Source organism: Roseibium sp. R5, from assembly GCF_055755305.1.
This window is the reverse complement of record NZ_CM146910.1, coordinates 4680710-4790303: the sequence shown is the minus strand read 5'-3', so window position 1 is coordinate 4790303 and position 109594 is coordinate 4680710. Positions and strand designations below refer to the sequence as shown.

The 109594-nt window shown below is 57.8% G+C and carries 127 protein-coding genes and 2 tRNA genes (2 of these 129 cut by a window edge); 29 read left to right on the top strand and 100 right to left on the bottom strand.

Going from position 1 to position 109594, the window contains the following annotated elements; genetic code table 11:
* Positions 1-2114 carry the 3' portion of a DUF3141 domain-containing protein gene (locus AC0J4F_RS22470; protein WP_473024804.1) on the top strand. The gene continues 484 nt to the left of window position 1, outside the view, so only the last 2114 of its 2598 coding nucleotides appear in the window; its start codon lies off the left edge, out of view; it ends in the stop codon at positions 2112-2114.
* Between the two features lie 53 nt (positions 2115-2167).
* On the opposite strand, the gene AC0J4F_RS22465 is transcribed toward AC0J4F_RS22470, so the two are convergent.
* From AC0J4F_RS22465 to AC0J4F_RS22445, 5 genes are all read right to left on the bottom strand, one after another.
* Positions 2168-2758 (bottom strand): GNAT family N-acetyltransferase, encoded by a 591-nt coding sequence (locus AC0J4F_RS22465; protein WP_473024803.1) that lies wholly within the window; start codon positions 2756-2758, stop codon positions 2168-2170.
* Positions 2755-3306, bottom strand: coding sequence for a helix-turn-helix domain-containing protein (locus AC0J4F_RS22460; RefSeq protein WP_473024802.1), 552 nt, complete (start codon positions 3304-3306; stop codon positions 2755-2757). Before AC0J4F_RS22460 ends, AC0J4F_RS22465 begins: the two co-directional genes overlap by 4 nt.
* A gap of 133 nt (positions 3307-3439) precedes the next feature.
* A complete protein-coding gene (locus AC0J4F_RS22455) occupies positions 3440-4015 on the bottom strand; it encodes a rhodanese-like domain-containing protein (RefSeq protein ID WP_473024801.1) in 576 nt (191 codons plus the stop codon).
* Between the two features lie 137 nt (positions 4016-4152).
* Positions 4153-5415 (bottom strand): beta-ketoacyl-ACP synthase II, encoded by a 1263-nt coding sequence (gene fabF, locus AC0J4F_RS22450; protein WP_473024800.1) that lies wholly within the window; start codon positions 5413-5415, stop codon positions 4153-4155.
* Positions 5416-5504: 89 nt separating this feature from the next.
* Complete coding sequence (locus AC0J4F_RS22445) at positions 5505-5924, bottom strand: MarR family winged helix-turn-helix transcriptional regulator (protein ID WP_473024799.1); 420 nt, start codon at positions 5922-5924, stop codon at positions 5505-5507.
* Positions 5925-6061: 137 nt separating this feature from the next.
* Here AC0J4F_RS22445 and AC0J4F_RS22440 point away from each other — a divergent pair, with 137 nt between their 5' ends.
* Positions 6062-6625: an HdeD family acid-resistance protein gene (locus tag AC0J4F_RS22440; RefSeq protein ID WP_306146428.1), complete on the top strand. Its 564-nt coding sequence runs from the start codon at positions 6062-6064 to the stop codon at positions 6623-6625.
* 264 nt (positions 6626-6889) lie between these two features.
* The gene (locus AC0J4F_RS22435) at positions 6890-7999 is read left to right on the top strand and encodes a TauD/TfdA family dioxygenase (RefSeq protein ID WP_473024798.1); all 1110 of its coding nucleotides are present in this window, start codon (positions 6890-6892) and stop codon (positions 7997-7999) included.
* 82 nt (positions 8000-8081) lie between these two features.
* Here AC0J4F_RS22435 and AC0J4F_RS22430 read toward each other — a convergent pair whose 3' ends face one another.
* From AC0J4F_RS22430 to AC0J4F_RS22415, 4 genes are read right to left on the bottom strand one after another with little or no spacing between them, the layout of a single operon-like run.
* Entirely contained in the window at positions 8082-8780 is a 699-nt protein-coding gene (locus AC0J4F_RS22430; RefSeq protein WP_133952914.1) for a pseudouridine synthase, read from the bottom strand.
* A gap of 1 nt (position 8781) precedes the next feature.
* On the bottom strand, positions 8782-9825 hold the full coding sequence (locus AC0J4F_RS22425; protein ID WP_133952913.1) for a class I SAM-dependent methyltransferase: 1044 nt from the start codon (positions 9823-9825) through the stop codon (positions 8782-8784).
* 56 nt (positions 9826-9881) lie between these two features.
* Positions 9882-10460: a GDYXXLXY domain-containing protein gene (locus tag AC0J4F_RS22420; RefSeq protein WP_133952912.1), complete on the bottom strand. Its 579-nt coding sequence runs from the start codon at positions 10458-10460 to the stop codon at positions 9882-9884.
* A complete protein-coding gene (locus AC0J4F_RS22415; RefSeq protein WP_473024797.1) occupies positions 10457-11806 on the bottom strand; it encodes a DUF2157 domain-containing protein in 1350 nt (449 codons plus the stop codon). The genes AC0J4F_RS22420 and AC0J4F_RS22415 overlap by 4 nt, the downstream gene beginning before the upstream one ends.
* A 355-nt stretch (positions 11807-12161) precedes the next feature.
* On the opposite strand from AC0J4F_RS22415, the gene AC0J4F_RS22410 reads away from it, so the two are divergent.
* The 3 genes from AC0J4F_RS22410 (at position 12162) to AC0J4F_RS22400 (ending at position 14798) form a co-directional block, all read left to right on the top strand.
* Positions 12162-13172 carry an ABC transporter substrate-binding protein gene (locus tag AC0J4F_RS22410; protein ID WP_166672866.1) on the top strand — a complete coding sequence of 337 codons (1011 nt, stop codon included), beginning with the start codon at positions 12162-12164 and terminating at the stop codon, positions 13170-13172.
* A 73-nt stretch (positions 13173-13245) separates the two neighbouring features.
* Positions 13246-14037, top strand: a complete 792-nt coding sequence (locus tag AC0J4F_RS22405; protein ID WP_133952909.1) for an ABC transporter ATP-binding protein — start codon at positions 13246-13248, stop codon at positions 14035-14037.
* Positions 14034-14798, top strand: coding sequence for an ABC transporter permease (locus AC0J4F_RS22400; protein WP_473024796.1), 765 nt, complete (start codon positions 14034-14036; stop codon positions 14796-14798). The genes AC0J4F_RS22405 and AC0J4F_RS22400 overlap by 4 nt, the downstream gene beginning before the upstream one ends.
* Before the next feature lie 392 nt (positions 14799-15190).
* On the opposite strand, the gene AC0J4F_RS22395 is transcribed toward AC0J4F_RS22400, so the two are convergent.
* Positions 15191-17002, bottom strand: a complete 1812-nt coding sequence (locus tag AC0J4F_RS22395; protein WP_473024795.1) for an ABC-F family ATP-binding cassette domain-containing protein — start codon at positions 17000-17002, stop codon at positions 15191-15193.
* Between the two features lie 247 nt (positions 17003-17249).
* Between AC0J4F_RS22395 and AC0J4F_RS22390 the strand changes: the two genes are divergently transcribed.
* The 6 genes from AC0J4F_RS22390 (at position 17250) to AC0J4F_RS22365 (ending at position 24804) form a co-directional block, all read left to right on the top strand.
* Entirely contained in the window at positions 17250-17705 is a 456-nt protein-coding gene (locus tag AC0J4F_RS22390; RefSeq protein WP_473024794.1) for a BA14K family protein, read from the top strand.
* Positions 17706-17989: 284 nt separating this feature from the next.
* Positions 17990-18763, top strand: a complete 774-nt coding sequence (locus AC0J4F_RS22385) for a substrate-binding periplasmic protein (RefSeq protein WP_420338309.1) — start codon at positions 17990-17992, stop codon at positions 18761-18763.
* A gap of 386 nt (positions 18764-19149) precedes the next feature.
* Positions 19150-20736 (top strand): peptide ABC transporter substrate-binding protein, encoded by a 1587-nt coding sequence (locus AC0J4F_RS22380; RefSeq protein ID WP_473024792.1) that lies wholly within the window; start codon positions 19150-19152, stop codon positions 20734-20736.
* 371 nt (positions 20737-21107) lie between these two features.
* Positions 21108-22031: an oligopeptide ABC transporter permease OppB gene (oppB, locus tag AC0J4F_RS22375; protein WP_040451699.1), complete on the top strand. Its 924-nt coding sequence runs from the start codon at positions 21108-21110 to the stop codon at positions 22029-22031.
* Between the two features lie 11 nt (positions 22032-22042).
* Positions 22043-23170, top strand: coding sequence for an ABC transporter permease subunit (locus AC0J4F_RS22370; protein WP_133952904.1), 1128 nt, complete (start codon positions 22043-22045; stop codon positions 23168-23170).
* 11 nt (positions 23171-23181) lie between these two features.
* Positions 23182-24804 (top strand): ABC transporter ATP-binding protein, encoded by a 1623-nt coding sequence (locus AC0J4F_RS22365; RefSeq protein WP_133952903.1) that lies wholly within the window; start codon positions 23182-23184, stop codon positions 24802-24804.
* Positions 24805-24884: 80 nt separating this feature from the next.
* Here AC0J4F_RS22365 and AC0J4F_RS22360 read toward each other — a convergent pair whose 3' ends face one another.
* Entirely contained in the window at positions 24885-25598 is a 714-nt protein-coding gene (locus AC0J4F_RS22360; protein ID WP_473024789.1) for a GntR family transcriptional regulator, read from the bottom strand.
* Between the two features lie 363 nt (positions 25599-25961).
* A complete protein-coding gene (locus tag AC0J4F_RS22355; protein WP_473024788.1) occupies positions 25962-27014 on the bottom strand; it encodes a dipeptidase in 1053 nt (350 codons plus the stop codon).
* Between the two features lie 173 nt (positions 27015-27187).
* Between AC0J4F_RS22355 and AC0J4F_RS22350 the strand changes: the two genes are divergently transcribed.
* On the top strand, positions 27188-27928 hold the full coding sequence (locus AC0J4F_RS22350; protein ID WP_133952901.1) for a L,D-transpeptidase: 741 nt from the start codon (positions 27188-27190) through the stop codon (positions 27926-27928).
* Positions 27929-27958: 30 nt separating this feature from the next.
* Here AC0J4F_RS22350 and trhA read toward each other — a convergent pair whose 3' ends face one another.
* Positions 27959-28627 carry a PAQR family membrane homeostasis protein TrhA gene (gene trhA / locus AC0J4F_RS22345; protein ID WP_133952900.1) on the bottom strand — a complete coding sequence of 223 codons (669 nt, stop codon included), beginning with the start codon at positions 28625-28627 and terminating at the stop codon, positions 27959-27961.
* Between the two features lie 93 nt (positions 28628-28720).
* Complete coding sequence (locus AC0J4F_RS22340; RefSeq protein WP_133952899.1) at positions 28721-30082, bottom strand: DHA2 family efflux MFS transporter permease subunit; 1362 nt, start codon at positions 30080-30082, stop codon at positions 28721-28723.
* A 214-nt stretch (positions 30083-30296) separates the two neighbouring features.
* Between AC0J4F_RS22340 and AC0J4F_RS22335 the strand changes: the two genes are divergently transcribed.
* Complete coding sequence (locus tag AC0J4F_RS22335; RefSeq protein ID WP_473024787.1) at positions 30297-30899, top strand: nitroreductase family protein; 603 nt, start codon at positions 30297-30299, stop codon at positions 30897-30899.
* On the opposite strand, the gene AC0J4F_RS22330 is transcribed toward AC0J4F_RS22335, so the two are convergent.
* The 3 genes from AC0J4F_RS22330 to AC0J4F_RS22320 all read right to left on the bottom strand — a co-directional run bounded on the left by AC0J4F_RS22330 (position 30896) and on the right by AC0J4F_RS22320 (position 33413).
* Positions 30896-31555, bottom strand: a complete 660-nt coding sequence (locus AC0J4F_RS22330) for a cupin domain-containing protein (protein WP_473024786.1) — start codon at positions 31553-31555, stop codon at positions 30896-30898. The genes AC0J4F_RS22335 and AC0J4F_RS22330 overlap by 4 nt on opposite strands.
* A 67-nt stretch (positions 31556-31622) precedes the next feature.
* Positions 31623-32462: a substrate-binding periplasmic protein gene (locus tag AC0J4F_RS22325; RefSeq protein ID WP_473024785.1), complete on the bottom strand. Its 840-nt coding sequence runs from the start codon at positions 32460-32462 to the stop codon at positions 31623-31625.
* A 102-nt stretch (positions 32463-32564) separates the two neighbouring features.
* Complete coding sequence (locus AC0J4F_RS22320; protein ID WP_473024783.1) at positions 32565-33413, bottom strand: substrate-binding periplasmic protein; 849 nt, start codon at positions 33411-33413, stop codon at positions 32565-32567.
* Between the two features lie 435 nt (positions 33414-33848).
* Between AC0J4F_RS22320 and AC0J4F_RS22315 the strand changes: the two genes are divergently transcribed.
* Positions 33849-35321 carry a helicase HerA domain-containing protein gene (locus AC0J4F_RS22315; protein ID WP_473024782.1) on the top strand — a complete coding sequence of 491 codons (1473 nt, stop codon included), beginning with the start codon at positions 33849-33851 and terminating at the stop codon, positions 35319-35321.
* 98 nt (positions 35322-35419) lie between these two features.
* Complete coding sequence (locus AC0J4F_RS22310; RefSeq protein WP_473024781.1) at positions 35420-35890, top strand: DM13 domain-containing protein; 471 nt, start codon at positions 35420-35422, stop codon at positions 35888-35890.
* A 49-nt stretch (positions 35891-35939) separates the two neighbouring features.
* Here the strand turns inward: AC0J4F_RS22310 and AC0J4F_RS22305 are convergent, their stop codons facing one another.
* Complete coding sequence (locus tag AC0J4F_RS22305; RefSeq protein WP_133952892.1) at positions 35940-36134, bottom strand: hypothetical protein; 195 nt, start codon at positions 36132-36134, stop codon at positions 35940-35942.
* 169 nt (positions 36135-36303) lie between these two features.
* Positions 36304-36645 (bottom strand): hypothetical protein, encoded by a 342-nt coding sequence (locus AC0J4F_RS22300; RefSeq protein WP_133952891.1) that lies wholly within the window; start codon positions 36643-36645, stop codon positions 36304-36306.
* Positions 36646-36886: 241 nt separating this feature from the next.
* Between AC0J4F_RS22300 and hmgA the strand changes: the two genes are divergently transcribed.
* The 6 genes from hmgA to AC0J4F_RS22270 all read left to right on the top strand — a co-directional run bounded on the left by hmgA (position 36887) and on the right by AC0J4F_RS22270 (position 43315).
* The gene (hmgA, locus tag AC0J4F_RS22295) at positions 36887-38263 is read left to right on the top strand and encodes a homogentisate 1,2-dioxygenase (protein WP_166672874.1); all 1377 of its coding nucleotides are present in this window, start codon (positions 36887-36889) and stop codon (positions 38261-38263) included.
* Between the two features lie 135 nt (positions 38264-38398).
* Positions 38399-39250 (top strand): MBL fold metallo-hydrolase, encoded by an 852-nt coding sequence (locus AC0J4F_RS22290; protein WP_133953059.1) that lies wholly within the window; start codon positions 38399-38401, stop codon positions 39248-39250.
* Between the two features lie 18 nt (positions 39251-39268).
* Positions 39269-40279, top strand: coding sequence for a fumarylacetoacetate hydrolase family protein (locus AC0J4F_RS22285; RefSeq protein WP_473024780.1), 1011 nt, complete (start codon positions 39269-39271; stop codon positions 40277-40279).
* 69 nt (positions 40280-40348) lie between these two features.
* The gene (locus tag AC0J4F_RS22280) at positions 40349-41308 is read left to right on the top strand and encodes an MBL fold metallo-hydrolase (RefSeq protein ID WP_473024779.1); all 960 of its coding nucleotides are present in this window, start codon (positions 40349-40351) and stop codon (positions 41306-41308) included.
* A gap of 124 nt (positions 41309-41432) precedes the next feature.
* The gene (locus AC0J4F_RS22275; protein WP_473024778.1) at positions 41433-43100 is read left to right on the top strand and encodes an FAD-dependent oxidoreductase; all 1668 of its coding nucleotides are present in this window, start codon (positions 41433-41435) and stop codon (positions 43098-43100) included.
* Positions 43100-43315 carry a DUF2783 domain-containing protein gene (locus tag AC0J4F_RS22270; protein WP_473024777.1) on the top strand — a complete coding sequence of 72 codons (216 nt, stop codon included), beginning with the start codon at positions 43100-43102 and terminating at the stop codon, positions 43313-43315. Before AC0J4F_RS22275 ends, AC0J4F_RS22270 begins: the two co-directional genes overlap by 1 nt.
* A gap of 118 nt (positions 43316-43433) precedes the next feature.
* On the opposite strand, the gene AC0J4F_RS22265 is transcribed toward AC0J4F_RS22270, so the two are convergent.
* Positions 43434-44873 (bottom strand): helix-turn-helix domain-containing protein, encoded by a 1440-nt coding sequence (locus AC0J4F_RS22265; RefSeq protein WP_473024776.1) that lies wholly within the window; start codon positions 44871-44873, stop codon positions 43434-43436.
* 123 nt (positions 44874-44996) lie between these two features.
* Between AC0J4F_RS22265 and AC0J4F_RS22260 the strand changes: the two genes are divergently transcribed.
* A complete protein-coding gene (locus AC0J4F_RS22260; RefSeq protein ID WP_133952884.1) occupies positions 44997-45320 on the top strand; it encodes a helix-turn-helix domain-containing protein in 324 nt (107 codons plus the stop codon).
* Between the two features lie 446 nt (positions 45321-45766).
* Here AC0J4F_RS22260 and AC0J4F_RS22255 read toward each other — a convergent pair whose 3' ends face one another.
* From AC0J4F_RS22255 to AC0J4F_RS22235, 5 genes are all read right to left on the bottom strand, one after another.
* The gene (locus tag AC0J4F_RS22255) at positions 45767-46963 is read right to left on the bottom strand and encodes an outer membrane protein transport protein (protein WP_133952883.1); all 1197 of its coding nucleotides are present in this window, start codon (positions 46961-46963) and stop codon (positions 45767-45769) included.
* Positions 46964-47070: 107 nt separating this feature from the next.
* Positions 47071-47871, bottom strand: coding sequence for an SDR family NAD(P)-dependent oxidoreductase (locus AC0J4F_RS22250; protein ID WP_473024775.1), 801 nt, complete (start codon positions 47869-47871; stop codon positions 47071-47073).
* The gene (locus AC0J4F_RS22245) at positions 47868-48797 is read right to left on the bottom strand and encodes an SDR family oxidoreductase (protein WP_473024774.1); all 930 of its coding nucleotides are present in this window, start codon (positions 48795-48797) and stop codon (positions 47868-47870) included. The genes AC0J4F_RS22250 and AC0J4F_RS22245 overlap by 4 nt, the downstream gene beginning before the upstream one ends.
* On the bottom strand, positions 48794-49696 hold the full coding sequence (locus AC0J4F_RS22240; RefSeq protein WP_473024773.1) for a bile acid:sodium symporter family protein: 903 nt from the start codon (positions 49694-49696) through the stop codon (positions 48794-48796). The genes AC0J4F_RS22245 and AC0J4F_RS22240 overlap by 4 nt, the downstream gene beginning before the upstream one ends.
* Entirely contained in the window at positions 49693-51039 is a 1347-nt protein-coding gene (locus AC0J4F_RS22235; RefSeq protein WP_473024772.1) for a flavin-containing monooxygenase, read from the bottom strand. Before AC0J4F_RS22235 ends, AC0J4F_RS22240 begins: the two co-directional genes overlap by 4 nt.
* Positions 51040-51114: 75 nt before the next feature.
* Here AC0J4F_RS22235 and AC0J4F_RS22230 point away from each other — a divergent pair, with 75 nt between their 5' ends.
* On the top strand, positions 51115-51783 hold the full coding sequence (locus AC0J4F_RS22230) for a TetR/AcrR family transcriptional regulator (RefSeq protein WP_473024771.1): 669 nt from the start codon (positions 51115-51117) through the stop codon (positions 51781-51783).
* A gap of 160 nt (positions 51784-51943) precedes the next feature.
* Positions 51944-53002, top strand: coding sequence for a CNNM domain-containing protein (locus tag AC0J4F_RS22225; RefSeq protein WP_473024770.1), 1059 nt, complete (start codon positions 51944-51946; stop codon positions 53000-53002).
* Between the two features lie 113 nt (positions 53003-53115).
* Here AC0J4F_RS22225 and AC0J4F_RS22220 read toward each other — a convergent pair.
* Positions 53116-53192: transfer RNA gene (locus AC0J4F_RS22220), tRNA-Pro, on the bottom strand.
* 337 nt (positions 53193-53529) lie between these two features.
* On the opposite strand from AC0J4F_RS22220, the gene AC0J4F_RS22215 reads away from it, so the two are divergent.
* Positions 53530-53604 (top strand) — tRNA-Gln (locus AC0J4F_RS22215).
* A gap of 162 nt (positions 53605-53766) precedes the next feature.
* On the opposite strand, the gene AC0J4F_RS22210 is transcribed toward AC0J4F_RS22215, so the two are convergent.
* From AC0J4F_RS22210 to AC0J4F_RS22180, 7 genes are all read right to left on the bottom strand, one after another.
* On the bottom strand, positions 53767-54036 hold the full coding sequence (locus AC0J4F_RS22210; protein ID WP_473024769.1) for a hypothetical protein: 270 nt from the start codon (positions 54034-54036) through the stop codon (positions 53767-53769).
* Positions 54033-54926 (bottom strand): hypothetical protein, encoded by an 894-nt coding sequence (locus AC0J4F_RS22205; protein WP_473024768.1) that lies wholly within the window; start codon positions 54924-54926, stop codon positions 54033-54035. The genes AC0J4F_RS22210 and AC0J4F_RS22205 overlap by 4 nt, the downstream gene beginning before the upstream one ends.
* A gap of 84 nt (positions 54927-55010) precedes the next feature.
* A complete protein-coding gene (locus tag AC0J4F_RS22200; RefSeq protein WP_473024766.1) occupies positions 55011-55583 on the bottom strand; it encodes a formyltransferase family protein in 573 nt (190 codons plus the stop codon).
* Positions 55568-56692: a GNAT family N-acetyltransferase gene (locus tag AC0J4F_RS22195; protein ID WP_473024764.1), complete on the bottom strand. Its 1125-nt coding sequence runs from the start codon at positions 56690-56692 to the stop codon at positions 55568-55570. Before AC0J4F_RS22195 ends, AC0J4F_RS22200 begins: the two co-directional genes overlap by 16 nt.
* On the bottom strand, positions 56689-56877 hold the full coding sequence (locus tag AC0J4F_RS22190; RefSeq protein ID WP_473024763.1) for a hypothetical protein: 189 nt from the start codon (positions 56875-56877) through the stop codon (positions 56689-56691). The genes AC0J4F_RS22195 and AC0J4F_RS22190 overlap by 4 nt, the downstream gene beginning before the upstream one ends.
* A gap of 76 nt (positions 56878-56953) precedes the next feature.
* Entirely contained in the window at positions 56954-57514 is a 561-nt protein-coding gene (locus AC0J4F_RS22185) for a hypothetical protein (protein WP_473024762.1), read from the bottom strand.
* A complete protein-coding gene (locus AC0J4F_RS22180; RefSeq protein ID WP_473024761.1) occupies positions 57501-57710 on the bottom strand; it encodes a Com family DNA-binding transcriptional regulator in 210 nt (69 codons plus the stop codon). The genes AC0J4F_RS22185 and AC0J4F_RS22180 overlap by 14 nt, the downstream gene beginning before the upstream one ends.
* 177 nt (positions 57711-57887) lie before the next feature.
* On the opposite strand from AC0J4F_RS22180, the gene AC0J4F_RS22175 reads away from it, so the two are divergent.
* A complete protein-coding gene (locus AC0J4F_RS22175) occupies positions 57888-58349 on the top strand; it encodes a hypothetical protein (protein ID WP_473024760.1) in 462 nt (153 codons plus the stop codon).
* 22 nt (positions 58350-58371) lie between these two features.
* On the opposite strand, the gene AC0J4F_RS22170 is transcribed toward AC0J4F_RS22175, so the two are convergent.
* From AC0J4F_RS22170 to AC0J4F_RS21940, 47 genes are all read right to left on the bottom strand, one after another.
* Positions 58372-59379, bottom strand: coding sequence for a contractile injection system protein, VgrG/Pvc8 family (locus tag AC0J4F_RS22170; protein WP_473024759.1), 1008 nt, complete (start codon positions 59377-59379; stop codon positions 58372-58374).
* Positions 59380-59382: 3 nt separating this feature from the next.
* Positions 59383-59610 carry a tail protein X gene (locus AC0J4F_RS22165; protein WP_473024758.1) on the bottom strand — a complete coding sequence of 76 codons (228 nt, stop codon included), beginning with the start codon at positions 59608-59610 and terminating at the stop codon, positions 59383-59385.
* Between the two features lie 5 nt (positions 59611-59615).
* A complete protein-coding gene (locus tag AC0J4F_RS22160) occupies positions 59616-59996 on the bottom strand; it encodes a phage tail protein (RefSeq protein WP_473024757.1) in 381 nt (126 codons plus the stop codon).
* A complete protein-coding gene (locus AC0J4F_RS22155) occupies positions 59996-62875 on the bottom strand; it encodes a phage tail tape measure protein (RefSeq protein ID WP_473024756.1) in 2880 nt (959 codons plus the stop codon). Before AC0J4F_RS22155 ends, AC0J4F_RS22160 begins: the two co-directional genes overlap by 1 nt.
* A 150-nt stretch (positions 62876-63025) precedes the next feature.
* The gene (locus AC0J4F_RS22150) at positions 63026-63388 is read right to left on the bottom strand and encodes a phage tail assembly protein (protein ID WP_473024755.1); all 363 of its coding nucleotides are present in this window, start codon (positions 63386-63388) and stop codon (positions 63026-63028) included.
* A gap of 180 nt (positions 63389-63568) precedes the next feature.
* On the bottom strand, positions 63569-64078 hold the full coding sequence (locus AC0J4F_RS22145) for a phage major tail tube protein (protein WP_473024754.1): 510 nt from the start codon (positions 64076-64078) through the stop codon (positions 63569-63571).
* Positions 64079-64099: 21 nt separating this feature from the next.
* Positions 64100-65335: a phage tail sheath subtilisin-like domain-containing protein gene (locus AC0J4F_RS22140; protein WP_473024753.1), complete on the bottom strand. Its 1236-nt coding sequence runs from the start codon at positions 65333-65335 to the stop codon at positions 64100-64102.
* An 86-nt stretch (positions 65336-65421) separates the two neighbouring features.
* Positions 65422-65904 carry a hypothetical protein gene (locus AC0J4F_RS22135; protein ID WP_473024752.1) on the bottom strand — a complete coding sequence of 161 codons (483 nt, stop codon included), beginning with the start codon at positions 65902-65904 and terminating at the stop codon, positions 65422-65424.
* Position 65905: 1 nt separating this feature from the next.
* The gene (locus AC0J4F_RS22130; protein ID WP_473024751.1) at positions 65906-67681 is read right to left on the bottom strand and encodes a WD40/YVTN/BNR-like repeat-containing protein; all 1776 of its coding nucleotides are present in this window, start codon (positions 67679-67681) and stop codon (positions 65906-65908) included.
* 14 nt (positions 67682-67695) lie between these two features.
* Positions 67696-68508: a phage tail-collar fiber domain-containing protein gene (locus AC0J4F_RS22125; protein ID WP_473024750.1), complete on the bottom strand. Its 813-nt coding sequence runs from the start codon at positions 68506-68508 to the stop codon at positions 67696-67698.
* Between the two features lies 1 nt (position 68509).
* On the bottom strand, positions 68510-69151 hold the full coding sequence (locus AC0J4F_RS22120) for a phage tail protein I (RefSeq protein ID WP_473024749.1): 642 nt from the start codon (positions 69149-69151) through the stop codon (positions 68510-68512).
* Positions 69144-70037 carry a baseplate assembly protein gene (locus tag AC0J4F_RS22115; protein WP_473024747.1) on the bottom strand — a complete coding sequence of 298 codons (894 nt, stop codon included), beginning with the start codon at positions 70035-70037 and terminating at the stop codon, positions 69144-69146. The genes AC0J4F_RS22120 and AC0J4F_RS22115 overlap by 8 nt, the downstream gene beginning before the upstream one ends.
* The gene (locus AC0J4F_RS22110) at positions 70034-70393 is read right to left on the bottom strand and encodes a hypothetical protein (RefSeq protein ID WP_473024746.1); all 360 of its coding nucleotides are present in this window, start codon (positions 70391-70393) and stop codon (positions 70034-70036) included. The genes AC0J4F_RS22115 and AC0J4F_RS22110 overlap by 4 nt, the downstream gene beginning before the upstream one ends.
* Positions 70394-70396: 3 nt before the next feature.
* Positions 70397-70624 carry a hypothetical protein gene (locus tag AC0J4F_RS22105; RefSeq protein ID WP_473024745.1) on the bottom strand — a complete coding sequence of 76 codons (228 nt, stop codon included), beginning with the start codon at positions 70622-70624 and terminating at the stop codon, positions 70397-70399.
* Complete coding sequence (locus AC0J4F_RS22100; protein WP_473024744.1) at positions 70621-71130, bottom strand: hypothetical protein; 510 nt, start codon at positions 71128-71130, stop codon at positions 70621-70623. Before AC0J4F_RS22100 ends, AC0J4F_RS22105 begins: the two co-directional genes overlap by 4 nt.
* A complete protein-coding gene (locus AC0J4F_RS22095) occupies positions 71123-71635 on the bottom strand; it encodes a hypothetical protein (RefSeq protein ID WP_473024743.1) in 513 nt (170 codons plus the stop codon). The genes AC0J4F_RS22100 and AC0J4F_RS22095 overlap by 8 nt, the downstream gene beginning before the upstream one ends.
* Positions 71632-72111 (bottom strand): phage virion morphogenesis protein, encoded by a 480-nt coding sequence (locus AC0J4F_RS22090; RefSeq protein ID WP_473024742.1) that lies wholly within the window; start codon positions 72109-72111, stop codon positions 71632-71634. Before AC0J4F_RS22090 ends, AC0J4F_RS22095 begins: the two co-directional genes overlap by 4 nt.
* Before the next feature lies 1 nt (position 72112).
* Complete coding sequence (locus AC0J4F_RS22085) at positions 72113-72547, bottom strand: phage protein Gp36 family protein (RefSeq protein ID WP_473024741.1); 435 nt, start codon at positions 72545-72547, stop codon at positions 72113-72115.
* Positions 72547-72963, bottom strand: a complete 417-nt coding sequence (locus tag AC0J4F_RS22080; RefSeq protein WP_473024740.1) for a hypothetical protein — start codon at positions 72961-72963, stop codon at positions 72547-72549. Before AC0J4F_RS22080 ends, AC0J4F_RS22085 begins: the two co-directional genes overlap by 1 nt.
* A 67-nt stretch (positions 72964-73030) precedes the next feature.
* Positions 73031-73930, bottom strand: coding sequence for a Mu-like prophage major head subunit gpT family protein (locus AC0J4F_RS22075; RefSeq protein WP_473024739.1), 900 nt, complete (start codon positions 73928-73930; stop codon positions 73031-73033).
* Between the two features lie 47 nt (positions 73931-73977).
* Positions 73978-74379, bottom strand: a complete 402-nt coding sequence (locus AC0J4F_RS22070; protein ID WP_473024738.1) for a hypothetical protein — start codon at positions 74377-74379, stop codon at positions 73978-73980.
* Entirely contained in the window at positions 74379-75392 is a 1014-nt protein-coding gene (locus AC0J4F_RS22065; RefSeq protein ID WP_473024737.1) for a phage protease, read from the bottom strand. The genes AC0J4F_RS22070 and AC0J4F_RS22065 overlap by 1 nt, the downstream gene beginning before the upstream one ends.
* Before the next feature lie 269 nt (positions 75393-75661).
* Positions 75662-76594, bottom strand: a complete 933-nt coding sequence (locus AC0J4F_RS22060; protein WP_473024736.1) for an AbiTii domain-containing protein — start codon at positions 76592-76594, stop codon at positions 75662-75664.
* A 126-nt stretch (positions 76595-76720) separates the two neighbouring features.
* Positions 76721-77908, bottom strand: a complete 1188-nt coding sequence (locus AC0J4F_RS22055) for a phage head morphogenesis protein (protein WP_473024734.1) — start codon at positions 77906-77908, stop codon at positions 76721-76723.
* 1 nt (position 77909) lies between these two features.
* Complete coding sequence (locus AC0J4F_RS22050; protein WP_473024733.1) at positions 77910-79454, bottom strand: DUF935 domain-containing protein; 1545 nt, start codon at positions 79452-79454, stop codon at positions 77910-77912.
* A complete protein-coding gene (locus AC0J4F_RS22045) occupies positions 79454-81100 on the bottom strand; it encodes a hypothetical protein (RefSeq protein ID WP_473024732.1) in 1647 nt (548 codons plus the stop codon). The genes AC0J4F_RS22050 and AC0J4F_RS22045 overlap by 1 nt, the downstream gene beginning before the upstream one ends.
* Entirely contained in the window at positions 81097-81690 is a 594-nt protein-coding gene (locus AC0J4F_RS22040; RefSeq protein ID WP_473024731.1) for a DUF3486 family protein, read from the bottom strand. The genes AC0J4F_RS22045 and AC0J4F_RS22040 overlap by 4 nt, the downstream gene beginning before the upstream one ends.
* 2 nt (positions 81691-81692) lie before the next feature.
* The gene (locus AC0J4F_RS22035; protein ID WP_473024730.1) at positions 81693-81992 is read right to left on the bottom strand and encodes a VpaChn25_0724 family phage protein; all 300 of its coding nucleotides are present in this window, start codon (positions 81990-81992) and stop codon (positions 81693-81695) included.
* A complete protein-coding gene (locus AC0J4F_RS22030) occupies positions 81989-82324 on the bottom strand; it encodes a DUF2730 family protein (protein ID WP_473024729.1) in 336 nt (111 codons plus the stop codon). Before AC0J4F_RS22030 ends, AC0J4F_RS22035 begins: the two co-directional genes overlap by 4 nt.
* A 7-nt stretch (positions 82325-82331) precedes the next feature.
* Positions 82332-82724 (bottom strand): hypothetical protein, encoded by a 393-nt coding sequence (locus AC0J4F_RS22025; protein WP_473024728.1) that lies wholly within the window; start codon positions 82722-82724, stop codon positions 82332-82334.
* Positions 82721-83938 (bottom strand): N-acetylmuramidase domain-containing protein, encoded by a 1218-nt coding sequence (locus AC0J4F_RS22020; RefSeq protein WP_473024727.1) that lies wholly within the window; start codon positions 83936-83938, stop codon positions 82721-82723. Before AC0J4F_RS22020 ends, AC0J4F_RS22025 begins: the two co-directional genes overlap by 4 nt.
* 110 nt (positions 83939-84048) lie before the next feature.
* Positions 84049-84480: a hypothetical protein gene (locus AC0J4F_RS22015; protein ID WP_473024726.1), complete on the bottom strand. Its 432-nt coding sequence runs from the start codon at positions 84478-84480 to the stop codon at positions 84049-84051.
* A gap of 3 nt (positions 84481-84483) precedes the next feature.
* Positions 84484-85107, bottom strand: a complete 624-nt coding sequence (locus tag AC0J4F_RS22010) for a regulatory protein GemA (protein WP_473024725.1) — start codon at positions 85105-85107, stop codon at positions 84484-84486.
* A gap of 3 nt (positions 85108-85110) precedes the next feature.
* Complete coding sequence (locus AC0J4F_RS22005) at positions 85111-85362, bottom strand: gas vesicle protein V (RefSeq protein ID WP_473024724.1); 252 nt, start codon at positions 85360-85362, stop codon at positions 85111-85113.
* A gap of 1 nt (position 85363) precedes the next feature.
* Positions 85364-85615 carry a hypothetical protein gene (locus AC0J4F_RS22000; RefSeq protein WP_473024723.1) on the bottom strand — a complete coding sequence of 84 codons (252 nt, stop codon included), beginning with the start codon at positions 85613-85615 and terminating at the stop codon, positions 85364-85366.
* Position 85616: 1 nt separating this feature from the next.
* On the bottom strand, positions 85617-85763 hold the full coding sequence (locus tag AC0J4F_RS21995) for a C2H2-type zinc finger protein (RefSeq protein WP_473024722.1): 147 nt from the start codon (positions 85761-85763) through the stop codon (positions 85617-85619).
* A gap of 1 nt (position 85764) precedes the next feature.
* Positions 85765-86424, bottom strand: a complete 660-nt coding sequence (locus AC0J4F_RS21990) for a DUF3164 family protein (protein ID WP_473024721.1) — start codon at positions 86422-86424, stop codon at positions 85765-85767.
* Position 86425: 1 nt separating this feature from the next.
* Positions 86426-86833 carry a hypothetical protein gene (locus AC0J4F_RS21985; protein ID WP_473024720.1) on the bottom strand — a complete coding sequence of 136 codons (408 nt, stop codon included), beginning with the start codon at positions 86831-86833 and terminating at the stop codon, positions 86426-86428.
* On the bottom strand, positions 86830-87096 hold the full coding sequence (locus AC0J4F_RS21980; RefSeq protein ID WP_473024719.1) for a hypothetical protein: 267 nt from the start codon (positions 87094-87096) through the stop codon (positions 86830-86832). Before AC0J4F_RS21980 ends, AC0J4F_RS21985 begins: the two co-directional genes overlap by 4 nt.
* Positions 87089-87478 carry a transcriptional regulator gene (locus AC0J4F_RS21975; protein WP_133945755.1) on the bottom strand — a complete coding sequence of 130 codons (390 nt, stop codon included), beginning with the start codon at positions 87476-87478 and terminating at the stop codon, positions 87089-87091. The genes AC0J4F_RS21980 and AC0J4F_RS21975 overlap by 8 nt, the downstream gene beginning before the upstream one ends.
* Positions 87475-88116, bottom strand: a complete 642-nt coding sequence (locus AC0J4F_RS21970) for a hypothetical protein (RefSeq protein ID WP_473024718.1) — start codon at positions 88114-88116, stop codon at positions 87475-87477. The genes AC0J4F_RS21975 and AC0J4F_RS21970 overlap by 4 nt, the downstream gene beginning before the upstream one ends.
* Entirely contained in the window at positions 88116-88871 is a 756-nt protein-coding gene (locus AC0J4F_RS21965) for an AAA family ATPase (protein WP_473024716.1), read from the bottom strand. The genes AC0J4F_RS21970 and AC0J4F_RS21965 overlap by 1 nt, the downstream gene beginning before the upstream one ends.
* 72 nt (positions 88872-88943) lie before the next feature.
* A complete protein-coding gene (locus tag AC0J4F_RS21960; RefSeq protein ID WP_473024715.1) occupies positions 88944-91103 on the bottom strand; it encodes a DDE-type integrase/transposase/recombinase in 2160 nt (719 codons plus the stop codon).
* Positions 91100-91564 (bottom strand): hypothetical protein, encoded by a 465-nt coding sequence (locus AC0J4F_RS21955; protein ID WP_473024714.1) that lies wholly within the window; start codon positions 91562-91564, stop codon positions 91100-91102. Before AC0J4F_RS21955 ends, AC0J4F_RS21960 begins: the two co-directional genes overlap by 4 nt.
* A complete protein-coding gene (locus AC0J4F_RS21950) occupies positions 91557-92396 on the bottom strand; it encodes a ParB/RepB/Spo0J family partition protein (protein WP_473024712.1) in 840 nt (279 codons plus the stop codon). Before AC0J4F_RS21950 ends, AC0J4F_RS21955 begins: the two co-directional genes overlap by 8 nt.
* A 132-nt stretch (positions 92397-92528) precedes the next feature.
* Positions 92529-92876 carry a hypothetical protein gene (locus AC0J4F_RS21945; RefSeq protein WP_473024711.1) on the bottom strand — a complete coding sequence of 116 codons (348 nt, stop codon included), beginning with the start codon at positions 92874-92876 and terminating at the stop codon, positions 92529-92531.
* The gene (locus AC0J4F_RS21940; RefSeq protein WP_473026458.1) at positions 92877-93113 is read right to left on the bottom strand and encodes a helix-turn-helix domain-containing protein; all 237 of its coding nucleotides are present in this window, start codon (positions 93111-93113) and stop codon (positions 92877-92879) included.
* A 30-nt stretch (positions 93114-93143) separates the two neighbouring features.
* Here AC0J4F_RS21940 and AC0J4F_RS21935 point away from each other — a divergent pair, with 30 nt between their 5' ends.
* Positions 93144-93812 (top strand): helix-turn-helix domain-containing protein, encoded by a 669-nt coding sequence (locus tag AC0J4F_RS21935; protein ID WP_473024710.1) that lies wholly within the window; start codon positions 93144-93146, stop codon positions 93810-93812.
* Here the strand turns inward: AC0J4F_RS21935 and AC0J4F_RS21930 are convergent.
* The 8 genes from AC0J4F_RS21930 to AC0J4F_RS21895 all read right to left on the bottom strand — a co-directional run bounded on the left by AC0J4F_RS21930 (position 93730) and on the right by AC0J4F_RS21895 (position 99112).
* Entirely contained in the window at positions 93730-94245 is a 516-nt protein-coding gene (locus AC0J4F_RS21930) for a GNAT family N-acetyltransferase (RefSeq protein ID WP_473024709.1), read from the bottom strand. The two genes, AC0J4F_RS21935 and AC0J4F_RS21930, sit on opposite strands and share 83 nt — an antisense overlap.
* A gap of 428 nt (positions 94246-94673) precedes the next feature.
* Complete coding sequence (locus tag AC0J4F_RS21925; protein ID WP_473024708.1) at positions 94674-95306, bottom strand: PDC sensor domain-containing protein; 633 nt, start codon at positions 95304-95306, stop codon at positions 94674-94676.
* Positions 95307-95976: 670 nt separating this feature from the next.
* Positions 95977-96240 carry a hypothetical protein gene (locus tag AC0J4F_RS21920; protein WP_473024707.1) on the bottom strand — a complete coding sequence of 88 codons (264 nt, stop codon included), beginning with the start codon at positions 96238-96240 and terminating at the stop codon, positions 95977-95979.
* Positions 96241-96258: 18 nt separating this feature from the next.
* On the bottom strand, positions 96259-96975 hold the full coding sequence (locus AC0J4F_RS21915) for a hypothetical protein (RefSeq protein WP_473024706.1): 717 nt from the start codon (positions 96973-96975) through the stop codon (positions 96259-96261).
* An 84-nt stretch (positions 96976-97059) separates the two neighbouring features.
* Positions 97060-97632: a formyltransferase family protein gene (locus AC0J4F_RS21910; protein WP_473024705.1), complete on the bottom strand. Its 573-nt coding sequence runs from the start codon at positions 97630-97632 to the stop codon at positions 97060-97062.
* On the bottom strand, positions 97617-98741 hold the full coding sequence (locus AC0J4F_RS21905) for a GNAT family N-acetyltransferase (RefSeq protein ID WP_473024704.1): 1125 nt from the start codon (positions 98739-98741) through the stop codon (positions 97617-97619). The genes AC0J4F_RS21910 and AC0J4F_RS21905 overlap by 16 nt, the downstream gene beginning before the upstream one ends.
* Positions 98738-98926 (bottom strand): hypothetical protein, encoded by a 189-nt coding sequence (locus tag AC0J4F_RS21900; protein ID WP_473024703.1) that lies wholly within the window; start codon positions 98924-98926, stop codon positions 98738-98740. Before AC0J4F_RS21900 ends, AC0J4F_RS21905 begins: the two co-directional genes overlap by 4 nt.
* Before the next feature lie 15 nt (positions 98927-98941).
* The gene (locus AC0J4F_RS21895; protein ID WP_473024702.1) at positions 98942-99112 is read right to left on the bottom strand and encodes a Com family DNA-binding transcriptional regulator; all 171 of its coding nucleotides are present in this window, start codon (positions 99110-99112) and stop codon (positions 98942-98944) included.
* Between the two features lie 178 nt (positions 99113-99290).
* Here AC0J4F_RS21895 and AC0J4F_RS21890 point away from each other — a divergent pair, with 178 nt between their 5' ends.
* The gene (locus tag AC0J4F_RS21890; protein WP_473024701.1) at positions 99291-100349 is read left to right on the top strand and encodes a hypothetical protein; all 1059 of its coding nucleotides are present in this window, start codon (positions 99291-99293) and stop codon (positions 100347-100349) included.
* Here the strand turns inward: AC0J4F_RS21890 and AC0J4F_RS21885 are convergent, their stop codons facing one another.
* From AC0J4F_RS21885 to AC0J4F_RS21830, 12 genes are all read right to left on the bottom strand, one after another.
* On the bottom strand, positions 100350-101336 hold the full coding sequence (locus AC0J4F_RS21885; protein ID WP_473024700.1) for a phage late control D family protein: 987 nt from the start codon (positions 101334-101336) through the stop codon (positions 100350-100352).
* A 9-nt stretch (positions 101337-101345) separates the two neighbouring features.
* Positions 101346-101570: a tail protein X gene (locus AC0J4F_RS21880; RefSeq protein ID WP_473024699.1), complete on the bottom strand. Its 225-nt coding sequence runs from the start codon at positions 101568-101570 to the stop codon at positions 101346-101348.
* Between the two features lies 1 nt (position 101571).
* Positions 101572-102030, bottom strand: coding sequence for a phage tail protein (locus tag AC0J4F_RS21875; protein ID WP_473024698.1), 459 nt, complete (start codon positions 102028-102030; stop codon positions 101572-101574).
* 9 nt (positions 102031-102039) lie between these two features.
* Positions 102040-104340, bottom strand: a complete 2301-nt coding sequence (locus AC0J4F_RS21870) for a phage tail tape measure protein (protein WP_473024697.1) — start codon at positions 104338-104340, stop codon at positions 102040-102042.
* Positions 104341-104481: 141 nt separating this feature from the next.
* On the bottom strand, positions 104482-104874 hold the full coding sequence (locus tag AC0J4F_RS21865) for a hypothetical protein (protein WP_428527182.1): 393 nt from the start codon (positions 104872-104874) through the stop codon (positions 104482-104484).
* A 6-nt stretch (positions 104875-104880) separates the two neighbouring features.
* On the bottom strand, positions 104881-105396 hold the full coding sequence (locus AC0J4F_RS21860) for a hypothetical protein (RefSeq protein ID WP_428527180.1): 516 nt from the start codon (positions 105394-105396) through the stop codon (positions 104881-104883).
* Positions 105397-105421: 25 nt separating this feature from the next.
* Positions 105422-106615 carry a phage tail sheath protein gene (locus tag AC0J4F_RS21855; protein WP_473024696.1) on the bottom strand — a complete coding sequence of 398 codons (1194 nt, stop codon included), beginning with the start codon at positions 106613-106615 and terminating at the stop codon, positions 105422-105424.
* 89 nt (positions 106616-106704) lie between these two features.
* Complete coding sequence (locus AC0J4F_RS21850) at positions 106705-107331, bottom strand: hypothetical protein (protein ID WP_473024695.1); 627 nt, start codon at positions 107329-107331, stop codon at positions 106705-106707.
* A gap of 79 nt (positions 107332-107410) precedes the next feature.
* Complete coding sequence (locus AC0J4F_RS21845) at positions 107411-107938, bottom strand: hypothetical protein (protein ID WP_473024694.1); 528 nt, start codon at positions 107936-107938, stop codon at positions 107411-107413.
* A gap of 26 nt (positions 107939-107964) precedes the next feature.
* Positions 107965-109188, bottom strand: coding sequence for a hypothetical protein (locus AC0J4F_RS21840; RefSeq protein ID WP_473024693.1), 1224 nt, complete (start codon positions 109186-109188; stop codon positions 107965-107967).
* Positions 109188-109409, bottom strand: a complete 222-nt coding sequence (locus AC0J4F_RS21835) for a hypothetical protein (RefSeq protein WP_473024692.1) — start codon at positions 109407-109409, stop codon at positions 109188-109190. The genes AC0J4F_RS21840 and AC0J4F_RS21835 overlap by 1 nt, the downstream gene beginning before the upstream one ends.
* Positions 109410-109411: 2 nt before the next feature.
* Positions 109412-109594: the end of a DUF4815 domain-containing protein gene (locus tag AC0J4F_RS21830; RefSeq protein WP_473024691.1), read on the bottom strand. The gene runs 2994 nt beyond the window's last position; the window shows 183 of its 3177 coding nt (coding positions 2995-3177); its start codon lies off the right edge, out of view — the gene reads right to left on this strand; it ends in the stop codon at positions 109412-109414.

The window sequence follows — 109594 nt, the reverse complement described above, 5'->3', positions numbered from 1 at the left end:
AGCACCGTGAGATTAAACCCTGGAAGCGGCCTTACGTGATCATTGATCCGCGCGCCGGACATGGGGCGGGCATTGGCGGTTTCAAGCCGGATAGTCAGGTTGGCGTTGCCCTTCGCGATGGCCATCCGGTCTATTTCATTGCCTTCAAACGCATGCCGGAAAAGGGGCAGACCCTTGCCGATGTCACCCTTGCCGAAGCAGCGTTCGTCCGCCGCATCATGGAAGAACACCCGGACGCGCCGAACCCTATCATTACCGGCAATTGCCAGGGTGGCTGGGCCACTTTGCTGTTGGCTGCCACCAACCCGGATTTGACCGGGCCCGTCGTCTTGAACGGGGCGCCTGTCTCGACCTGGGCCGGGCGGGTCGGTGAAAACCCGATGCGCTACAACGGCGGCATCCTCGGCGGCACCTACAACGCCATGTTCTATTCGGATCTTGGCCATGGCGTGTTCGACGGCGCCGACATCGTCCAGAACTTCGAGATGCTGAACCCAGCACGGAACTACTTCGGCAAATATTATGACCTTTATTCCAAGGTCGACACCGAACCGCACCGGTTTCTGGAATTCGAGCGTTGGTGGGGTGGCTACTTCCTCTTGAATGAAGCGGAAATGAAGTGGATCGTCGAACAGCTCTTTGTTGGCAACAAACTGTCCAAGAACGAAGCTCAGCTGGAGCCGGGCCGCAACATCGACATCAAGCAGATCCGCGCGCCGATCATTGCCTTTGCCAGTTTCGGCGACAACATCACGCCGCCGCAGCAAGCCCTGAACTGGATCATCGACACCTATACAGACGAGCGCGAGATCGCGATCCGGGGCCAACGCATCATCTACATGGTGCATGACCAGGTGGGTCACCTCGGCATCTTCGTGTCCTCCAAGATTGCGAAGAAGGAACACACCGAGGTCACCTCGACCCTGAAGACAATCGAGGCGCTTGCGCCGGGTCTTTATGAGATGACCATCGATGATTACGAAGGCGGGCTGCTTGATCGGGAATTTTCCGTGTCGTTCCATGAGCGCAAGATGGAAGACCTGATGAAGATCGACGATGGCCGCGACGATGAAATTCCGTTTGCAGCAGTGGCCAGAGCCTCGGAGCAGCAGGCTGAATTCTATGATGTTGCGGTGCGTCCGTTCGTACAGGCAGGGGTGACCGAGCAAAGCGCTGAATTGCGCCGCAAAACCCATCCCTTGCGGGTGCAACGCACGATGATGTCGAGCCTCAATCCAATGTTTGGCGGTTTGCCGGGCATGGCGGAGCGGGTCAAAGAGGATCGCACGCCTGCGGACGCGAACAATCCCTTCTCCGAAATGGAGCGGGTCAGTGCTGCCATGATCGAGCAGTCGCTGGATCTCTTCCGGGACCTCCGGGACACCTGGTATGAAAATCTCTTCTATACGGTGTGGGGCTCGCCCTACATGCGCTGGTTCGGCCGGACCCATCAGCCGGGCCGGACATTGAAACGCAAGGAAGACTTGCGCAGTCTTCCGCCGGTGCAGGCCGCACTCATGCACATCGAGGAAGGCGGGTTCTGCGAGGCGGTGATCCGGATGCTGATCCTTCTGGCTGACAGCCGCGGCAATGTCCGCCGCGACCGGTTGGAACGCTCCGCACGGGTCCTCACCCAGGATGAGCCGTTCAAGTCGCTGTCTCCGGATGCACGCAGCTTCATGCTGCAGGAACAAACGCTGATCGTGGAATTTGCCCGTGAGCAAGCCATCGAAAGCCTGCCGAAACTGCTGAAGACCAAGGAAGACCGCGAAATGGCCTCCAAGGTCGTGCGTTACATCCCGGGCGCCATCGACGAGATGACGCCGCACACCCTGGAGATGGTTCAGACTTTCCAGAGTGTGCTGGGTCTGTCTCCAGTCTCTGAAGACATCACATCCGATCCGCTGGTCTCCAGTGAAGCAGGTGCGCCGGATGCAGGCGGCGACACACCGAAGGTGACAGAAAAGGCAGCGTCCGCGAGCCCTGCGCCGCAAAAGGCCTCCACGCCCAAACGGGCTGCGAGAAAGGCTCCGGCGAAACCCGCGGCTGCACGCAAACCGGCTCCCCGGAAGCCGCGCAGCACCGCCGGTAAAAAAGAGGAGCCAGCTGAATAGTCTGGCCTTCTTCTGGCACCAGTGCTTCAAAAGCATGCTGAGGGATCGGTTTCTTACCCGATCTCTCGGCTGCTCCTCAAATCCTTGTAGAACACGGTCGTTGCATCAAGATCGCCATGGCTGCCATAGGCGTAGTCCGGAATGACGCCGACTTTCTGATAGCCGCATGTCGGGTAGAGATGTTCGGCGCGGTCGCCCGTGACCGTATCAAGCACGAGCAGCCAGCGCCCCAGCGAGAGCGCCAGATTATCAATCGCGGCCATGAGGTTCCGGGCAATGCCTTTCCGCCGATGGTCCGGATGGACCATGAGTTTTGCCACTTCCGCCCGGTGCGGGCCGTTGTCCTGCGGGGCAAGGCAGAGCATCACCACTCCCGCAATACTGTTTTCTTCGCGTGCAATGATCATGTACGCCGCACCACGTGCCATATCATCAAGACGAGAACGCCAAAAATGATCGGCTTTCTCTGAGCTCAATGGAAGTATGAAGCCGATCCCGGCGCCATCTTTGACACAGCTTTTCAGAAGTGCGCCGAGTTCAGGGAGAACCGCATTCGCATCTTTTGCTGAGAGCAAAAGAAGGGGCGCGTCCGGTTTAAACTGCGGTATGGTTTGTTCTGAACTTTTGGGGGTGTCTTCTGTCATGGGGTAATCACCGTCAGGAGATAGCGCGCCGGCTCGGAGCCGGTCGCGTGATAGGCATTGGGGGTGTCCAGCCGGAAGCGGAGACAGTCCCCTGGGGCGAGGTCATGGCGTGTGTCCCCAAGAGTAACAGTGAGCGCACCGGACAGAAGTACCAGGTGATGCTCAAGATCGGGAAGGGGCGGGGCCGCATAGGAAATGATGGCACCGGCTGGAAGCGTTCCCTCAACGACACTGCCTCGGAAACCAGAGATCGCCGGGGACACACTGCGCCGCTGAAACCCGGTTTCCGGATCCCTCCAGACCGGTTGGTCGGTGTGTTCAAGCTTTGCATCATGCGCCGCTGCACCGAAGCCAAATAGATCAGCAACAGATATGCCAAACGCGGTCGCCAAGCGCCCAAGTGCAGCTGCGGTCGGACTGGTGTCGCTCCGCTCAATACGGGAAAGGGTTGCCCGGCTGATACCGGATTTTTCGGCCAATTCATCCAGCGACAATCCCTTCGCCTTGCGTAGGCCAACTAGGCGCTGTGCGAGACCCTGATCGTTCATACCGTGCCCTCAATAACGAGAATATTCTCATATATGAGAAAATTGGAGACGCCAACAAAAAACCAATGCGCTGGAGTGGCGCATTGGCTGCATGTCGATTTCACAGTTGACTGAGGCAGGTGCAGTCTTTGGCTTAGAACATGTCTTCCGCCGTTGTCAGACCAAGAACCATCCAGTCCTGCATCCCGCCGCGGTAGTAAAAGATCTTTGCGACTGGATATCCCTCCCGCGCCATGGCCTTGATGGCAACGGGGCTTTGTGGACAGGCCGGACCGTTACAGAAGGCGATGACGTTTTCTGCCGCAGCGCACTCCCAAGCGCCTTGTTCGCCCTCGCAGCCGAGTTCATCAAGACGCATGGCGACTTCCGTGTAAGGGATATGAATGCTGCCCGGGATCGTTGCTTGCGTGCGCCACTCCATCGTCCGCATATCAACGACCTTGGCGGTGCCAGACTTCAAGGCTTCGATGACTTCAAGCTCGCCGACCGGTGTCACGCCCGGAAGCGGAACCATCGGCTGCAGGACGCCGCCAATAAGGGCTGCTTCCGTTTTGGAGCGGGTGATATCGACCGCACCCTCGTCGGTTTGGATCGTGACGACTGTGTCATCACCGGAAATCTTCAGATCGCCGTCCGCGAATGCTGGGCCGTTGCCGGTCAGTGCCAGCATCAAAAACGCAGCTGATAGAGATAGAAAACCCTCGCGCATAAAATCCTCCCGGTTCCGTATCGAACGGACATATTTCAACATATGCGTATTTTTGAATATTTTTCGCAGAGGCGCAAGCACCAAAGAAAAACCGGGCACTTTTTGGTGCCCGGCTTGGCGTTGTCTCTAAGCCTGTCTCAGATGCGCGAGAAGACTGCGCTGGCGTTCACTCCGCCGAAGCCGAAGCCATTGGTCAGCACGTGGTCGACCTGGCGGTTTATGGCCTTGTCCGGCACCAGTTCAAACTTGGTCATTGCGTCATCCGGATAGACCAGGTTGCGGGACGGAGGCAGCTGACCGGTTGTCAGCGCCTTCACGCAGGCAATGGCCTCTACCGCACCAGCTGCGCCCAAGAGATGGCCGAACATCGATTTGGAGGACGATACGGCAAGATCCTTGCCGCGGCCTTCAAACACGGTGTTCAGCGAGGCGACTTCTGCGGCATCACCAACCGGTGTCGATGTGGAGTGAGCATTGACATACCCAATGTCCGAGGAGGTCAGATTGGCCGCGGCAAGAGCTTGCTGCATGGCGCGCAAGCCGCCTTCTCCATCCGGTGGGGAGGCCGTAACGTGATAGGCGTCTGCTGCGGTTCCATAGCCCGCCAGCTCCACAAGGATGTTGGCGCCGCGGGCTTTGGCGTGCTCATAGTCCTCCAGCACCAGAATGCCGGCACCTTCCCCCATGATGAAACCATCCCGATCCTGGTCGAACGGCCGGGACGCGTGTTCAGGATCATCGTTGCGCTTGGAAGACATCGCCTTGGCCGCACAAAAACCGGCATAGGACACGCGGTCAATACAGGCTTCCGTGCCGCCTGCGATCATCACATCTGCCTCGCCAGCCCGGATGATGCGCGCAGCATCCCCAAGAGCCTGAAGACTGGCGGCGCAGGCTGTCACCGGCGCGCCGATCGGTCCTTTCAAGCCATGGCGTATCGACACCTGACCGGCCGCCAGGTTCGCCAGAAACGATGGGACGAGGAAAGGGGAGGCGCGGCGCGGGCCTTTTTCATCCACAAGGCGCGTTCCACCGGTCATGGCCGGAAATCCACCAACACCTGTTCCGATGATGATGCCCGTCCTTGTCTTTTGCAGGTCGGTTTCCGGCGCCCAGCCGGCTTGCGCAAGAGCTTCTCCGGTCGCCGCAAGGGCAAAGTGAATGAAACGGTCCGTACGCCGTTGTTCGCGGGCGTCCAGTGCCGCATCAACATCAAAACCGAATTCGTCTTCATCAATTGAAGGAACTTCCCCGGCGATCTGACAGGCGAGATCACTGGCATCGAATTTCGTGATCTGCCGGATACCATTGGCGCCTTCGATTATGCGCGGCCAGAATCCATCGACACCGGTTCCAATAGGGGACACGACACCCAATCCCGTTACGACCACTCGTCTCATTGCGCTCTCCTGTAGTTCCAAAGGTTTGTGTAATTACACTTTTGAAGTCGACCTGAACCAAATCCTGAGGATATTGGCAGTTGTTTCGGTTAGAGTTGTGACAGGCGTTTCATCAGCCGGACGGAAGTCAAAAAGTCTTCTTCTCCGAGCAGATCCTTGACATGCTTCTGGGCATCGCGCCAAAGCGGGAGGGCATTTTCAATCAACAAGTTGCCTTGCTCTGTGATGCTGAAGGCCTTGCCCCTGGCATCGGCGGCGGGCCGTGAGATCAGAAAGCCCTTCTTTTCCAGGAGCGCCACGTTCCGAACCAGGGTCGTGCGCTCCATGGAAAGGCGTTCCGCCAGCTCTGCCGTGGTTGCGCCATCGTGCTCCCGAACGGTCACCAGCACCGAAAACTGACCCGATGTGAATCCGGCTTTCCGGGCCATCTGATCATAATAGCGGCTGACCGCGCGCGCAGCTTTGCGGGCGTTGGTCAACACGCACAAGGAAAAGTCATCGTCGGACATGTGTTCTTAATGTGCAATTGCACAGTTTTTGTCAAGCGCTCAAATTTCGTGATTTCGACGCCCGACGTCATCAGCGGTTTGCGAAATTGGTGCAAATGGTTATCGTCATCAGCGATGTTATTTTTAAGGAGGTTCCGATGAGCGATGCAGTTCAGTCACTTGAAGACATGAAAACCAAGATCCAGGAAAATTGGGGCTGGTTTCTGGCGTTGGGGATCGCGCTCGTTCTCGGAGGCATGATCCTGATCGCCGCGCCGCTGGCAACCTCGATTGCGGTCACGATCCTGATTGCAGCTGTCCTGTTTGTCGGCGGCCTCGTCCAGATCTATCAGGCCTTCAAGACTCAGGGCACAGCCGCATTCATCTGGAACATGATCACAGGCGTCATTGCGGTGATCGGCGGCGTTGTCATCTATGTGAACCCGCTCGCCGGGACACTTGCGCTGACGCTTGTCATTGCAGCGATTTTTGCAGCCCAGGGCATCAGCCAGATTGTCATGGCTTTCAAGCTCAAGCCGCATGATGGCTGGGTGTGGGTACTGATTGCCGGTGTTGTGTCACTGGCGGCTGGGGTCATGATCTGGATGGACCTGCCGGGCTCGGCCGCTTGGGCGCTTGGGCTGATCGCAGGCATCTCCGTGTTGATCAATGGCTGGAGTTACATCGCCATTGCTCTGGCGGCGCGGGCCTCCAAATCCTGAAGCAATTTGCGGATATCACAGGTTAACACCTTCGCCCGGCAAAATATGTCTTGCCGGGCGAGTGCTTTGATGTAGCTTGAAGCGGATTGAAATCGCAGGCTGAGCCTGCAAGACGGCTTTGAACGATGATTGCAGTTGTTGGGCGGATGCCCGGACAGCCTCATAACAAAGCGCACTGGTGGTGGCCGCCCCCCGCCAGCCAATGACGTTTGTGCGGCCGATGCCGCAGCTCTGATTTCTACACAACGTCAGTGGACAACACTCATGACATCGATCACCTTGCGCGGCGGCGACCGCGTTCTCAATGTTGCCTGGGCGGATGGCACCAGCGCCGACTTCCCCTTTCTCTGGCTCCGGGACAATTGCCCGAGCGGCTTTCACCCGCAAACTCACGAACGGGAATTCGATCTCACCAGTATTCCGGAAACGCTTGGAATTCTCTCCGCTGAACTCGATGGCGAAGCCATCCGGATTGAATGGGACGGGGAAGAGCACCAGAGCCGGTTCGACGCCGATTGGCTGAAGGCTCACCGGCCCGGAATTGGCCTGAAGGACCCGGCGAACATCCCGCCGACCTTGTGGCGCGGCGATTTCCAGCCGGCCAACCTGCCAAGGATCAGTGCCGCCGATCTGATGAACGATGATCAAACCCTTTTGGGGTTCTTGATCGAGACGAAGAAGACGGGTCTTGCCATCGTGGATGGCATGGCGGATGACCGGGAAGCTGGCATGGCCGCGGCCAAGCGGATTGGCTTTCTCAGGGAAACCAATTTCGGTGTGACGTTTGAAGTTCGGTCCATGCCGAACCCGAACAATCTTGCCTACACCTCACACGCTTTGCCGCTGCATACGGATCTGGCAAATCAGGAGCTTGCACCGGGTTTCCAGTTCCTGCATTGCCTTGCCAACGACGCGGAAGGTGGCGGGTCCACCTTTTGTGACGGCTTCGCCATTGCCGAAGATCTGCGCCTGAACGATCCGGAGGCCTTTGAACTCTTGTCAAAAACGCCGGTCCCGTTCCGGTTTCACGACGACAGCTATGACATTCGCCGTCATCAGACGGTGATTGACCTGGATGCCTTCGGCAAATTGCAGGAGCTGCATTTCAACGCCCATTTGGCGGGAGTTTTCGATCTGCCGGCTGACAAGATGGAAGCCTACTACCGGGCTTACCGGAAGATCATGCAGATGACGCGCTCAAGCGACTATGTCATCACCACGCGTCTTGAAGGCGGGGAAATGGTGATCTTCGACAACCGCCGGGTGCTTCATGGTCGGGCTTCGTTCGATCCCAATACCGGTTACCGGCATCTGCGAGGTTGCTACGTTGATCGGGGCGAATTCGACAGCCGGATCCGAGTCTTGAGCCGGTAAGCCGACAGTTGCCGTCCCGGCCGCAGCGCCGGGACCACCTGAACAGCTGGCCCTGGATCAAGTCCGCGGCAGCACCGTTGGTTCATGAGAAGATCTGCGCCTTGTCGTCCTCGGACAGGATTTTCCACTGACCTTCGTCAACACCTTCAAGAGTGAGGGTGCCAATCCGGCTACGGGCAAGATCTGTGACATGATTGCCCGTGGCAGCGAACATGCGGCGGACCTGATGATAGCGGCCTTCATGCAAAGTGAGGCGCGCGTGGGTCTCATCAATCACGTCCAACTCGGCCGGTTTCAAAGGCTTCTGCTCGTTCTCCAGTATCATCTCGCCGGACGCAAACAATGCGGCTTCGCTGCCGTTCATCGGCCGGTCGAGCGTGACCTCATAGACCTTTGGAACATTCGATTTGGGCGAGATCACCTGGTGCAAAAATGTGCCGTCGTCCGTGAACAGCAAGGCGCCGGATGTTTCCTTGTCCAAGCGGCCGATGGTCGAGAGCACCGGTTTGCGCATCCGGAACCGATCGGGCAAAAGATCATAGACCAGACGCCCCTGATCCTTTGTTGAGCAAACATAGCCGAGCGGCTTGTTCATCAAGATGACGACGCCCTGCGCCGGGTCGAGCGGCTCATCGTCAAAGAGGATGTCTTCGTGATCCGTCTTCGCGTCGGGCTTCAGCTGGTTGCCCTTCCGGTCGGTCACCCAGCCATGGCGGATCGCCTGCTGCATTTCCTTCCGGCTGCCGTAGCCAAGGTTGGCGAGGAGCTTGACCAGTCTCATCTTACTTGCCTCCCTTGCCCTTGGTTGCCTTGATCACCTTGTAGCCGCCGGCATCGGCAAGCATTTCGACGCGGTCAAATACGTCGCCGAGCGTGCGCTCGTAAGGCAGGTGCCGATTGGCCACCAGATAGAAGACCCCACCGGAGCGCAGGCCTTGCGCAGCTGCCCGGATAAACCCTTGACCGACATCCGCACGGTCGGCCTTGCCCGACTGATGGAAAGGGGGATTAGACACTAGAAAATCGTACGGCCCCTCAATGCCTTTTGTGACATCGGACCAGATGCCTGTCATCGCCTTCTTGCCCTTGAAAAGCGCAAGGTTTTGTTCCGCCAGATCTAAAGCGCGTTTTTCTGCCTCATAAAGATCGAGGGCGGCCACCTTTGGCGCCTTTTCCAGAACCTGTCGGGAAAGGTAACCAAAGCCCGCCCCTAGATCTGCGCCCCGGCCGCTCAAACTGTCGGGGAGATTCTCAGCCAAAAGCCTGGACGCCGGATCGATGCGGTCCCAGGCAAAGACACCCGGTCGGCTGATGTAAGCACCATCGAGAACAGGCCGCGGCGCATCCAGACCCGACCAATCTGTCATCAGCGCAGTGTCGAGGCTGCTCGCATCAACAGGGGCCCAGACAACGCGGCACTTGTTCTTTGAGAGCTTGTCAGCACCGCCGAAAAGTGCCGAAAAGTCCTGCTCCAGCGTTTTCGCGCCTTCCGTATTGGGCGCACAGGCAATGACGGTGCCACCGGGCTTCGTCTTGGTGGCCGCCCGTGCGAGCAGGGCGCGTGCCTCCTGCCGCTGGCGTCCGGGCAAGACCAGCACAGCATCAAAGCCATCTTCATTCGTTTCCGCGTCAACCTTAAACCCGGCTTTTTGCAGCGCATCGCGATCCGGTGCGAAGCTTTGCTCACACACGACCTCATGTGGCTCCAGATCTTTCAGCGGGCGTCCTGCGCGGGCGCGGAGTACAAGGATCCGGGCGCGGTCCGGCAATTCCATGTCGCCGGACAAGATTGGCAGCACCAGTGTTTCAAGAGCAGGATCGGACATAAGCGGCCTTTGCGAAGAATATCATAGCGCGCTCATACTCCCAGGCGGCTGCGCCGTCAAAAGGCTGCATCGTTTTTAAAGGGTTTTCCGTCGACCAGAAGGCGCAGCGGCAAGGACCGGCCATCCTCAGTGACGGCCACCACCAGATTGACGCGCTCAGTATCCAGATCTTCGATGATGAGGCCGTCGCCTTCGGGCAAGAAGAACGCATCAATGCCGTAGTCGATGCGAATGTCGCTGCCGCCGACGGACCGGACGGTCCCGGCCATGGCAGCAGTACCGGAAGGATCAGCTTCCTTGCCAACGGAGGCCGCACGCATAAGGCCGTCGGTTCCGGGCGCCAGACGGACATAGACCCGGTCTCCCTCCTTGACCTCGTTTGCGCCGGGCAGATCAACGGACACACGGGCGATCGCCAGGTTGATGATCACATAATCGCCGCGCAGAAGGTCCCGCGGATCGACCGGGACCAGTGCCAAGGTTACCTCCTTGCCACTCATTTGAACATCAAGCCGGTCAATCAGGGGCAGAGAAATGAGGGTCAGCTGCACAAGTGCAATCAAGCCCCACTTCAAGAAGGGAGACAGTTTGCGTGAGCGGGTGGTTGGCTGCTGATCGAGTGCTTCGGTGGTCATGACGAAGCCTCCGCTTTGTTCGCCGGTCCGGACTTGCGTTTGAACAAACGGGCCAGCCAAAGCGCCATGCCGAGAAGGACAAGACCGGCAATCAGGAAAAAGACCGACTGTCCTAAAAGGGATCCAATGGTGACTTGAAGCAGCCAAAGTCCAACGCCAGTCAGCGCAAGATAGGCACAGAGCATCCAGAAGCGGTTGTTGAACCAGGTGCCAAGGGTGCAAAGACCGATCAATGAGGCGAGGGCGAGGGCCGACACCAACAAAACGTTCTGAACGACCAGTGGTGCCAAGCAGGTCAGCAAGGCCAGCCCGACGGCGGCGAAAAGGGCAAGGGCCTTTTCCGTCTTGAACGACATGAGGAGGCCAATAATGCAAAGCGCAACGGCTGACAGCAGGGGCAGCGCGACCGGCAGCGAGAAGACCCGCATCAGCGGAACACCGTCATCAAACTCCTGAACCGCGATCAGGCTGACGAACACAAGTGCGCACAGCATCATGAAGCCGATGTCCTGAAGGGCGCGCAGCATAAGCCAGTGCGCATGCGTCTTGACCGGTTTATAGCTCGACCATTTCACATAAAGATCGCCGATCGGGCCAAGTTGGATCATGGTCGCGAACAGGCCGCCAAACCCTGCAAGGATCATGGCGCCAACGGCATCATCTCCACCCGGCATCCGGTCGGCCACTTCTCCAAACCAGCGTCCGTAAGTAACGAGCAAGACAGCAATCGCTGCAAACCGGCTGAGCCGGGCGGGGTGGAAGAAGGGATGCGGGGAAATCGCGGCTAGAAACACGATGCTGATGACGGCGTCCGCCCCGCCTGCGTGCTCTGTAAACACCCTCGACGACTGCCAGGTAACGGCAGCAATTGCAGCCACCGTTAGGGATGTGACGGATCCGGACAGCCAGGCAGCTGCAAGGGCGCCCATGCAAACCAGGAACGCGCCCCCGGACCAATCGGCGGGCATATGGAAAATCTGTCCGACCAGCGCCATGCCGCCGACAAACACCAAGGTGGCAAAACCTGTCGCCAAATCCGAAAGACCTTTCTTGCCGGCCCGGGAGGCGAGGGCTGCCAAAAGGTGCGCGCCAAGGATCAAGGCGGCAATGCCGGCCAGTTTGATGGATTTCGGGATTGCACCCCAATTCGCGGCAATAAAGGCAAACAACGCCAAAGCAACGCAGACGACACCAATACCGGCTAGGGCCATGGGCAGTCTGGAGCGTCCGTCGTCCTGATCCTGGTCTTCCAGAATGGCTGCTGCGCCTTCCGGGGTCAGCCAGCCTTTGCCGACCCACGTTTCCAGATCGTCCCGCAGCCGTTTTTTGTAGGCCCAATCGAACATTGCCACTCCGCAAAATTGCCGTGTCACTTGTCTTTATCTCAGCGGGCCTGCTCCTGCCAGCCTTGCGTCATGCGCCCGGATATCCGCGTGTCTTGACCGCTTGGTCTAATTATGGCGCGGATATTCTGAGCACCTGACGTCGCTCCTCATGATCTGTTTCGGCTTATCTTGAGGCCAAATGAAGGCTGGCAGCCAACGGAAAGTCAGCAAACTCAGTCACTTGTTGCCCTGGAAACCCGTAGCAAAACTATTGGGCACGCCCTGCGCAGATGATGAGCAGTCGAAAGTACTGCTTGATTTTTGAGCATATTGATTTCAACGTCATCGAAACCATCTTCAAATGCAGGGGAAAAATATGCGTCTTCTCACAGGGGTGGCCCTCGCTCTGGCCCTAACATCTTCCACGGCTCTTGCAGCGACGGACATCAAGTTCACGCTTGATTGGAAATTCGAAGGACCGGCAGCGCCATTCTTCATCGCGCTCGACAAAGGGTACTTCGCCGACGAAGATCTGAACGTGACGATCGACACCGGAGCGGGCTCTCGTGAGTCGATCCCGCGTGTTGCGACCGGCACATATGATATGGGCTTTGGCGACATCAACGCCCTGATCAAGGTGCTGGACGATCAGCCGGATCTCAAGGTGAAGGCCGTTATGATGGCCTATGAAACGCCGCCTTTCGCTGTGATTGGCCGCAAAAGCCAGGGTGTCACGGAAGACCCGAAGTCCCTGGAAGGCAAAACCCTTGGCGCCCCGCCGCCGGATGCGGCCTTCGGCCAATGGCCGGCCTTTGTTGATGTCACAGGCATCGACACGTCCGGCATCACAATTGAAAGCGTCGGTTTCCCGGTGCGCGAGCCGATGCTGGCACAAGGCCAGGTCGATGCGATCTTCGGGTTCTCCTTCTCCTCAGTCATCAACCTGAAAGCCCAAGGGGTTCCGGAAGACGACATCTCCCTGATCCTGATGGGTGAGAATGGTCTGGGTCTTTATGGCAACGTGGTGATCACCAACACGGACTTTGCTGAAGAAAACCCGGAAGCCGTGAAAGGTTTCCTGAAAGCCCTGACCAAAGGCTATCTGGACGCAATTGCCGATCCGGCCGCTGCGATCCCTTACGTCATGAAGCGCAACGAAATTCTCGATGAAGCCGTTGAGATCGAGCGTCTGACCATGGCTGTGGAAGGCTCCATCGCAACACCGGCCGTCAAGGAAAACGGCTTTGGGGGTGTCGATATGGATAAGCTGACGAAGTCCATGGAATACCTCCAGGGCTCGATGGGTGTCAGCGCCACGCCTCCCGCACCGGAGCGCGTCTTCGATGCGAGCTATCTGCCGCCTAAAGAAGAGCGCATGCTGAAGTAAGTTTGCCGCTCTACGATGCTATGGCCGCAGCCGACCCGGCTGCGGTCTCCTTCCTTTTCTAGCGGATCATTCAGTGACCGGATTTGTAGATTTAAGAGATGTCCGCCTGACCTATGGCGGCGCAGCAGATGGGACGCTCGCCCTTGATGGGCTCACGATGAGCGTCAAAAAAGGCGAATTCGCTGCCGTCGTCGGCCCGTCCGGGTGCGGGAAGTCGACCTTGATGAAACTGGCCACCGGCCTGATCGCGCCGCAGAACGGCACGATCGAAGTTGCCGGGCACGAAGTTGACGGTCCGGTGTCCGTTGCCGGCATGGCTTTTCAGAACCCGTCCATGCTGCCTTGGCGCTCCTCACTTGCAAACGTCATGCTGCCCCTTGAGATCGTGCAGCCGCACAGATCCAAATTCCGTTCCGAAAAGCAGGCCTATACGGCGAAGGCGGAAGCTCTGTTGGATTTGGTCGGCCTGTCAGGCTTTGGCGACAAGTATCCCTGGCAATTGTCTGGCGGCATGCAGCAACGCGCCAATTTGTGCCGGGCACTAATTCATGACCCGGCCCTCTTGATGCTGGACGAGCCCTTTGGCGCGCTCGACGCCTTTACACGGGAAGAGCTTTGGCAGGTCATGCGCGATCTGCACGCGGAAAAAGGTTTCACGACCATTCTTGTCACTCACGACCTCCGCGAGGCGGTGTTCCTTGCAGACAAGGTCTTTGTCATGAGCGCCCGCCCGGGCACGATCATCCGTGAGCGGGAAGTGCCCTTTGACCGTCCGCGTCCGATCGAGCTGACCTATGAGAGCGCCTTTAATGACATTGTTCACGAACTGCGCGACCTGATCGCCGATGCGAGGGCCGCTGCATGACTGACTCTCGTTGGATTACCGCTGCGCCCTGGCTTTGGGCAATTGGCCTGTTTGTTCTTTGGGAGGGGTCTGTCCAGGCTCTCGATATCCCGGTGATCATCCTGCCGGCGCCCTCAGATATCTGGGCGGCAACCGTGAAGTACTGGTCGCCAATCTGGAAGAACTCTGTTCAGACGCTTTATACGACCGTTGTCGGCTTCATTATGGCCGTTGTTGGCGGCATGGCGCTCGGCCTTGCGATCGGCTGGAGCCGGTCGATTTATGCAGGCCTTTACCCGATCATGATCGGTTTCAACTCGATCCCGAAGGTCGCCGTTGTTCCGATCCTCGTGATCTGGTTCGGCATCGGCACCATTCCCGCTGTCCTGACAGCATTCCTAATTGCGTTCTTTCCGATCGTTGTGAATGTGGCCACCGGTCTTGCGACCATTGAACCGGAGATGGAGGACGTGTTGCGGGCGTTGGGGGCCAAGAAGCACGACATCATGCTGAAGGTCGGCATTCCACGAGCGATGCCCTATCTGTTCGGCTCGATGAAAGTGGCGATCACGCTGGCTTTCGTCGGATCGGTGATTTCTGAATCCATCGCGGCCAACTCAGGCCTTGGCTACATGATGCAGCTGGCCCAGTCCCAGTTCAACGTTCCGCTCGTATGGGCAGGGCTTGTCGCTCTCGCTGTTCTGGGTATTATTATGTACGCACTAATGGCATGGCTGGAAATGCGAATGACGGGATGGGCGCATCGCGGCAACCGGTCTTAATCCGGCCAAATTGAAATACCGAGATCAGAGCCAAACCGAACCATAATCCAGGGGGGCTCTGAAGGGGCGTCCGAGAGGCCCGGGCGCCCCTTTTTCATGTGCACAAGGTCGGCTGAGCTCGCGACGTTCCACACTCGGCCAATCCATCCCGTGACCGTGCCCAAATCGCGTCTCATCGAGTGGATAGGCAACGGCATGGATCCCCGCTCGGGGGCGGGATGACGTTGGGAAGAAGAGCTGCACTTTCCCGGACGCAGCAAAGCGGAGATCCGGGATCCACGCATTTGGAGAGCTCTGCGTTTCGCGTGAAAGCTTCAGGCCGCTGGTGGGAGTGTAGGTCCCGGCTCAGGGCCGGGACGGTGACGGCTGTTCTCCGCGCCACACACCACCGCTCAGCTCTCGTTGAGCATCTCCAGCTCGAGCCACTGTTCTTCCATTTCATCTTTTTTGGTCGAAAGATCAGTGATTTGTGCGGATAACTTGGCAAACTTGTCCGGGTTCTTCGCGTAGAGCTCCGGGTCGTTCATGTCGCTTTGAAGTTTTTCAAGCTGCGCTTCAATTTTCTCGATGTCTTCAGGCAAAGACTTAAGCAGATGCTGCTGGGTGAAGCTGAGTTTCGATTTCTTTTTCGGCTTTTCCTCTGAAGGTGCTGACCCTTGGGCCTTTTCCTTCCTGGACGGCGCTGACTTTTCCACTTTGCGTGCGCTGACGCCCGCGCCGCGCTGGGCGAGCATGTCGGTGTAGCCGCCCGCATACTCCCGCCACACCCCGGTGCCCTCAGAGACAATGACCGATGTCGCCACCCGGTCGAGGAAATCACGGTCGTGGCTGACGATCAGCGCCGTGCCCTTGTAGTCGGCGAGCAGCTCCTGCAGGAGATCGAGCGTTTCCAGATCAAGATCGTTGGTGGGCTCGTCGAGCACCATCATGTTGGATGTCGATGCCAGCGCCCGGGCAAGCAGGGCGCGCGCGCGCTCGCCACCTGACAGCACGCCGACGGGCGTCCGGGCCTGTTCGGGCGAAAACAGGAAGTCCTTCATGTAGGACATCACGTGTTTGGTCTCGTCTCCGATGATGACCGTGTCGCCGCGTCCTCCGGTCAGGACGGAGGACAGGCTGTCCTGCGGGTTGAGGTTTTCCCGCTTCTGGTCGAGGGTCACCATCTCAAGATTGGTGCCAAGGCGCACCGAGCCGGTGTCTGGGGTCAGCTCGCCTGTGAGCATCTTCAAAAGCGTTGTCTTGCCTGCGCCATTCGGGCCGACAAGGCCAATTCGGTCGCCGCGCTGGATGCGAGACGAGAAGTCCTTGACGATGGACCGGTCGCCATAGGTTTTCGAGATGCCCTTGGCCTCGATCACCAGTTTGCCGGAGGTTTCGCCTTCGGCGGCAGAGAGTTTGGCGGTGCCCTGCGGGCCGCGATGCTCCCGTTTTTGCTTGCGCAGATCGGCCAGCTCGCGCACCCGGCGCATGTTCCGCTTGCGCCGCGCGGTGACCCCATAGGTCATCCAGTGCTCTTCGCGCTTGATCTTCTGCGCGAGCTTCTGCTGGTCGACCTCTTCCTGTTCAAAGACCTCATCGCGCCAGGCTTCAAAATGCGCAAAGCCCTTGTCGAGGCGGCGCGAGATGCCCCGGTCGATCCAGACCGTTGCACGCGAAAGGTTTTCCAGGAAGCGGCGATCATGGGAGATCAGGACAATGGCGGATTTCAGGCTTCTCAGCTCTTCTTCCAGCCACTCGATGGCCGGGAGATCGAGGTGGTTGGTCGGCTCATCGAGGAGGAGAATATCCGGCTCGGGGGCAAGCGTGCGGGCAAGGGCCGCTCTGCGGGCTTCGCCGCCGGAAAGCGCTTCCGGATCTTCCTGTCCGGTAAGCCCCAGAACCTCTAGCAGATAAGCACCGCGGTACGGATCATCGCCATCCGTCAGTCCTTCGTTCACGTAGTCCAGCGTGGAGGCATAGGCCGACAGGTCCGGTTCTTGCGGCAGGTAGCGGATCGTCCGGCCCGGCTGAAAAAACCGTTCGCCGGTGTCCATTTCCACCATTCCGGCGGCGATCTTCAACAGGGTCGATTTGCCCGAGCCATTGCGCCCGACAAGGCACAGCCGTTCCCCTTCTGCCACGGAGAGTTCGGCGCCGGTCAGAAGCGGGGTGCCACCGAAGGTCAGATGAACGTCGCGAAGGGTCAAAAGCGGAGGAGGTGCCATGTGTGTCCGGTCTGGGAATTGAGGGTCTGGCGCCGGGTTTTACGGGCGCTGGGAGCGGCTTGCAAGCTCAGCCGGAAACGGCTTTGAAAGAATTGATCGTCAGGCGGACGATTTTGGCCATGAAAGCATGTATAGTGATCACTGAAGGCAGGGGCAAAGCAACCGGGCAAACGTGGAGGCGTCAACGGTGACTGGTCGCAGCTTGAATGAAATAACTGATCTGATGCGCCGACGGACGCGTGCAGCAATGAGACTTGCAGCCGCTTCAGTGTTCGGCCTTGCAGTGATTGTAGCCGGAGTGCTGGTAAGCGGAACGGAAACTGCGAAAGCAGATTCCATCTACATCGGCAGCGGCGGCATTGGCTTTTCCTTTGGAACTGGCGGGTATCGTGGCGGCGCCTACTACGGCGGCCGCGGGTATTATGGCGGCGGTTACTATAGACCGCACCGGCCTTACTATCGTCCGTACTACAAGCGCCCTTATCGCTACCGGTCTCGAGTTCGGATCAATCCACCCCTCTACATTGCACCGCCGCCGGTCGTGGTCTACCCGGGCGCCCCTCAGCGGGTCCCGTACACCAAGACCGGGCTCGCGCCGTTTACACCGGAGTACTACGCGTATTGTGCCCGTAAGTTTAAGTCCTTTAACCCAAATACCGGCACGTATCTGGCTTACAGCGGGAAACATCGATTCTGCCGGTGAGCCCTGTTTGTTTGTGTGTGGATCCAAACTGATCGCACCGGCGCGCTGACTGCGCGTCGGTTTTCTTTGTCGTAAATAGCCGAGCTTTTTTGGAGGCAAGGCCTTCGGGATCAAGAGGCAGTCCCTGCGTCAAACCGCAGGTAAAGTTTTCGAAATTTCGAATTAAGTTTGAATTACTTAGTAGTAATTACAGTGCGATAAATACAGCGAGCCAGATTAAGCTGTTTTTCATAGCTATCGATTTGGATGGTGTCCTAATTGGCCTCCAGACACTGGGAAAATCGATGAAAAAAACAGCCCTCTTTTCTGTCCTCCTGACAATGGCTCTGCAACCGGCAACGTCATGGGCGGACGAGATCACCGTAATGGCGGGCAACTTGCCACCCATGTTTCTTGACGGTGGCGGCGGCCGCGAGGCAGAGCTGATTACTGCGGCCCTTGAGAAATGCGGTCACACGGTCAAATTCAACATTCAGCCGTTCACACGTCACTGGGAAAGTTTCAAGAACGGGCAGGGCGATGCCGTCGCGACTGTTCCGATGGGCATGCCGATCGATGGCACCGCGACCGGCGTCTATATCCACTATCAGAACGGTGTCTCGTTTCTGACGGACAGTGGTGCCAGCTACGACGGTTTGCCGGATCTTTCCGGCAAGAAGGTTATCGGCTTCAAAGGCGCTGAAAGCATTATTCCGGGCCTTGCCGACCACACCGGATCGTTTGCGGACTACAGGGAAGTGACAGACCAGATTACTCAGAGCCGGTCGCTGTTCGGCGGGCGTGTCGACGCAATCATCGGCGACGGCATGCTGTTTGCGGAGTACAATCAGCAGCTTCGCGGCCAAAGCGATCTGCGGTTCGATCCCAATCAGTCTGTTTCCTTCAAGGCCGTGTTTGACTCCAGCCCGTACACCATGGCGTTCCGGGATGCGAAGGTTGCGGCCGACTTTGACCGGTGTTTCAAGGAAATTGAAGCTGACGGCACCGTGAAGGCGATCAACACAAAATGGGTCGACAAGTACCGCGACAGCCTCGGTTCCTCGTATCTCGGTTACTGATACTCAGAAGACCCGCTGACCAAGCCCGGCCGGCTCCGGACCGGACGTTTCGAAGAGTGTAAACACATGTTCAGGCGTTCTGTTTGGGCCGGCCGGTTTTGTTTATGACGCCAAGAAGGTGTAGTATCGTTTCTCCAAGCAGCGCCGCAATACCGTAAAAGCAACTATAAATTGTAATCTGGCATCGCTTGCCGAGCGTGGCTTCTTTGGCTGCACTCGACAATATCGGAAATATTTTCCCATTCAGATCTATTATTTGGAAGAATATCGCCTTTTTGGATTCTTGGTGGAAACATATTCAGGCAGTGCTTGAATGCACGTTATGGGCGTGGAATGTATATCGCCATCGTTTCTTAAATTGACAAAAATCCTGAGGGGAGAACGATATGATCAAGTCCTTACGCGTCACCGCGCTCGCCGCCGCGCTGATGGCGGCAACATCGCTTACGGCCATGGCCGAAGTGGTTTATCACCGTGGAAACACGGGTGATCCGGAAACACTGGACCAGCACAAGACGTCCACCGTCTATGAGGCGCACATTCTGCGCGATCTTTATGAAGGCCTCGTCGCTTACAACGCAAAAGGGGAAATTATCCCGGGTGTTGCCGAAAGCTGGACAGCCTCGGAAGACGGCACTGTTTACACCTTCACGCTCCGCGAAGATGCCAAGTGGTCGAATGGCGACCCGGTGGTTGCTGGCGATTTCGTTTATTCGCTGCGCCGGATCATGAATCCGGAAACAGGCGCAAAATACGCAAACATCCTGTACCCGATCAAGAACGCCGAAGCTGTCAACACCGGCGATTTGGCGGTGGAAGAACTGGCCGTTAAAGCGATTGATGACCGCACGCTCGAAATCGCCTTGGAAGCGCCCACCCCGTATTTCATTGACTTGCTGGGTCACCAGACTGGACTGCCTGTGCACCCGGCCACCGTTGAGGCTCATGGCACGGACTTCGTGAAGCCGGAAAACATCGTTTCGAACGGGCCTTTCACGCTGGTCGAGTTCACACCGAACGCCCAGCTGAAGGCCGACAAGAACCCGCATTTCCACGATGCGGATAATGTTCAGATTGATACGGTGATCTTCTATCCGACTGAAGATCGGGGCGCGGCCCTGCGCCGGTTCCAGGCCGGCGAGCTGCATACCAACAACGATGCGCCGACCGAACAGGTCGCCTTCATGAAGGAAGAGCTCGGACCGCAGTTCCGCGTCGCGCCATATCTTGGCAACTACTATTACGCCCTCAACCATGAAGACGAAGCGCTGTCCAACCCGGATGTGCGCCGGGCTCTGTCCATGGCGATCGACCGGGAGTTCCTTGCAGAGGAAATCTGGGGCAGCGTCATGGTCCCGGCCTATTCCTTCGTTCCGCCAGGCATCGGCAACTACGGTGAACCAGCTTATGCGGACTACAAGGACATGTCCTTGATTGACCGTGAAGACAAGGCGATCGAGCTGCTCGCCGGCGCTGGTTACTCTCCAGACAATCCACTGCAGTTGGAGATCCGCTACAACACCTCCGAAAACCACAAGAACACGGCCGTTGCGATCGCCGATATGTGGAAGCCTTTGGGTGTTGAAGTGTCCATGCTCAACACGGATGTCGCCACCCATTATGCGCATTTGCGGGACCGGGGTGACTTCGATGTGGCACGTGCCGGCTGGATCGGCGATTACTCCGATCCTCAGAACTTCCTGTTTATGGTGGAAAGCGACAACACAGGTTTCAACTACGCGCGGTATAACAACCCGGAATATGACGCGCTGATGGATGAGGCCGCAAAGACCGTTGATCTTGAAAAGCGCGCGCAGCTCCTGCAGCAGGCCGAAGCCCTGTTCATGCGTGACCTGCCGTTCATCCCATTGATGTACTACGGCTCCATGAATCTCGTCTCCGACACGGTCAATGGATTTGAAGATAATCTTCAAAATATCCATCCGACACGCTGGATGAGCATTGCCCAATAACGGTAACATTCGAAATTGGCAGCGGCGGATCTTCTGCTGCTGCCGGTTTTGCAAGATGGCAGCCTTATTGGCTTAGGGCCAGGACCCATTAATTTGAATGAATTGGTAGGGAAGAATTTGTTCGGATACGAGGCGCAGTGCTGCAGGAAACCGTCCGGTTTTCAAAGGATTGCAACGACGTTGCCGGGCAAAGTCACTCTATACCTCCGGAATGCAAAAACGGCTTCGATCCGCTGCGTCAAACCGCTCAGCCGGGCAGGAAGCCCGCTTATCGCGCTTTTCCTTGCAGCTCATCGCCGTTTTCCGTGCCAATTCGATCACATTAATGAGTCCTGACCCCAAGATCATCGTGGTATGAGAAGGGCAAGCTGATGACCCGCTACGTGTTCGGTCGATTGCTGGGCGCAATCCCGACGATTTTTCTGATTGTAACAATCTCCTTCTTTTTGATCCGGATCGCGCCGGGCGGGCCGTTCGACCTCGAACGCCCGCTTGAAGCCAAAGTGATGGAAAATCTGAACAAGATTTATCACTTGGACGAGCCGCTCTGGACACAGTATCTGCTCTATCTGAAATCCATTTCGCAGCTCGATTTTGGGCCGAGCTTTTACTTTCGCGACTTCACCATCAATGAACTCTTTGCTGCCAGTTTGCCGATCTCGATCCAACTCGGTTTGAGCGCCCTTGCCCTGGCGCTGGTTGTCGGTGGTCTCATGGGTGTTGTAGCTGCGCTCCGGCAAAATGGTCCGGCGGATTACTCCGTGATGGCAGCGGCGACCCTGGGTGTGACCATACCGAACTTTGTCGTGGCTCCCGTGCTCACGCTCTTGCTCGGTGTCTGGCTCGGCTGGCTGCCTGTTGGGGGCTGGGGTGATGGGGCCTTCGTCAACAAGATCCTGCCCGTGGTGACACTGGCACTGCCGCAGATTGCGGTGATTGCCCGATTGACCCGCGGATCCATGATCGAGGCGTTGCGCTCCAACCACGTTCGAACCGCTCGGGCCTATGGATTGACAAACTACCTGGTGATCGTTGTTCACACATTGCGCGGCGCGATTCTGCCGGTCGTGTCTTATATGGGGCCAGCCGCGGCTGCCCTGTTGACCGGATCCGTGGTGGTGGAGACCATCTTCGGTATTCCCGGCATCGGCCGTTATTTCGTGCAAGGCGCGCTGAACCGCGACTACACGCTCGTCATGGGCACCGTGGTCGTCGTGGCGTGTTTTGTCATCATCTTCAACCTGGTCGTGGATCTGCTTTATGCGCTGCTTGATCCGCGCGTGCGCTACGACTGAGGGAAACACACATGTCTGTCACAACACCCGATACCGTCGACGTTCCGCAACGCGGGCGCTCGCTCTGGGATGATGCCCGCGACCGGCTTCTGGCGAACAAGGCAGCTGTTGCCAGCATGATTGTTCTGGCCACCATCGCGTTGTTGTCGGCCTTTGGCCCGATCCTGTCGCCGCATGACTATGACACGGTTTACAGGGACTATGTGAAGGTGCCGGCAAGCCTGGGCGCCTACCCGAAACCGGATCAGGTTGAGCCGGCGTTTGAAGCCCTTGTGAAACGGGCGCGTTTGAGTCTTGAAAGTTATGAGCGGGTTGGCGATCAGGTGGTGGCGCAAGTGACCTCCCGCCGGGCCATCGATCCACGATCAACGCGGTATATCGACCGAAGCGACCTGTTCAAAAACGCCGCCTTGAGCGACCTTGCAGACGATGACAAGCGCGCGACGCTGACAGCGGACATCAACTACCTGCATTTCTACTTTGGCACCGATGCGAATGGCCGGGACCTGATGACCCGGACGTTCATTGCCGGCCGTGTTTCCTTGACCATCGGTCTGCTGGCGACCGTCGTTGCCATTACCATCGGTGTTCTTTACGGAGCGACGTCCGGATATCTCGGCGGACGGGCCGACCAGCTGATGATGCGGGTGGTCGACATCCTGTATTCGCTCCCCTTCATCTTCTTCGTGATCATGCTGGTGGTGTTCTTCGGCCGGAATTTCATTTTGATGTTTATTGCCGTCGGGGCGGTCGAATGGCTGGACATGGCCAGGATCGTACGCGGTCAGACGTTGACCATAAAGCGTCAGGAATACGTGCAGGCCGCCGAGGCCATGGGCGTTGGCGACGGCGGTATCGTTCGCCGGCACATCATCCCGAATACGCTCGGTCCAGTGGTTGTCTATATGACCCTGCTCGTGCCGAAGGTAATCCTTCTTGAGAGTTTCCTGTCGTTCCTCGGTCTTGGCATCCAGGAGCCGATGACGAGTTGGGGCGTTTTGATTTCCGAAGGGGCCCGCAATTTGCAAGGGTCGGCCTGGATGCTGATCTTCCCATCCATCTTCCTGACATCGACACTGTTCGCGCTGAACTTTATCGGCGACGGTTTGCGCGATGCGCTGGATCCCAAGGACCGATAGGAGCGAGGCCCATGCAAGACCCAAAACGCCCGGTCCTGGCGATCAAGGACCTCAAAGTCGACTTTGAGACCGCAACCGGTCCGGTCAATGCCGTGCGCGGCGTCGATATCAATGTGAAGCCCGGAGAAACGGTGGCTATCGTCGGCGAGAGCGGCTCCGGCAAAAGCCAGACACTGATGGCTGCGATGGGGCTTCTTGCCTCCAACGGCCGGACGCAAGGCGAAGTCCTGTACGAGGATACCAACATCCTGGGATTGCCGGCGCACCAGTTGAACAAGGTGCGCGGCAAGAAGATCACCATGATCTTTCAGGAGCCGATGACCTCGCTGGATCCGCTCTACACAATCGGTCGCCAGCTCGCCGAGCCGATGGTCGTGCACGGCGGCCTCAGCTGGAAACAGGCGAAGGCGAAAGCCCTGGAGCTGTTGAAGCTCGTCAACATTCCGGAGCCGGAACGCAAGATCAAGGCCTATCCATACGAGATGTCCGGAGGTCAGCGCCAGCGGGTGATGATCGCCATGGCGCTTGCCAATGATCCCGATGTCCTGATCGCAGATGAGCCGACAACGGCACTCGATGTGACCACCCAGGCGCAGATCCTCGACCTTTTGGCCGACCTGCAAAAACGCCTCGGGATGGCGGTGATCTTCATCACCCACGATCTTGGCATTGTCCGGCGGATCGCGGACCGGGTCTATGTGATGAAGACCGGGGAAGTGCTGGAAAGCGGCGAGACAGCTCGCATCTTCACTCAGCCGGAACACCCCTACACCAGGATGCTGCTCGACGCCGAACCGACGGGTCATAAGCCTCCTGTGCCCGACAACACACCGGTGCTTCTGGAAGCGCAGAAAGTGGATGTGGAGTTTGTTCTGGAGGCAGGGCTTTTTGGTCCGACCCATATCCTGAGGGCAGTCGACAATATCAGCTTCTCCCTGCGCCGGGGCCAGACGCTGGGTATTGTCGGCGAGAGTGGGTCCGGCAAGTCCACTCTCGGCCGCGCTGTTTTGAACTTGCTGCCGGCCGGCGGGCGGGTTGTCTTTCAAGGGGAGGTGGTCTCGGGCAAGGACCGGGCGGCCATGCGTGCTTTGCGCAAGGACATGCAGCTGATCTTTCAGGATCCATTTGGGTCCTTGAGCCCGCGCATGACTGTCGGACAGATCATCTCCGAAGGCCTTTTGGTGCATGAGCCTTCCTTAAGTGCCCGGGACAGGGATCAAAGAGCCTGTCAGGCGCTTGAAGAAGTGTCGCTCGATCCAGTGATGCGCAACCGCTATCCGCACGAGTTTTCCGGCGGTCAGCGTCAGCGCATTGCAATTGCGCGGACAATGGTTCTCAAACCGCAGTTTGTCGTTCTGGACGAGCCGACATCTGCGCTCGACCGGACCATTCAAAAACAGGTGGTGGAGCTATTGCGCGGCCTGCAGAAGGCATACGACTTGACTTACCTCTTTATCAGTCACGACCTTGCCGTGGTGCGGGCGTTGTCGGACACCGTGATGGTGATGCAGCGGGGCAAGGTGGTCGAGGCGGGAGCCGTGGACGACATCTTCCAGGCACCACAGAACGCTTATACCAAAGAACTCATTGGCGCCGCGATGTTGACCCAGCAGCAGATGATGGAGACAGCTTAGTCAGCCGTTGGCAACGCATGTAATCGGGTCACCACAATGGCGGCCGGATGTTGTCGGTTTAATTGCGGTGCCTGGTCCGCTCAAATCTTTGCGAAGACTTCCGTCCGCACCTCGTCGGTGACTTCAATCGTGTTTGTCGTTGCGTGCTGGATCGCCATTTTTCGAGCTTGATCAGGATCTTTGGTGGCAATCGCCTCGATCAGTTCGTGATGTGAGGCTTTGATCTTGTCGATCCAGATCAGATTGTTCGTGTGCCGGGTGATGATAAACCGGTGCAGGTGAAGCAGCGTGCGCAGGAGGACTGGCTCGAGCACCGGCATGTCGGCAAAACGCAACATGGTCATATGGAAGGCGATATCTGCCTCGGAGATGCCGATCTTGTCGCGTTTGGCCCGGATGTCGTCATAGCGGGCTGCCAATTGGCGGAGGGTGTCCAGCTGATCTTCTGTGATATCTGGCGTAATCCGGTCAACGGCTGCGGTTTCGATGTTGAGGCGCAGCCGGAAAAGGATGATCGCTTCCTTGTTGGTCGTTTGGGTAACAAACGTGCCCTGATACCCGCGCCGGATCACCAACCCGTCTTCCTGAAGGGTCAACAGAGCTTCTCGGATCGTACTTTGGGAGCAATTATAGGACTGCGCGAGTGATTGTTCTGTGATTGGGCTGGCAGGCGTCAGCTCCCCCAAAAGGATCTGACGTTTCATATTGTCATAGACAGCGTCAGCCTTGCGTCTGCGGCGCTCGCCTTGAAAGCCCGCAGCCTGCGGATCTGTTGCCCCAACATCGAATACCAAGTCAGCCCCCATTACCGACATGAATGGCAAACCGTCACAGCAGTTTCAGGCGCCGAACGTCCTGTCCGGCCCTGAAGCTTCTTCCCGAATTGTGCCGCAGGTCTGGAGACAGCGGCCGATGGGGCGTGCCAGTTCGCACGCAGATGTCCTTGATTAATTGGGTTTTTAGGTTTCCGGACCCGGATCAGCCGTTTGGTGTTTTTATTATGGTCGGCGGTTCGGCAAACCGATGCACATTTCAAGCAACATCTGCAAAAATTGCAATGTATGCATCCTCGAATGGAGTGCCTCGAAAAACAATCGCTAATTCGCGATCAGTGGTCACAAGTTCGCGAGAATGTTGAACAATATGGTCAGGTTTGCCTATTTCGCTTTTGTTTTCAAAGCGTTGATCCAATTCCGGAAAAACACTTTCTCTAGAGTCTGTTTGGAAAACCCGCGTGCATCCAGGACTTCGGCCAGACGCGGCAGTCCGGTGACGTCGCTGAGGTCCCTCGGCGGGGCGCAGCCGTCAAAATCCGACCCCAAGGCAACGCCATCTTCGCCGAGCCGATCCACGAGATAGGCGGCATGATCGGCCACAACGTCAAGCGGCGTGTCCTGGTTGAAGTTGCCGTCAGGACGAAGAAATCCGACGAAGAAGTTGATGCCGACGAGGCCGCCACTTTCCTTGATGGCGTCCAACTGCTTGTCGGTCAGGTTCCGGCTGTTGGCACAGATGGCGTGGACATTCGAGTGACTGGCGATGATCGGCTTGTCTGTAATGCGTGCGACATCCCAGAAGCCTTTTTCGTTCAGATGAGACACATCCACCAGAATACCCATCTGATTGCAGGCGCGCACCAGATCGCGGCCGGCACCGGTCAAGCCCGGCCCAATATCCGGGCTGTGGGGGTGTGCCATCGGCACGCCATAGCCGAAGGCATTTTCCCGGCTCCAGACAAGGCCAAGTGAGCGCAGCCCGCGCTTATAAAAAGCCTCAAGTTCATAGAAATTGGTGTCGATGGCCTCCGCGCCTTCAATATGCAGGCTGATGGCCAGCTGGTCCTTTTCCATGGCGCTTTCGATCGCATCCGGCGACCGGCAAATGGCAACGGCTCCGTCCGAGTCCGCTTCCAGCCGTTCGGCTCGTTCAAGCATCCTTTCGGTAAAGCTGAGGGCCAACTTCTGCTCAACAGGAAGAAAGTTCCGTTTGTCGCTCGGCGAAAAGGGCTTGGAGAAGTCCTGTTCCGGGTTGGATGGAACGAACATGGCAAACAGGCCGCCCGCAAAACCGCCCTCCTTGGCACGCGGCAAGTCAATGTGTCCGCGGTCGGACCGTTCGAAGAAATCGCGGGTCTTTCCGCGGATCGCGTCGATCTCCAGCTTCAAAAGCGTGTCATTGTGTCCGTCAAAAGCCGGGATATGCGAAGTCATATGGATGGGTGCCGTTGTTTTTATTGGAAACTACAAAATGGTGGGGCAGGCGGGCTGCTTTCAAGAGGATGCCACTTTATCCGCAAATTTTGGAAATGTAAGCGCCTGAAGGCAATGTGACTTGCACTCCTTGCGATGCTCGACTTATGAAGAGACCGGATTTTGGAGGTCTCATGACGCGCCGGACATTTGAAAGCACCGAAGCCCCCCTTGCGCCGAGCAAAGGTCTCAGCCGGAGAAGCCTGATGGCGGGCGGGCTGGTTTTGGCGGCGGGAACACTCGCCGGATGCCAGACCTATGAACAGGTCGTCGGCTTGCCCGATCAGCCACCGTTGCCGGACGAAGAGTTCGACTATGCATCTGCCTACGCGGCGTTGCCGGATGGTGATTTCACCTGGCCTGCGATCAACTACAAGGCGTTTGACGAGAAGTATCTGCGTCAGGTCGTTGAGTACAAGACTCGCGAAAAGCCCGGCACGATCATCGTCGACCCCTACAACAACTTTCTCTACTGGGTGCTACCGGGCGGCAAGGCGCTGCGCTATGGCATCGGTGTCGGGCGGGCAGGGTTTGCCTGGTCCGGTGAAGCCTTGGTCCGGGTCAAGCGCCCACATCCGATCTGGCGCCCTCCACGGGAAATGATTGCGCGCAAGCCGTCGCTTGAGCGGTATTGGGAGAAGGGCTTTCCGCCGGGGCTGCGCAATCCGCTTGGCGCGCGCGCCATGGATCTTTGGCAAGGCAGTGTGGACACGCTGTACCGGATCCACGGCACGAATAGGCCATCATCGATCGGCAAGAGCGTTTCGTCCGGCTGTATCCGCATGTGGCAGCAGGACGTGATCGACCTGTTTGACCGGGTGCCGCTGCGCACCAAGGTCGTTGTCCTGACTAAGGACGAGGACATCTCCACTTAAGCGGTTGAGTTCAAAAGTTCCGGTGCTTTTTCAAGGCATCGGAGCTGCCAGCGCGACATCATGCAAGACCGCCGCGAAGTGGCAAACGGCTGCGGCGAGCACGAACGCATGCCAGATCGCGTTCTGGAACAAAAGGTTTTTCCAAGCGTAGAACACGGTTCCAATCGTGTAGAGCAGACCACCCGCCACGATCATCCAGAAACCAAAGGCCGACGCGTTCTCCATAAGCGGTTTGACAACGAAAACCACCACCCAGCCAAGGCCCAGGCAGATCGGCACGGTCAAACGGTCCATCCCTTGTAGGTTTAGAAGTTTCACAATCGCTCCGGTCAGGGCGCCGCTCCAGACAACGGCCAGCAGAACACCCCCGGTCCAGCCGCCGATGATCATGGCCGCGAGCGGGGTATAAGTGCCCGCAATCATCAAAAAGATCGCAGCATGGTCTAGCCGGCGCAGCACTCCGGCTTTGTGGTCTTTTGCAAACATGTTGTAGAGCGCTGAACAGATCAGCATGGCCATCAGGCACGCGGCATAGATCAGCACACTGACCTGGCGGGCGAGATCACCGCTGTTCCAGAGCGTCAGTGTCAGGATGATTGATGCGGCAACACCAAGACCAATTCCAATCACATGGATCGTTCCGTCGGCGATCAATTCGCCAAGCGTCTGGTGTCTGGGCTGGGGGCGGTTTTGCGCCATGTTTTGCTCCGTTGCGGCAAGCGTTTCAGTTTGCCTCCCCGAACGGTATCACCGATCCTGGGGTCAAAGTGTCAATATCCGGTTAGGACGCCGTCATGATGCGGCCTGCTGTTCCGGGCGGATGGCAAACCAGCAAAACGCTGTGCAGCCGATAAAAATGGCCGCAACCGTCCAAAAAACAGCCGGGAAGCCTGCATCGACAGCCAGGAATACGCTGCCGAGCGTGACGCCAAGCGTTGCCCCGATCAACCGGAAAGTGATCAGCAAGCCGCTCACTTCGCCTTGCTTTTCAGACGGCACCGCGTTCGCCGTGATCCTGCCTGCCGGGATCATGGCAAAGGGAAGGGCGATGCCCCAGATCAGAAGAAGGGGAGCGAGGTAAAGATAATTGTCCAGGAGCATTGCAGTTCCGATGCACAAATTGGCTGCGATCAAAACGATCAGCCCGCCAAGAACGGGGCGGCGGGACCCGGATTTGTCGGCGATCGTTCCGGCCGGTGCTGACAGGAACGGGATTGGCAAAACGGCGATGACGGTCGCTGCACCGGCCCAAAGAGCCGAATAGGATAGATCGAGCTGGAGATATTGCGGCACGAGTACAGCGACGACGATTTTGCTCATCTGGGTCAGCAGAAAAACAAGAACGCCTGCCGTAAACGCCGGGGACTGGAACAAGCGCACGTCAATAAGCGGGGCCGTCTGGCGGACTTCCCAGATCACAAAGGCGCTCAACCCAACGATACCAGCGGCAAGGCTCAAATAGATCAGCTGTGTCCCCCAGCCTGCATCTGGTCCTTCCATCAATCCGAAAATCAAAGCCGTAAGGCCGACGAGCAGAAAAATGAGGCCGATGCGGTCGATGTCCGGCCGGGCACTTGTGGCGTCCGGCGCGCGCCAGAGAAGACAGGCGAGAATCCCAGCCGTCCCAACGACCGGAATGTTGATCCAAAACACCCATCGCCAGGAGAGCAGGTCGGTCAGGACACCGCCAATCAACGGCCCTGCCGCCAGGAACAGGGTTGCGGTCGCGCCGAGAACACCGAGCGCGCGGCCACGCTCGTCGGATTCGAAAGTTAGAGTCGCGGCAGCGAAAGTGATTGGAAACATGATCGCGGCGCACAGTCCTTGAACCACACGCATCGTGATCAAGAGTGCCGCATTGTCCGCGAACCCGGCTATCAGACAGGCGGCAGCGAAAAGCGAGCAGCTGGCAATCAGTGCCGGACGGAGGCCGAACAGGTCAATCGCCTTGCCGCCGATCGCAGCGAAACAGGTGAACGCCAGCATGTAGGCATTCAGGATCCAATGTGCCGTTGTTGCCGATAATCCGAGTTCCGACTGGATTGCGGGCAGGGAAACGCCCAGAACCGTCTCGTCCAGCATCACGAGCCCACCGAGACCGCCCATGGCAAAGACCAGGCCGCGCCGGCGGTTGTGCTCTGAAAGCCCTGTCATGTGCGCTCATCTGATGAAATGTCCGTTGGTCTCAGCCTAGTGCGGGCATTGCGGCTCGTACAGGAGTTTTCGAATGGGGAGCCTTGTCTCTAACCAATGGGAGAGGTGCGAAATCTTGAATTCAAATATCTTTTAAAAAAGTATCTTGATATAAAGATAAATATCGCCTATCTGATGTGCATCGCCACAGTTCTTGGGTTTAAGGAGTTTGGAAATGACCCGTGTTGCAGACCATCCGGTTGATGATCTTTTTTTGAAGCGTTGGTCCCCGCGCGCGTTTGATGGGGCTCCGATGCCCGAAGCGGATTTGAAAACCATCCTGGAGGCCGCACGGTGGGCACCGTCAGCCTTCAACACGCAGCCTTGGCGGTTTGTCTACGCCCTGCGCGGAGATGCTGAATTTGAACGGCTTTACGCGTTGCTGGACGACTTCAACGGGAGCTGGGCTGTTGGCGCTTCAGCCCTGGTCTTTGTGATTTCGGATTCCCTGGTCGATGGCGTCAGCGAAGACGGACCGGTTCCGGCGATTTTTCACGCGTTTGATGCCGGTGGGGCATGGGCCCAGGCTGCGCTGCAAGCCACGCTGCTCGGCTACCATACGCACGCCATGGCGGGCTTGCGCAGAGATCAGGCCGACGAGGTTCTGGGCTTGCCGGAACGGTTGAAGGTCCATGTCGCCTTTGCCATTGGCCGCCGCGGAGATGCAGAGCAGTTGACGCCAGAGCTTCAGCAGCAAGAACGCCCAAGCGGCCGACGCCCCTTGAGCGAGATTGCCTTTCACGGCCGCTTTGAGCTGTCTTTGGAGGCAGCCGCTTAATCAGCGGCAAGGTGCCCGGTTTTCCGCCAGACCCGGGCACCGTTTTCTGTCTTGATCGTCTGACTGCTGCCGGCCGGCAAACGCAGCCAAGTGCCTTGGTCATACCGGCCGTTTTCGTCTTCAAAGGCCCCATCGACGACAAAATACTCCGCGCCGCCGGGGAAGGATTGCTCGCCAAAAGCTGCGCCGCTCTCCCAGTGAAGCATCACCACCTCTTCATCGGGGCGCACAAAGAGGGGAAGTATATGTTCACCCGTGCGGCCAGCCTGCCACCCGGCCGGATCCAGCGTGTCGACCCGGACAAACGTTTCGTCGTCTGTCTGCATTTGCCGCAGCTTCACCAGAATGACTGCTCCAGGTTCGCTGGATGGTATGTGCCGTGAGCCTGGCGGGTTGCGGACATACATGCCTTTGGGAAAGTCTCCGGTCTCATCGGTAAAGACGCCGTCGAGCACCAGAAACTCCTCGCCAAGGTCATGGGAATGGGCTGAGAATGAGGAGCCTGGAGCATAGCGAACCAAGCTGGTTGCGCGGGCGACCTCTTCGCCGTCGCGTTCCAGCATACGCCGCTCCACACCCGCCATGGGAGAGGCGATCCAATCGAGGGTCGCGCTATCAACCTGGGCCCGTTTCGACAAATCGGTGTGGATCTTCATCCAGTCAGCTCCTGCTCCTAATAACTTGCTTATTGATGTGGTGCTTCACCGGGCAAAGGGAAGAGCCTCAATCCATGAGGGGGGCTGACGGATCGCCGGTGTCTGGAATGGGGAGAGCCAGGTGCCCGAATGCCACCTTGTAGTCTTCCGTCCGTCTGACCTCCCTAATGGCTGCGCTCACAGCATCGACGAGCTGGACCGGCACAGTCTGTTGGCTGAACATGAAATGTACAGGCTCCTCCCACACCGGAAAGGGGTGCACTTCAAAGGCCCCCTCCAAGCCCATCCGGTTTGCAACGCCCATAACCGCGCTGGGCATTTCGACCAGGGCATCAATCCGGCCGGTTTCCAGCATCCGGATACCTTCGGTGGTGGTCGTCGTGTGGAAGACATGATGCTGCCCGGCGTCGCTTCTCATGAAACTGTCAAAAAGCCTTCCGCGATAGGACGAGCGCTCGTGACCCACGACCAGCTGATGGTCGATGATGTGGTTGATGTCTGAGATGGGATGGTTTTCGGATTCGCCCTTTCGAAAGATCAGCCGGGCGAGTTCGTTCCGATAGGGGGCGGAATAGTGGGCGAACTTCGACCTGTGCTCCGTGATGGAGGCAAACGGAACCATATCGATGTTGCCCTGTGACAATTCCACGATTGCGCGCTTGAACGGCATGATTTCCAGTTCGATCGGGCAATCAATGAGGTCAAAGACGGTTCGAACCAGCTCGACATCTGTGCCAATGAGCTTGCCGCCAGGTGCTTGGTGGCTGAAGGGGAAGTAGTCGCCCGATACCCGCACGCGTAGCGGCTCTGAACACAAGGCGTTCTGTGTTGCAGCGGCAGCACTTGGAGCCACAAGAGCCACAGAGACGAGACAGAGAAACAGTGCGCAAAGGCACTTGCCACACATTTTGAGGCTACTTCGGTGTATGCCCGCAAATAGGAGCCAAAAGCGGGATCTGAAGATCTGAAGGTATGGCGCTGGCGGCATTGACGCTCCCTTTGAGTATCCTCAATTTGTCTCGGAACCCGCATGTGCAGGGCTGCCGACACTCATGGACCCAAACTGTGATGTATATTCGGACGTCTGCACCGCTTCGGCCAACACGGCATCGATTTGGGCGACGAATTCTGGAGAAACAGTCTTCCGGCTGAACATGAAATGGACCGGTTCGCTCCAGAGCAAGAAGGGGTGTTCGGCGATCTTGTTCCGCACACCGAGTGTTTCTGCGAGGGCAAACACGGCAGCAGGCGCTTCAACGATGGCGTTGATGCGCCCTTTCAGCAGCATCTCAAGGCTCTGCTTGGAGCTGCTTACTTGCACGATGTTCTTCTTGGCCTCTGGGGTCTTCAAGAAGGCTTCAAATGCGTCGCCGCGATAGGTCCCGACATCATGAGCGAGCAGGAGATTGAGTTTTAGAAGATCCCCAACTTCGGTGATGGGATATCCACCCTGATCGCCAGCCCGGACGATCAATCCCGCAGTTTCGTTCCGGTAGGGCTGAGAAAACAGTGCGAAATTCTGGCGTTCGGCGGTCACGGATGCGAACATCACCATGTCGAGCCGCCCAGCTGCCAGTTCGACCACTGCGCGGGGAAAAGGCATCACAAGGAACTGCGGATCGCACCCCGCCTCACCAAGGATCTGCTCAACGAACCGGAGATCTAGGCCCGTCAGTTTGCCGTCAGCGCCGATATAGCTGAATGGTTCATAATCATCGGACGCGCCAACGCGAAAGGTTTTCGGACAGTCGTCCGCGCGAACGTTCGCAGGCTGGAGGATTGTCCAAAGGACAGCAAGACCGCCGATGGCAAGCCGGAAGAGGGTGGTGAACAGTCTTCTTGAAGACAAGACAACCATTTCCTTGCTGCTCCTCGTGTGCTCTGCCGACCAAATGTCGGGGATCAAATGGCGTATCTTACTTCAAAATTATCTAGGCTGAATACTGCTGTCTTTAAGTTCGATAAAGTAGTTATCTAAGGAGTTATATTATTTCTGATTGTGTATTTTGTATTTTGCACCTCCTTTATTGGATGTTATCTGATAACTGCATGAGAAAAAACTTAATTCCCGCGACTTGGTAAAGCGTTGTGTGAGTTTGCTGTGTTCTTGGTCTTGTACAAATCGGTTCCTGGCGGCCGGCATTTGTGCCTGAAATCCGCGGCCCAGGGTGGATTTCAGGGATAACCTCTGCTAATCGCAACAGCCGCTTTTCATGATCCGAGGAATCGTTTTCACTCGCGTCTTATAGACAGCAGAGAAAGGGTGGTGGCGCAGGTGTGCGCCCGGTTGTGCATGACCGTTCAAATCGACATTGGTGACATGGCTGGAGGCAAACGCGCCGGGCTCGATTTGGAAGAGCTTCTGGCGACCCGTTTGCTTGTTCAGGGCAACTCAGGATCCGGCAAATCGCACCTTTTGCGCCGGATTCTGGAGCAGTCCGCCCAATGGGTGCAGCAGGCCATCATCGACCCGGAAGGGGACTTCGTGACCCTTGCGGACAAATACGGTCATGTGGTCGTCGATGCGGTTGGGACCGAGAAAGACCTCAAAATGATTGCCGGGCGCGTGCGTCAGCACCGCGTATCCGTTGTGCTCAATCTGGAGGGTCTCGATGCGGACCGTCAAATGAAGGCGGCAGCCACCTTCCTGGATGGTCTTTTTGATGCGGACCGGGACCTTTGGTATCCGATGCTCGTGGTGGTGGACGAAGCCCAGCTCTTTGCACCGGCCGCCGCAGGCGAAGTCACCGAAGAAGCCCGCCGCAGATCGCTCGGCGCAATGACGGATCTGATGTGCCGGGGCCGCAAGCGCGGGCTTGCCGGGATCATCGCCACCCAGCGTCTTGCCAAGCTTGCCAAGAACGTCGCCGCAGAAGCGTCCAACTTCCTGATGGGCCGGACATTCCTCGATATCGACATGGCCCGCGCGGCGGACTTGCTCGGCATGGAGCGGCGGCAGGCGGAAAGCTTCCGCAATCTGGACCGGGGCCATTTCATCGCGCTCGGCCCGGCGGTTTCCCGTCGTCCGATTCCGGTCAAGATCGGCCCGGTTGAAACGGCTGGTCGCGGCGGCGGACCGAAGCTGATGCCCTTGCCTGAGCAGCTGAAGGAAGAAGCCAAAGATCTGATTTTTACCCGATCTCCCGACGAGATCCCGGTTCGGCCGAGGATCGCCGAGCCGGTCGCCTCGACGGATGATATTCTGAACCAATTGACCAGTGCCGGGGATGCGGCAGAAGCCGAAATCCCGCAAGCCGACAATTTGTTTGAACATGGTGAGCGCGAGGAAAAGATCGATCAGATCATCTCCGAAATTCTCGATGAGGATGAGGCTGCGTTTCAGCCCATCGCCTCGCTCTACCAGGATTTTCAGGTCCGCTGCCGGATCGCCAAACTCACCGGCGGGACGCCCGATCTCCAGACTTTCCGGGAAAAACTGTCGGTTGCCCGTGCCGGTGTTGAAAAAGGCGAGGTGGATGACAGTGCCTGGCAGCAGGCCGAACTCATCGCAGCCGAACTGCCGGAAGACATGCGCGGGGTCTATCTGTTGCTGGCAAAAGCGGCCCTCGCGAAAGCGCCGTGTCCGGGCAATATCGAGATTGCAACGGCGTATGGAACCCGATCCCCGGGTCGGGCCCGCTGGCTTTTGTCCCATATGGAAGAGCGCGGGTTTTTGGTCTGTGCGACCGATCTGCGCGGCAACCGGATTGTGACGCTGACGGATCTTGGCTGGCGCACAGAGCCGGGGGACGAAGCCGCCGCCTGACGGAACGGCCACAAAACTGTCAATTGGACTTGATTGCAGGCGCGCATTTGCTGCTTATCTCTTCGGAACCGGACCGAACAGCCCTTAGGAGATGCTCCATGATACGTTGGCTTGTGCTGCTTGTTTCCCATGGCGGAATGCTGGCCGTGGGGTTTGCGCTCGGGGTCTATTTCCTGCCCATTCTGACAGCGCCCAAAGGACCCGATGCGGCGCTGCTTGCAGAAGCCAGCCAGTCCGCAGAGTACCAAGCCGCGCTCACCCGCGATCTCAAGGGAAGCGATTTCCTGCATTGGGGGGAAGGCTCTATCAGCCTGTCTCAGGACAAGATTGTGCATACCGGTGCGCTCTCACCCGGCCCGGACTACAAGCTGTACTTGGTCAAGGAGTTCGTCGAAGACGAAGCGGGGTTTGAAGCTGTTCGGGAAAGCGCTGTTCAAATCGCCGACATCAAGACCTTCGACGGTTTCATCGCCGATGTTCCGGATGGGGTGAATATTGAGGATTACACCACCGTCCTAGTGTGGTGCGAGGCGTTCAGCGAGTTCATTACGGCCGCGAAATACCGGTGAGCAAATACGCGTCCCAATGTCGAGTAGAGCCGAGCCGGCTATTCTTGGATCAATCTTTGTCTTTGCGCGCGTTTTCAAACAAGACATAGGCAAGGTTCAATACAACGATCACCAGAATGGCGCCGAACACAAACGCTCCAAATCGTTTGGGAGAGATGCCCACCGGCACGTCAAACATCATCACGATCATGCCGAACAAGGCGGTCAGCATGATCAGGGGCATCACCGAATTCTGAAACTTCATGAATATGCTCCAAAATTTTGCGTGAGCGATCTTGCCCACGTCATCAATGCCTTGAAGTGATATCAGATTTTCAAAGGTAACTCTGTGTTTGTTTGCAAGCGGCTGGCAATAAAATTGCCCGGTCAAAAGCAAGCATATCACGCGCAAAGGTTCGAATAGATTGCTTCTGTCAGATCGCAGGGCGCATACGGGTCGGCGATGACTTCGGCAGATCGCTTTTGGAGAGCAGGTATTTAAGTTGGGCCAGCTCTTGATCAATGCCTAAGATCGTCCGGTGCAGAACGCTCTCAAGATAGCTTCCAGCCGGTGCATTTTCTCGGATGACGACGGCTCTGTCGCGTGCGCGTCGCAGAAACAGCATCATGGTTTCCAGCTCGCCGGCCGTCGGTTGGGTGAGCTGTGCAGATGTTTTTGGGGGCACTGTCTCCGCCTGATCCTGTGGCTCATACCCATCTGCTGCCAAAGGTGGCGCGGACGTTTTCGGCTCAAAATACGTGTCCTGAAATGGCATCAGAATCCCCAATGTTCCTATTTTGTTCTAATTTAAATCAACACCTCTGCAGATGCAAGGCATTCAAATTCACGGTCATGGAATGCTCGGGCAGGGGGCGGTTCCGCAAGCCTCAGACTTGGCACCACGGCCCAGTGGACTGGCGAATTTTTCTCGGCCAGTTCGGAAGTCTCTTGACCAAACTTGCGCAGATAGTTACAAGTGCAACTAATTTGACAGGGCATGATCCCGGGAGGATGCGATTATGAACAAGGTCGATCACAAGCAAGTTGCCGGCGACGGCGGCAAGCCGCTGTCCAACGAGCTGCAGTATATGCCGGGTTTCGGCAATGATTTTGAGACCGAAGTGCTGCCGGGCGCGCTGCCGCAAGGCATGAACAGCCCGCAGAAATGCGCCTATGGGCTTTATGGCGAGCAGTTGTCCGGTACCGCCTTTACTGCACCGAGTCATCAGAACGAGCGGACCTGGTGTTACCGCATCCGGCCGTCGGTCAAGCACACCAGCCGGTTTCAGAAAATCGACCTTCCCTATTGGAAGAGCGCGCCGAACGTCTGCGAAGATGTCATTTCCCTCGGCCAATACCGCTGGGATCCTGTGCCGCACGCCGATGAGGGCCTCAACTGGCTCACCGGCATGCGCACGATGACGACGGCCGGTGATGTGAACACCCAGGTCGGCATGGCAACGCATATCTACCTTGCCACCCAGTCGATGGAAGATGAGTACTTCTTCTCCGCCGACAGTGAACTCCTGGTCGTTCCCCAGGAAGGTATTCTCCGCTTCTACACCGAGCTCGGCATTATCGAGCTGGAGCCAAAGGAAATCGCCATTCTGCCGCGCGGTCTGGTCTACCGGGTCGAAGTGGTGGAAGGTCCGGGACGTGGCTTCGTTTGCGAGAACTATGGCCAGAAATTCGAGCTGCCGGGCCGTGGCCCGATCGGCGCGAACTGCATGGCCAACCGCCGGGACTTCAAGACACCGGTTGCCTGGTATGAAGACAAGGAAGTGCCGAGCAAGGTCACTGTGAAATGGTGCGGCCAGTTCCACGAGACCAAGATCGGCCATTCGCCGCTCGATGTGGTTGCCTGGCACGGCAATTATGCACCGGTGAAATACGACCTTAGGACCTATTGCCCGGTCGGTGCGATCCTGTTTGACCACCCGGACCCGTCGATCTTCACCGTCTTGACAGCGCCGTCCGGGGTGCCGGGAACGGCCAACATCGATTTCGTTCTGTTCCGGGAGCGCTGGATGGTGGCCGAAAACACCTTCCGCCCGCCCTGGTATCACAAGAACATCATGTCTGAGCTGATGGGCAACATCTACGGCCAGTACGATGCCAAGCCACAGGGCTTCGTGCCGGGCGGCATGAGCCTTCACAACATGATGCTGCCGCACGGACCGGACAATGATGCCTTTGAAGGGGCATCCAATGCGGACCTGAAGGCCGAAAAGCTCGACAACACGATGTCCTTCATGTTCGAGACCCGCTTCCCGCAACACCTGACCGAATATGCCGCCAAGGACGCGCCGTTGCAGGACAACTACATCGACTGCTGGGACAGCCTGGAGAAGAAATTCGACGGCACGCCGGAAGGCACCTGGGATAAGAAGTAACTGGCACTGTTTGCCGCCCCGGACTTGATCCGGGGCCTTCAGGGTTGGTCGCGGATCACGTCCGGGATTGCTTTTTTGACAAAAGCGCAGTTGTGGATGCTGGCAAGGAGTGTGTGGGTGCAGGGCAAAGCGGATATGGATGACCGTCTCGTCATTTTGGGCTCAAAGGGCGGGCCTGCAATTCGGCCGGGCGGGCCGTCGCCGACGAGTTCGTTGATCGAGATCGGCGGCCGGCGCTGTGTCATTGACTGTGGTCTTGGGGTGACCCGGGGCTTGGTCGACGCCGGGGTCTCCTTGAAAGAGCTGGATCTTATCTTGATCACGCACATGCACTCCGATCATGTTCTGGAGCTCGGGCCCTTGTTGCATACGGCCTGGACCAGCGGCCTGGCGCATAAGGTCAAGGTGTACGGACCGGCCGATCTGATGGAGTATTGGGATGGTTTCCTGGCCTCCATGCGCTATGACATCGATCTGCGGATTGATGATGAAGGCCGCCCGGATCTGCGGGATCTCATCGAAATCCACCTGCTGGCCGAAGGCGATGTGCCGCTTGACGACAGTGGATTGGCGCTAAAAGCGCTGCGGGTTGATCACCCGCCGGTTGTTGATTGTTTTGCCCTGCGGTTCGATACGAAGGATTGGTCGGTGGTCTTTTCCGCTGACACGGCCTTCTTCCCGCCGCTCGCCGTCTTTGCCAAGGACTGCGATGTTCTGGTGCATGAGGCCATGCTTCAGCGCGGTGTCGATAAAATCGTCGAGATCACGGGCAATGGCGACCGGCTGCGCGAACATTTGTGGGCTAGCCACACGATGGCGCCGGATGCCGCCAAGATTGCTGAAATGGCCCAGGCCAAGACCCTTCTCCTCAACCATCTGATCCCGGCAGATTTGCCCGGATTCGAAGAGCAGGAGTGGTTGGAGGCAACAGAAACCTTTTCCGGGCAGACAATTGTCGGTCATGATGGATTGGTAATAACAAAATAGGCTTGGGGAGACGGATCCATGAAACTGGCAAGTTTGAAAGATGGCAGCCGGGACGGAAAACTGGTGGTGGTCAACGAGCGGCTGACCTATTGCACGGATGCCAGTCACATTGCACCGACCCTGCAGGCCGCGCTCGACAATTGGGATCATGTTGCGCCGAAGTTGCAGGTGCTTGCCGAAAGCCTCTCTCATGACGCCGTCCCAACCTTGCGCTTTCACGAACACGATGCCTTGTCGCCGCTACCGCGCGCCTATCAGTGGGCCGACGGATCCGCTTACGTGAACCACGTCGAGCTGGTGCGCAAAGCCCGCGGCGCCAAGATGCCGGAGAGCTTTTGGACCGACCCGCTGATGTATCAAGGCGGCTCCGATACGTTTATCGCGCCTCGCGATCCGATCAAAATGCGCGACGAAGCTTATGGCATCGACATGGAAGGTGAGATCGCGGTCATCACCGGCGATGTGCCCATGGGCGTGAGTGCTGAAGGGGCCCTGTCCCATGTCAAGCTGGTGCTGCTCGTCAACGATGTCTCTTTGCGGGGGCTGATCCCGGGCGAACTGGGCAAAGGCTTTGGCTTCTTCCAGTCAAAACCGTCCTCGGCCTTTTCGCCTGTTGCTGTGACGCCGGATGAATTGGGCGAGGCCTGGAAAGACGGCAAGCTGCATCTGCCGCTGCATGTCGACCTCAACGGTCAGCCCTTTGGCCGGGCGGAAGGAGGCATCGACATGACCTTTGATTTCGGCCAGTTGATCGCCCATGCGGCCAAGACACGGGTGCTCAGCGCGGGCACGATCATCGGGTCCGGCACGGTCTCCAACAAACTGAACGGTGGTCCGGGCAAATCGCTCTCCGATGGTGGGGCAGGTTACTCCTGCATCGCGGAACTGCGCATGATCGAGACCATCGAAGATGGCGAGGCGAAAACTCCGTTCCTCAAGTTCGGTGACACCATCCGCATCGAGATGCTGGATGGGGACGGGCACACCATTTTCGGCGCTATTGAACAGACACTGGAACAGGCTGGCTAGCGCGCCACCAAGCAGCCGGGTCACCTCCGGCAATGACGGACAAACAAACCGCAGCGACGGGAAAACAGCATGAGCAAGCAATTCGCCTCTGTCGGCGACATGGAAGAAAAGAAGATCACGTTTGAAGAGATTGGCAAGGATCTTTGGGCCTTTACCGCCGAGGGTGACCCGAACACCGGCGTGATCATTGGCGATGACAGCGTCATGATCATTGAGGCGCAGGCGACACCGGCGCTCGCCAACAAGGTCATCGAAAAGGTCCGCTCCGTCACCGACAAGCCGATCAGCCACCTGGTCTTGACCCACTATCATGCTGTTCGGGTTCTGGGAGCGGCGGCCTATCAGGCGCCGAACATCATCATGAGCCAGAAGGCGCGGTCCATGGTCGTGGAGCGTGGCGCGGAAGACCGGGAATCGGAATTCATGCGCTTTCCGCGCCTGTTCATGGGTTATGAAAATGTCGCCGACATTCCGCCGCTTACGTGGCCGACGACCACTTTCAACGACCGCATGACCGTTTATCTCGGCAAACGCCGGGTGGATCTCAGCTTCCTGGGACGGGCGCATACGGCTGGCGACATCGTCATTCATGTGCCGGACGAAAACGTCATGTTCACCGGCGATATCGTTGAATATCACTCGGCGTGTTATTGCGGAGACGGTCATTTCAACGACTGGCCGAAAACACTGGAAGCGATCCGCGCCTATGACGTTGAAGCGATTGCGCCGGGCCGCGGCGATGCATTGGTCGGCAAGGAAATGGTCGGCAAAGCGCTGACGAACACTGCCGACTTCGTAACCTCCACCTACAAGCCGGTCGCCCGGGTTGCGCAGGGCGGCGGAACCTTGAAAGAGGCGTGGGACACCTGCCGCGCCGAATGCGATCCGAAGTTCAAGGACTATGCGATCTACGAACACTGCCTGCCGTTCAACGTCGCGCGCGCCTACGACGAGGCGCTGGGCATCGACACACCGCGCATCTGGACCGCGGCGCGGGACGCACAAATGTGGGCGGATCTGCAGGGATAACTGACGCAGCCTGTCATTTCTGCTGTCCCGGCCTTGAGCCGGGACCGAACACCTCAAGACCCCGGCTCAAGGCCGGGGAGGCCTTTTCGAGAACTGAGTTTCTGTAACCATTCCTTGGCCAGACATGGCTCCAGAAGGCCACGAAAATTGGAAATCGCAGCAGGGAGGAGAACCTGTGACCAAATTGTTCGAAGTGCCGCTTTATCCCTACAAGTGGTCCCCCGATCAGGAAACGTCTGCGCCAGTGCGCCATCCGGTGGTGATCATTGGCGCCGGGCCGGTCGGTCTTGCGATGGCCATTGATCTGGCCCAGCAGGACATTCCGGTTGTCATCCTCGACGACAATGACAAGGTCAGCGTCGGCTCTCGCGCGATTTGTTTTTCCAAGCGCTCGCTGGAGATCCTGGACCGCTACGGTTGCGGCGATCAGATGGTCGACAAGGGCGTGGTCTGGAGCCATGGCCGGGTCTTTTTTGGTGACCGTCAGGTCTACAATTTCGACCTGTTGCCGGAGGAGGGGCACAAGCGTCCGGCCTTCATCAATCTTCAGCAATACTACTGCGAACTCTATCTGGTGGAGCGTCTGCGCGCCCTTCAGCAGGAAGGCAAGTCGGTCGACATTCGTGGTGGCAACAAGGTCGCCTCCATCGATCAGATGGACGATCACGCCTCGCTGATCATCGACACACAGGATGGTGCCTACCGGATCGAGGCCGACTGGCTGATCGCCTGTGATGGCGCGGGTTCCCCGTCGCGCCGGATGCTGGATCTGGACTTTGTCGGACGGGTGTTTGAGGACAACTTCCTGATTGCCGACGTGATCATGAAGGCGGACTTCCCAACGGAACGCTGGTTCTGGTTCGATCCACCGTTCAACAAGGACCAGTCCGCGCTCTTGCACAAGCAGCCGGATGGCGTTTGGCGGATCGACCTGCAGCTCGGCTGGGACATCGACAAGGAAGAAGAAAAAAGAGAAGAAAACGTCATCCCGCGTCTCAAGCAGATGCTCGGCGAGGACGTGGAGTTCGATCTGGAATGGGTCTCGATCTACACCTTCCAGTGCCGCCGAATGGAAAAATTCCGCCATGGCCGGGTGATCTTTGCGGGAGACGCTGCGCACCAGGTGTCGCCGTTCGGGGCGCGCGGCGCAAACTCCGGCTTTCAAGACACCGACAATCTCGGTTGGAAACTGAAACTTGTTCTGGAAGGCAAGGCGCCGGAAAGCCTTTTGGACAGCTATGGGCTGGAGCGCGAATGGGCCGCGGACGAAAACATCCTGCAAAGCTCCCGTTCGACCGACTTCATCACGCCGAAATCGGAAATGAGCCGGATCTTCCGCGATGCGGTTCTGGATCTGTCCGAAAGTTATGAATTCGCCCGCCCTCTGGTGAATTCAGGGCGCTTGTCAGTGCCGTGCATCTATGAAACGTCGCCACTCAACAGCGACGATGTCGACGGCCTGCCGGCCCGCACAAGGCCGGGCAGTCCGGCGGCGGACGCGCCAATTGGCGGGGAGTGGCTGTCGGACCGGCTGGGCGATGGGTTCAAGTTGCTCGCGCTGGGCCTCGAGATCCCGCAGAACTCCGACATTGCCGGACTTTCCCTTGAGGGCATTTTTGTTCCGGACGGCAACATCGGCGCAGAGCTTCGGTCCCGGTATCTGGGCGATGCCGGCACGGCGATTTATCTGATGCGGCCGGACCAGCATGTGGCTGCGCGTTGGACAACGCTTGATTGGGCGCAGATTGAAACGGCCTTGAACCGGGCGATCGGAAAAGGGGAGGCGGCCTGATGACAGCGCATATCACCAAGGCGCAATTGCGCCACCCGGACGACTTTTACGCAGACCTTTTGGAGGCCCATGAAGGGCTCTCAAAGGCCGAAAGCGATGCCTTCAATGCCCGGCTCATCTTGTTGATGGCCAACCGCATCGGCGATCCGGACGAGCTGAAATCCCTTCTTGAGGCTGCTGCTAGGACAAAACATCCAGAAAAACTGGATGGATAGCCGTCTGACACTTCTGCTGCCCCGGCCCTGAGCCGGGGGCTTTGCCACCGTGGTCCCGGATCAGGTCCGGGACAGCGCAGTGTGTATGGCTCCGCGATGCTCATTTCGAAAAGAAGTTTTACCGTGCCGCCTTCGCGCGGTAGGGAACAATGCCGCGTTCGCGGCTGTCGATAAACGGTGTCGTGTTGATCGCCGGGAAGGCGCGTTGATCGCAATTATCGCGCGGGCAGATCCGGCAGTTGACGCCAAGAGGCTCCGGTTCGGCGCGATCGTCCAGCGCCAAACCGTCCGCATAAACAATTGCATCGGCATATTGGGCTTCGCAGCCGAAACCGAGCGCGTAACGCCGGGCCTGGGTCTTGTAGTCCGTGGTGTGTTTCGTGACGCTGGTCGCGACACACAGGTATTTCACGCCATCCGGCATCTGGGCGATCTGCGAGATGAATTTGTCGGTCGTTTGCTCAAACGCCTGATGCACATTCCAGCGCGGGCAGGAGCCGCCAAAGCGCGCAAATTGGAACCGGGTTGCGCTGTGGCGTTTGACGACATTGCCGGCCCGGTCGATCTTGACGAAATAAAAAGGAATGCCTTTGGAACCAACCCGCTGCAGGGTTGAAAGCCGGTGGCAAATCTGCTCGATGCTGGCGTCCATCTGGTGTGACAGCCGCTGAATGTCATGACGGCTTGCAGCGGCGGCCTCAAGGAAGGCTTCGTAGGGTAAGAGCAGCGATCCAGCGAAAAAATTGCGGAGCGCCAGCCGGGCAATGCTTTCGGCCGATTGGGTTCGGAAACGGGCGTCCGCCACTTCTGACGTCAAGATGTCCTTGGCATAGAGCTCCGCAATGACGGAGCCGAGCAGGAAGGATTTTGAGCTGTCCGGTACGGACCGGTGGATGGAAATTCGGCGCTCGAACTCATTGTGCCGGATGAGCGCTGCGTCCTCGGCACCATGCTGCTCGACGGTGATGCTGTAGGTGTCATAGAGCCAGTCGGTGAGGGCGGTGAGCTTCGGCGTGTCTGCAAGAAGATTGATCTTGATTGCGAGCTGTTCTGCAGCCCGGTCGATCGCATCGACATAATTGTCCTGATAGTGAAAGTAGTCGCGAACTTCCTCGTAGGCTGATTTGCTGATGCTGCCCGTTCCATCGTCCGATGCATTCATCTGGAGAAGATCATCCTCGCCAGCATCTTTTTCATGATAGGCGCGCATGGTGCCGTACATGTCCATGATCGCGCGGGCGGCTTCCGGGGCCCGGGTTGCCAATTCATGCAGGTCCTGTTTGCTGATGCGCGTGCCGTGAAACCGGGTGTCTGCAAAAATTTCTTCCAGGTCCTGCGTCATCCGGTCGAGGTCGTTTTCCTCGAACGCAGAAAGGTCGGTGCCAAACACCCGGTAGATGGCCAGAAGCACAGAGGCCGTGACTGGCCGGTTGTTGTTTTCGATCTGGTTTATGTAGGGCGTTGAAAGGCCGAGCTTTTTTGCGAACTCCACTTGCGATAGGCCGGTGTCCGCACGGACCTGGCGCAGGGTGTGGCCGGAGTAGAGGTTCTTCTGCAAAACACGCTTCCTCAAATTGCAAATAATTAGCTATTAGCAATACTCAAGTTAACATTTTACAATTCGCTTGTCCTGCACAAAACTGCGTTCAACCTCTTAGCCAGAGAAGAAGTGGACCCAGACATGACAGCCCATTTTGCGCTCCATTCAACCCGGGACCTGTTGCGCCGCGCACGGCCGCTCCCGAGCACTCTCGAGCCGACAGAAAACATCCTGGACGGTGTCACGCCGCGCCAGCTGGAAATCATGATGAAGCTCTGTGAGGGCAAGGTGAACAAGCAGATCGCTTATGAGCTGGGTGTCACCACTGCGACGGTCAAGGCGCATATCCGCTTTGCCATCAAACGTCTGGGCGCCAAGAACCGGGTCCATGCCGTTGCCATGGTCGCCGCCAACGCGGCGCTGCATCGCCCGCAGCAAGCCGCCGAAATGGGCCTCTGCGCTTAAGTCGGTTCGGCAGTTTGCAGGTTTTGCCTGGAGATATAAAAGCCGCATTCCCCGAAGTGCGGCTATAGACCGGTTCAATCCGTATTGCAGTCCCGGACGCAACACTGCTGCGATCCGGGATCCTTTCGTTCTCAGAGCTTTTGAACAAAACACGCAACGGCTGCGGCCAGTTGTTATGAGAGTGGATCCCGGCTCGAGGCCGGGACGATACTTGGGGTGCCGAGCTTGCTCGGAAAGTGGCGTTTAAACAATAGGTCCCCAGGCTTTTGATAAAGTCCAGTTATCCCTCTGGCGTCATGTTCGGACTTGTTCCGAACATCCATCACGATTTGAGACATATGGATCCTCGGCACAAGGCCGAGGATGACTATCGAGAGGAGTGAGGTTTCTTATCAAGCTGGATCCCCGCATAAAGCGGGGATGACCGTCGAGGTGAATGCGCCCGTTTAGAACGAGAACTTGAGCTTCGTTTGAAGCGTGTAGTTCCAGGAATCCCCATACTTGTATTGCGTGGTCGCGCCTGAGGTAGACGCCAGGTTTGTGAGGTCGCCGGTACCGGAGGCCTTGTATGTCGCAGCCGTACCGATGGTGAGTTCAGCATGTTTGTCGAGCTGAATGGCCGTTCCGACCCCAAAGGAATAGGTGTCGGAATAGGATTGCCCGATGCCCCGGTCCCATTGGACCGTTGAGCCCACTTTCAGCCAGTCATTGACCTTGTGGGCGAGCCCGGCACGCACCGTCCAGCCGTCGTCATACCCAAGGAAACGGTTGACCACCGTGCTGCCCGCCGGGTTCTGAACCGTGAGATCCTGCAGTTTGGACCAGTCCACCCACTTGACGCCGAAGGTTGCCAGCCAGTCCGGTGCGATCCCGGTTTGCAGATTGAACTCCAGGGATTGCGGCATGGTCACGGAGGCAAAGCTGTCGAAGCTGGTCACTCCGGTGACCTCTGTTCCGCCGGCAAGGTCTACATCAATGGCGGAATCGTAGATCAGGCTCGCCCGGACAGCATATTGCGGGATCTCGTAAGAGGCTCCGACCCGCCAGCCGACGCCGGGATCGTCCGAGCGGACATCCAGCCGGGTCGGAAAATCGACATAGGTGGAGGGGGGGATAAAAGCACCATAGGACAGATTGTCGGTCCGGTATCTCAGATATAGCAGGTTCGCCCCGGCAATCGCCCGGACATAATGTCCATCGCGAACCTGAAACTCATAGGCACAGGTTCCATTAAACGCCTTGCCGGAGGCCGAGGTCCTGGTCAGTGAGAACCGGCCCTGCCATTCCTGATTAAGGTCCTCTTCAATCTGATACGGGTCATTGGTCCGCGCCATGCAGTCCAGTTGATCGGTCAGCCGGAATTTTGCGGCAAACTGGTAGTTCCAGATGTTGGGCGTCGCCCGGCTTTTGACCGGCCCACCCACCACCGGGCGTCCCGCTACTTCTGCGTTGGTCACTTCATAGTCGACGTTGCGGTCGACCGCCTTGGTGGTGGCCTCGAATGCAAACCGGCTGTTGTCAAACAACAGCTCGTTCGAGCCAACGCCGAGCGTGTCCCAGCCGCCGGCATATGCTGGCGAAAGACAACAGAAAACCGTTCCGCCAATCATGAGATTGGCGGTCCATACTTTGAGATTGCCCATATTTCCCCTCCACGAGTGATGTACACGCCCGGTTTGGCTGTTGTTTCAGGGCGCTGCCTTGTGCGCCGCGCAGCTGCGGCTGTGGTTTTGCTGCGGTTACAAACCGGTCAGTGTGGCGCGCCTCCCTCAGCTTTTGCCGAAGGCGGCAGGATCGTGCGTTCCATCAGGTGGCGGTAAAGCCGCGGCGACAGTCGGTTGATCAGGTGTGACAGGCGCGCCACCCGGCCGATCGGAATGAAGGTCTTCCGCCGCACAAGTCCGCGGTAAAGAATGCGCGCTGCGTCCTCCGGCGCGAGCGCATCGACCTGATCCGACGCTGAACCCGGGCGCGCGAGGCCACCTTGGGGTTCGCTGCGCGCAACGGTGTTGGTGGCAATGAAACTCGGCGCAGCAATCAGGCACGCAACCCCATGCACTGCTTCCTCAGAGCGCAGCGATTTGAAGAAGCCTTCCAGCGCATGTTTGCTGCCGGCATAGGCTGTGCGCAGCGCCAGCGGGCAAAACCCGGCGACAGATGAAATCGCCAAATGCGTTCCGGTAGAGCGGCGCAAATCCGGGCCGAACTCCTTGGCCATGGCCACGGCCCCGAAATAGTTCACCTCGAAAACCCTGCGGTGATCCTCAAGCGCCTGTGTGGTGAAGGGGCCGATATGGGTAACCCCGGCGTTGTAAACAACCAGATCGATGGACGGGCGTGCGGACCGGATCTGCCGTGCGGCGTCAGCCAGTTGATCGGCATCGGTAATGTCACAGGACAGTGCGCGCGTGTCTGGAACCGCTGACAAGGCGTCCAGGTCCGGTCCGGGCAGGTTGAGCATGACCGTGAACCAGCCATGCTGGCGCAAAATGGTCCCAAAGGCTTGGCCCAGTCCCCCGGCGCCTCCCGATATGACCGCTGTTGGCTTCATAACCCAGCCTCCCGGCTCCAAAAGTCAAACACCTCGGCGCTGGTCATCTCCGGCGTGTAGCCGAATTCGGTTTTCAGCGCGGTGTTGTCGAGAACCGGGCGGAATTGCAGAAACCGGACCTGTTCCGCGCCAAACCGGGAAAGGCCCAGTGGTTGCGCTATTGCCAGTGCGGATTTGACAAGGGATGCGGGAACCCGGATCAGCGGTTTTTTCAGGCGGGCTGCCAGATCGCTCATGGAGAGGGCGCCATCGCCCGCAACATTATAAATGCCCGGCGGGCCATCTGTGGCCGCCCGCTCCAGGATGCGCGCAAGATCCTCGGTCCAGATGAAGACAAACGGACTGTCACTGCCGGAAAGGCCCATCAGGCGTGGTTTGCGGAAGAGTGATGTAATCTGGTTTTCAACACCGGCGCCAAGAACGGTGCAGACCCTCAAGATCACCTGTTCCAGATACGGCGCCTGTCTGCGGGCCTCGGCCAGCACCTCCTCGGCCTGACGCTTGTGGTCGGAATAGGCAAATTCCGGATTGCCGCGCAGCGGATCCGTTTCTGTCAGCCAGTCCGGATTGTCTGCATGATAGCCATAAGCTGCACCGGAGGACGTGACGACCAGCCGCCGGACTTTTGCCGCAATGCAGGCACCGACCACATTGCGTGTGCCAATGACATCAACATCATAGGCGAGTTGCCGGTCCTTTGGTTCCAGAATTGATGCGAGGTGAATGACAGCGTCGGGTCTGTCTTCTGTGATGATCTGTTCCGGATCACGGCCGCGCACATCCATTTTGCGCCAGATGGCTCCATTCGGCAGCGGCGGCCTTGGCCCGATGTCCGTCGCAATCACTTCGTGTCCGCTGCGCACGAGCATCTGGACCAGCCTCTGGCCGATCATGCCCGCAGCGCCGGTGATCAGGATCCGGCTCATCTTGCGGCCACCGTGCGGGAAAACCACTTGGCGAGCGCAAGCCCTGAGACCGCATGCCAGATGCCCCAGAAGGCGGCAACAACCGCCATGCCGCCGAGCCCGTGAAAAAAGCCGAAGATCAGGATCAGGCCGAGGCCGGAGTTTTGAATGCCGGTTTCGATGGATATCGCCCGCCGGTCATAGGGGGATAGCCCGGCAATGGTGGCAACCATGTACCCTCCAAGGAGGGCAATGCCATTGTGGGCTATGACCAGCGGGACGATATCCGGCCCGAATGCGCCCAGGAAATCCCAGTTTCCATAAAGCGCAATTCCGATGAAAGAGATGAAGATCGTCATGGACAGCATCTGCAAGGGTTTGCGCAAATGCCAGGCGAGCTGCGGCAGATTGCGGTTGACCAGCATGCCGAGCGCGAGCGGTAAAACCAGCATTAGGCTGACGGTCGCGGCCACCTGCACGGGGTCGATGGCAATGGAGGTCATGAAGGCGCGGCTTGGGCCGTACAAACTGCCCCAGAAGGCGATGTTGAGCGGTGTGAAGAGCACCGTCCCAATGGTGGTAAAGGCGGTCAGTGACACCGCGAGCGCCGCGTTGCCGCCCGCCCTGTGCGTGATGTAATTGGAGATGTTGCCACCCGGGCACGCCGCCACAAGAATCAGTCCAAGCGCAACAGATCCTTGAGGGCGAACAGCCAGCACCAGAAGAAAGGTGAGGGCGGGAAGAACGACGAACTGCGACAGGATCCCGGTTACGAACGGCTTTGGGGTGCGGAAAAGCGCCCGGAAATCGTTGGGAGTGATGTCGAGGGCGACCGCAAACATCACGATCGCCAGCACGCCATTCAGGATCAGCATGCTGTCTGGGGAAAAGTTCAGAACAGCTGCGTCGATGTTGGTCATCGGGCAGCCTCTTTCAGGGCCGTGATCCTCTGCGTGACAGAGGTCCGGTAAGTTTTCTTGTCGACGTAGTAGGCCATCCGGGCGAGATTCAGGTAATTGACCCCGCCGGTTTCCCGCTGAAAGCCGTTGGCCTTGTAGCGTTTGATGTTGTCCGCTTCCCGGTTCCCTGTCTGAAGCCCTGCGATGTAACGCGCAACCAGTTCGGCCTGTTCATGCCGCCCCTGCCAGCCAAGGCCCGTCGCCTCGACCATGCCGAGCACGAAGAGATCATCGCGCTGCGGGTGCATGCAGTTGAGGTAAAGGCTCGGCGCGGCCTCCGTCCAGTTGAGCAAGTCTTTCGAAATGAAAGGGTAATCGAGCACATACCCGGTTGCGGTGACGATCATGTCGTAGTCCGCGGCGCTGCCGTCGGCAAAATGAACCGTGTTGCCGTCCAGCCGGTCGATATCGGGACGGATTTTCAAGTCGCCATGACCGGCGTGGAACAGTATCAGCGAATTGACCACCGGATGGCTTTCATAAAGCTTGTAGTCCGGCTTCGGGAACCCGTAGCGCTGCGGGTTTCCGGCAAACCAGTTGAGCACCACGCCGTCGATCTTGCGGCGGAGCCACATCGGCAGGCTGGTTGTTCGCCCAAGCGTGTCGGCCGGTTTGCCGAAGACGTATTTCGGCACGAAATAATAGCCCCGGCGCATGGAGAGATCCGTGCTTTTTGCATGATGGATCGCATCGACGGCGATGTCGCAGCCGGAGTTCCCGGCACCGACGATCAGTGCCCGCTTGCCGTCGAACTGGGCGGCGGACTTGTATTTCGCTGCGTGAATCAGCTCGCCGGAAAAGTCGCCCTGGAATTTCGGCATGTTGGGGGTCGAGAGTGTGCCGTTCGCAATCAAAAGGCCCTTGAAGACGGCTTCCTCTTGTTCGCCGCCCGGACCCCGCCAGGCAATACGCCAGCCCTTGCCCGACTGCCCGAGCGGCTCGGCTTTCACAACTTCGGTTTGGAAGCGGTAGGATCTATAAAGATCGAAGTGGCGGGCAAAGGCCTGGAAATACTGCCGCATATCGTGGTGTGAGGGATAGTCCGGCGTCTCGGGCGGCATCGGGAAATCGGCGAACTCCGTCATCGTCTTGGACGAAATCAGGTGCGCGCTTTCATACATGGTCGAGCGCGGCCCAGTCATGTCCCAGACACCGCCGACATCTGAATGCAGCTCAAACCCTTGAAAGGGAATTCCCTGTTCGCGCAAGACCTTGGCCATGGCAAGGCCCATGGGGCCCGCGCCGATCAGAGCATAGCTTTCCTGTGTGCTGGCGCATGGCGCCGCACCTGCTACTTGTGGCATGTTTCCTCCCAACCACGACAGTGGTATCGTTATATTGAACGAATGTTCAAAATAAGCAAGAGGCTCCTGTAAAAAATGACAGACGTGTCTGCGCCCCGGAAGCGGGCACCCAGTAAAAAGTCTTTAGAAACAAAGGCCCGGATCCTGGATGCGGCAGAAGATTTGTTTTCCAAACGCGGTTTTGACGGCACGTCGATTCGCGACATTGCCAAGCAAGCGGGTGCCCAAGTGGCGCTGGTGCATCATCACGGCGGTCCGAAGGAAGAGCTGTTTCATATGGTGGTTGCCCGCCGGGCAAAGCCGCTCGCCGAACTTCGCCTCAAGGCGCTGGAAGAAAAGAAAGCCGATGCTGGGCGGGACGGACGCAACAAGCTGACCTTACGCGAGATCCTGGCCAGTTTCGTTCAGCCGTTTCTTGAGATGACCCTGTCTGAAGGCGCGCCGTGGCCCGCCTATGGCCGGCTGATTGCACTGGTGTCGGCGGATGAGCGCTGGCGGGATATTGCGGCGGAGTGTTTTGATCCGACCGCAGCCGTCTTTGTGGATGAGATCGCTGACCTGCTGCCGGTCGCTTCCCGGACAGCGATCAGCGCGGCCTTCGTCTTCACCGTGTCCGGAATGCTGGCGCTCACGGCCAGCAGCTGGCGCATCGGCGCTGTGGCCCGCGAACAGGAGCAAGCGGATCTTGCCGAAACCTTGCTCGACTACAGCGAAGCCGGGTTTCTGAGGCTGTGTAAGGCGTGAGAATACGGGCAGATGAGGTCATTGCTTGCTGCAAAAGCAGCTGGCGAAAAAATCGGACAACCAGGAATCGCGTGAAGCGTAATAGTGATGGACCTATGCGCGAGCGGCGGGCACTGTATCACTTGTTTCCCTTTAAATCGGACGTGCGGCGGAGAAGAATTTGACCCTATTGATCCTATTCGTGGTGCTTGCCATCGGAGTGTCGTTTCTCTGCTCGATACTCGAAGCCGTGTTGTTGTCGATCACGCCGTCCTTTGTGGAATCTGCGAACGAGGATCGGCCCAAGCTGGCCGAAAGCCTGAGAAAACTCCGGTCGGACATTGAACGGCCGCTTGCCGCCATTCTCTCTCTCAACACGATTGCGCACACCGTCGGGGCAACGGGTGCCGGGGCTCAAGCCGCCCTTGTCTTTGATGATGCCGGGGTGGGTGTGTTTTCAGCCGTGTTGACGCTTGCCATCCTGGTTCTGTCGGAAATCATTCCAAAGACCTTGGGCGCGACGTATTGGCGGGCACTTGTCCCCTTTGCGGTTCGGGTGCTGCCGTGGCTGATCGCTGCCCAATTGCCGCTGGTCTGGATGAGCCAGGGGATTACAAAGTTTCTCACCAAAGGTGATGCCAAACACGAAGTATCCCGGGAGGAGATCTCGGCTTTGGCAACCGTCGGCAACCGTTTGGGGATCGTGGAGGAAGACGAGACACGCGTGGTCACGAACCTGTTTCGGCTTCCGGAAATCTCTGCGCGGGAGGTGATGACGCCCCGAACGGTCATTGAGCATGTCCCGGAAGCGATGAGCGTCGGAGAGGTGGTCAAATCGCGGGAAAGCTATCCGTTTTCCCGCATGCTTGTGACCGGGGGCTCGATCGATGAAGTGTCCGGCTTCCTGCTGACGCGGGATCTTCTACTCACAGCCGTAAACGGGCACAACGAAGCCAGTGTCTCGACGCTGCGCCGGGATATTCTTCGAATTTCCGAAAACGAAGATCTCGATTCCCTGCTCGAAAAGCTGATGGGAAATGACGCGCACATCGCACTGGTTCAGGACGAATATGGCGGCACGGCCGGCCTAATCACCATGGAGGATGTGCTGGAAACCCTTCTGGGCGCTGAAATCGTGGACGAGCACGATGAAGTCGAGGACCTTCAAAAACTTGCTCTGCAACGCAGCGGCCAGCAACCCGCGCACGGCATCAGGAATGCAGAAGACCGCGGTGAATAGTCGAAGGCCGATTAGGAGCGGTGAGGGAGACAGAGGCCGGGTGATCACGCAATTCCGCCGTCCGCCAAACTGAAAAGCGGCTGCGAACCAATAAACACTGCAGGAAAGAAAGATGGTCGGAGTGAGAGGATTCGAACCTCCGACCCCCTCGTCCCGAACGAGGTGCGCTACCAGGCTGCGCTACACTCCGACTAGAATTTGGATTTCATTTAAATCCATCGGGAACAGCGCGGCAAGCCCACGCTGCGTGGACGGTCATTTAGCAAAGCTTCTCCATCCTCGCAAGGACTTTGCCTATGACAGGTCCACTTTTTTAAAACTATGAACAATTCCAGCCGGTTCGCGGAGGTTCTGAGAAAAACACAGGTGCTAAGAAGGGGGCTGGGAGGCCGGGCCGGGGCAGAAATCCAAGGTGTTTGACGACTGTTTTACCGAGTTGGGGAAAACTATCCTTACCAATCAAAAGAAACGCACTTGGGAGGCTTGCGCTTGTCCGGCGAGATGGGTATACACCCTTCCCACGGCATTGGGGTGTAGCCAAGCGGTAAGGCACCGGTTTTTGGTACCGGCATGCGAAGGTTCGAATCCTTCCACCCCAGCCACTCTTCCTTCCGAAAAACTGAATACGTTTGGTTCTGAGCGACCGAAGATCTCGTCAGCACAGTTGCAATGGTGTAGCTGTAGCGCGCAATTTCGTTTGGCAAATCGCGCAACTTCATTTGGCACCCATTTTAAAGCTGTTTAGATCCCCGCCGCTAGTGGTCTCAGGTCGGCGGGTGTAGGGTGATTGAGCCGCCGCGCTGGCCGCGCCGGGCGTGTTCGCATTGCGGGCTTTGGCAGAGGAAGTTCCGGGCGATCCGCGTCTCGTTGATGACCACATAGTCTGGCCCCAACCGCTCAATCAGATCATCCAACTTCAAGGCGCGACCTACCCCGCAATAAGGGTGGGAACAGTGCCCAACGATGCGATAACCGGCTCGTTTGAGGTCACCAAGGGTGGAGAGTGATACCGGCGAACCGGGGCCGATAGTCATTGTGATTGTGCCCCATCTGATGGTGTAGAAAACGCGTCAAAGATATTATCGATCGAATTGGGGTGGGCTTTAACAAATTTATCCAACTGCTGGGCGATTTCGCCAAGTTGCGCGAAATGATGATCCTCATAGATCTGCCGGTCTATTGTGCTCAAGCGCTCTTTGAGGGCGGCCAGCCCAACAAACGTATTGCGGTATTGCCAGACTAAAACGGCGGCTTCGGCTTCTTTTGAATTGAGGCCTTCAAGCTCCTTATCCAACGCGGCCCCCGCGTAAAGCGGTAGAAGCCTGTAAACCGTATATGGTTTGCGCCTTTGACCCCCAGGAACGTTAACAAATCGCACCTCTTCGATTGTTCCGCGCAAGTGTTCTTGACCCAATGAGAATTCCATCCTTGCGGCTTCCTGATCGCGCAGTTCTCTTTCCAATTTCATCGCATCCGCCTGGGCTTTCAACGCGGCGGCAGATGCCTTTGCTTCTTTTGCTTGAGCGACCATTGCCAAACGCTGATCTTTTGCAACGTTTCGGCTCAAGGCTATTTCTTTTCGCTGAGCGCGGAGTTCCAATGACTGCAATAGAGTAGCCATTATTAGGAGCAAAAAGGCTAACGGGGCGAAGGTGCCCGCAAGGAGGTCGCCGAACTCATTGAGGTCCAAGCACGTGGTTGGCGGTGGAGACAGCTCTTGCATGTAGTCGGCCACCCAGCCCGCCGCGAGCCATTTTGGATAACAGTTAGCCATCTGAGGCCAGGCAAGGGCTCCGGCGTAAACAATACAGGCCACCACAATTATCGAGATTATGCCAATCCCCGCCCACATTCCCCGGGACATCCAATCGGCCTTGTCCTCAGTATTGCGGTCAACGCTCTTGTTCAGATCGCCATCACCCATAGAAAACCCCTAAAACAAAACGGCCCGTAGGCCGTTAGAACAATTGTCCATTTATAGACGATTCAACCGGTGGCATGCACCCCTTTAAGCCGCCCGCATTGCGCCGGGGTCGAGCCGCTCCTGGTCGTCGGCCGGAATGAAGCCATGTTGGTCCATGTGATGGGCGGCCCGGCTTATCAGCTCGCGGCCCATCGGGGCCAGAGCCCTCCGCCACAAGCCGCTGGCGGTCTCGCCGGTTTCGACAAAACACCAGTCCTGAAACGCCACCGGCCCGCCGTCCATTTCCGGGGTCAGGTGGTAGACGGTACCGCCGGTCACGCGTTGCCCGGCCGCCAAGGCATCTTCCACTGCATTGCGGCCTCTAAACAGCGGCAACAAGGACGGGTGGTAGCCAACGGCCGCGCGGGCGCTGGCGATCATTCGGTCGGGCACTTTGGCAAACGAATGGACGGACACCAGAAGGTCCACAGGGGCCAAGTCCAGCCCGCCCGGAATAGCCCCGGCCACCGGCCAAACCGGCACCGAGGCATCGCCCGCCGCCGCCCGTAAACCGGCCGCGCCCTTGGGGCACAAAACATAGGCCACTTCAAAATCTGCGTTGAGATCTTCAAAGACTTTCTGACCCAACCATTTGTCCGCAATCAATCCGACGCGCATGCGCTCACCCCTTCAATATACCGAAATCCTTGAACCGCCCGGAAGTGGCCGCCGTAGCCGGTCCCGGCCCCTCCAGAGCGTTTGATTGAGGCGGCAGATTTGGCCCGCCGCCCGCCATGCATGTTGGCTGAAACCTGCGTCCAAAGTGGGTCGCGGCGGAGCGCCGCGCATAAACCCGGATGCGATGTATGGAACAAGGTCAGCAACGGTTTTTGGTAGCGGTTCTCGCCCCGACGCCAGGCGGCGCAGGTGGCGTTTAGAAACCGCATCCCAACGCCCGCGCCCTGCCACTCCGGCATAATCACCAACCGGCAGGCCCGCGCTTCGCACAGGCCCGGCCGGGTGGAAAACGCGACATGGGCAACCGGCTCCCCGTCCACGAAACCGACATAGCACCCGGCCGCAATCATGGGCGGCACCTTCAGATAGTGATGCTCCTCAAAACGCGGCCAGTAGCTCCAGTCGGTTTCCCGGATTTCAAGCTCGATGCGGGGGCGTTGCCGATGACACCTCCCGGTGAACTCACCTGTTGCCGTGTCATAGATCCAATCCGGCTGCAGCCAGTCGATGATGTCCCGGTGGCAAGATAAGAGCACCGCCTGGCCGCCTGTGCGCCGCCAAGCCTTGGCAAAGGCGAGCGCGCCGATCTTGGCAATCTGGCGATCCACCACGGAGGTGAATTCATCGACCACCACCTTGCTGGGCGCCTCGCAAATGATGCGAGCAAGATCGGCCCGGAACTTCTCTCCGTTGGACAGCACATGATAGGTCCGGAGCCATGCCGGGACCGTTCCAAGGCCCACCGCCGACAGTGCTGCGGTCACCGCATCAAAGGACCCATCGGGCCGAATAGCATCGATCACCGGCGCGGCCTTCGGCCAGCCGCCGGGCCTATAGAACGCCGCCTTTCCAAAGATCTCTTTGCCGATGGATGTCTTGCCGGATCCGGACGGGCCAACGACAAGCCCGACGCGCCAATCGTCGCCCTCTATGGGCAGATCGGCTGAGATCGAAACCGATGCCCCGCTGTCCACGTTAAAGAGGCTTTTAACGCGCGCGGCCCGGTAGCTCGTGTGGTCTTCGCAGCTGTGGTGGATATCGATCTTCATGTCACCACCACCTTGAACTTGCAGTCCAGGAGCGACCGCAGGCCCTCATAGATCGCCTGCTGGCTGGCCTCATCGGGGCATACAATGATCACCCCGTATTGTTCCTTGTAGCGGGTTCCTTTCGGAATGCCGGTTGAGTTGTCCGGCAAGGGCGGCAGGGCCGCGCCTTTGGCCTTTTTGGGCATGTCTTCTCCTTGTGATCAGCCGCTCTTGTTGGCGTTCGGAGAAGGGCTCTTAAGGGCCTCTGGGATGTAGTGAGTGTCAGGTTTGCGGGTGGTTTCCGCGATCCTTTATTTGACCAGATCCATCCAGGACAGTGTAGAAAAATCCTGCCGGTTTCCATGGGAAACAGGCGAGGATGAAAACATCCGACGCGGCTCCGTCTTCGAAAGCCTTTATGGCGTTTGCGAGCCGCTGATTGAGGCAATCCATGTCGTTTTCGGATTTGGGTCTAAAAATCATGAGCTTTATGCGTCCACGACTCTGAAGAAGCTTTTCAAAATCGTCTCCGATGTCCCCAGAATTTCCAAACTCACTCTCGCAAGCAAGCGGTAGCGACCTCAGAGTTTTGCCTTTTAGGCTATCGCCGGGCCGGAAGAAAAAGCCGTAATCGTGCCAGCTGACATCAAATCCAGTCTCGCCCCAGTCGGCTCCGGCTTTTTTGTCGCCACAGATATAAAACCCGTGGTCGTGGCCCAAGTCGGTGAGTACCCGTTTTGTTTCATAAGTCCAGTCCGTCGAACCGGAGGGAGCGGATTTGAATTTTTCGGGAACGCAGGCAAGAGCCTTGCAGATTTCTTTGATGGTCTCATCGTGCGCCATGAGCTCTCGACCCTTTTAGACTGTTTGACCGGCGGCTTTGATCGTTCTGGTCAGGCCGATCTGGGACGGGCTCTAAGGGCCTCAAACTGGTCAGTGTTCCGCATCGCGGGCACTTGATTTCAACAGGACCGACTATCGCGTTTTTTGCCGACTTCATCAAGAGACGACGGCAACTCCCGCATCGTATTTCTTCCATGACAACCTTATGGCGACTCAGCCACACTGACCCGGCTCGCGCGAGCAAAGCGGGTGCGGCGGTTATCTAGTGTGACTGCTGGGCGGGTTCTTAGTTTGGCGATTGAGGCCCGCCGTCCGGACTTCGGTCCGGACCACCCGTCAGGGATCAAAAAAAAGTGGGAGGCGCTTAACTCCAATGGCAGAAAACATAGACAATTTTAATGCTGTCACCGGGTTGGTTTTCGCGCAGCTGTATTCGGTTTTTCCTGTCCGACAGGATCTAAACGAAAAAATCATTGCAGATGCCATGGGCGTAGAAGCATTCGAAGTGGAGGGATTTTCCGGCGGCGAAGAGCCGATATACAATTTTGGAGAGATCGCCCCCGGCTTGAAGTTTCGGAAGCTAGTTTTGGCGGTTACGTGCTGGCTGCGCGATGAAGGCTTTGTACGCGCTGAAGGCCAAAGGGCTGACCTTAATATGGTACTTACAGCTAAAGCGCTGACCGCACTGAACGCCACCCCTAGGGCACTCGAAGGAACGCTCGGTTCCAAGCTGACAACCGCTGCAAAACATGCAGGCACCGAGGCAGGCCGTTCCGCCATTGCCGAAACCGTCGGGCAGGTGATTGGTGCGGCGGTCAAGTCTATGTCGAACTGAGCGGAAATAGAAACATTTCCCATCACCGTTCCCTCTCCAAATCCACCGGCGTTTCATAGCCGTCACCCGAAAGCCGCTGGCGGGCGACTTGAACCGACCAGGACCCGCCCAACTCAGGGGATTGAACAGGCGCAATCAGGCTGATCTTGCTCTCTGCAAATACGTTTTGATTGCCGACCAGCGTTACGCTGGCCGTTTCGCCTGATGCAGTGCCATCCTTTAGCGCTGCATCAGCGGCCCGTGTGGCTTCCGCTTCGCTTGCATAGGTACGCGGCAAGACCCGCTGCGGCTCGCCGGACCCGGCAATGTATGACTGCCGCGTAGCCTTGGCCTGGTCATGCCAGGTGGCCTTGACTGATTTGAAGTTTCCCCGCTCCGGACCCGCCCAGGTGTAATCAAGGATCTCGGCGGCCGGGAACTCGATATCGGGAAAAGGAATGCCACCGATCGACTTCGGAACACCGCGCTCGGTGAACAGCAAGCGGCCCATTTTGGGCTTGAAGGATACGCCCAGATCGTCGGCCAAACGCGTCAGAAAATTCGCATCGCTTTCCTGTGTCTGGTCGATATGCGGGATCTTGATATTGGCGATCGTATCGGCAACTGCTGCGATCAGCTTGTTGCGGCCAGCCACCTCCTTGACGATCTCGCCAACCGTCTTCCTGTCATAGGATTGGGTCCGCTGCTGTTTTAGCGTGCCGCTCATATCGGCCGAGGTGCCGCTGATAGACAGTTTGTGGCCTTCATCGCCGCTACCGCTGCCGCTGGTTTGCGGTTGGTCGCTGTAGAACATGCCATAGTCGCGACGGCCGGTTCCAAGCCAGCCAAACTCACATTCAATCAAGGTACCTTTGGCCGGGATTGGAATGGTGCCGTCCCGAACAACATCGATCTGGATACTGTCGGCTTCCTTGCCGGAATTGTCGGTGACTTCCACCGTCATCAGCTTGCCGCGTTCAAGAAGGTCCACGAGGTAGGAGCTGATATCCTGACCGCCTACAACAACTCGAAAATCCGGGGTCCGCGCCATAGCTTACCGGTCCCACGGGTTGACGATCAGCCGGTCTTCCGGCTGGCGCAAAGGTTCGATCACCGGCATGAACACGGCTGTGCCAATAGGCAGGAACTCCGGGAGGTCTGCAAGGTGACGGTTCTCCAGCTGGTCTATCACCCGTTCGACCAGGCGTCCGTCTTGGCGGCCATAGTGCTCAAAGACCATGAGTTCGACCGTGTCATCCTGGCGGGCATAAGAGAAGCTCATGGCCGTCAGTCCTTTGACATCTTGATTTCAAACTCGATCGCGCCGGGGATCGCGTCAAATTCAATCAAGGTGCTGGTCTTCTTGATTTCCTCGACGCACCAAAGGCCCAAAGACCGGCTTCCAAGCAAAAGCGACATGGGTTGACCACGCCCGGCTTGCTCGGCGATCTGTTCAATCTTGAACGTTCCTTCCGGTTGAAGCTCCGGCCAGATCCCGCCCGATATTGTGATCTCGGTATCCCCAACGCCCATCCACTGTTTGACCGGCCGGGAGCCGATCGGCTTCGGCTTTGCCCAGGAGAACCGCCAGATCTCCTCCAGCTGCTCATAAGACCCGCGCAAAGGCGAAAAGATGAAACGGGAGAGCGATGCAATCGGCCTGTCCATTAGTCTGTCAGCCTCTTGTTGAGTTGCCGGACAAAGGCATCGGCAGCTTTGCGGCCTTGGGCTTCGCTGGAGCCGCTACCTTCGATGCGGATCGTGATTTCGAACGAGTTGTTATTGATCGTTTGCCCGCTCGTTTTGGAGCCGGACGCGGTTCCATCTGAGCCGCCACCATAAGCTGCTATTTGCGGCAAGAGCGGTGGGGCTGGTTCTGCGGCAACGGCCCCTGTCATGGATGCAGCGGCGACGGTACCGGCCGCCAAACGTCGGCCCGCTTTGGCGAGGCTTGCCATTTGCCGGAGCTGGCGGTTATGGGCGATGAATTCGCCCTTGGAGCCATACCGAAGCTCCGGGCCGCGCTCGCCGACGATGATTGGTCCGGTCGATCGAACAGTGCCGCCATTGGCAAATCCATCGATTGTCTTGTAACCCGGAGCCCCACCGGCAGACGGTTTTTCTTTTGAACCGCCACCCCACAATGAAGGCAACGACGGCCAAGTTATCGCTCCGGATAAATCGATCTTGCCAAACGCACTAACGATCCGGGCCGGGATAGACATTATGAACTTGATAAACTCATCAAACACCTCGGCCGCGCCATCCCAAAGGCTTTGAATGGCCTGTCGGCCTTTCTCTGAGAGGTTGACCTCCGGCACCCATGTGGACCAGTCCAGCACCTCAAACTCCGGCCAGCTGAATTCCGGAATATACTCATCCCAGCCGAGCGGCTTGATCAGAAGAGACCAAAGCAGTTGGCCTGCTAGAAGCGTCCAGCCAATGCCCGGTATCAGCCGCGCACCCCATTTGAGCGGTGTGATCAGCATCGTCCAGGACAACTTGCCGAGAAGGCTGGTCCATTTGAGCGCAGGCAGGAAGGCGCGCCAGGCGATCTTTGGAATAAAGCTCAGCCATCTCAAGACACTGACCAAGCCGCGCCAGGACAGTTTTGTAATGTAAGCGCCCCACTTGAACGCCGAGATAAAGCCCCGCCAGATCAGCTTTGGAATGAACATGGCCCATTTGAGCGGCTTCAGTCCTGTAAGCCCCTTGAAGACCTTGCCCAGGAGCGCCAGCGCACCGCCGGAGCGAACGGCGCTGGCTCCAAGCATGAAGAGCCCGTATTTGAGGCCCGCGCTCCACAGCATAGCTGTGCCCAAGAACGTCAACAGCGCGCCGCCGACAACTAGCAGGCCCGCGATCGCGATCGCAGTGAGGCCGATCCATTTCGTCAGTTGCGGGTGTTCCTTCATCCAGGCGGCTGTGTCACGAGCAAGACCGGTCAGCAGCTGCGTTGCCTCGCGCAAGGCCGGATTAAGAGCTTCGCCAAGGGTCAGAGATACTTCGCTGGCGGCTGAATTGAATGCTTTGATATCGCCGGGCAGGTTGTCGCCCATCTGCGTGGCGACCCGGTTGGCTTCGCCCTCAACGTTGCCTAGGTCAGAAAGAAGCTTTTTGAAAACCGCAAAACCTTCATCGTCGATCAGCGCCGAAAACGCGGACCCGGCTTCCATTCCGATTATGTCTTTGAAGATCTCTTTGCGCTCGGCCGAGCCCATATTTTTGGTGGCCTCGCCAATCTCCAAAAGAAGCTCCGGAACTGATCTTAAGTTCCCCTGAGCGTCTCGGGCCTGTACACCGATTTTCTTCAAAGCATCCGCACCGGCCTTGGCAGGCGCTGCTAGGCGCTGGTAGATCGCGCGCATGGATGTGCCCGCCTGGCTTCCCTGAATGCCGACGTTCCCGAGGAGACCGGCCATAGCGGCGGTTTCCTCCAGTGAAACCCCGAGCGCCTTAGCTTCCGGGCCAACGTATTTCATGCTCTCGCCCAGCATGGACAGGTTCACGTTGGCGCGCGTCGTGGTGGCGGTCAGCACATCGGCGACCCGTTGCATTTCACTCGGATCCAGCCCGAACGCTGAGAGAATGTTGGATGAAATGTCAGAGGTCGCGCCGAGATCTGTCTTGGTGGCTTTGGCCAGATCCAGCACATCGGCAATGGAAGCCGTGATTTGCTCCGGACTGAAACCCGCCATGGCTTGGAATTCCATGGCCGAACCGACCTGTAGAGCGGAGAAACTGGTACTACCGCCAAGTTCACGGGCAAGTCCGGTCAGCCCTTTATAGGTCTTGCTGTTTTGTGAGACTCGGGCGATGGCCGCCACCGCGTCCATCTGTTCTTCAAAACTGCCATACTCCATTGCGGAGTGTTTCACCGGCCTGGCAGCTTGGCCGCCGGCATACATCGTGCCGATGCCAGCCGCGCCCATACCAAGGCCGATACCCGCCATCCGGTCGCGTTGCGCGCGGCGTTTCTCGGTCAGCCTGTCCAGCGCCTGCAGTCGGCGTTCGGTCCGTTTGAGTTCGCGGGTTTGGGCTTCAAGGGCCGAGGTGGTTGAGCGGATGGAACTGCGCGCCGATCGCTGCGCTGAGGCAAGGCCATCTGTTGCAACGTCCGCATCCTTCAGCCGCCGCCGTGCCAGCTCCAGCCGTTCGTTCTGCTGGCCCAACTCCTTTTTCAGATGAGACGCTTTGCGCGTGAGTTGCGAGAACTCGGCACCGGTTGTCTTGCCTTCTTTGGCGAGCGCCGAAAGCTTGCCCTGTGTCTCGGCAAGACGCTGTTTCAGGGATTGGGATTGGCCTTTAAGGCTGCGGAACTCATTGATCAGCCGGTTCTGGCTTTGGGCGGCTTTCAGGGTCTCGCGCGCGGTGGATTTCATGGACCGGCCGAGGCTGTCTGACCCGGCGCTGGCACCGCGCATATCCTTTCGAAGGGTGCGCGCGGTACCGGAGATTTCCCTCAGGCGGTCACGGGCCTTGGCAGCGGGACCGCGTAACCGGTCCCGAAGCTCAAGAAGTACGCGTGCCCTTAGTTCTTGACCCATTGTCCCGCTCGGCTTTCTTGGCCGCTTCCAATCGTTCCTGAAGGATCTTCCGGGCGTTCAGCCAATGGCGGTACAGCTCGGAAAAAGGGAGGCCCCGCAGCTCTCCGATCGTCCACCGGAAAGCTGCGGTTATCTCGTAGTAGACCTGATCTAGGTCTTCTGGCCTTGTGACTTGGAAGCCGTCTCCGCTGTTCCACCATTCGGCGAAGTCGAAGTCGTCTCCTTCACCTTCGCCATGGACGACACATCCAAGTGTTCCAAAAAAGCCGCAAAGCCCATGGCAAGAGCGGTCAGATTGCCGGTGGTCATGCCTTTGACAACAGCGTTGGAAATGTGCGGCCGGGCGATTTTCGGCACAACATGAGCAAGGGCTTTCACGTTGCCCTCAAACAGGTCCATGGTGGTGAACCGGCCAAGGTCATTGCCAGTTGGTTCCCGCACAAAGGTCAATGTGGTGACGGGTTGGTCGTCAATGTTCAGCGGGCTGGCGAGTTCAACATCTACCTGTGGCATTTTAGGGTCCTTTCAAAGGGTGTTTAAAGCGGTCAAAAACCGTGTGTGAGGCGCGATCTCAGATCCTTATGGGCTTCCTGCCTTCAATCCCCCGAAGGCCTTGCGGCGCGGGGAATGCTGGGGGCCTTGCGAGCCGTACCAGACGCCTCTTCCTCGGCGGGTATTCGTAAGCGCTGGCCGTTACCGGCCGAGCGCTGCATTCGTACCGGCAGTTTCTTCCTGACCGTTCGGGCGGATGACGTTGTTGCGAAGGTCGAAGTAGTGTCTCTCCACACCGCCGTATTCCATGCTGTAGAAGACGCAATCCATTGCGACGGTCAGCTCAATCGGCTCTCCGGCCTTAAGCTCCATCCCGAAATCCGGATTGCTGCACCGGCCCCGGAACTCGTGAACCATTGATTTGATTTCACCGGTAAACTCGTCGATGAAGCTGCCTCGGGCGAAGAGAATGTGCTGTGCTAGGGTCTGGCTTGGGAGCAATTCAAAGAGCTTGTCGGTCAGTGTGGTGAAGACCATTTCCACACCCAGCTCCTCATAGCCGTGATAACTCACCAAACTGCCCCGGCTACCGCCCGGACGACGGCTTTCGGTCTTGCGTTTGATGATGGGTTTGATCGAAGAGACCATCCCGCCCAGATCGATGTCGTCGATCCAGACCGTTATCTCTTCCTGTTGTTGGCCAAATTCCATTGGACCGGTTCCTTTCAGCGGTTAGGCGGCAGCGCCGATATCGGACAGTGTCGCGGTGAAGGATGCTTGAGCGGCGGCCAGCGACAGGAACTCCTGGTACATACCCGGCACCCGGTAGCCCCAGACCTCGATCACCCGCATCGGAGAGGCTTCAATGAACTCCAGCTTGAAGAACAAGATCCCGTCCGCGATCTGTTCGGGCGTGTTGGCATCTTCCGGCAAACTGAACTTGAAGCCGTTCAAAGCGCCTTTCTGCATCAGCCCAAGACCGAACTCATGAGCGACCGCGCCGATGTGGCGGACAGAATGAACTCGGGTTGGCTTACCGATGAACGGCAGCAAACCACCTTCCAGGCTGTCATAGAGTTTGTCGGCGACACGGCGGCCAACGATGGTACCGCCCAAGGCGCGGGCGGGATCAAGGGTCATGCCACCCCATGTCCAAAAGCCTTTGCGGCGATAGAACGTGGAGACATCTGAGGCGTTCAAGATATTTGCCTCAGAGTTGGTCTGGCCGAGCCGCCAGTCGATCGGGCGGGCGATCCCTTCGATGTTCACGTCCTTATTGTCGTTGGACCACCAAAAACCCTCTTCCAGATCAAGCCGGGATTGCAGACCGGCATAGATTGCGGACCCCGGCATGTTGATCGTATCGGCAGCATCCGTGTCGAACATCAACACGTGCGGATCAATGATCTGGAGCCGGTCAGAGTTGTAGTTCTGGCGCGCCGCAATGGCATCGGCCGTCGTGGTGTTCGTGCCATCGGCAAACACGAAAGACCGGATCCGATCGGCAACATCGGTCATGGCATTGATGACGGGATCGGCCTGAGCTCCAGCCTCAGCATTTGCAAAGCCAGGCGCACACAAAAGGTCCGGTTCAAAGTCGAGAAGGCTCTCGCACGCAAGGGCTGCGTAGATACCAGACTTATCCGTCTCGCTGCCGATGATCGCAGCTTTCTGTTGCACTGGGTCTGCCTGTTCCTCGACCCGCACCACAGCGATCTTGCCAGACTGCCGCTTGTACTGACGCCAGGAAGCCTTAAGAGCTGCCTTTAGCGTCCCTTGCGTGCCCAGATCATCGACCTGCGCGATATCGCCCAGGATCGGCGTCGCCACGTTCAAGGGAAACTTGTCGTTGTCGGCAGCTGGCGCGGTGCCGTACATGATGATCTCGCCACCGTCGCCGACGCGAAGGCGCGGTGTCGCGGCGGTTTTATCGCTCGCGAAGACGCCGTGTTTGTAGTTCGTAGACATGACAGTCTTCCTTTCTCTCCGGCGCTAGATGCGCGCCCTGCGTTTGCCGGTTTTCAACGGCGCGAAAAATTGGGATTTGAGGCGGATCACAGCGGCCATCCTTGCTGGATCTCCGCAGGCCGGTGATCTTCGATCAGCCCGGCAGCCCGCACATTTTCCAGACCAATGACAACGTCCGGATGCTGGACATCGACAGACGGCAGGAACGGGTCTTCCAGATCGCCAAAGAAGATGTCTAGGGCGCGCTTGAGTTCACGGGCAGCTGTGCGTTGCACCTCATCGGCAATCGCGTCGATAACGGTAAGATCCCGCGCCCGATCAATCGCCATGCGTTCTTGCAACGTGAACAGCCGCTTGAATTCACCCGGCAGAACAACGGTGCGGTGTGTCGGGACCTCGACAGTCACCACTTCGGGCGGGTCTTCAAAGATACCGGTTTCAGCATTCCAGACCTGACCGATATCGGGACGCTCTCCATCCCACGTCATGACCTTGTAACCAGCAACCACACCTGATTGCCTCTGCCTGATGGCTTCAACAACGTTGCCACGCATTAAGACGAACATCATTTTAGTACTCCCTGACAATCACGGCGCCAGGGCCGGACTTTTCATAGGATTGGCTGTCGAAAACACCCTGGGCGGGCAGCATCGGGACCGGGTCTGTGACAAAGCCCTGCCAAGTGGCGATCGCGCCCGGCCAGCCGCCGCGATGGGTATGGTTGAGACCAGTGAAATAGTTGAAAGCTGTCGGCTGCTGCTGGTTGGTGAACACAACCACGGTTTCCCCGCCGCCATACTCTTTGCCGCCGTGGGTCAAGCCCGCCCCGCCTTCAAAACGGAATGACATCGCGCCATGGCCGCCGGTCAGCATGACAGGCTGTTTGCCGCGATTGGGCGAGCCGGAGTCTTCAGGAGCAACGGCACTGTTGGCCCCGCCCGCAGCAACGATCAGATTGGAGACACAGGTATCCAGTCCGTTGATCGCGGTACCGACATTGATGGTTCCCCCGGAGCCGATGGCTTCGATATGGATCTCAGCACCACCGCGCGGCGGCACATAAATGCCATACGCCTGCTCAACCACTCCCGCATAGGCTTGAGAGTTGGTCTCAGCAGCCAGTTGCCAAATGCGGTCTTCACCATGCGGAATGACGGCCCCAACGATGTCAAACGTCTTGGAGAACTGATTGACGAAGGGATCAATCTGGAAGTCATCATAGTCCAGCAGGATTGTTCCGCTGTCGCTCAGGACCGTCGCTTCAGAATAGATGCAGCGATGTCCTTCTGCGTAGAAGGAACCGGTAAAGCTGATATCCGTCCCCGAAACCTGCGTGGCTGTTCCGTCAACCACATGCCACACGCCAGCCGGACCCCATGCGATGACTGTTCCAGAAGCACTGTCAAACCCCATCCGGCGAACGTTCGCAGCCGCATCGATGTCAGTCCGCCAAGTATCGCCATTGTCATCGGTGGAATAGAGCGCTCCAGCCATAGCGACCCACAAGCGGCCATCATAGAATTCAGACCCGTAGATGGCGGCACCGGTTGCTGTGCCAGGAATGCCCGCAATGTTCTCAAACGCCGCGCCATCGGTTGAGCGCTGAATGCCTTTGGTGGCATGGCCGCGCTGGTGCGCGAACGCCAGGACTGCAGTATCCGTGCAGGCAATATGGCCAGATGCAGTGCTGTAGTTGACCCCGGCTGTGCCGGGCATGGTCGCGGCCACATGCGCCGTCAGGATACTGTCGCCAGACCAGACCGCCGTGTTGCCGGACGCAACAAAGGACTTTTTGAAACCCGGATGGTAAGCGGCAGCGACCACCTGTCCGGTAATCTCAACCCGGTCCTCGACACCGGTTGCCCCAAGCAAGGTGTTGGCATGCCCGAAATAGCCGTCTTGCGTTGGGTGATAAACGATCTGGTTCTCCGGATCGTAACAGGTGGCCGCGTGCTGCAGCTTCACCAGCGCAGTGGCGATGCTGGATTGATAGACCCGTTTCTTGCCGGTAACGGAGCCGACGACGAACGTAAACGTCGTGGAGCCACTAAACGATGTTCCTTGCGCCCCGCCAAAGGCAAGAAAGCCATCCACGATCTTTGGCGGATGATAGTTGCAGGTGGAGTTGATGTTCCCAACTTCGAGAACAGCGAACTTCGGGAAGAGCGGTGCATAGAGCTTTCCCTCAATAGACTGCAGCTCCGACTGGCTGGAGCCGAACAAAGCCTCTGCCGTCAGCGTTTGGGCTGCGGCCAACTCCGCTTGTTCAACGGTTGAGGCCTGAAGGTCGATTGCAGCGGCCGCGCTGAGCAGCTTGCTGCGGATTGCTGATTTACCGGTGTCCATCGTTGGTCAGGCTCCTATAGGCCAAGACGGCTCAGGAGCCGCGTGGTCCGGGTTTCAATGCTGTTGTGGTAAGTCGTGACGGCTTCGTGGGCACCGACTGTGACCGCTGCCTTGACACCGGCCGGATGCACTTTCAGCTCGGTGCTTGTCCCCGCGACCGTTTCTTCGATCGAAGCAAATGCCGCCCCGCCCAGAGCCTTGGCTGCCTCTGTTGGCGTGATCTTCTTGTGAGTACCCGATGACTTGTCATGAAGAACGAGCACGTCGTTTGTCATGTGGACCGCGTTGCTGGTAATCGGATCCAGCCCGTCAAGATCCAGCGAAAAGGTGCGGTCTGCCGACAAATCGCCGCCGCCTTTGACACCGTCCTGGGTGATGAGCTGGCGCTCGGCCGAGACATAGGCGTTGATCGCCTCGATCTGCAGGACCAGATTTTCCAGATCGGAGAAGGCAACAATCGACCGGATCTGTGCTTCCGCATTCTGCCCGGAACCCGCCACTGGCTTGTTGATCGGCGGGTCATAGCGAATGATCGCAACCATATCGCCGTCTTGATCGAACAGCCCACCTTCGCGGATGACAAACGGGCCGTCATCAGCGCCCAGCAAAGCATCGAAAAACGATGCATTCGGGGCTCCAGTTGCAACACCTTGCGCCGTGATTGGTTTGCGGATCAGCTCGTTTTCAAGGGACGTTTCGCCGCCAGTCGGCAGGCGGTCACCGTCACCGAATGCCATCTCTGTCAGAACGAGCGGCGTGGCATTGGCAAGGCTTGCCGCTTCCTTGTTGCGGCCGGTGACGGTCAGAAGGGAATAGGTGGTCTGCACGTCAAACCTCCTTCGGGTGTGCTGTGATGAAGAGACGGATCAGGGAAGAAACACCGGCGCGGACAGGTGCCGTTACATCCGGAGGCGCAATGGCCAGCGGAAAGGCCGTGATGACCAGCCGGACCATTGGGACAACACCTGCATAAACCGGCGTGGTGTTTGCCGTCAGCAAGCGCAGGGAATAGTGCCGGGAAAGTGGTTTGGAGCTGTCGATCGCAGCAAAGGCCAGCCGCCAAATCTTGTCTGTGAACAGATCCGTGCCGTTCACTTCACCGATGATATCGAAGGTGCCCGGAACCCCTTCCGGCACTTTCTCAAACCATTCAACAATCTCGGCGTTGATGTTGAGCAAGGAAAGCGCCAGGCGCACGGCCGGTTCCGTTCCTGCTGTCCGGTGGATCTCCCATAGAGCGTCGATCGCGCGCCGTTGCTGGGCTTCCGTCCAGTCGGGATCCCAAAATGGGGCCTTGGCCTCATGCGCCCGCCAGGCAAGGTACTTTGAAGGCACTTTAAATGGGTCGTTAAAGTGCTTTAAATCCGCGACCTCACCGCGCAAAACTTCAACGCCTGGATCACCAACGGAGAAGACACGCTTTTCGTGTTCCGTGGCATAGTCGATCGGGAGTGTTCTCGGATCAGCCATTGATGACCTCCGCACTCAAAGAGAGCGTGGTGCACCGGGCGATTTCCGTTGGACCAACGGCAACATCGCCCGCAGCTTGCAGATCTACCCACTCAACACCGGGGACCGACAAGGCCGCATACTGGACAGAGACTGGAATATCGATCCCGATGCGGGACCGGTTCGCGAGCATCTGCTCCCAAGATGTAAGCGCGGCTTCAAGGATCTCCGCTTGGCCGGGGCCGTTGCTAATCTTTAGAACAGCCGTCCGGCTAAACTCGATGATTGCCGCAGGCCGTGCTGTGACCCGGTCTCCGATCGGTCTGACCGTCTTGTCAGAACATGCGGTGTAAACAGCAGTTAGCAGATCCACTGAAGCAGGCGCGGAAAGGTCAAGCGGTGCGATCCAGATATCAATAAGGCAGGGGCTCGGGCTGTCTGCCCACACATCCAGAAGACCGGGGACAGAGCGTGCCCAATACTCATAGGCATCGCCCGGACCGGCAACGGACCAAGCCGCAGGCGCAAGCCAGATCCGGTGCCGGTAATCGTCATCGGCCTCCATTTCGGCCGGAACGGGCGGCACAGCATCCGGATCGCCTGCGCGTTTGACCAGGCGTGGTGTCCGGCGCTCCCATCCCCAGACATCAAGATCCGCTTTCTCTGCGGTCGCCAGCCGGTTGGCGCGGGACGCCTGGTTGATCCGCTGGCGCACCAGCATTTCCGCATGAGCATCCGCGCCAAGGTGCGCGCGCACCGGCTCAAATTCACTGTTGTCTTCAAACTCAGTGTCCAGCTCGGAGTACTTCTCAAGCTGGCGCTGATAGAGTTTCGAATAGTCGATTTTCTCGACCATCGTCGGCGGCGTCTGATCACCGATTGGAACCACACCAAATGCAAGGCTCATGAGATCACCTCGCTCAAGTCGATCGGGTTTCCGGTCTCTTTGGAAATCGCATTGATGTAGACGCGGTGTTCGCCATCGGCGGCTTGTTCCGGCGTCACGCCATCGTCTTCACCGCCAAAGCGGATGGTCTTCAGCTCAATGCGCTTTTCGTGGGTCTGGATGGCCTCAGCGACACCGGCCCGGACAAGTTGGACCTCATAAGGGTTACCAGGGCTGCCAATGGACCTGGGCAGATCGCAGGTCAGGTGACGGCGCATGATCAATGAGCCGTGCGTTTTAAGCAGGCGTTTGACCGCCTGGACAATCCGCGCGTCCCCATAGATCCGCCGACCCGTCTCTGCGTCATACCCGGCCATCGGTTATTTGCCCTTCGGCTTTTCAGCCGCGGACTTGTCTTCGCGCAGCTCCAATGTGCCGTTCGCCACAAGGAACCGGGCGGTCTCCTTGGACATCTTCACGCCGTTCTTTTTGATCTCCGGATCTTCCGGGTTGACCGGGCGGCCGTACCGGTAAAACGCCTTCTTCACGGTGTAAGTGAAGAGCGGTGGCTTCTTGGCTTCAGCTTGCTGTGCTGGGGAACGTCTCATACGGGTTCTCCTGTCAGGTTCGGTCCTGTCACGACCTTGTCGTGTTTGTGGTCGTGGCCGTTGTTGGTGTCGTTGTGGGTGAACACGCTGCCGTAGGCTCGGAAGTCACCGTCAATCCGGACGTCACCCTCAAAATGAAAGCCGTCGTCGTTGATCGTCAGCGTCTTGCCTTCCGGCGAGATCGCTTTCAGAACCTTGGTGTCTGTGCTGGCGGCTTCATGGTCATCATCGGGAAGGCAGGGCAGAAAAACCCCATTCGCCGGGTCGCCGTCCGGGCAAAACACGAGGCCTTGCGCACCCGCGTCCGCTGGCGCGTCAATCTTCCATGCGCCGGCGCTTAATGAGACCTGCGACAGTTCACCGGAAACAAAGCCGGTCCCGTCTTCCACGATCACCTTGCCGTTGCGGTTTTCCTTGACCTTCACCTTGCGAAGCATGTTGGCCTGCCGTCGTTCCAACTCGGCCAGCCGCTCAAGGATCTGCATCATCGGGTCCGACTTAGGCACCGGCCCCTCCCGTCTGGCGTTGGATCACAGCGCCTTCTGCATCAAACAGGTGGAACGTTTGCTGCCACTCGATCTGCCAGATCGTGGTGCCCTTCTTGTCCAGGGACGGCGAATAGTGGTTGGCAGCAAAGAGACCGGACGGCTTGTTTGCCCCGGCAAGGCCAAAGCGATTGCCGTCAACAAACAGGGTTGCAGCCCCAACCAGGTCTGCAAGATCGCCGGATTGTTTTGCCCGGCGCTCAGAAGGCGGCACCAGAAACACGCCAAGGCGCAAGACGATCATCTGCGCGCCATTGGCATGTGCTCCGACTTCCGCAATCCGGCCGATCCCGACAAAGGCGGCTCCAGATCTCGGGACTGAGTTCTTGGACAGGAACGCCTCGGTCAAAATGCCGGGTGACGGCTCAACCTTTGCGCCCGCTGCCAGCAGCCCGGCAGATTTGATAGAGGCGGCAACCGCGTCCTGAATATCACTGAGTGTTTTAGGTTGGATCAGACTGCTCATTGCAGCACCTCCCCAACAAACCGCAGGGCCGCACCTTCAAGCTCGCGGGCGTTGTCCTGGCTGATCCCCACATAAGGCCGCTCCGGGATGGTGACTTCCTTGGCAAAGACCGGACTGCCGCCGATCGAAAAGGCGAGCGTCTTGGCGCTGTCCGGTTTGATCACCGCGCCGGACTGATGGACGGCGGCATAGACCAGGGCAGATCCCCAGGCGACCGCGTCAGAACCTTCAGCCTGGTGATCAATGCTGTCAGCCAACGCCCCTGTCTGAAACAGGAGGGAAGAGCCTTCCGCATTCGCTTTCCAGGCTTCGCCGTCCGGCCCTGTCTTTTCCTCTTCCAGCCGCCGTTTGGTCTGGCTGGCACCAAGCGCGCCGAGACCGTCCAGCAGCTCGGACTTGTCCAGCCCAGCCGCGCGATCAAGGGCCGCAATCGGCTCATCAAACTGGAAAGAGGTTATGAACTGAAATCCGCTCATCTCACCACTCGCTGAATTCTGAGCGGGAGAACTGGCGCTCCGGCGCGATCATCTGGACATCTGAAGAGGTCGCAGCCTGAGGCTCGGCGGTACCCTGTTTGGTCACCGGTAGATCGGCAACGCCTTTGGCCACCGATTTGAGATAGTCGATCGAGGCTTTGTAGCGCTCCTTGATTTCCTCGGTGATCATGTTGGCGGTGCGCGCCAGATGATAGGTGGCAATCGCAACCGCATGGACCCTCAACACCGGGAGCGCTGCCGGGTCGATCACCGGAACCGGGTAGCGGCTCGCAAGCCAACCGTCCATTTCGGCGCTGGCAGAGACCAGAGCCTTGTCAATGCCGGAGACATCAGCCGCGCCATCGCCATCGGCGTCCCCGATGAAGCTTTGGCTTTCCTCTGCCTCCAGCCAGTCCTGTGCGGTTGCATAAGCCATCACGCGCCGGGTGCCTCCAGGCGTGCTTTCAGCGTGTCACGCTGCGCATCGGTCAAACCGGCAAGAGCTGCGGTGACATCAGCCTTGGACAGATCCCGGTCGATCGCGGCTTCGATCGCAGCAACCTTGGGTGATCCATCCTTGTTGAAGTCTTCCGGCGTCAAGTCCTCCAGGACAGCCTTGATGATGGCCGCGTCCGCGTCCTCATCTTTGCCGGTCTGATCGTCCACCGTGGCATCTGAAGTGCTGAACCGCAGGGACAGTACAGGATCGTCTTCCAGGCGCTGAAGTTCGGTTTCGGAAAGCTCCGCCACATTAAGCGGCACCGGCTCTTTTGCCTTGAAAAGACGGCCAATCCGCCAGCGGTCCCGGCTCGCGGTCACAATGACCACGTCATGGTCTACATTTTTGGTCATGGTTGGTCTCCAAAGAGATCCGGACGGATACCGTCCGGATCTTGTCGCCCAGTTCTTTGGGCTTGCGTCAGGCGAGATGCGGCGAGACGAACAGCTCGGTAATCCCTTTCAGGATGTTGTCTTCGCCGTTTGCCTTACGGGCCTTCTCCAGGATCTCCCGCGCCTTCCACTGGTTGGATGATCCGACAACCAGCAGGTTCGGCTTGATAGCGAGCTTGCCACCCTGATCGTTTTCAAGGTCAGTCATGGACTGGTAAGCGGCCTTGAAGTTGGCCTCGGTCAGGTCCGCTTTGGAGCCGAACGCCATTTGCCAGAAGCTGTAACCGACGTTCGCACGGGCTTCGATGCCGTACAGCAATTCGTTCTTCATGAAGACCCGCTCCGTTGTGTTCGGATCGGTCATCTGAGCGAATTGTGGTTTCTTGCGCATTTGCAAGATGATCGGCTTCAAGGCCTGAGTGGTGTCGACAAGGAACCATGGCGCGCCGCCGCCAGCCTGCATGTTCGAGACGGTTCGAAGGTTGCCTTCGGCTTTGTCACCAACCGGGTGGTCGGTATCAAAGAAGTTCTGCCCATCGTAGCAGGCCGTATTGAACCCGGCTGCGAGCGCAGGCCAGACCAACTCATCCGGCCAGCGGGCCGCTGCCCGGCCTTGTGCTTGGAAGAGCTTGGAGTAAACGCCGAGGTTGTCGTCTTCAATGTGCTTTTTCAGAACGCCGACTGTGTTTTCAAAGTCCTCGTTCTCAATGGCGTATTTGTGCGCGGCCAGGGCTTTGACGACACGGTCGCCAACCCACTTGCGCAAAGACGGCCACTGACCAAGCCAGCCATATTCGTTGCTGGCTGTCGTTGATGTGACTTCCTCTGCCACCATGTTCCAGGTTGGCGTGACTTCGTTAAAGCCAGCCTGGTAATTCGATTTGAAGCCGACGCCGAGCGTCTGAAGATTTGCTCCGGTGAGTTCCATTTTGAAAAGTCTCCGCTAACGGCCGGTACAGCCGGGTTAAGGGCTGATCAGTCGAACGAGATCCAAACGCCGACGTCGTCAACGTCGCGCACGGTTCCAGCTTTCGACCGGGTGTTGGTGCCATCGGTTGCGGCAACGGTTTCATCGTCAACGATGTAACAAGGCTGACCGATGGAAGACCGGGTCACCGGATCGCCAACGTCATTGCCAAGGCGGAACCAGTCGTCCCGCTCAACGGTGACGTTGATATCGCCATCCGCGCCGGAGCTGTTGTCGGCCGTCATGATGGCCATGCCGATCGCAACGAGACCGGTGGCTGTGCGGCCACGCGTGGCAAAGCCGTTTTCGAGGACGGCAAGTGCCCCGCCAAAGATCTTGGTCGCAGCCGCTACCGGATGGCTCGGCGTGCGGCCAACGCGCTTATGCACGTTCTGTCTTGCGTTCAGCATCAGGCCGCTCCCTTGTCTGCCGCCAGATCCTTGGCAAAGTCGTCATGCGACAGGCCAAGTTGATCGGCGATTTTCTTCTGATCGGCGGAAAGCACGGCCTTGCCCTTGCCAGGGTCAACCGTGTCCAGACCGCTGTTCGCGGCCACGGCCAGAACGGGCGCGCCCTCGATAAAGGCCTTGAAGCTGGTCAAGCCTTCAGCACCGGACCGGCAGGCGGCCAGGTGATAGTCCTTCGAAGCCGGAGCGATCTTGCCGTCCTTGATCGCCTGCTCGACCAGGTCCGCAATCTCCGCGTCGGCGGTTTGCTTCAGGCTGTTCAAAGCCGTGTCGCGATCGCTGACCACCTTGTCGTAGTCAGAACGCGGGACGAACTTTTCAACGTCCGGCATTTGGGCCGCGTTCTCAGCCTTGGCCTTACCGGCGTCCAGTTCCTCCACGGCCTTGATGATTGCATCGTCCGACGCCTCATCAGCCAGACCGAGGGAACGGCAAAGCGCGCGGCGCTTTTCCTTGTCCATGGTGCTCTCGCTTGTGTTTGGTTCAGGGGAAGGGCCGCGCCGGTTGAGCGCGGTAAGCTGCAGATTGGGATCTACCGTCAGAGCAACAGAGGTCAGCTCCAAAATCCGGTTGGTGTTGGTGTCGTAGAAAAACGCGGGGCTGACATGGCGGTACTGCCGCGAGCCGACCTTCTCCCGGCCAAGCTCGGTCCAATCCGCCTTGCCCCAAAGAGAACCATCGTCCTTGAGATCCAACTCGACGATGTAACCGGCAATGTCTTTGGCCCTGCCGTCCGGCCACTCTTCTGTGCCGTGTTCAAAATCGATCGGCAGTCCGGACGGGCGGCGATCGAACATTGCAAGAAGATCTTCCGGCCGGTCATTGAGCCACGTGCGGCCATCATAGCCAGCCACAGTTTGACCAGCAGGCAGAAGCTGGATCCACTCCGGGACCGTTCCCTCTTCACCGGTATTCAGGGCAATCGCGATTGCAGCAATGGGGCTCGTTTTCGTCATGCCCGCAAGCTGGCAGACACCGGGCACAAAAAAACCGGCGACAAATGTCACCGGCTTGGGTCTTTGGTCCGCCTTGGATGCCTATTTGTGGCCCCAAACCGCTTCCGATTGCAAGTTGCATCCTCGGGCGCTGGATCGCTTCGCCGTTAAACGGGGTTTAAACAGGGTAGAACGCGCGCGAGGATTTTTTGCGCATCATGAACCGCAAACGCCTCTCCAGCGGCTTCTATGGCGATTTTTCGGGCGGTTGGAAATAGGACGCAAAATCCTCAAGCTCCGCCAAGAAATCCTTTAAGCGCTGATTTGAACAATTCAAGGCCAACATCGAGACTAACTGTCCAAGCGGCATTCGCTCCTTCAGCAAGTTTATCTCCAAGCCATGCCCTGGCTTTCTCGCCAAAACTGTTACCTTCGCCGGGAGGTTCAGATGCTGCTATTTCAGCAAACTCTTTGGCTTGTTCAATCGGAATTCCGCCCTGTTCCAATGCTGCTATCAGGCCATCAATATCGCCTTTTGCCACCTGCACAGTAACCTGCGCATTGTCACCGGAACTGTTTATTGTCGTCATTGTTCCGTAATTAATAATTTGTTGGCTGATATCGGAAACCTGTTTGGGGTCTATCGTCGGTGAATCGTCTGGAGCGCTGATTTCAATTTCCGCCGCTGCCGGGATGTTCTTTTCCAGCGCGAGCGTGAATTCTAGGATGTTGGACCTCACAACTGATTGTATTTTGAGAATGGAGCCAAAGCTGATCTCGTTTCTAAGACAAGTTATGGTCGCATTATTGTATACCTTGTCGGCGATCAATAGTTGAAGATTCCCACACGGAATAGTGAGTTTGCTGCCGGTTTCTGATGTAACACCGTCTTGGTGGATGATTTGATCGATAGCGGACATCGGTTCGCGAATGTCATGATGAAGCCATTCTGGGCCAGCGTGTGACGAAATCACAGCGTCCGCAATTTGGACGTTGGTGCGTCGGACTGCCGCGTTCTCAACCGTGGCTGTGTAGGTCAGATCAACAGACCGATAACTAGGGACTGGCACGTCGTTGGGGTAACCATTGATTTCGTGTTGTACCCAATCTTCCAGAAAGTCATCCCCTAACCGCGCTGCTAAAAATCGTAGTTTTAGAAGAATTGGGCCAAGAGCTGTCTGTTCATTTAAAATCGCAGTTTGAATTTCTCTCAATAGGCTCATGAAATTGGTTCTCACTGTCAAAAAACTACGTTTCTGTTTTGCGCGAATTCTGATAATAATACAACCAGCCGGGCAAACCAGTGGCAGGCTCGAACCTGCGGAAGATGTAGCTGTCCTTCCTCCGGCCTATTCCTCTCCCCATTCTCCGTACTTCGCCAGGTGCGACTTGAGCAGGTTGGCACTCGATACAAACAGTGTGCCGATGTACAGGAAGCCCTCGGCCGACTGGCGCAAAACTACGCGCCGCAAGTAGCCGCCCTGATCCATCCAGAAGTTGATGCCCTTGTTATCAGCGCGCCGATCAATCGCCGTGCCAGTCTCGAGCATCTGTTGAACCTGACCAAAGCCCGCCGTGTCGATCGCTGCGTGTTTCCCAATCTTTGCAGCCAACGTGTCATTGGAAACCACCACCAAAGCGGACGGCGCTTTAAGGCGCTTTGCCAAATCTGGAGCATAGGCCACGGGTAGGTGCACCCGCTCATTCATGCGGGCGTAGGCTTCCGGTGCTCGCGACTGCCAGAACTCTTGCAAGATGGCTTTGGCAATTGCCGGTGAAGCACTGCCCGCATCCTCAAGCTTGGCGTTAAAATGCGGGATCAGGTTCTTTGCCCGCGCCTTGCCGGGATTGGTGTCCCAGCCCGGATCAATCCCTTGAGGGATTAACTCGGTCTTGCCCGTGCGCTTGTTGAGGACTTCGACCAGGGGAATGTCAGGCGGATCACTAACGCCGCCGCGTGTGTCGGTTTCTTCCTGACTGATTTGCCGGATCCAGCATTTGCAGCCCCAGCCATTGGGCGGGAACCAGTCATCCCAGATCGGATCGTCAACCGGGCGGATCGTACCTTCACGGGCAACATGGTGTGGCCTGTGGTTTTCGCTTGGGCCGATCCGATAGATGAAATACGGCAGGACCCGCTTTGTACGCTGAGCCCGTTCCCAATGTCCTGCAGCGCGCGCCGTGCGCGTGTTCGCCCAATAGATCGTTTTGAGCCGTCGCGGTGAGCCGAGCTGCGCGGCAACCAGCTCCCCGGTTTTCGGATCAATGAGGTTCTGTTTCCCCCACCATCCAAGGCTCTTTAAAGTGGGTTCAAGGTCCGTTTTAAAGGCCTCTAACGTCTGTCCGGTCCGGATGGCTTTGGCAACCGCATCGCGAAGCTCGGTAAGCACTTCGGCCTTGACTGCCTTTGCCACTGTGAATGCAAAGCTGTGTTCTTCGGGCAGGACATCCCGCCAGTGGAAGGATGGATTGAACGCCTTTTCTTCAAAGAACCGGGTAACCTCCGGCGCGGGTCTGGATGTGAAGTCATAGGTCATCTCAATCCATTACGTCCCCAACGCCGCGCGCCTTCAGACGCGCCCGGTTGAGACCGCGTGCAAGTTCGCTGCCGTCCATGTCTGCGGTCAAACCTTCAAGACCGGTCAGGATCTCTTCGAAAGATCCGGCACCGTTGACCAGGTCGCGCACGGGCTGAAGCAGCGGGTCCATTTGGGTTTCCCATTGGCTGAGTTCATCCGCCCCGATTTCCTCTAGCAAGTCATCGGCAGCGTGGGCGCTGTTGGTGGCCTTGCGACGGTTCCGCGCATTGCCCGTGTCGTCAGCTTCACTCTCGGCAGGTGCGCCCAGGATCTCCGCGTCTTCGTCCGGATCGGAGAAGCCCGCCCGGTCGCGAACCTCTGCGGCCGAGACACGCAGGCCAAGCGGCACGAGTTTGTGAAGGACATTCGCTAGGCGCTCCAGATCCTCCGGCTCTTGCACCGGCAGGCGGACGGCCGGGTAGCGTTTCTGCTGTCCGAAGTTCACATCAACGAAAGGCCGGATCACGTCCTTGTTGAGAGCTGCTTCTAGTTGCCGGGCATCAGCTGCCTTTACATCAAGGCGGACCTCGTTGTGTACCTCGGCCTGCGCCTTGGACGAACCATTGTCCGTGGTCATGGTCTGGCCGAGGATGATCTTGGAAACCTGTTCGTCCAGGAACTTGGCAAGGTGCCCAAAGACACTGTCGCCGCCGCGCGCGCCGTTCTGGATGAACTCTATGTCCATTCCTTGCGGAATGATCCCGGCCGCATCCGAAGCAATCGACATAACCGCCCGCATCAGCTTGCGCTTGTCATCGTCCGATGCATTGGCATGGTACTTACCGACACGCAGCGGCATACCGAACACTTCGCAGAATTGTGCCCAATCCTTAATGGTGTAGGACTTCAAGACAAAGGACCATACCGCAACACGGGCCAGACCGGCCCGCACTGGCTTGCCGCTTTTCAGCTTCGGCATGTGCGTTATGAACTTGGCCGGTGCGAGCGGCAGGCCGTCCTTGTTGCCTTCCTGGCGTATTTGGAGCGTGCGCTTTTTCTGCTTGTCAAACTGGAACAGACGCGGGTCTTGCCAGACGAAATCGCGAGGCATCCAGACTGGCGACTTGGTGTCCCACATCATCTCAACAACGGCATAGCCTTTGCCCAGCCCGTCCAAGGCATCGTCCAACATGTCAATGAAGTCGGGTTGTTCGATCAGCTCCTTCACCGCCATCGCTATAGTGGTGTCACTGTCACTCTCGCTGGCCGCATCCACCGTGATATCGATCGAAGATACCGCGCGCTTGCGCGTGCCAAGGACAGACCCATAGTGCGGCTCGCGTTCTTCCATTTCCTCGGCAAGCGTCAGGAAGTCGAACATGTCGCCATCGTTCGCCGCCTTCAGAATACGCGGAACGTTGCGCGGCCTCAGACCCGAGGCAATGCTTTCGTCAAAGCTCCGGCTGAAGCGCCCGACGCTGGTAAAGTCGGTTTCCTTTGAAAGGGCTTTCGGCTCGGCTTTGATCGGGAGCCCGTGACGATCATAAAAAACGTGGTCTGCCATCACCAAAGGCCCTCGCTGCGTTGATAGTCCATGCCGCCAAACCCAAGTTCATCATCTGCATGCCGCGCCTTGTGATCGCGCGCACCGGCTTCCGTTACTGGCGTGTAGTCGTACGAAACCGGAGCTTGCCGGGAGGCGAAGTAGGCGAGGATCCCGGCCGGTGCACTGTCACCGTGCCGATCTAACCCGTCTGCGCCTTTGAACCTCATATCTTCCGGCACCCGAATTATGCCGTTGACGTAGCTGAGCGCCTGATGGTCCTTCAGAACATCTTCATCCAGCGGAAGCAGGATCGTCCCGTCGCTGAACGCTTCGATATAGACGGGCGAATTGGCCTGGTACCAAGAGGCGGTCATATGCACCTCTTGAATGATCTCGCCCCACTTCTGAGCGGCTTTTTCTGCCAGATACTGACCGTTGCCCGTGGCATCCAAAGCGCCAGCGGCAAGGCGCGGGAGACGGTCCCCGGCGTAAAAGAGGACATCGCGCTGCTGGTCAAACGGCACGTTGCGCAGTTCGATCGCAAAGACAGTGCGCCTGACCAGGTCCCGGCCAATCTCAAAAAACAGCATGAAGGTCAGATCGCCCTTGCGGGCAAAGTCCACCCCAAAGCAGTGCGGGCGGGTAGGATCCAGTTTCCTAACCACCGGGTCTATATGTTCCCGGCACCAATCCAGCTGCTCGGCTTTGCGGATGTGCTCCGGAGCGTTCTTGAAATCATCGTCGCAATCCCAACGCAGGATCGGAATTCCGGGTTTCATGCAAGCTTCAATCTGGACCCGTGTAAGAGCTGAGCCCTCGGCCTCGGCCGGGATCGCGTCCAGCTCCTGGCGCATCTTCGATTTGCGCGCACCATAGGCGTTGCGGATCTTGGCAACCCAAGCTTCCTCGTTCTCCTTGGTGTACGTCTCGCCATTGCGCATACAGACCCGCTTGAACAAACCGTTTTTAATAGCCGTTTCAAAGGGTATGAAATGCAGGCTGTAGGGAACCTTCCCCGCCTTGGCTTCCCGGATCAGTTCGTTGAACGGGTTCAAGACACCATTGTGGGTGGAGATGATCCGGATCTTGCCGCCCCAAATCAGAAGGGCGTTGACGCTGTCCAGGACCTCGCGCACATCCTTATGGAAAGCCGCTTCATCAATCACCACCACACCCTGAAGACCGCGAATGTTCTCCGGGCGGGATGACAAGGCCTCAACCCGGAAACCGGAGCTGAAGCGGATACGAAACGCGGAGATTTGGCGGGTCGATCCGTCTTCCTTCTGATCTTCAAAAAGGAACTCTTCAACGTCCGCCAGCTCACCCGCCACAACCTTTGCAAAGTGCGCGACATAGCCGATGAACTCGCGGCCCTTGTCCTTGGTGTCGCCGATGTAAAAGACGTTATCGCCGCCAGCTTCCCGGCTCGCCGCTGCGGTCAAGGTGTCGTCCAGAGCCTCGGCAAATGTGATCCCGGTGCGCCGGCCCTTTTCGCACAGCTTCAGATCCGACTTGTCTTCGAGCCACTCTTTCTGGTGATCCATCAAGATCCCGGCCGCCAACGGGTCGAGATCTTCCGGAATATCGGAACCGCGCGGCAGCTCGGGCGGAAGTGATGACGGGTCGCGGGATAGGACCGGAGTGTTCACTGTGGCTGCGGTCATGCCCGCAGCCCCAGGAACTCGCGCCGCAGCTGAGCAACGGCATCCTTGGACAGACCTTTGGCCTTAGCCACCTTCTCCAGGGCCGCGTCTGTCTTCTTGGCAAAGCCTGCCTCAACCTGACTGCGACGCTTGCTGGAAATGCCCTGGGCAGCGGTTGCCTTATGCAGCGCATTGGCAAGGCTCATGGCTTCCTTTGGTGCCAAACCGCTTTCCCCGGCGTCGGTCAGCAATTCGAAGATGAGGGTCTTTAGGGCTTCCGCCGCAATCAAGGTCAGATCGTCGGACGCTTCCGCATCAAAGCTCTCGGCGATGCTGGCGGCGATGGTGCGGGTGTCTTCCATGCGCCTGGTCAAATGGGCCTGTTTGATCGCATAGCGGTTGAACGAGGAAAACGACGGGATCGTGAATTCGAGCTCGCCGCGATACTCTTTTTGCAAGCACTCCAGTTCGCGATAGAAATCCTCGTAGATTTCCGTTTGGGTCTTGTCACGGCCGCGCAGATCCCGCGCCGCATCCGCGATAATTTGATCGCACTCGGGCGGCAGTTTCTCGATCGAGGACAAGCGGCCTCGGCCGCGACGGCTGGCCATAGTCAGTTACCGATCGACGGTTTCAGAACACCATCCAAGAACGCCCGGCGCTCCACATGATCTAGGCCGGGCTGTTTCAGCTGAGCAACCAGAACGGTTCCTACTTCAAACAGATCAATAGCGCCCAGCTCGTTCAGCTTGCGCAATTGCGTCCGGACATAATCCCGGCTCTTGGTGTGCCCGAAGGTCTGTAGGAGATGGACAACCAGTGTTTCATTCAGGCGGTGGTCGTTCTCATCTGCCAGACCTTTCAGAATGATAAGGCGGACGTCCTGGGCGGAGTGTTCGGCGAAATCCATCATTTGCCTCCTTGTTGCAGAAGGAAGTCGTCAATTCGGGTAGCGATCCGCCTCACCCCCGTCAGCTCAACGGATAATGTCGAAATGTCCCCGCTGACTTGGGTGAGTTGGAGGTTCAACGCATGAAAATCTTCGCGGGTTGGAAGATTGTTGATGACCGCTTCAAGGTCCGAGATACGGCCATGCAACTCGGCGTTTACCGCCTGCAGCTCGGCTATCTTGTCCGCATTGGCCTTTGATGGGCGGGTAAGAAATGAATAAACAGCAACAGCTCCAGCGACCATAATGCCCGCTATGCCGAACAGCCCGTCGAGGGCTTTGATATAGTCAATCACAGGCACCTCACTTGAGCATCTTGATCGCGCCGACAACGGTGCCGGTGTAGAAGAGCCAACGGATCATCTGGCCGCCCCAATCCTCCAGGATCGGAACACTGGCAACACCCCAGCCAAACAGAAACACGCTGTCCAAAATGACGGCGGTCCACCAGAAGCCGAGCGGGAAGACAAAGAGACCGGCGAAGATCCAATAAGGCAGCTTCTCAAACTTGGATTTTTGCAGATCCGCCATGATCCGGATTTCCTGAACGGCTGCCCGGATGGTTTCGATCGTCGTTTGCGCCTTGATCCGCTCCCGTTCGGTGCCGATCGCGGCCTTCTGCTCCATGTAGCGCAGGGCCTTGTCCACCATCGGACCGCTCAACAGCTTCAAAAGGAAAGACAGAAAGACCGTCATCCGATATGCCTCCATTCCTTTGCATCATGGAGACGGCGCGCCTTGATCTGCCGGGCGATCATGAAGACCGTAAAGCCGATAGCAGCCAGCGCCAGCCACTTGTTGTCGCCGATCAACCGCAGGATCGGATCAACAAGCTCGCTGATCTGCTGAACCATTACCGAGAACCCTTTTAGGGTTTCAAGGCCGGGGGCCGCGCCGAGTTCTTCCAGGAGCTTGGCACCAGCACCGGTCACAACGGTACCCGCACCCAGCCCGGTTAGGCGGTCGGCCTGTTTGATGGTCTGTGATCCCGACTTGCGAAGATCCTTGACGGTCATGGCGTTCCGGTTGCCGCCCGGCTGCGCCGTGACCGGCACAGCGCTTTCAAGTGCGGCTGAGGTCTTAGGACCAACAACACCATCAGCAGCCAGACCGCTATCCACCTGAAACGCAACCACTTGCCGCCGCGTTGCCGGTCCGAAATCGCCGTCCGCCTTAAGGTGATAACCGAGCGCAATCAAACGATCCTGCAAAGCCTTCACCCGGTAGCCTTCAGAGCCAATTCGAAGATTGCCGGAGCTGACCTCACTTTTGCCGGAACGGCCACTCAAGCGCTGATAGGCTTGACGCATGAGGTTGGCGTAGTAGGTGACCTGACCAGGCCCATTGTAGCGCCGGGCGATCGCCTGCCAGTCCTTGTCCCGGATTGACTGCAACAATCCAACTTTTTCAAGGAAGGTAAGGAACGCCTCAACCTGTGCGGCTTCTGACTGTGCGAGCGACAGAACGAATTCTTGAACACTCGTAAAGCCGCACAGCTCGGCATTGAAGCCCATGATCTGCGGCCCGCCATAGGAGGCGGAGCGAAGCCCGGCAGTCTCATCAAGCCGGACCATTGCTTCCAGCCGGTCCCAGCGCTTGTCAGAACCGGAACCGCCCAGGCCTTTGTAGTTCGCCCGCGACCATCGACGAACCGCCAATCCAAGGCGTTGCGCCCGGCCGCGCAACTGTTGCGGCAACTCCCGCCAGAAGACGTGTTTCTCGGTCAAGATTATCAAACGGCCAGCATCGTCAAACGGACGGCCCTTGCTCTCCACCTCAAGGATGGCAAACAGGACTTCCGGCTCACACTGCATGCGTGCGGCGGCAAGCGTAACAACGCTGTCGTCGCTGAACTTGCCGCCACCGCGTTTCAGACGGGAAATGATATCGGGAGTTTGTTGATCGTTCACATCGCACCGCTCTTGTTGGAGAACCGGATGGCAAGTAGTTGCCTGATGTGAAGCAAGGTGCGGGATGTGCCGCACAATAAGACCGGTGACACATGTCGCCGGTAGAGGTTTTAGCCGGTTTTGGGGAGGTCAAACAGATCTGGCTGGCGACGGTCCGGGTCGGCTGACAAGTTGTCGCCAAGACGCCTTTGAACGGTGCGCCGCGATACCCCGCATGTGCGGGCGATCGCGTCATGAGACTTGCCTTCTCTCGCCAGCTTGTCAATCGTCCTGTGCGTTATGGCGCGCGTTGCTGCGGGTCCGAGAGGGATATCAGCGTATATCCCGCGCAACCGGTCGCTGTCTGCACTGCCGAGCGACAGTTCCTTGCAAAGGCGTTTTGCTTTGTCATGGCCGATAAGCTTAGAAAGCCAGTGGTCACTGCCCGGTACTGCTGGAAAATTGCACCGTCCACCGCCTTTTTCATGGGCGATTAACAGCGCGCTTTTCTCGCCGACAATTGCGGCGATTTCCGACAGGATACCGGGCAGATAGGAGGTCATGCCTTATGCCTTCCTCATGCGCCGGTAGTTCTCGCCGAGCTTGTTCATCGCCTTGATCCAGTCGCCGTCGCTAAGCTTCTCCGGGCTCTCTTTGCCACTGACACAGCGCAGCAGCTGCTCAAGGGACCCGGATGGGTGACGGTTCCGTTTTACAAGCTCAGTCCAGATGTGCAGGCAGATCTGGAACCGGTGATCGTTCAAGAGGCGGGACCGGTGCTTGTCGCGGGTAAACAGTTCCGGGTTCCCGGTTTCACGGCGGTACCAGATTTTCAGGGCGTCAATCGCTTTGGCCGCGTCTTCGTCTTTGGACAGAAAGCGGTGATGGTCCAGGCCGGTCTGGCGCTTCAGCCAATCAATCATGGCCTTGTCGGACTTCTTGGTGACAACGCCGAGGTTGTACCCGGCGATCCAAAGGGCCTGTAGCTTCTTGCCGAATTTGCCGGTTGCCACCGGGCGATGTTCTGCGGGCACCAATTTCTGAAGCTCTGAAACAACCGTCAGACGTTGGCTTATGGACATGTCCTTGGAAGACCGTCTTCCCGTGTGCCTTTCCAGAAAAGCCCGGTAGGTGTCATCATCCAAACCGGCTTGGCTTTTCAGGATGTGGATTTTCGCGATCGCTGTCATGCTTCAATCCTTGTAAGGGAGCCTGCCTTGCATCTGCCCACCAACGGCACCGGCATCGCCGAGCGGTTGGTGCTGTGGCATTTGGGAAGCGGCTAATTCACGCTTTAAAAGTTCGTTTGTAACGGCCTTTAACTCGGCCTGTTCGGCCATCAATCCGGGCCGAAGCTGGACCCTGCGCGACAATCTGGTCCGCCGGTCGCGCAGGGTTTGCGTCTCACTCAACTCGTACTCGGACGGTTTTGTGAGGCGGGCCATGTCAGGTCGCCTTTGCCTGCTGGTTCAAGAGATCAGCAAGAGCGGACAAAACCGGCTTGAAACTGATCTGCATCTGCAGGCCGGACGGATGCCACAACTCGTATTTGCCCGGTGCTGACATCATGACCTTGATGGGTGTTCCATCGACTTCGATTTCGCCGCAATCCGACACCAGTGAAAGACCGGGGAGGTCACCCCGGCGACCGGTTTTGTAGGTGACGTTCTGAGATATCGTCTGTTGGGAAAGTGCCATCTCAAGCCACCTTTTTCGGTTTAGGCAATTCCTTGCCGTGGACTTGGAGAAGATGCGTTGCGAGACCTTTGCCGCCGCGCAGTTTCTTGCCGCAATCGGGGCACTTGGTTTGTGCCCCGGACCGGCTACGGTTTTTGCGCGCGGCCATCTCAAGCCGCCTTTGCAATGTCGATGGTGATTGGCTCCCATTGGTCGGCGGGATCGCTGCGGCGATAGAACCGGACATAGCTTTTGGAGCCCGTGACGCGCATGGCATCGCGGATCGCATCCATGCCGCGTTTCCATCGGTCGTCGTCAAAATCAAATCGCAGAAGCAACAAGATTTCCGACTTGTTGACCTGACCTTCCTTGTCGGTGTTGAAGGCGCGGGTAACGATGGCGCGGATCTCCGCACTGCTGTCGGCAGCCCAATCATTCAGACACTCGTCTATGAGGGTCTTTGCGATCTGGATTTCCGGCCCGAAGTCGATGAAATCAGACACTTGGATCTGGACCTTCAAACAGCCGTCGACGGTCTGGAAAGTGGTATTGCCTTTCTTGCCGCCTTTCCCGGCGCCGTATTCTTGCGCCAGCATTGACGTCAGGCTGAGAAGGTCGGCGTAGGTGTGGTTCCGGAACCTTGAAATTTGGCTGTTTAAGTCCTCGGCAAATCCGATGATCTTGCGCACAGCTTCGTCTTCAAGCTTGTGCTGGGGCTTAACGTTCTCAACAGGCATAAGGTTGCCTTTGGCATCGCGCATGTAGGGGTGGCCATTGACGATCTCTATGCCGTCATGGATCGGTGCAACTTCGGTTTGATTGGTGTCCATTTCAAAAGATCCTCTTGCCGTAGCGGGGCTCTTCACGAAACGCTGGAGGTCGTTTCAAAGAGCGCTCAAATTCTGCGAATGCCGGGTCGTTCATGAGATTGGCAGTCACATCGATGGGGCTGCGTTGAGCCCGTCGCACAGCGGAGCCGAGCACGCGGAACTTTCGCGGCTTCCACTTGTCCTTTGTTTTCGGTGTGTCGGTTTTCTCAGGCGGGATCGCGCAGCTGATATCAGCGTCGATAAGACCCTCGTTCCAGAGGGTGGACAGGATGTTGTTGTAGGCCAGCTCAACCGCCAGCACAGACCGGTCAAGTTCGGTGGCGATGAACGGGAAATCTTCACCAAGGGTCAGATACCCGATCATCAAGGCCTGCTGGCGATAGGTGAGCGGTGCAAGTCCTTTGCTCATGCCACACCCCCGTCGCTGGACGGAACTGGACGGAGCTTTGCTTTGGGAAACGGAATGACGTTTTCAGCGCTCAGATCCACAACAACTTGGTCGGTCGGGAAGGGGATGATGGCGGGCTTGGCCTCCATCCCTTCGGCGCGTTCAGCGGCTTCCAGAAGCCTTTCACCAAGGCGTTTGGTGAATTCCTGTAACCGATCATGTTCTTCTGTTTGTGCTGCCGTGAAGCACAGGTAACCAAGGTGAATGAGATCGTAGCTAAGCATCCCTGCCTCCTGTGTTCTTCAAGCGGGAGTGAGGGCAACCGTTCCGACAAGCCCTGTAAAGACGGGTCCGGATGGAGTTGGTGTGCGCGCGCTTTGCAGCTTGATGTCGGAGGCATTGATCCCGGCCGATATCACCGACGACGGGGCAATTGACGGTTTCGTGCATCAACGCTCCGCGGACCGTTTCCTCTATCTTTCCGAGGTCGCCACGGTATTTGTTGTTGATCGTGTTGCTGACGGCTGCGCCAGAGTAATTGAGGCGTTCAGCGCAGACGTTCAGTCCTTGGTGTGTTGCAAGTCGCGCTAGCTCTTCAACCCAATCAGGGACATTGCCGTTCCAGGCGATTTGAGCCTTTTCCAGCATGGTGGGTTTCTGGTTCATGCTGCGCACTCCTCAGCGACCGGCTTGCCGAAAATGCGCCCTTTGTTGACGTCATAGACCACCTTTGTTTTCAGGATGCGCGGGGCCTCTGGACCGGTGTTCATGGAAGGTTTAAGCCGCCAAATTGCCGGATTGCGAGACCGGCTGGCGCGCAGTTCCTGAATGTATCCGGCATTCGTCAAGTGTTGGATGTAGGTCGCAGCTGTATGGATGCTGATAGGCAAGACATCTGTGGCAGCTGCGATCGCCAGATCGTGCTTGGTGAACCGGCTCATGCAACGCATTGCCGTCCACATATTGGCGTTCTTTTCGCCTTGTTGCCCGGTCGTGCCATCACGGTTGACGATGGGCGTTCTGGTCGGCCTGCTAAGCAGGCGGTAGACGTTGTGTTTGACAGAGCCGCCGCGCTTGGTCGGAGCGTTGAAAGTGCGCGTCACCTCGACAATCTGCGCCTTAATCAAACGCTGAAGAAAGTCACCGATGGATTTGTCACGTGGGTCGTTGGACCGGCTCGCGATCTCGGCGAGCGTGAACTCAGCGCTGTCTTTGCCAAGGTCCCGCATCACGCTCCAGTAGTGATCGTGACCGCGATAGATCGGTGTTCCAGGGGTGACTTGCAATTCGAGTTGGATGGACATTACGCAGCCCTCCGAACACGGTGTCGCCGGGCTTGGCCGGTAGCAAAGAAGCTGTCGTCAAAATGCTCCGCTGATAGTTCCTTCGTGCCGGTGTTTTGAGCATATGCGAGGATCTGATTGAAGTTGACGACAAGTAGACGCGCCTTGCCCCGAGTACGTTCAACCGTCAGGTCGATCAGCTCGTCTGATACATTGAGGCCGGGGCAGTAAAGATCCGCCAGCTTGCGGGCGTCTCCGTGGTCGCAGGCCTCTGCCTGTACCCAACTCAAAACGCGATTGTGGAACCGTTCAACCTTCTCAAGTTTTTCAGGTAGCAGCTCCTCGCCAATCATCATGATGGGGACTTGGCTGTGTTCGTAGATCTCGCGCACCAGCTCCAACATGCCCTTGTCAGCGAGCTTGTCCGCTTCGTCTATGAACAATGGGCGATTGGGATCGTCAGCCAGAACTGCAATAGCCTCTTCAGTGAGGTCTGCGATGGTGCGTTGACGGGGTTCAATTCCGGCTTCGCGCAAGAGCATTTGCAGGAATTTCTTCTTCGTCCAGCTGTCGCCGACTTCAAGTCTGAGCGCCCGTGTCTTGTTTTGGGCATAGATCGAGGCCTGTGTTTTCCCGAGGCCGGAATGACCGTGAAAAACCCCGATCCCCGGCAGGCCGATTGGGCGATGTATGAGGGTGTTGGCCAACGTCAAGAACCTTGCGACGTTCCTGAGGTTGGCCAATCCGCCATTGACACTTGTGCTTCTATTCGTCATGGTTTGGGTCCATTAGTTTTGTCTGACTTTCTCAGCCTCAGAAGTTGCAGCTTCTGAGGCTGTTTCTTTGCCCTAAGACGCGGGCGGCACTTGTTCCGAACGCTCAAAGTCCTCGTGGATCATGTTGAGTGCCCGGTATTCAGCACCGGCTTGATAGCCGGTCAGCCAGAGCGCATCGGCGTCAGCCAATGGGTTGCCCGTGGCAATACGCTGTTCCAACCTCTTGGCGCGGTTGAAACGATCTTCGGGGGTGTCTTGGTTCGGCAGGCGCTTGACGTTCACCGGCTGTGCGGGACCGGCTTCCAGCTGCTCCATGACCTTGCGTTCGGCATCTGTGAGCGGTTTCGGCGTACGCTTTGCCTTGACCGTCGCAGCGGCTTGCATCTTGCTGGTCTCGTACTTTTCAGTAGGTTTTGGAAAGCTGACCAGCGTGGCATTATGAACATGTGCTGATCGTTGTGCGTCTGCCACTGTGCGCGGTGTGATCCGGCGTTTCTCCCTGCGGATTTCGACAAGCCGTTCTTCTTCGATCGCTTTCTGTTTTGCGCGAACCTTTTGGATGGTCTCTGCAGGATCCAAGCCCGCCAGATGTGGATTAACCGCTTCCCCGAGATAGGTTTCGCCGTCCGGATCAAACAACCACAAGCGGCCAAGGTCATCGGGATCATGCCGGGCAAGGATCATCGTGCCGGGCAAAACGTCCCCGGTGTAGAAATACTCGCCGTCCACCCGGACGCCCTGTTTGGTAACTTTGCGCAAACCGTCTTGGCCAGCGATAGGCGCTAGGAGCACATTGAGCGCTTTGGGGTCGTTGATCGCTTGGATAGGGCCTGCGTAAGCCTGGGCCACCTCAAACGGTGTCTTGCGTTTCAATCCCTCGTGTGGGGTATGGGCATAGCGCTCTTCAGCCCACTTGTCCGCGCGCTCTTGGAGGTCCTTGGCGGTCAGCTCAACATTGAAAAGCTTAGCGTCATCGGTTCCAAGACGGGCCGAAAATGACTTGCGCGCCTCAATGACTTTGCGGTCAGAAACTGAGTGCCCGATGAAGCCCGGTTGGACCGCTGCGAAGTCCCTTTGAAACGTGCCAATGACGCGCTCAACAGTGCCTTTTTGCTCGGGGCTGTAAGGCGAAGATAGATCGTGTTCAATTCCGAGCGCATCCAACAACCTGACGATGGACTTTGCCTTAAAGTCCGAGCCGTTATCACTCTTGATAGTTTCAGGAACGCCCCAGGCGAGTATCCCTTTTCTGATCAGCAACCCGACCGCATCGGCCCGAGGTGTTTTGGTAACGAGAATGATCACGCGCCGGGAATAAAGATCAATCGCCGCGTATATGTTCATACGCCCGTCAACCGTCATGACATCGGACGGGGAGGCGTCGATCTCCCATTTCTGATTGAGGCGATCCATTCGGTTTGCACCGCTGGCAACAAACCGGACCTTGGATTTGTAGGCGTCCGGGTCCGTTATCTTGAGGAGCACGTTTGCGTCCTCTTTAAGCCAGTTTTTAAGAGCGTTTTGAAACGTTCTTAATGAAGGCATCGGGACACGTTCTGTTCGGCCCTTGCGCTCTAAGTTGACCGTTGGCCCAAACTCTTTTTTAGCTGCATCAAGGATATGCTGAGCGCTGAAAAACTGGTTTGAAGCATAGACCGCGAGACAATAGGCCCGGAGCCTTCCGTCTTCGGCTCTGTCAAGGATACCGGTACCCTTGCGGGCATTGGCGGGATCATAGGCTAGGCGGTTCAGGTCTTTGCGGGCATTACTGCGCCAGCGGTGCATGGTGCGGGTGGAGATCCGCTTCACATGCTCAAGAACCCATTCGGGGAGCGGCACCTTGCCGTCTTCAAACAACTGGCAGAAGAGATGATCAGACCCCGACGCACCGAGACCGCTGGTCTTGCGGAAACGGTCAGCAACCTTAAGCAAGATCAACCGGGCATCGCGGGTGCTGAGTTCGCGGCGGTTCAGTTCGTTGGTGGTTTCAGTCTCGTAATCTTCGCGCTCAACCCGAACAAAGGTCCCGGCATATTCGAGGCGCTGAGCAAGCGGCAGGAGGTCGATATGGTATTCCATACCTCCGCCGCCCTCACGGCCCTCACGCTTGCGCGCTAGCTCGCTGGAGGCCCATTCTTCCCGGTCCGCAAATTTCTGGACGCCACGTTCACTCGCCGGGAACTCCACAAGCCTAAGATCGGCGATCTCCTGAGCTGTGAGCCAGAGTTTCATAGCGCCCCCCGGATCTTCGCCTTGAGGGTTTTTTCCTGCTGTTCAAGCAGCTCTTTGCGGTCCTTGATAAAAGCCAGCGTAATGACGTTTTCATACTTGGCCGGAACAACTTTCAGATCGAAGTGATCCGCCAAGAAGCCAAGTAGTTCTGTCTGGCCGGTGCCATGGATTAGAGCTACAAACCGTTCGACCGTGATGTTGTTGTCGGTCTTCGACTCACTGGCGTAGGCGTCGAGCGTTGCTGTGGTAACCTTGTGACCAAGGCGCTCGCTCATGGCGGTGGCAATTTCCTGACGGCTCTTGCCGCAGTCCTTAAGTGCCTTTGCAACCGCCCGGCTAATTCGGGAAGAGAGACGATCACCTTGTATGGCATCGGGTTCAAAACCAACCGTCACCTTGGGCGGGGTCCAATTGAACAGATCCGGAGTAATCGTGTCCTTTGGGGGGCGACCTCTACGCATTGAGCCAGCCCTCCTTTTGGACCAGTTCAATGATCTCTTTCTTGTGGTCCCGGAAGACGGTGAACTTCGCTGCCTTTGACAGCCCGGGGAGGATGTCCTTGACCCGCTTGAGTTTCTTCTCGCCGTCGCTTTCGGGCTTTTTGCCCGAGACCATGAACTTGGCATCGGCTATGGACCCGGCTTTTGGCTCTTCTCCAAGAACGAGGTCTAGAACCTTTGCCTGGGCTTTTTGATCCAATTCAGCGAGCGCTTTGAGATCAGACTGTTTTTCGGCAAATGGCGTTCCCTTCAGGGCCTCTCGCGACGCTGGTGCAAGGCCTTCGAAGATCTGCACTGCGAGTTCGACAGAACGGCGGGAAAGTCCGGTGGTCTCAGAGGCAGAAGAACAGAACGCAAAAATTGCGATCTGATTTTTGTCATTGTTTTTAGCCGCTTGGCTCTTTCGGTCCCCGCCGTTCTTGGCTTCAGGGTGCAGAACCTCATACACACGCTTCAATTCCGCCAGAGCTTCGCACCGTTCAAGGGCGTTGAAGTTCTTCCGGCCGAGGTTTTCGAGGATCTCATGCAGCCGCATTTCTTCGGCTGGTTGATCGGTGGCCGGGACCAATATGCGGCAGCTGATTTGTTTCCAGTTCAGGATCTTTGCCGCTTCAAGGCGATGCCCGCCCGCAACCAAGCGGAACCGGTCCCCGATGACTTCCACATCAATGGGTGTTTTGTGGCCCGTCTCTTCGAACATACCGGCCAGGGTCTTTGCCCAATCCGGATCAATGTCACGCAAGCGACCGGCAGGAATATCGATTAGGTCAATTTTGATCTTTTTGTCGGCCATGTGAAATACCTTTCAAAGCCGTTGAAAAGACCGGGCGGCAGGAGCGACCCGTAAGCCCGCCCGGTAAGTTTGAGGGAGGATGTGACGTCCATCTCAGGACGCCCCAAAAAGCGGCAGCGCCGCATCCCACCACTACGCAGGTGGCGCGATTTCCTTCACGTCCGGATGCGCTATGGGCGCGAAGGGAATTTCGTACGGAGTGGCCTCCGGGACGGCATGCCAAGGGGAGCCGATCCCAGCGCCATTGAGTTGATTTGCGATTTGATGGGCTGTGGCCAGACTGTCGTAAACAAACGCGTCGTCGGGGAACAAACCGCTTGCGCCAACGAGGACTGTCCCGCTGCGCGCTTCAACTTTCGAAAATGCCCCGGTGAAAAAGTAGTACCGGTTCAACTTGGAAACTTTGGCTAGGATGAAGCCGGAACCGTCTTCGCAAGAACCTGTCTGGGCAGGCGCGCTTTGCTGACATACTTGTGTCATTTAAGCCGCCTTTCTGTCTGGCGCGGCGGCGGCTTTTTGCCTAGCGCGCTGACCGTCGTGTTTGCTAGAAAGGATCTTGGCAGTACGCTTCGGATAGCGGTCCTTGAAAAGGACTTCTTTCGGAATGCCGAGGAATTCGGCTATTGCCTGTTCGGCGGGTGCAGTGTGACGTTTCCAAACGTGCGAGAAAGCACTGGGCGTCCTGCCTTTTGATCTGGCAAGTTGTGCCAGTGTCATGCCTCGACGATGGAGCTCAGCTTTGATCGAATGCTGATCCCAATCGTCTTTTGGTACCTGTTTGGTCGTTGCCATCGGGTGCCTTTCTGGAAGGCGGCTTGTTGCAGCAAGCCGCTTTCTTTGGACTTGGTTTGTAAACAAAACGGCTCAACATGTTGGACCGTTAAAAACAGGAATAAAGACGAATTCGTTTTTTGTAAAGACGAAATCGTCTTTATGTGGAAAGTTGTGGCTAGGCCGGAAAAAGAACCAAAAACTGAATTGGCTGTAAGGCTGCGAAAAGTAAGGCAAGCACTAGGGGATCCCGATCGTGGTGCTTTGGTCGAAGCCCTTGGTGTGAGTGTGGGAGCGATTGCCAGATATGAGCGCGGAGAGGCGGAGCCGACAGCATCGGTTCTAGCTGCTTACAGAACTCACTACGGCATAGATTTGGACTGGCTCATTACAGGCGAGGGATCTATGCGCATCGGCGAGGGTATCCAAGTCGATCAAACCAATATGGCTCATGTCCGAAAATGTGTTTGGAACATTGCTGAGACTTACTGGGAAAGCCTCCCCCGGCGCACCAAGCCGGAGGAGTTCGCTGACAGGTTTGTTGCTATGCTGGATTACCTGGTTAGCCGGGAAGACCTGCAACCCGACGCGGCCTCCGAAGTGATCCAGTTTGACGTTGAGCGGCAGAAGAGATCATCCGATTGAGGCGTTGAGCAAAAATCTCATAGTCGCTTACCAAGTACCCGATTTCCGGAAGACGACACCCCGCAATTACCCGATCTCTGAAGACGGTCGCAACGGCTCCGAGCTGAGGGTAGATCCTCCGATAAGGGCTCTCGCGAAATGCCCATATGCAAGCTGGCCATTGACCTGAATTGTAAAGAAAACTAGCCATTTCCCGCATTGCCAGTGGCCCTAGGCTTGTCCCCCTGTATTCCGGCAACAGGTAGCAGGCATGTAGATCGCCTATAGCGTCAATGTCTGGATCGTCATTTGGTTTTACAGCAGCAAACCCGACTATCTGGTTCGCAGCTTCCACAACGAACACCGCTCTTAATCCTGACCTGTCCGCTAACCAATCGTTCCACTGTTCTAACCGGAATTGATAATTGCGGTTTAAGTGCACTTGTCCTGGCATGAAGGGATATGCCTCCCGCCAGCACTCGGTGTGTATTCTCGCAATTATACGTATGTCTTTTTTTTCAGCACAACTTATAGACTTCATGTTGAATTTCCCCTAGCTTCCGTAAGGTCGGGTGGGACAGGGAAATTCTTATGCGAGACTATACACTTAAGCGGATGTTACAGAATGATCTAACTGGCACTTCCATTGTTAAAAAGGGTGGCATTGCAACACATCTAGCCACGTTTGTTTTAGGTGCAATTACAACCGTGGGAACCTTCTACTTTTTAAATGAACGTATTACGGATGACAATCTGGCGAAGCTTGCAACTGTTGCGTCCTACTCAACAGGAGAGCCACCTACAACCGTTTGGGCTAATGCGATCGACGGGATACCAGATTGGCAGCGCCAGCTGTTTCCAGGCTCAGCCACAAACAAGCTGCTAGTTAACATCGATCTCAACGTGTGCGGTATCAGGCAGGCCTCTAATACCGAAGCTAATTATTGGGAAGGTGAGGCTGCGCGCCCAAGCCACCACAATAATTGATTGATGCTGTCTTAGGATTTTAGTTCCGGAATTGCCGGGTTCATCAGCGATCAAGTCATATATCTTCTGATCGAACTCGCTTTCCGGGGGAAACACCGAAACCAGTTCTCCATCTTTGCGGACCATACCAGCCCAACAGTCGGCACAGCTGGTTTCTATATCAACCATGGAATACTGCCCGGCAATAGCCGCGACTGTGAAGTCTCCGGACCGCCTGCTGATTGGTACAAAATTCAGGCCAGAGGTTCGACCTACAACGGTTTGACCAACGGCCAGTCCGGAGCGTCTGGCGGCCTCTCTGTAGTAGTCTCGATCTGAAAGGTCTAGGTCAGTAACAGGGTACCTGTAACTGTCATATTTAAGCCTCCCATCTGGACCGATCACGATCAAGGCCCGAACACCGGGAACGCCTTGCGCAAGCCTCTTAATCTCTTCGTGTATCAACCTTTCATTGTCGATCGTCGAGATAATACGGGCCGCCGCGTCTATTGCTTGATCGGCCGCATACAGAACGCGCTCTGCGGTCAACAGAGATATCCGCGCGGACTGTTGGGCTTCGCGAATGCGAAACTCAGTATCGTCCGCAAAAGCGGGAAGGCACGTCGCAAAGGATATGACTATCAATAAGCATTTGTGAAAACAACGAATTCCCATGCACTACAACTCGCAACAAATGATGGTACTTCGCCGCTACCATCAACGCGTGATACCAACGTGATATGCGCTAAAGCGGCACGTAGTGTTTCCAACTAGGTGGCCGTTTTGGGCTATCTGGAGAGTTCGGACCTCAAACGGAACGCATTGCCGGGTGGTTAGCAAAAAACGGCGGTTTTCCGCCAAACGTGCGAAGGTCCGAACTACTGCGCCAAAACTTGTTTTTGTTCGGACCTCAAAACTGCGCGCTCATTGTTTTCATTAGGTCTTTTCGTTTGGCAAAAATTTCCACGCCGCTGCTCCGGAGCCTTTGTGCCATATGAAGTTGCGCAGCTGGTTCTGTCTTCTTCCGTCGTAAATGGCTCATTTCCGCCAATTATCGGATATTCCCACTTAATCCCGGATATTGCCTTAGTGCCAAGTGTTCTTGCGCGTTACAGTAGCGCGCAATTTCGTTTGGCCAATCGCGCAACTTCATTTGGCCACCATTTTCCGCTGCGTTTGAAGGCCGTTTAACAGCGCGGCTACCCTTGCCGGTTGGCCTTTAGGTGGGCGGGCTGATGGTGAGACCGCCGCCGCGTATGCCTCTTTCCCTGTTCAGGCAATTGGTGCTTTGGCATTGGAAATTGCGGGCGATCCTCGTCTCATTGATCACCACATAGTCCGGTCCGAGGCGTTCAATCAGCTCATCCATATTCAGCTTGCGGCCAACCCGGCAATAGGGGTGCTGGCAATGGCAATAGATGCTGTATTTTGCAGCCTTCAGCTCGGCCAGTGTTTCTAGGCTGATTGGAGCGATTTTGGACATGCCAACTAGGCTTCCGTTCTAATTTTCCGGCACGCTCTCCAACACCTCGATCAACTCCGGGATCGCGCAAGCTTCATAAATAGCGATCTCGGATGGGACAAGCCTATCCCTTATAGCTCGCAATGAAGGAATTTCCGGTTTTAATTTTGCGGCTTCGCGTTTGTTTTGACCGGCGCGGTTACGTTCATAGTCGTTTTGAATGTTAGGACGGATTGCAGCTGTAATTGACGAGACTTTTGCGTGGCCACACGCCATCAGGTAAGCAATGTCACTGTCCATAGTGTTGCGGTCACGCGGCTCAACATAGGTCAGGCGTACCCTCACTGTTTTGAGGAGACGTTCTAGGTCTTTTTTTGCGGTTTCCCGGATGTAGAACTCGGTATGCTCTTTGCTTTCATTGAGCTGGGCCAGAAGCGCATTCTTCTGATCGGTCAGCTCAGCACGCTGCAGGAAAACGGCTAGAACCAGCCAGAGGAACGCGAGCGGCGCAAAGGTGCCCGCGAGGAAGTCGCCATACTCGTTGAGACCCATGCATTTGAACCCTTCCGGCGGGGCATCGGAAAACCACCCCCTAGGATCATAAATGTTCCATCCGGCCGCACAATGAATTAGCTGCGGACCCGCGAGAGCAATGGCCAAACCGCAGCCTGCCACCGTAAAAACAACCGCAAACCCAATAGTAATCCTCAAGCCCCATTTGGGCTTTTTGATCGCGTCTTCCAGGCTTTCTGCCATTCTTGCCCCCTAAAACAAAACGGCCCGTAGGCCGTAAAAGCAATTGTCCATTTATAGACGATTCAACCGGAGGCATGCACCCCTTTAAGCCGCCCGCATTGCGCCGGGGTCGAGGTGCTCCTGGTCCTCGGCCGGAATGAAACCGTGCTGGCCCATGTGATGGGCGGCCCGGCTGATCAGCTCGCGGCCCATCGGGGCCAAGACCCGCCGCCACAAGCTGCTGGCGGTCTCGCCGGTTTCGACAAAACACCAGTCCTGAAATGCCACCGGCCCGCCGTCCATTTCCGGGGTCAGGTGGTAGACCGTGCCGCCGGTTACGCGTTGCCCGGCTGCCAAGGCATCTTCCACCGCATTGCGGCCTCTAAACAGCGGCAACAAGGACGGGTGGTAGCCAACGGCCGCGCGGGCGCTGGCGATCATCCGGTCGGGTACTTTGGCGAAAGAATGGACGGACACCAGAAGGTCCACAGGGGCCAAGTCCAGCCCGTCAGGAATGGCCCCGGCCACCGGCCAAACCGGCACCGAGGCACCGCCCGCTGCCGCCCGTAAACCGGCCGCGCCCTTGGGGCACAAAACATAGGCCACCTCAAAATCCGCGTTGAGATCTTCAAAGACTTTCTGACCCAACCATTTGTCTGCAATCAATCCGACGCGCATGCGCTCACCCCTTCAATATACCGAAATCCTTGAACCGCCCGGAAGTGGCCGCCGTAGCCGGTCCCGGCCCCTCCGGAGCGTTTGATTGAGGCGGCAGATTTGGCCCGCCGCCCGCCATGCATGTTTGCTGAAACCTGCGTCCAAAGTGGGTCGCGGCGGAGCGCCGCGCATAATCCCGGATGCGATGTATGGAACAAGGTCAGCAACGGTTTCTGGTAACGGTTCTCGCCCCGGCGCCAGGCGGCGCATATGGCGTTTAGAAACCGCATGCCAACGCCCGCGCCCTGCCACTCCGGCATGATCACCAACCGGCAGGCCCGCGCTTCGCAGAGGCCCGGCCGGGTGGAAAACGCGACATGGGCGACCGGCTCCCCGTCCACGAAACCGACATAGCACCCGGCCGCAATCATGGGCGGCACCTTCAGATAGTGATGCTCCTCAAAACGCGGCCAGTAGCTCCAGTCGGTTTCCCGGATTTCAAGCTCGATGCGGGGGCGTTGCCGATGACACCTCCCGGTGAACTCACCTGTTGCCGTGTCATAGATCCAATCCGGCTGCAGCCAGTCGATGATGTCACGGTGGCAGGATAAGAGCACCGCCTGGCCGCCGGTGCGCCGCCAAGCCTTGGCAAAGGCGAGCGCACCGATCTTGGCAATCTGGCGGTCCACCACGGAGGTGAATTCATCGACCACCACCTTGCTGGGCGCCTCGCAAATGATGCGGGCAAGGTCGGCCCGGAACTTCTCGCCGTTTGACAGCACATGATAGGGCCGGAGCCATGCCGGGACCGTTCCAAGGCCCACCGCCGACAGGGCTGCGGTGACCGCATCAAAGGACCCATCGGGGACAATAGCGTCGATCACCGGCGCGGTTTTCGGCCAGCCGCCGGGCTTGTAGAACGCGGCCTTGCCAAAGATCTCCTTGCCGATGGACGTCTTGCCGGATCCGGACGGGCCAACGACAAGCCCGACGCGCCAATCATCGCCCTCTATGGGCAGGTCAGCGGAGATCGAAACCGATGCCCCGCTGTCCACGTTAAAGAGGCTTTTAACGCGCGCGGCCCGGTAGCTCGTGTGGTCTTCGCAGCTGTGGCGGATGTCGATCTTCATGTCACCACCACCTTGAACTTGCAGTCCAGAAGCGACCGCAGGCCCTCATAGATGGCCCGCTGGCTGGCTTCATCGGGACATACGATGATCACCCCGTATTGTTCCTTGTAGCGGGTTCCTTTCGGAATGCCGGTTGAGTTCTCCGGCAAGGGCGGCAAGGCCGCGCCTTTGGCCTTTTTGGGCATGTCTTCTCCATCGGGTCAGCCGCTCTTGTTGGCGTTCGGAGAAGGGCTCGTCGGGCTTAGCGCCACCGGCCTCAAGGACGTGATCGTGCCGCATCGTGGGCACTTGATATCAAGAGGCCCTATGACGGCCTCGGGCGCTGCCTTGAACAGCAGCTTGCGGCACTGACCGCAACGGGTTTCTTTCATAGGTGACAACCTTATGGCGACTCATCCATAACACCCGAGCGTTGCGTTTAGGGCGCAATGCACCGGGCGCGGCGGTTGTCCATTACTGCCGGGCGGGTGTTTTATTGGCTATGAGACCCGCCGTCCGGATTTCGGTCCGGACCGCTCGTTAGCTGTTTGCAGTATGGGAGGGGGAACGATGACGGGTGACGGTGACAAATACGGGCCGGTTGGGGATGACCCGAAACTGGATGAAAAGCCCTTATCCCACCTGGTTGTCACCAGCGGATTTTTTGCGCTTCTAGGCGTGTTGTATTTGGCTTGGTGGGTGTTTTTTGATACCAGCGGCAACCCTAGGATCATGCAGCAGCGCGCAACGGCGGCCGCGCCTTTTATTCTGGCGATAGGCGCTGTAGTAACTTACTTCACTGTTCTATGGCGCGGTGCGATCAACAAGAGTGAGGTAGACCAACTAAGGCGGCAGAATGAAAGCTCAGACAGAGCCGAACTTGGCCTATTGCTTGACAAGGCATCAGTGTACTTGCAGAGCCCAGAAGAGGATCGGCTGCAAGTTGGTTTATCGATGCTCGAGACAGTCATACTTGCGCCGGATGCTACCTACTCGGTGCCCGCGTTAGATATACTTTTGAGCCGGTATGTTGGGTTTGCAAACCAGAAACGTCAATTCTACTACACCGCTAATCGAGTAGTGAGCGCAGCTTCAAATAAAAACCGACGCGGCACCAACGGCAACGAATATCGATTCAATAACGGCCGAGTAGACCACACACATCCTGTAATAACTTTACCACCGGGATTTCCGGATGCGCACATCTGGCATGCTAGGTTAGCCGCCCCGTGCATAAATTCCTTTACCGGGACCTGGCGTTCTGAAGGGGCGAGCCAGGACCATCCAGCCATATTTTACGAGTGCCTTATTGAGGGAATCGTGGGGGTGCAAAGCGCATCACAGATATCGCTAACACAGACTTTCCGAGTTTGCCGGTTTAAAGACTGCCATATCACTCGGGTGAGTGCCTACGTTGTGAATTGCGTTTTCAGCACGTGCAACTTTTCCGGGGCGAGCATAAAACTCGCGAAACTCAGAGCATTGAACGCATCCGAGTTCGAAGGCTGTTATTATCATCCGGATCATCCACCTGTTTTTGAAGGTCCAACCTTGAGTTTTTCAGACCATGAGCCTCTAAAAAATGAGTTCTTAGCTAAGCTCTGGCAAAATGATCGCGCTGATACTTAATCACCCCTTCATTTCGGCCGTCCCGCTTGTGTTGTAGGCCTCCGCGTCCGCGTCAAACTCGTGAACGGCTTGGGTGACGATCCAAGACCCGGCCAGCTCTGGTGACACACCGGGAAAGCTCATCACCACTTGCTCCAGGACATCCGGATCGCCGCACTTGCAGGTGAAATCAATCTGGCGTTCGGCGCGGGTGAGCTGCTTGGCCTTTGAGGCGGCAGCCGTCTCCGCCAACGCCTCGGTCGGGAACTCCTTGCGGATCTCGTACCAGGCGTCGCCCTTGCTGAGCGGTGCCTTTTTCACCTTACGCTTGCCCTTGTCATGGTCGCGGGCCGAGGCTTTGACACCGGCATAATTGTTGCGGAAATTCCGGGTCCAGTTCCACGCCTTCAAGGCGTCCCGGCCGAGCGAATGCGACAACAGATTTCCAGCCAAATCCAGCCCGGCCGCACGGGCCAGAAAATAGACCGCACCGTCCTTGTATTTCTCTATCGCATCGTGGACCTCGGCCAGCTCCTGGACCATCTGCATGATGCTTTTTTCGCCGCGCATGAAGTGCGGGTAGGGAAAGCTTGCAAGCGCCGGGCTGACGATAGCGCTGAGACCCTCGGCGCCCGCCTCCTTCTGCAGGATCTCGCCCAAGGTGGTGTCCTTGTGGCTTTGGGTCGACCGGTTCTTGGCACCGCTCCTGAAATCAACACTTGTGCCGGTGATGTTGAGATATTCGCCATCGTCCTCTTCAAAACTGCCGCCATACCAGTCAACCGTGAACGGGCCATGGGTGCGCTGTTTGCCGCCCTGATAGCCCATGGTGCACAGGATCTTTGCGCCCTCGCGCGGGCGGGGCAGTTTCGCGCCCGGATCGGCAAGCTTGGCCTCAACCTTGTCCGGCTCCCCGCCGCTTTCCAAGGTCACTGTGGCGGTGATCAGATGGCTGGTTACCAAGCCGCTGTCGGCGCCGTCAAAGGTAAGGGTGCAAAAGGGGATCATGCTGTCACCTTACGCACCGCCGGTGATGCCATCGCGCACCGGGCTCAACACCGGTTCCGGCTCCGGCGGTGTCCAATCCGGCAAGACAATTTCAAGCCCGGCCGGGAGCAACGGGCCATGATCGGCAAGGCCCGGATTGGCGTCCCAAATGGCACCGCTCGCGGCCTCTGTTCCATACTCCCGGAAGGCAATCAGGTCGCACATGTCGCCTTGGATGGTGAGGGTTTTGCGCATGTCAGAAGAGCGTCCTTATGCGGTTGGCAGCCTGTGCCAGGAACCCGCCCCCACCCATCAGCGGGTTGCGGTCGGCGCCTTGGCCATAGCGGGAAACCTTCAGGTCGTAACTGGCTTTCATCACCCGCGCATCGACCCCGATCACCTCGTGGCTTAGGCGCAAGCTCAACACCTTCACATTGCCAAAGGATTTGCCCGCCAACGAGTACATGGCCAGCGGCTGGCCTTTGGTCGTTTCCGCACCGAGCGCCTCGGCCTCGTTGAGACCGCCATGGCTTTCTGGAAACAGGATCCCGGACAAGGTCACCGATTGCGGGGCGGGGCCGAGGAAGTGGTCCACATGACCTCCCCCGGCGGTGAAATGCTCCTTCCAGCGGGCCTCGTATTCGGTGGCAAACTTCTGGTAGTTCAGATCGTCAATCGTGAACTGGTGGTCGCCAATGCGCATCAGGACAGTCATGTCACCCCCCTAGTCACTGTCCGACAGCGCCCGGCGGCTGGCCCCGGCGACTGCCCCGCCGACCGCCTGACCCGCGCTTGCCGGACCGCCGATGACCCGGATGTTGAAGTTGTTGGTCTGGTGGACCGTCTTGGATTGATCGACCTGCTGCGGGACTTCCACCACTTCCGGCACGCCTGCATTCTGGTTGGCCGCCAAGCGCTCCAGCGCGGCCGTCAAGGCGCTGTTCTGATTGGCGGCGGCCGACTGATACTCGGCGGGCGAGGGCAGGCGTTCATACCGGCTCGCCGGTTCCGGACGTTTCTTCGTGCGGCCCGGCCGCGCGGCCTCTGGCACCTCATAGTCGTCTGTCGGCACCGGCCGGGGTTTCCGGCGGCCTTCTTTCGGGGCCGCTGGCTCACCGGTTTTGGAAGTCTCGCCGCCGCCAAAGGCGCTGGAGAAAAGGCTCGTGAGGCCGTTCCACTTTTCTTCGATCCAGCCGAAGGCCTCGTTAAACAGGCTTTTAAGCGTCTCCAAATTGAGGAACTCGTCCCACTTGAGCGGCTTGATCAACAGGTCCCAAGCCAGCATGCCGATTTCGGCCGCGATGATCGCCCAGCCGATCCCCGGAATGAACCGGCCAAACCACTTGAGGGGGGTGATCAACAAGGACCACTTGAGGGGGGTGATCAACAAGGACCACTTGAGCTTGGAACCCGCCAGCAGCGTTGCCCAGCCGATCTTTGGAATGAACGCGGCCCACTTGAGCGGGGCAAACAGCGCCGACCATGCCAGGCGGGGCACGAAGGACGCCCACCGCAAAACGGAGATCACACTGCGCCAGGCAAGCTTGGGCACAAACGCCGCCCATTTAAGCGGCGTAAGGATCGCGCGCCAGCTGAACTTTGCCATCGACGTAATGGCCCGGCCGAGGCCGCCAACCGCGCCCTTGGCATTGGCCAGGAACCGGGCAAAACCGGCAAGCCCTTTGGCCGTGCCGATCACAGAACTGGCGAGCAACCAGAACCCGTAAGACACCAGCCGCCCGGCAATGCCGAAGGCCAGCAAAGCGGCGGTGCCCTTGATAATCCAGCCGGTGAGCTGGGGGTAGGCGGTCGCAAAGTCATTGACCGCCCGCACAAGGCCGGTCAGATCGGTTAGTAGGGATTTGATGACACCGGCTAGACCGTTGCCCTGTGCGGAGGCATTGTCGAACTCAATGACCAGGGCTTTCCAGCGCTCGACCATTGTGTCCATGACCCGGTTATAGTCCGTGTCGATGATCCCGTCGGCGGTAAGGGTTTCGTCGCGGATCCGTGCGTATTCTTCCAGGTTGGCTATGATGGGCTTCAGAAAATTCTGGACCTGCATGTCACCGAAGACATCGCCGATGACATAGGGGTTTGTCTCTGCCAAATCGTGCAGGCGAACCAACATGTATTCCATGGGGTCCAGCCCCTTCGCGGTGGCGTTTTCCAACTCCGACCGGATGTCGATGCCGAGTTTCTTGAACTTGGTCACCGTTTCAGGGCTGACGATTTTTGCCAGGAAGTTTTTGAAGTTGTTCGCCGCCTCGTCCGGGTCACCCGCGCCCTTAACCGCGATCTGCAGAGCGGCTCCCAAGCGCGCGGCGGCGTCGGTGCCTTCCATGCCCAGCATCTTGGCGGCCGCAGTGAGGCCGGGCATATGCTTGGCCATATCCCTCAGCTCAAACCCGCCCTCCTTGCCCGACTTGGCCAGCATGTCCAAAAGGGTCGTGATTTTCGCGACCGGAATGCCGAGGTTGTCGATCCCGGCGTAGGCCGCAAAGGCCAGGTGGTCGATCTGCGCCCCCGTTGCGGTGGCGGCCTTGCCGATGGCTTCAATTGCACCGGTGCTGTCTTCCTCCGACAGGCCCTTGCCCAACAAGACATCAAGGCCGCCCAGCAAATCGCTGGCGGACTGGTTCACTTTGGCTGCGGTGACGCGCAATTGCGCCTCCACACCGGCCAGCTGATCTTTGGTCATGTCGGCAACATTGCCGAAGTGGGCGAGGGAGTGTTCAAAGCGGCCGATCTTGAGCACGGGCGCCACCATGACCGCGCCCATCGCCACCGCATCCATGAGCCGGGTGCGGGCGCGGTCCAGCCGGTTGGCGACCCGGTTGGTCGCCGCGTCCAGAACCGCCGGATCAAAGGCCTTGGTCATTGCGGCGCCGACTCGGCCGGACATGCCGCCAACCGCGCTTTGAACCCGGCCCGCCATGCGCTGCGCGTTGTTGGCGATCCGGTTCATGCGGCTCGAGGCCTGGTCGACCAGGCGCAGCACCATCTTGAAAGACAGGTTACTCATCAAGGCCTCCGGCTTTGGGCAAGCGCTCGCGCAAGAGATCGTGGAAGGTCACGGCCTGGATGAAATCCATGTCACCCCAAGCCGCCGGGCCGCCGCCATAGTGCAACATCAGGTCGGCGGCCAAGGCGTCGGCGTTGAGCGCTAGTCCTCGGAACCGATCAGCTCGGAGACCATCCCCGCAATTTCGGTAAAAAAACCGGCGACCTCCTGACCGATCTTGACCAGATCCGGCAGGGAGAGCTGTTCGACTTCGGACTTGGAAATGCCCAGATAAAGCGCCAACGCCTCGTTGAACATGTCCATGCGTTCGCTGGTGATGACGGCCTTCAACAGCGCCTTCACCGTTTCAGGGGCAAGGGTGTCGTCCTCGCCCCCTTGGGCGTTGCCTCGGTTCATGAGGGCGGCCAGCGTGTCCGCGCCAAAGGCAAGAACGAACTTTTGAACGTGGATCAGGCGGGGCCTGCGGACCTCGACAGAAGCCCGCTGTTTGCCATTGCCGAGGTCGATTTCGTCTGTCAGGGAAACCGTGGTCATAGCCGCTTACCCCAGCTGCAAGATGCGGCGGCGGTTCGGCCACAGCCGCTTGCCGTTCAGCATCGGGTTGTTGGTTTTCAGGTCCAGCTCGTCCTGGAGCTTGTCCTGTTCATAGCGGCGGTAAACGCGGGTGTTCATCGCCTGGTAGTCCCAATTGACCAACTCACCGGACTTGTTTTCCGTTTCCTCCGGCGGGTCGAGTTCGCACTCGTAGAAGTGCCGGACACCGAACTCGTTCTCGGGGTTCTCTTCATCCAGCGCATACTGTGTCCAGCTCAAGGTGATTGGTTCGCCAATCGGCAAGCTGGTGAGCCCGCGCGGGTAGGCAACCACCTTGAACTTGAACGGGCGGAACTTCAGCCCGAGGATCGGGTGGCGGTCCCCCATCAGCCCGCCGGGCTTGTACTCCCCGCGCTCGACTTCCACCCCGCCGGGCGTGGTGGCGATCAGCTTTCCATAGAGGTTTTCGGTTTCGTTCACGACCAGGTTGAAGTCGCGAACAATCAAGCTTTCTTTGGGCATAACCGGCTCCTAGTGGCGGCCGCGATCAGGCGGCGGCCGCGAAATTGGTCTGGGCGAGGATTTCGGCGACGGTCACCTCGAGATAGCGCGGCTGGCGCTGGTGCTCGATGTCGATCAGGGTGATCGGCGGCGGCGAGAAGCTGTCGTAGCTGAGGACGATCTTGCCCAACTCCAGGGCGCCGATGCTGTTGCGGTCGCCGTAGAAAAAGGCCTCTCCGCCAATCAGCTTGCCGTCTTCGACCATGGCCCCAAAGAACTGGTTCATGCGGTCCAGAACGGCCGTCACCTTGTCGGCAACCAACGGATCGGAAACCACCCGCCAAATGGTGCGGGCAAGCGCTTCGTTGACGATGTCATCAACACGCAGCTGGCAATAGAACCGAAGCGACGTGTCGGTGGTGGCGGCATAGTCGCCCCAGGTGCGCCAACCGCCCTGATGATTGATGATGCAATTGACCTGGTTGGACATCAGGTAGTTGGCCCGGCTGTCGCTGTCGGTCATGTGATAAGGAACGGCACGGTTGACGCCGAGCACGTTCAAGACCTTGTTGCCCCAAGAGGCGTGATAGCCGACCTCCTTGTCGGTCTGAATGCCAACGGCGGCAACATGGCCCTCCGGGGTCATCAGGCCGTCTTTGGTTTTGACCATCTGATCGAAGAGGATCAAACGCGGATCGTCCACATCGCCTCGGAACTCAACCGCCGCCTCTTCGGTGGTGGCGGGTGTGCCAGAGATGTGAACCGCGCCCATGCGCTTGGCGATCAAACCCTGATCGTTCAGAACCGGGTTTTTCGCGCCGCCGACGCGGAAGTGGGTGTAGCCCGGCGTTGCCAGGATCTTTGGCTTGATACCGAGATAGCCCTCGGCGGCCTCCAAGGCGAAGAGGCCGGATTGCGCGGTCTGGTCGCCGATTGCGTTGGCCAAGGTCGCGTCCTGGTCGCCGCCTTCCTCAAAAATATTGGCAACAATCATGGCGCCATCGACCCGGTCGAAAACCGCGTCCGTGTATTGGCGCGCGGTGCCGGTGGCGCCGAGCTTGTCGCGCAGCTCCAGATCGTCCTTGGTCATCAAGAACGGCTCGTTGCGCTTGACGCTCGGATCTGCGTCCGGCGCGGTCAGATTGTAGCCGAGTGTGGTGCTGTCATAGACTTCAATCGGCCCGACGCGGGTGAGACGTTTGAACCGAAGCCCATGGTGAAATTCGTCTGTTCCGGCCATCCGGCCCTCCGTTCCACAGGTGTTAGCAAAGGTGCTTTGCAGCCTTGGAACAGAGTAAAAAAACACCGGGCGCAGTGGCCCGGTGACAGTTAACCGAGGAACCTCATGTAATCCGGATCAACGCCCAAATGTCGGCAAATGCGGTCCTGGATACGATCTGCCACCGCTGTCTCCGAATAAAGCCGCATTACGAGGCCTTGGATCTCATCTTGATCAATGCGCGCCCGATGAACCTTTGACCGCCCCCGTACAACCCCCGACCTTTGAGTGTAAATCGGCATAACGCCGTCGTCGCTCATCTCAGAAAAGTCGAAGTCGATGTCGAGTTTATCGTGAAACAACCGATTGCGACGCGCTTTTAGCTGGACGCAATCCGCCAAGTGTTTTTTGAGATCGCTTAGGAGTTCCAAGTCTGCGCACAATAATGGGTTTCGACGAAAGGCGTATACGAACTTCTCAGGTTTTAAATGGCTAACGTCCTTGTCTAACTTTGCGACCCCATCCGAATATTCGGATATGGCCTGCAAACCCTCTCGGGTTAGCATAACTTTGCCATCGTATGCCTCATGAACGGAACGAAGTAAGGCTATGTCGAGCGTCATGACTGCAAGCGTAACTCGCAGCTCGTGTTCTAGGTGTGCCGCCCAATAGGCAAGGTATCCTAGCGGCTCGATTAGCGGCTTAATGGCCTCTTCGATTTCTTCATAAGATTTCATTGGTGACCTTAGAGCGCTGACGTATTGATCGCGGCAGTATCGTTGCTCGGGTCTTGATCGTTGGACAAGCCACTTCTGCCTACGGCCAGGTAATTTCTAACGCCACGTCCAAGTCTTCCACAGATCCGGCGGCTTCAATGGCCGCATTGGCGGTGACCGTAAGGGCCTCGATTTGCGCCGCCGCTGTCACCCAGCCGTTGGACGCGTCCAGGACGATCTGGACCATGTCGGCAAGCGGGATCCCGCGCGCAGCCGCTTCAACCGACAGCATCGGGCATTCAGCTGTCGCGTCTGCCTGGTAGGCCTTCGCCTCGGCATACTTCTCCCGGTAGACCATCGCCTTGCCATCGCCCGGCGTGATCCATTTGCCACGTGCGGTTTCCGCCAAAACGATGAGCCGGCCCTTTGCTTCCGTCTTCAAGGCGCTTAATTGTTCGGCCTCTAAGGCAGCGCCCGAAACTTCGGAAATTGAGCCGTTCTGGCGTTCATAGGTCTTGGCGGGATCAAACCCGGATGGGGCCACATAGAACTCGGAAGACGGCTTGGACGGCGCCAGCGTTGTTTCCACCTGGCGGCCGTTCTCATCAAAACGAAGATAGTGTTTCATTGGTCAAAGGTCCTTTAAACGGCCGTTTAAGCCGCGTTTTTCCAGGGGGTGAAATCGGAGGCGTTGTTTTTCAAGAACGCTTGCTGGGCAGTCCTGCCGTCGATCTCGAGGCCGGATGCGCGCAGGGTCGGTAAGTTGAAGAAGCCGCACTCCTTCACGAACTGATAACCGCTGGAGGACGTCCAGTAGTGGTCAGTGCAGGCCAACACAAAAGCCGCTGTGGTTTTGGCGGGAACCGAGATGCTTTGAGCGGTGCTCGTTACGGTGCTGGTCGTCACGTTCCAAAGCTGGTTATAGGTCAATGCGGATATGGCCGCCCGGTTGTCATCGTCCGCATTTGGCAAGACCCGAAACAGCTGCGCGCCCTCATGGCCGGACCCCCAGCGCGTCGAATAGCTGAAGCTTAACGAGGCGCTGATTTCCGCATCCGTTGAGTTCCTCAAAAAGATCGCCGCGATGTTGAAGGTCGGGTAGTTCTGTTGATTGCTGCTGTTCGCGTGCTCTGTGTATTGATGCGCAACCCCAACCGCATTGGCATCATCTGAAAACGGCAAAATCTGGCGGGGAACACGGTTGTGCCGAACCCGCTCGCTGTCGTGCCCCATGCCCAAGAGCAGCTTGAATAAATCGGCCATGCTTGCGCTGTTGTAGGTTTGCGGCAGTTGAGACGTATAGCTGAACGCCCCGTTGCTCATGAACCTTGTAAAATCAGCAATCAGAATGCCCTGGTCCATAGCTTCACGGTCGCCGCCAACATTGGCAAGGGCGGTTGCCTCTGCCGCAGAGATTTCACTCAAGGCCGCTAGCTTGGCGGCGTCTATGATCCCGGTTAGCTCGTTGGCTTTGTCACTGGCGAGCGTCTCCATCATCGCGGCCTTGGCGGTGTAGAGATCGTTGATCGCCGTTTCAGAGGTGGCGCGCAGCTGGTTGATTGCCGTGGTGGCGACTGTGCCCAGGTCATTGATGTCCTGGGCGATCCCGGTGTAGAGGGCGTTCATTTGGGCTTGAACATCAGTCGACAGCGCATTGATCGCCGCATCTGCCGCAGCGGAGAGAATTGCCAAAGCCTCAAACTTCTTGTTGCCAATCGCGGCGACATCGGCCGCCGTCATGTTCGGCATGACCGTTCGGGCGAGCATCGATAGCTCCCGGATCCGGTCGATGCCAACCGACCCCGGATTTTCATTCTCCTGGGCAAAGACTGCGGCAATGGCGTCCATAATCGCCTGGTAGTGCGGTGTGTCTGACATCAGTCAACTCCTAGATCGTGAACGCCAAGGAACCGGTAGGCTTCTTCGGTGCGCAGTTCCCGGCGGAGGGTGGCGTCTCTCGACGCCATTTCGGTTTCATGAGCGGTGAGGGCGGCGTCGATCCCGGTGACCGCCTGGTTCAACCGGTCGACGCCCGATTTTTGAACGCCCTCGGGGTCGGCAAGCGGCAGGTCGCGCGGGGTTTTGGGATCGTTCGCCATGATCAGACCGCCAAGCTCAACGCTTTCAACTTGCGCACACGCGGCCGGTGCAGGGCGGTCCCCGCCGCTGTGAGCTTCACCGCCGTGGTTGGCGCGGTAAAGCCTGACAGGCGGTAGGTGTGCTCGTACCAGCCGTCCCCGGCCTCAACGTGGGCCTCGTGGGACACCGCCGTGTAGTCGCCGTT

Bases quoted from the DNA above. Each gene is read 5' to 3' on its own strand.
- AC0J4F_RS22465 (WP_473024803.1), bottom strand. From the start codon at position 2,758: ATGACAGAAGACACCCCCAAAAGTTCAGAACAAACCATACCGCAGTTT.
- AC0J4F_RS22460 (WP_473024802.1), bottom strand. From the start codon at position 3,306: ATGAACGATCAGGGTCTCGCACAGCGCCTAGTTGGCCTACGCAAGGCG.
- AC0J4F_RS22455 (WP_473024801.1), bottom strand. From the start codon at position 4,015: ATGCGCGAGGGTTTTCTATCTCTATCAGCTGCGTTTTTGATGCTGGCA.
- fabF (WP_473024800.1), bottom strand. From the start codon at position 5,415: ATGAGACGAGTGGTCGTAACGGGATTGGGTGTCGTGTCCCCTATTGGA.
- AC0J4F_RS22445 (WP_473024799.1), bottom strand. From the start codon at position 5,924: ATGTCCGACGATGACTTTTCCTTGTGCGTGTTGACCAACGCCCGCAAA.
- AC0J4F_RS22440 (WP_306146428.1), top strand. From the start codon at position 6,062: ATGAGCGATGCAGTTCAGTCACTTGAAGACATGAAAACCAAGATCCAG.
- AC0J4F_RS22435 (WP_473024798.1), top strand. From the start codon at position 6,890: ATGACATCGATCACCTTGCGCGGCGGCGACCGCGTTCTCAATGTTGCC.
- AC0J4F_RS22430 (WP_133952914.1), bottom strand. From the start codon at position 8,780: ATGAGACTGGTCAAGCTCCTCGCCAACCTTGGCTACGGCAGCCGGAAG.
- AC0J4F_RS22425 (WP_133952913.1), bottom strand. From the start codon at position 9,825: ATGTCCGATCCTGCTCTTGAAACACTGGTGCTGCCAATCTTGTCCGGC.
- AC0J4F_RS22420 (WP_133952912.1), bottom strand. From the start codon at position 10,460: ATGACCACCGAAGCACTCGATCAGCAGCCAACCACCCGCTCACGCAAA.
- AC0J4F_RS22415 (WP_473024797.1), bottom strand. From the start codon at position 11,806: ATGTTCGATTGGGCCTACAAAAAACGGCTGCGGGACGATCTGGAAACG.
- AC0J4F_RS22410 (WP_166672866.1), top strand. From the start codon at position 12,162: ATGCGTCTTCTCACAGGGGTGGCCCTCGCTCTGGCCCTAACATCTTCC.
- AC0J4F_RS22400 (WP_473024796.1), top strand. From the start codon at position 14,034: ATGACTGACTCTCGTTGGATTACCGCTGCGCCCTGGCTTTGGGCAATT.
- AC0J4F_RS22395 (WP_473024795.1), bottom strand. From the start codon at position 17,002: ATGGCACCTCCTCCGCTTTTGACCCTTCGCGACGTTCATCTGACCTTC.
- AC0J4F_RS22390 (WP_473024794.1), top strand. From the start codon at position 17,250: ATGAGACTTGCAGCCGCTTCAGTGTTCGGCCTTGCAGTGATTGTAGCC.
- AC0J4F_RS22385 (WP_420338309.1), top strand. From the start codon at position 17,990: ATGAAAAAAACAGCCCTCTTTTCTGTCCTCCTGACAATGGCTCTGCAA.
- AC0J4F_RS22380 (WP_473024792.1), top strand. From the start codon at position 19,150: ATGATCAAGTCCTTACGCGTCACCGCGCTCGCCGCCGCGCTGATGGCG.
- oppB (WP_040451699.1), top strand. From the start codon at position 21,108: ATGACCCGCTACGTGTTCGGTCGATTGCTGGGCGCAATCCCGACGATT.
- AC0J4F_RS22370 (WP_133952904.1), top strand. From the start codon at position 22,043: ATGTCTGTCACAACACCCGATACCGTCGACGTTCCGCAACGCGGGCGC.
- AC0J4F_RS22365 (WP_133952903.1), top strand. From the start codon at position 23,182: ATGCAAGACCCAAAACGCCCGGTCCTGGCGATCAAGGACCTCAAAGTC.
- AC0J4F_RS22355 (WP_473024788.1), bottom strand. From the start codon at position 27,014: ATGACTTCGCATATCCCGGCTTTTGACGGACACAATGACACGCTTTTG.
- AC0J4F_RS22350 (WP_133952901.1), top strand. From the start codon at position 27,188: ATGACGCGCCGGACATTTGAAAGCACCGAAGCCCCCCTTGCGCCGAGC.
- trhA (WP_133952900.1), bottom strand. From the start codon at position 28,627: ATGGCGCAAAACCGCCCCCAGCCCAGACACCAGACGCTTGGCGAATTG.
- AC0J4F_RS22340 (WP_133952899.1), bottom strand. From the start codon at position 30,082: ATGACAGGGCTTTCAGAGCACAACCGCCGGCGCGGCCTGGTCTTTGCC.
- AC0J4F_RS22335 (WP_473024787.1), top strand. From the start codon at position 30,297: ATGACCCGTGTTGCAGACCATCCGGTTGATGATCTTTTTTTGAAGCGT.
- AC0J4F_RS22330 (WP_473024786.1), bottom strand. From the start codon at position 31,555: ATGAAGATCCACACCGATTTGTCGAAACGGGCCCAGGTTGATAGCGCG.
- AC0J4F_RS22325 (WP_473024785.1), bottom strand. From the start codon at position 32,462: ATGTGTGGCAAGTGCCTTTGCGCACTGTTTCTCTGTCTCGTCTCTGTG.
- AC0J4F_RS22320 (WP_473024783.1), bottom strand. From the start codon at position 33,413: ATGGTTGTCTTGTCTTCAAGAAGACTGTTCACCACCCTCTTCCGGCTT.
- AC0J4F_RS22315 (WP_473024782.1), top strand. From the start codon at position 33,849: ATGACCGTTCAAATCGACATTGGTGACATGGCTGGAGGCAAACGCGCC.
- AC0J4F_RS22310 (WP_473024781.1), top strand. From the start codon at position 35,420: ATGATACGTTGGCTTGTGCTGCTTGTTTCCCATGGCGGAATGCTGGCC.
- AC0J4F_RS22305 (WP_133952892.1), bottom strand. From the start codon at position 36,134: ATGAAGTTTCAGAATTCGGTGATGCCCCTGATCATGCTGACCGCCTTG.
- AC0J4F_RS22300 (WP_133952891.1), bottom strand. From the start codon at position 36,645: ATGCCATTTCAGGACACGTATTTTGAGCCGAAAACGTCCGCGCCACCT.
- AC0J4F_RS22290 (WP_133953059.1), top strand. From the start codon at position 38,399: ATGGATGACCGTCTCGTCATTTTGGGCTCAAAGGGCGGGCCTGCAATT.
- AC0J4F_RS22285 (WP_473024780.1), top strand. From the start codon at position 39,269: ATGAAACTGGCAAGTTTGAAAGATGGCAGCCGGGACGGAAAACTGGTG.
- AC0J4F_RS22280 (WP_473024779.1), top strand. From the start codon at position 40,349: ATGAGCAAGCAATTCGCCTCTGTCGGCGACATGGAAGAAAAGAAGATC.
- AC0J4F_RS22275 (WP_473024778.1), top strand. From the start codon at position 41,433: ATGGCTCCAGAAGGCCACGAAAATTGGAAATCGCAGCAGGGAGGAGAA.
- AC0J4F_RS22270 (WP_473024777.1), top strand. From the start codon at position 43,100: ATGACAGCGCATATCACCAAGGCGCAATTGCGCCACCCGGACGACTTT.
- AC0J4F_RS22260 (WP_133952884.1), top strand. From the start codon at position 44,997: ATGACAGCCCATTTTGCGCTCCATTCAACCCGGGACCTGTTGCGCCGC.
- AC0J4F_RS22255 (WP_133952883.1), bottom strand. From the start codon at position 46,963: ATGGGCAATCTCAAAGTATGGACCGCCAATCTCATGATTGGCGGAACG.
- AC0J4F_RS22250 (WP_473024775.1), bottom strand. From the start codon at position 47,871: ATGAAGCCAACAGCGGTCATATCGGGAGGCGCCGGGGGACTGGGCCAA.
- AC0J4F_RS22245 (WP_473024774.1), bottom strand. From the start codon at position 48,797: ATGAGCCGGATCCTGATCACCGGCGCTGCGGGCATGATCGGCCAGAGG.
- AC0J4F_RS22240 (WP_473024773.1), bottom strand. From the start codon at position 49,696: ATGACCAACATCGACGCAGCTGTTCTGAACTTTTCCCCAGACAGCATG.
- AC0J4F_RS22235 (WP_473024772.1), bottom strand. From the start codon at position 51,039: ATGCCACAAGTAGCAGGTGCGGCGCCATGCGCCAGCACACAGGAAAGC.
- AC0J4F_RS22230 (WP_473024771.1), top strand. From the start codon at position 51,115: ATGACAGACGTGTCTGCGCCCCGGAAGCGGGCACCCAGTAAAAAGTCT.
- AC0J4F_RS22210 (WP_473024769.1), bottom strand. From the start codon at position 54,036: ATGACTATCGGCCCCGGTTCGCCGGTATCACTCTCCACCCTTGGTGAC.
- AC0J4F_RS22205 (WP_473024768.1), bottom strand. From the start codon at position 54,926: ATGGGTGATGGCGATCTGAACAAGAGCGTTGACCGCAATACTGAGGAC.
- AC0J4F_RS22200 (WP_473024766.1), bottom strand. From the start codon at position 55,583: ATGCGCGTCGGATTGATTGCGGACAAATGGTTGGGTCAGAAAGTCTTT.
- AC0J4F_RS22195 (WP_473024764.1), bottom strand. From the start codon at position 56,692: ATGAAGATCGATATCCACCACAGCTGCGAAGACCACACGAGCTACCGG.
- AC0J4F_RS22190 (WP_473024763.1), bottom strand. From the start codon at position 56,877: ATGCCCAAAAAGGCCAAAGGCGCGGCCCTGCCGCCCTTGCCGGACAAC.
- AC0J4F_RS22185 (WP_473024762.1), bottom strand. From the start codon at position 57,514: ATGGCGCACGATGAGACCATCAAAGAAATCTGCAAGGCTCTTGCCTGC.
- AC0J4F_RS22180 (WP_473024761.1), bottom strand. From the start codon at position 57,710: ATGGAAGAAATACGATGCGGGAGTTGCCGTCGTCTCTTGATGAAGTCG.
- AC0J4F_RS22175 (WP_473024760.1), top strand. From the start codon at position 57,888: ATGGCAGAAAACATAGACAATTTTAATGCTGTCACCGGGTTGGTTTTC.
- AC0J4F_RS22170 (WP_473024759.1), bottom strand. From the start codon at position 59,379: ATGGCGCGGACCCCGGATTTTCGAGTTGTTGTAGGCGGTCAGGATATC.
- AC0J4F_RS22165 (WP_473024758.1), bottom strand. From the start codon at position 59,610: ATGAGCTTCTCTTATGCCCGCCAGGATGACACGGTCGAACTCATGGTC.
- AC0J4F_RS22160 (WP_473024757.1), bottom strand. From the start codon at position 59,996: ATGGACAGGCCGATTGCATCGCTCTCCCGTTTCATCTTTTCGCCTTTG.
- AC0J4F_RS22155 (WP_473024756.1), bottom strand. From the start codon at position 62,875: ATGGGTCAAGAACTAAGGGCACGCGTACTTCTTGAGCTTCGGGACCGG.
- AC0J4F_RS22150 (WP_473024755.1), bottom strand. From the start codon at position 63,388: ATGCCACAGGTAGATGTTGAACTCGCCAGCCCGCTGAACATTGACGAC.
- AC0J4F_RS22145 (WP_473024754.1), bottom strand. From the start codon at position 64,078: ATGGAATTTGGCCAACAACAGGAAGAGATAACGGTCTGGATCGACGAC.
- AC0J4F_RS22140 (WP_473024753.1), bottom strand. From the start codon at position 65,335: ATGTCTACGAACTACAAACACGGCGTCTTCGCGAGCGATAAAACCGCC.
- AC0J4F_RS22135 (WP_473024752.1), bottom strand. From the start codon at position 65,904: ATGATGTTCGTCTTAATGCGTGGCAACGTTGTTGAAGCCATCAGGCAG.
- AC0J4F_RS22130 (WP_473024751.1), bottom strand. From the start codon at position 67,681: ATGGACACCGGTAAATCAGCAATCCGCAGCAAGCTGCTCAGCGCGGCC.
- AC0J4F_RS22120 (WP_473024749.1), bottom strand. From the start codon at position 69,151: ATGGCTGATCCGAGAACACTCCCGATCGACTATGCCACGGAACACGAA.
- AC0J4F_RS22115 (WP_473024747.1), bottom strand. From the start codon at position 70,037: ATGAGCCTTGCATTTGGTGTGGTTCCAATCGGTGATCAGACGCCGCCG.
- AC0J4F_RS22110 (WP_473024746.1), bottom strand. From the start codon at position 70,393: ATGGCCGGGTATGACGCAGAGACGGGTCGGCGGATCTATGGGGACGCG.
- AC0J4F_RS22105 (WP_473024745.1), bottom strand. From the start codon at position 70,624: ATGAGACGTTCCCCAGCACAGCAAGCTGAAGCCAAGAAGCCACCGCTC.
- AC0J4F_RS22095 (WP_473024743.1), bottom strand. From the start codon at position 71,635: ATGAGCAGTCTGATCCAACCTAAAACACTCAGTGATATTCAGGACGCG.
- AC0J4F_RS22090 (WP_473024742.1), bottom strand. From the start codon at position 72,111: ATGAGCGGATTTCAGTTCATAACCTCTTTCCAGTTTGATGAGCCGATT.
- AC0J4F_RS22085 (WP_473024741.1), bottom strand. From the start codon at position 72,547: ATGGCTTATGCAACCGCACAGGACTGGCTGGAGGCAGAGGAAAGCCAA.
- AC0J4F_RS22080 (WP_473024740.1), bottom strand. From the start codon at position 72,963: ATGACCAAAAATGTAGACCATGACGTGGTCATTGTGACCGCGAGCCGG.
- AC0J4F_RS22075 (WP_473024739.1), bottom strand. From the start codon at position 73,930: ATGGAACTCACCGGAGCAAATCTTCAGACGCTCGGCGTCGGCTTCAAA.
- AC0J4F_RS22070 (WP_473024738.1), bottom strand. From the start codon at position 74,379: ATGCTGAACGCAAGACAGAACGTGCATAAGCGCGTTGGCCGCACGCCG.
- AC0J4F_RS22065 (WP_473024737.1), bottom strand. From the start codon at position 75,392: ATGACGAAAACGAGCCCCATTGCTGCAATCGCGATTGCCCTGAATACC.
- AC0J4F_RS22060 (WP_473024736.1), bottom strand. From the start codon at position 76,594: ATGAGCCTATTGAGAGAAATTCAAACTGCGATTTTAAATGAACAGACA.
- AC0J4F_RS22055 (WP_473024734.1), bottom strand. From the start codon at position 77,908: ATGACCTATGACTTCACATCCAGACCCGCGCCGGAGGTTACCCGGTTC.
- AC0J4F_RS22050 (WP_473024733.1), bottom strand. From the start codon at position 79,454: ATGGCAGACCACGTTTTTTATGATCGTCACGGGCTCCCGATCAAAGCC.
- AC0J4F_RS22045 (WP_473024732.1), bottom strand. From the start codon at position 81,100: ATGACCGCAGCCACAGTGAACACTCCGGTCCTATCCCGCGACCCGTCA.
- AC0J4F_RS22040 (WP_473024731.1), bottom strand. From the start codon at position 81,690: ATGGCCAGCCGTCGCGGCCGAGGCCGCTTGTCCTCGATCGAGAAACTG.
- AC0J4F_RS22035 (WP_473024730.1), bottom strand. From the start codon at position 81,992: ATGATGGATTTCGCCGAACACTCCGCCCAGGACGTCCGCCTTATCATT.
- AC0J4F_RS22025 (WP_473024728.1), bottom strand. From the start codon at position 82,724: ATGACGGTCTTTCTGTCTTTCCTTTTGAAGCTGTTGAGCGGTCCGATG.
- AC0J4F_RS22015 (WP_473024726.1), bottom strand. From the start codon at position 84,480: ATGACCTCCTATCTGCCCGGTATCCTGTCGGAAATCGCCGCAATTGTC.
- AC0J4F_RS22010 (WP_473024725.1), bottom strand. From the start codon at position 85,107: ATGACAGCGATCGCGAAAATCCACATCCTGAAAAGCCAAGCCGGTTTG.
- AC0J4F_RS22005 (WP_473024724.1), bottom strand. From the start codon at position 85,362: ATGGCCCGCCTCACAAAACCGTCCGAGTACGAGTTGAGTGAGACGCAA.
- AC0J4F_RS22000 (WP_473024723.1), bottom strand. From the start codon at position 85,615: ATGGCACTTTCCCAACAGACGATATCTCAGAACGTCACCTACAAAACC.
- AC0J4F_RS21995 (WP_473024722.1), bottom strand. From the start codon at position 85,763: ATGGCCGCGCGCAAAAACCGTAGCCGGTCCGGGGCACAAACCAAGTGC.
- AC0J4F_RS21990 (WP_473024721.1), bottom strand. From the start codon at position 86,424: ATGGACACCAATCAAACCGAAGTTGCACCGATCCATGACGGCATAGAG.
- AC0J4F_RS21985 (WP_473024720.1), bottom strand. From the start codon at position 86,833: ATGAGCAAAGGACTTGCACCGCTCACCTATCGCCAGCAGGCCTTGATG.
- AC0J4F_RS21980 (WP_473024719.1), bottom strand. From the start codon at position 87,096: ATGCTTAGCTACGATCTCATTCACCTTGGTTACCTGTGCTTCACGGCA.
- AC0J4F_RS21975 (WP_133945755.1), bottom strand. From the start codon at position 87,478: ATGAACCAGAAACCCACCATGCTGGAAAAGGCTCAAATCGCCTGGAAC.
- AC0J4F_RS21970 (WP_473024718.1), bottom strand. From the start codon at position 88,116: ATGTCCATCCAACTCGAATTGCAAGTCACCCCTGGAACACCGATCTAT.
- AC0J4F_RS21965 (WP_473024716.1), bottom strand. From the start codon at position 88,871: ATGACGAATAGAAGCACAAGTGTCAATGGCGGATTGGCCAACCTCAGG.
- AC0J4F_RS21960 (WP_473024715.1), bottom strand. From the start codon at position 91,103: ATGAAACTCTGGCTCACAGCTCAGGAGATCGCCGATCTTAGGCTTGTG.
- AC0J4F_RS21955 (WP_473024714.1), bottom strand. From the start codon at position 91,564: ATGCGTAGAGGTCGCCCCCCAAAGGACACGATTACTCCGGATCTGTTC.
- AC0J4F_RS21950 (WP_473024712.1), bottom strand. From the start codon at position 92,396: ATGGCCGACAAAAAGATCAAAATTGACCTAATCGATATTCCTGCCGGT.
- AC0J4F_RS21945 (WP_473024711.1), bottom strand. From the start codon at position 92,876: ATGACACAAGTATGTCAGCAAAGCGCGCCTGCCCAGACAGGTTCTTGC.
- AC0J4F_RS21940 (WP_473026458.1), bottom strand. From the start codon at position 93,113: ATGACACTGGCACAACTTGCCAGATCAAAAGGCAGGACGCCCAGTGCT.
- AC0J4F_RS21935 (WP_473024710.1), top strand. From the start codon at position 93,144: ATGCTGATCCCAATCGTCTTTTGGTACCTGTTTGGTCGTTGCCATCGG.
- AC0J4F_RS21930 (WP_473024709.1), bottom strand. From the start codon at position 94,245: ATGCCAGGACAAGTGCACTTAAACCGCAATTATCAATTCCGGTTAGAA.
- AC0J4F_RS21920 (WP_473024707.1), bottom strand. From the start codon at position 96,240: ATGTCCAAAATCGCTCCAATCAGCCTAGAAACACTGGCCGAGCTGAAG.
- AC0J4F_RS21915 (WP_473024706.1), bottom strand. From the start codon at position 96,975: ATGGCAGAAAGCCTGGAAGACGCGATCAAAAAGCCCAAATGGGGCTTG.
- AC0J4F_RS21910 (WP_473024705.1), bottom strand. From the start codon at position 97,632: ATGCGCGTCGGATTGATTGCAGACAAATGGTTGGGTCAGAAAGTCTTT.
- AC0J4F_RS21905 (WP_473024704.1), bottom strand. From the start codon at position 98,741: ATGAAGATCGACATCCGCCACAGCTGCGAAGACCACACGAGCTACCGG.
- AC0J4F_RS21900 (WP_473024703.1), bottom strand. From the start codon at position 98,926: ATGCCCAAAAAGGCCAAAGGCGCGGCCTTGCCGCCCTTGCCGGAGAAC.
- AC0J4F_RS21895 (WP_473024702.1), bottom strand. From the start codon at position 99,112: ATGAAAGAAACCCGTTGCGGTCAGTGCCGCAAGCTGCTGTTCAAGGCA.
- AC0J4F_RS21890 (WP_473024701.1), top strand. From the start codon at position 99,291: ATGACGGGTGACGGTGACAAATACGGGCCGGTTGGGGATGACCCGAAA.
- AC0J4F_RS21885 (WP_473024700.1), bottom strand. From the start codon at position 101,336: ATGATCCCCTTTTGCACCCTTACCTTTGACGGCGCCGACAGCGGCTTG.
- AC0J4F_RS21880 (WP_473024699.1), bottom strand. From the start codon at position 101,570: ATGCGCAAAACCCTCACCATCCAAGGCGACATGTGCGACCTGATTGCC.
- AC0J4F_RS21875 (WP_473024698.1), bottom strand. From the start codon at position 102,030: ATGACTGTCCTGATGCGCATTGGCGACCACCAGTTCACGATTGACGAT.
- AC0J4F_RS21870 (WP_473024697.1), bottom strand. From the start codon at position 104,340: ATGAGTAACCTGTCTTTCAAGATGGTGCTGCGCCTGGTCGACCAGGCC.
- AC0J4F_RS21865 (WP_428527182.1), bottom strand. From the start codon at position 104,874: ATGACCACGGTTTCCCTGACAGACGAAATCGACCTCGGCAATGGCAAA.
- AC0J4F_RS21860 (WP_428527180.1), bottom strand. From the start codon at position 105,396: ATGCCCAAAGAAAGCTTGATTGTTCGCGACTTCAACCTGGTCGTGAAC.
- AC0J4F_RS21855 (WP_473024696.1), bottom strand. From the start codon at position 106,615: ATGGCCGGAACAGACGAATTTCACCATGGGCTTCGGTTCAAACGTCTC.
- AC0J4F_RS21850 (WP_473024695.1), bottom strand. From the start codon at position 107,331: ATGAAATCTTATGAAGAAATCGAAGAGGCCATTAAGCCGCTAATCGAG.
- AC0J4F_RS21845 (WP_473024694.1), bottom strand. From the start codon at position 107,938: ATGAAACACTATCTTCGTTTTGATGAGAACGGCCGCCAGGTGGAAACA.
- AC0J4F_RS21840 (WP_473024693.1), bottom strand. From the start codon at position 109,188: ATGTCAGACACACCGCACTACCAGGCGATTATGGACGCCATTGCCGCA.
- AC0J4F_RS21835 (WP_473024692.1), bottom strand. From the start codon at position 109,409: ATGGCGAACGATCCCAAAACCCCGCGCGACCTGCCGCTTGCCGACCCC.